Below are 109,475 nucleotides of genomic sequence, written 5' to 3' on the forward strand. Positions count from 1 at the left end.
GGACGCCTCGAAGTTCTGCGCGATGGCGAAGCTGCTCGTGACCGACAACGCCTTCGAGGTCGCCAACCAGTGCCTGCAGCTTCACGGCGGCTACGGCTATCTCGCCGATTACGGCATCGAGAAGATCGTCCGCGATCTCCGCGTGCACCAGATCCTCGAGGGCACGAACGAGATCATGCGGCTGATCACCGCCCGCGCGCTTCTCGCGGAACGCGGCTGATGACCGAGATCCGGATCGGCAAGGAGGGCCGCGCCGGGCGGATCACGCTCGACCGGCCGAAGGCGCTCAATGCGCTGACCTACGGGATGTGCCTCGAGATCGACGCCGCACTGAAAGCGTGGGCCGGCGATCCGGACGTGGCGCTGGTGCTGATCGACGCGGAGGGCGAGCGCGCCTTCTGCGCCGGCGGCGACATCGCCGAGATGTACGCGACCGGCACCCGCGGCGACTGGTCCTACGGCCGCAAGTTCTGGTCCGACGAATACCGCATGAACGCGCGGATCGACGCATTCGCGAAACCGGTGGTGAGCTTCCTGCAGGGTTTCACGATGGGCGGCGGCGTCGGCGTCGGCTGCCACGGCAGCCACCGGATCGTCGGCGAGACGAGTCAGATCGCGATGCCAGAATGCGGGATCGGGCTGGTGCCCGATGTCGGCGGCTCCTACCTTTTGGCGCAGGCGCCGGGGCGCCTCGGCGAGTATCTCGGCACGACTGGCGCCCGGATGGGCCCGGCGGACGCGATCCTCGCCGGTTTCGCCGACCGCTTTGTGCCCGAAGCCGACTGGCCCGCGCTCAAGGCCGAGTTGATCGAGAGCGGCGCTGCGGGCCGGATCGACGCGCGAACCTCAACGCCGCCGGCGGGACGGTTCGCCGCGCTGCAAGCCGAGATCGACGCGCTCTTCGCGGGCGAGACGGCGGGCGACATCGCCCGCGCGCTGAAGGCCGCCGAAGGCGAGGTCGCAACCGAGGCGCGCAAGGCCTTTAGCCGCGCCGCGCCGCTGTCGGTCGCCTGCACGGTCGAGATCCTGCATCGCCTCCGCGCAGCGCCCTCGATGCGCGCCGCGCTGGAACTGGAATATCGCTTCACCTACCGTTCGATGGAGCACGCGGATTTCCTTGAAGGCATCCGCGCGGCGATCATCGACAAGGACCGCAACCCGCGCTGGCGCCACGAGAGCACCGAAGCCGTGCCGCCGTCCGAGGTGGCGAAGATGCTGATGCCGCTCGGGGATGACGCCCTGACATTCGAGGAGGAACGGACATGAAGATCGGATTCATCGGGCTTGGCAACATGGGCGGGCCGATGGCAGCCAACCTGGTCAAGGCGGGGCATGACGTCACCGGCTTCGACGTGGCCGGCGTGACGGTCGAGGGCGCGCGCGCGGCGGGCACGGCGGCCGAGGCCGCCGCGGGTGCCGACGTCGTCATCACCATGCTGCCGAACGGCGCGATCCTGCGCGCGGTCGCGACCGAGGTGATCCCGGCGATGAAGAAGGGCGCCGTCTTCTGCGACTGCTCGACCGTCGACGTCGCGAGCGCCCGCGCGGTCGCTGCCGATGCCGAGAAGGCAGGACTTCTCGCTGTCGACGCGCCGGTCTCGGGCGGGGTCACGGGGGCGGCCGCGGGCACGCTGACCTTCATGGCCGGCGGCTCCGAAGCGGCCTTCGCAGTCGTGCAGCCGCTCTTCGACATCATGGGCCAGAAGGCGGTGCATTGCGGTGCCTCTGGCGCCGGTCAGGCGGCGAAGATCTGCAACAACATGATCCTCGGCGTCACCATGATCGCCACCTGCGAGGCCTTTGCGCTGGCCGACAAGCTCGGCCTCGACCGGCAGAAGATGTTCGACGTGGTCTCCACCTCCTCGGGTTACAGCTGGACGATGAACGCCTATTGCCCGGCGCCGGGCGTCGGGCCGAAATCGCCCGCCGACAATGCCTACAAGCCCGGCTTCGCGGCCGAGCTGATGCTGAAGGACCTGCGCCTCAGCCAGCAGGCCGCCGAGGCTGCCGATGCCGACACGCCGATGGGCGAGCTGGCCGCGCGGCTCTACGAGACCTTCGTGGAAAGCGAGGACGGCAAGGGCATGGATTTCTCGGCGATGCTGCCGCGGTTCGAAAAACGCCATCGCGGCTGATTTCCGCCGATGCTACAGAGCGGGGGAACACTTCGCCCGCGCCAGCGATTAGGTTTCACTGGCCAAGGAGATACCGCATGACCCGCAGAACCGTCCGACTCGTCCTTTCCGCGCTCGCGCTCGCCGCGCTGAGCGCGGCCCCCGTCCATGCCGGCGGCAAGAACTGCCCGCCGGGGCTCGCCAAGAAGGCCGTGCCGTGCGTGCCGCCCGGGCAAGCGAAGAAGGGCGTGCGCTACCCCGATCGCGGCGACTATGTGACCCACTACCACTATCACCGGATCCGCTACCCGGATCGCTACGAGCTGCCGCCGCTCCGGCCCGGCGAACGGTATTACATCGTCGACAACCGCATCTACCGCGTGGACGAGGCGACATACGAGATCCTCGACTTCATCCGCGCGACCTCGGCGCTGCTCGACTGACGATGCCTCCCCGTCCCCCGAGCGAGCCGGCTCGGCCATGACCGTCTGGACCTCGGAGGCAACGGGGCTGGGCGCGCTGGACGCCGCCGCGTGCCGCCAGATCGAGACGCTTGTTCCGGTCGAACTTGCGCGCGGCACGCCGGTCTTCCATCCGGGCGACACGGTGAAGGGCTTCGTCGTCGTGCTCAAGGGCCGGATCGAGGTGTTCCTAACCGGCCCCTCGGGGCGCGACATCCTGCTCTACGCCGTCGAGCCCGGCGGCTCCTGCGTGCAGACGACGCTCGGCCTTCTCGGCGGCGACGATTACTCGGGCGAGGCCGTCGCCGCGGCCGACTGTCGGCTGGTCCTGATCCCGCGCGGCCTGTTTCTGACCCTGATGGACAGCTCCGCCACCTTCCGCGCCTATGTCTTCTCGGCCTTTGCCGCGCGGATGCAGGGCATGATGCATGTCCTCGAACGTGTCGCCTTCCAGCGCGTCGAAAGCCGGCTCGCCCAGGCGCTGCTCGACCGCGCCACGGACGGCGTGGTCCATGCGACCCATCAGGAACTCGCCACCGCCATCGGATCGGCCCGCGAGGTCGTCTCGCGGCGCCTCGACGCGCTCCAGCGGTCGGGCTGGGTCGCGACCGAACGCGGCGCCGTGCGCCTCACGGATGCCCCCGCCCTGCGGCGCCTCGCCGCAGCGGCGGAGTAGCGTGACGAGGTCACAGACCCGCCGTGCCGCCCCTGTCATCCTGCCCCCCGTAACGGCCGGGCACCCGCCCGGCACGGGAAACAGGAGACTGACCATGTTCAAGACCAATGTCGGCGGCGCGGACCGCGTGATCCGCATCCTTCTCGGGATCGTCCTTCTGGGGGCGTTCTTCGCGATGCCCGATCTCGGCTACCGCTGGGCCCTCGCCCTCGTCGGCGCGATCGCACTTCTCACCGGCGCCCTTTCGACCTGCCCGCTCTACACGCTGCTCGGCCTCTCGACCTGCCCGATGAAGAAGAGCTGATCAGCCGTCCCACTTCACCCGCATCCGGCGCGAGAACTCCGTGCCGTCCGCGAGTGCCGGGCCGAGCCGGCCGAGCGAGGCGCGTGCCGCGACCTCCTCGGCCGTGAGGTCGGGACGCAGTACCCCGATGTCGCGCAGATAACCCGGCAACCGCCCCGACAGTATGACGCGGGGATCGAACACCACGCGGTCGGAAAGCTGGGCCGCAAGATGGTAGGGAACCGTCGTGCAATTGCTCGTCAGCGTGTTGTACCAGCGCGGCGCCCGGTCGAGATCGTTGCCAAGCTCAAGGAAGGACAGGAACAGCCGCTCGCGCTGTCCGGCCTCCATCGTGATCGGATAGAGCGAGACCTGCTCGCCCCGCAGGTCGGTACGCAGCCGCACGATGTCCCGCTCGTCGGCCGCGATCAGCACCAGTTCGAACTTTCGGAAGAACCCGCCGAGGGAGGAGAACTCCTCGTCCCGCTCCTTGCGGATCTCGCTCGAAAAGACGACATGCTGGCCGTCGTCGAAGCCGAAGCTCACCAGCGTATGCGCGATGTCGGGGCTGTCCCAGACCGACAGGATGATGTCGACCGAGGTGATGGCGCCCGGATCCACGACCCGCCTCTCCCAGCGTTCGTCCGCCTCGGTCTCCGACGTCCAGCCGAAGTTCCGCACGTTGTTAAGCGTGACTTTGTCCGGCCCGATCTCGGCGGTGACGCCGTGGGCGACCTCGGGCTTCCAGTCGCGGTCGGCGCGCGGCACGAGCGTGCTCCACCAGAGGCCAGCCCCCACAAGAACCAGCCCCATCGCGATCCAGACCCGCCGCCAGTGGCGGCGCCAGAGAAGCACGAGGAGCCCTAGCAGAAGCGCCACGATCACCGCGAAGAAGACCTGCCACCACGGAGCGCCAAGCTGGAAATATCCCAGGAGCGCGGTCCAGCCGATGAGGCCGGCCGCCAGGACGACCTGAAGCGCGCGGCCCGCGATAACGGCGATCGGTACGATCATGCGACCCCTTCCCTCTGCGTCCGGGCCATTCCTGCGCAAAATCCACCTGCCTGCAAGACGCATCCTCCCTTTCGCGACGTCCGGGCTCCGATACAGGCGGGGTCCATGCTACGATGGCGCATTGTTGAAAGTGATTCCCGGAGGTTCCCTATGCGGAGATCCGTTCATTTCCTGACCCTCGCCGCCCTCACATCGATCGCGTCCACGGGCGCCGCCGCGGCGCAGACCTGTCTCAGCCAGACGGCCTCGGCGAAGTGCCTCGTCATCCCCGCCGAGCAGCGCTCGCAGCCGGAATACGCCGTCGGGGACGCGTTCCCGATCTACAATTACAGCATGCTGCTCGACATAGACCGCTACGGCCTGCCGCCCGTGGACGGGGCCTGGCGCTACTACAAGGCGGACTACGTCGTCTACCGCGTCGACGCGAACGACCACCAGGTGCTGGAGGTCATCCACAACTTCCGCCGGCGCTGATCGCTATTCGGCAGCGACCCGGCGCGGCTTCAGCATCGGCGCGAGGTAGCGGCCGGTATGGCTGCGCTCTTCGGCCGCCACTTCCTCGGGCGTGCCCGAGGCCACGATCCGCCCGCCGCCATCGCCGCCCTCGGGGCCGATATCGATGATCCAGTCGGCGGTCTTGATCACGTCGAGATTGTGCTCGATCACGACCACCGTGTTGCCCTGCTCCACGAGCTCGTGCAGCACTTCGAGAAGCTTCCGCACATCCTCGAAATGCAGCCCCGTTGTCGGCTCGTCGAGGATGTAAAGCGTGCGGCCCGTCGAGCGTTTCGACAGCTCTTTCGACAGTTTCACCCGCTGCGCCTCGCCGCCCGACAAGGTCGTCGCCTGCTGGCCGACCTTGATGTAGCCGAGGCCGACCTTGACCAGCGCATCCATCTTCTCGCGGATCGCCGGCACCGCCTGGAAGAAGCTCTGGGCATCCTCCACCGTCATCTCAAGAACGTCGGCGATACTCTTGCCCTTGAAGAGAATTTCCAGCGTCTCGCGGTTGTAGCGATGGCCCTTGCAGGTCTCGCAGGTGACATAGACGTCGGGCAGGAAGTGCATCTCGATCTTGATCACGCCGTCGCCCTGGCAGGCCTCGCAGCGCCCGCCCTTGACGTTAAAAGAGAACCGCCCCGGCGCATAGCCGCGCGCCTTCGCTTCCGGCAGCCCCGCGAACCAGTCGCGGATCGGCGTGAAGGCCCCGGTATAGGTCGCGGGGTTCGAGCGCGGCGTGCGCCCGATCGGGCGCTGGTCGATGTCGATCACCTTGTCGAGATGCTCGAAACCCTTGATCGTCTCGCAGGGCGCGGGCGTCTCGCGCGCGCCGTTGAGCCTGAGCGCGGCATTCTTGTAGAGGGTCTCCACCGTCAGCGTCGACTTGCCGCCACCGGAAACGCCGGTGACGCAGACGAACTTGCCCAGAGGAAACTCGGCCGTCATCTCCTTGAGATTGTTGCCGGTCGCCTTGACCACGGTCAGCTTCTTGCCGTTGCCCTCGCGACGATGCTTCGGCACCGCGATCTCGCGGTTCCCGGACAGGTACTGCCCGGTCAGCGAGGCCGGATCGGCCGCGATCTCCTCCGGCGTGCCTCGCGCCACGACCTGGCCGCCGTGGACCCCGGCACCGGGGCCGATGTCGAAGACATAATCGGCCTCGCGGATCGCCTCCTCGTCATGCTCGACGACAAGGACCGTGTTGCCCTGATCGCGCAGGTTCTTCAGCGTCCCGATCAGCCGGTCGTTGTCGCGCTGATGGAGCCCGATCGACGGCTCGTCGAGAACATAAAGAACGCCCGTCAGGCCCGAGCCGATCTGGGAGGCCAGCCGGATCCGCTGGCTTTCCCCGCCCGAAAGGGTCCCGGCATTGCGCGAAAGCGTCAGGTATTCGAGCCCGACATTGTTCAGGAATCCAAGGCGCTCACGGATCTCCTTAAGGATCAGCTTTGCGATCTCGTTCCTCTGCTTGGTCAGTTTCGCGGGCACCGTGTCGATCCATGCATAGGCCTCCTTGATCGACATCTGCACCACTTCGCCCACATGCAGGCCGGCGATCTTCACCGCCAGCGCCTCGGGTCTGAGGCGGTGGCCGCCACAGGCACCGCAGGGGCGGTTGTTCTGGTATCGTTCAAATTCCTCCCGGACCCAGGCGCTGTCGGTCTCGCGGTAGCGGCGCTCCATGTTGGGGATCACGCCCTCGAAGGTGCGGCTGACCTCGTAGACACGGCCGCCCTCGTCGAAGCGGAACTTGATCTCCTCGTCGCCCGAGCCGCGGAGAAAGAGGCTCTGCACCTTCTCGGGCAGGTCCTTCCAAGGCTTGCGCGCATCGAAGCCGAAATGCTTGGCAAGCGAGTCGATGGTCTGGATGAAATAGGGCGACTTGCCCTTGTTCCAGGGCGCAAGCGCGCCGTCCTTGAGCTTTAGCGTCACGTCCGGAACGACAAGCCGTTCGTCGAAAAAGAGCTCCACCCCGAGCCCGTCGCAGGACGGACAGGCACCGAAGGGCGCGTTGAACGAGAAGAGCCGCGGCTCGATCTCGGGGATGGTGAAGCCGGAGACCGGGCAGGCGAAGTTCTCGGAGAAGGTGATGCGCTCAGGTTCGCCCTCCGCCGGCGCGGTCTCGAGGATCGCGATGCCGGAGGCGAGGTTCAGCGCGGTGCGGAAACTGTCGGCGAGCCGGGTCTCCAGCCCCTCGCGCACCACGATGCGGTCGACCACGACGTCGATGTCGTGGCGATATTTCTTGTCGAGCGTCGGCGGCTCCTCCAGCTCGTAGAACTGGCCGTCGACCTTCACCCGCTGGAAACCCTGCTTGCGAAGCTCCAGGAACTCCTTCTTGTATTCGCCCTTCCGGTCGCGGACGATCGGCGCCATCAGGTAGCCGCGCGTCCCCTCGCCCATCGCCATCACCGCGTCGACCATGTCCTGCACCTGCTGCGCCTCGATCGGCTTGCCGGTGGCGGGGCTGTAGGGCGTGCCGACCCGCGCGAAGAGAAGACGCAGGTAGTCGTAGATCTCGGTCACCGTTCCGACAGTCGAGCGCGGGTTCTTCGAGGTCGTCTTCTGCTCGATGGAGATCGCCGGGCTGAGGCCTGAGATGTGATCGACGTCGGGCTTGCCCATCATGTCGAGGAATTGGCGGGCATAGGCCGAGAGGCTCTCGACATAGCGCCGCTGGCCCTCGGCATAGATCGTGTCGAAGGCCAGCGAGGACTTGCCCGAGCCCGACAGCCCGGTGATCACCGTCAACTGGTCGCGCGGAATATCCACGTCGATGGACTTCAGATTGTGCTCGCGCGCGCCGCGCACCTCGATGAATTTCTGCTCGGCCATGCTGCCCCCGGGGATCAGGCGTTAACAAATAGTGCATGTCGCGCGAGTCTCCAACCGGAAAGTGAGAACATAACAAGAACTGCGCCATTGCATGCTGACAGTATGGCTCAGGCGGAGTGCACGAAATGCGGCCACACCACATCAAATTCATCTTTTTGAATTTATTTTCCACCCGAGTCTTGATATGGAGGACCGACACGCCAGATCAGACGGCGAGATCACCTCAGCGAAAGGCCCCGCAATGCTGTCCTTCCTCCGCTCCCTCGCCTCCGGCGCGCCCGGTCTTTCGCCGAAGGACGCCGTCGCCCGCGCCGCGGCGGGAGAGCTGACCGTGATCGACGTGCGCGAGGGTGCCGAGATCGCCGCTTCCGGAAAGGCGGCCGGTGCGCTTCACGTCCCGCTCGCGGTCCTGCGCATGAAATGCGATCCGTCGAGCCCCGAATGCCTGGCGGAACTTTCCTGCGAGCGTCCCGTGGCGCTCTACTGCGCCTCCGGCGCCCGCAGCCAGATGGCGGCGCAGATGCTCGCGCAGCTCGGCTACCGCGAGGTCTACAACCTTGGCGGCTTCGGTGACTGGCGCGCCGCGGGCGGCGCGGTCACCCGCTGAACCGTCACCCGCTCGGCGGTTCGCCGCCGCTGCGGATCGCCCGGCTGGCAATGCCCAGGGTTCCACGCCCCAGGGCCCGCTGCGCACGGTTGATCCCGGCGAGCGGCGAGTCGAGCGGGGAAATCCGCTCGGTCTCGACGATGATCGTCGTGCCGGACCAGACGGAGGGCGATCCCGGCAGGAACACCGTCGCATGATCGCCCTCACGCTCCACCTCGTAGGCCAGCTGACAATGATCATCGAACCGCACCAGAACGGCGCGCAGCAGCCCTTCGCGCTCCTCTGACTCCGCGAGACCGCTGACCTTGGCCTTGACCGCGACATAGCCCGGAATCGTGTCGGTGAGGATCGCATCCACCGCCGAAACGCGCGCCTTCACGATGCGATGGCGCACCGCAAGCCCGGACAGGAAGCAGAAGCCAAGGATCAGGACCGACGCCGCCGCGCTCACCAGGACCGGCCTCGCGGCGTGGGCTTCGGGCAATGCCGCTTCGATCGGCCCAGCCACCTTGAGGGCGACGAGCCATGCCTTTTCGAACACGATCACCAGGAAGCCAATCGGCACGAGGGCCAGAATCCCGCCGACGATCGTCGTCTTGATCATGGTCTCCCCCAGTCCCGGGCACCGACCGCCCGTTCCGCTCTGGCCCTGACAGCAGGGCCGACCGCCGGCGGGTCACATGCGCGACCCCGCCGGCCGTCGCACGCCGTCAGATATGCAGCGCCCGTCCGTAGGCGTCGAGCACCGCCTCGTGCATCATCTCCGAAAGCGTCGGATGCGGGAACACCGTCTCCATCAACTCGCCTTCGGTCGTCTCGAGCGTGCGGCCGACGACGTAGCCCTGAATCAGCTCGGTCACTTCCGCGCCGATCATGTGGGCACCGAGAAGCTCGCCGGTCTTGGCGTCGAAGACGGTCTTGACCAGACCCTCCGCCTCGCCGAGCGCGATCGCCTTGCCGTTGCCGATGAAGGGGAAGCGGCCGACCTTGACCTCGTAACCGGCCTCCTTGGCCTTGGCTTCGGTGAGCCCGACGCTGGCGACCTGCGGATGGCAGTAGGTGCAGCCGGCGATGGTGTTCGGCTTGATCGGATGGGCCTTCTTGCCGGCGATCAGCTCGGCGACCATGACGCCTTCATGGCTGGCCTTGTGGGCGAGCCAGGGCGCGCCGGCGATGTCGCCGATCGCGTAAAGCCCCTCGACCCCGGTGCGGCAGTATTCATCCGTCACGACATGGGTGCGGTCGATCTTCACGCCGAGGCCTTCCAGCCCGAGGTTCTCGACGTTGCCGACGATGCCGACCGCCGAGATGACCGTGTCGAACTCCATCGTCTCGGTCTTGCCGCCGGCCTCGATATGCGCGGTCACCTTGCCCTTGGCGCGGTCGAGCTTCTTGACCGTGGATTTCTCCATGATCTTCATGCCCTGCTTGGTGAAGGACTTCTTGGCGAAGGCCGAGATCTCGGCATCCTCGACCGGCAGCACGCGGTCGAGCACCTCGACCACCGTCGTGTCGGCGCCGAGCGTGTTGAAGAACGACGCGAATTCGATCCCGATCGCGCCCGAGCCGATCACCAGCAGCTTCTTCGGCATCCGCTTCGGCATCAGCGCGTGCTTGTAGGTCCAGACCAGATCGCCATCGGCCTCAAGCCCCGGAAGCTCGCGCGCCCGCGCGCCGGTGGCGACCACGATCGCCTTGGACGCCAGTTCCTCGGTCCCCTTGTCGGTCTTGACCGACACGGTGCCCGTCTTCGGCAGCGTCGCCTCGCCCATGAAGACGGTGATCTTGTTCTTCTTCATCAGGTGGCCGATGCCGCCCGAAAGCTGCTTGGCCACGCCACGCGAGCGTTGCACGACGGCGTCGAGGTCATAGCCGATCCCGTCGGCCTTGAGCCCGAACTCCTTGGCGCGGTGCATCAGGTGAAAGACCTCGGCCGAACGCAAGAGCGCCTTCGTCGGGATGCAGCCCCAGTTGAGACAGATGCCGCCCAGATGCTCGCGCTCCACGATCGCGACGTTGAGCCCGAGCTGGGCACCCCGGATCGCGGCGACATAGCCGCCCGGACCCGCACCGATCACGATCATGTCGAAAGTCTTCGCAGCCATGTCCTACCTCCCTCGGAAAAAGTAGTTTGCCATTAAACTATTTTTTGATTCCGCGCAATGCGCCAGCGGCAGTGACGCCATGCGCCGGGCGCATGGCTTCGCTCAGGCACCGGCGAGCTCGTTCAGGATCGCGCGGTAGCCGCCGTTTTCAAGGAATTCCACCTCTTCGGCGGTGCTCTGCCGACCGAGCGCGGCGTTGCGGTACGGGAAGCGGCCGAAGCGGCGGATGATCTCTCGATGAGTTCTGCCATGCAGCAGAAACTCGTCCCGCGTCTTGTCCAGCCTGCTTTCGAACAGGGCGATGCACCAGTCCTGGTCGGCCAAGTCCTCGGAATGCTCGAACGGCATGTAGAAGAAGACCCGCTCGGGCTCCGGGATTTTCAGGTCGAACCCGCGATCGATGGCGGCGGCGGCGGCGGTGCGGGCCCGCGCGTCGGTCGCGAACGCCTCCGGCCTGCCCCGGAACATGTTGCGCGGAAACTGGTCGGTCAGGATCAGATAGGCCAGCGTGCCGCGCGGTCCGTTGCACCAGAATTCGCGCTGCCCGGCATTGGCCGCCTGCCACTCGGCGCCGAACCGCTTCCGTATCTCCTCGTCGACGTCATCTATGGCTTCGTACCAGCCGTCGACGCCGACCTCGTGCAGCCAGAACTCGACGACGGCTTCAGGTTCCGACATTCCCGTGCCCCCCCGCTTTTTTATGCTCCGGGCTTCAGATTTGCAGGATGTCGGCGGAAAAGCCAGTGCGATGATGGTCAGTCGACCGCGCCGCGGCCCGTCGGAACCTCCTCCGTCGCCTCTGCCCCGGCCGCTCCCGCGGTCGCGTCCTGGGCTTCGGCCTGGACCTCGATCGCGGCCTCGACCGCGACGAGTCCGGCCGTCGGCGCGAGCGGCATGAAGGCGCCGGGATGGTCGGTCGGCGGCGCCGGGCGCCGACTCATCCGCCAGGCGGCATAGAGCGCCATCATCGCGAAGAGCACCGCGATGAAGAGGAAGAAGCCCGCAGGGCCGATCTCGGCCATGATCCAGCCGGTGAGGATCGGACCGCCGATCGCGCCGACGCCGTTGATGAAGATCAACCCCGCCGAGGCGGCGGCCATGTCGGAGCCTTCGAGGAAGTCGTTGGTATAGGCGACGAGCAGAGAATAGAGCGGGTTCGACACCCCGCCCATCAGCGCGCCGACGGCGACCAGCATGACGAAGCTCGGCTCCATGACGACCGGCACGACGGTCGACCCCGCGCCAAGTACCGACAGCGCGAGCACCAGCTTGCGCCGGTCCATCCGGTCCGAGAGCCAGCCGATCGGGTATTGCAGCACCAGACCGCCGACATAGATCGAGGCGACGAAGATCGACAGGTCGCGCACCGACAGCCCCACCGCCGAGCCCCAGACCGAGGCCATGCCGAACTGCGCCGAGAAGATGCCGCCGAGAAGGAAGATGCCGACACAGCCGAGGGGCGAGATCTGGTAGAGGCGGATGAAGCTCAGCGGCTTCGTGAGCTCGAAGGCCGGCGCCTGGCTCGCGGTGAGCAGGATCGGCGTGAAGGCAATCGAGACCAGCACCGAGGGGATCACGAACAGCAGGTAGCCCGACGGATCGCCGACGTTTAGCAGACCCTGCGCCGAGATGATGCCGAGCATCTGCATGATCATGTACATCGACAGCGCCTGGCCCCGGGTCTCGTTCGTGGAGGCGTTGTTGAGCCAGCTCTCCGCGGTGATGTAGACGCCCGAGAACGAGAACCCGATCACCACCCGCATCAGCGACCAGGCCATCCAGTCGGGTGCCGCCGCATAGGCCACCAGAACCGCCGAGATCATCGATCCCAGGGCGGCGAAGACCCGCACATGGCCGACGCGCCGGATCATGTTCGGCGTCATCTGAGAGCCGAACAGGAAGCCGAGGAAATAGGCCGACATGACGAAGGACATCTGCGTCGTCGAGAAGCCCTCGATCGCGCCGCGGATGCCGAGAAGCGTGCCCTGCACGCCGTTGCCGATCATCAGCAGCATCATGCCCAGAAGCAGGGCCCAGGAGTTGCGAAGTACGGTCAGCATCGGAATGTCTTTCGGATCAAGAGGCAGGAAGTGTGCAGGATCGGCGCGGGCTTTCAGGCCCTGTCGCGACCGGGCGTGACTGGATTGCGCCGTTCGGGCAGGAGAAGCGAGGCATCGCCATAGGAGAAGAACCGGTAGCCTGCCGCGACCGCGTGGTCATAGACGCGGCGCATCCGCTCCACGCCCATCAACGCCGAGACCAACATCAGGAGCGTCGATTTCGGCAGGTGGAAGTTGGTCATCAGCCCGTCGGTCACGCGGAACGCATAGCCGGGATAGATGAAGATGTCGGTCGGCCCGCGCCAGGGACGGACCTGGCCATCGGTGCCGGCCGCGCTCTCGATCAGCCGGAGCGCGGTGGTGCCGACCGGGATCACCCGGCCGCCGGCGGCGCGGGTCGCGTTGATCTCGTCCGCCGCCTCGTCGGTCACCTCGCCCCATTCGGCATGCATCTTGTGGGTGGAGACATCCTCGACCTTCACCGGCAGGAAGGTGCCGGCGCCGACATGGAGCGTGACATGGGTGAAGCTGACGCCCTTCGCGGCGAGGCGCGCGAGCAGCTCGTCGTCGAAATGCAAGGATGCCGTCGGCGCCGCGACCGCGCCCGCGCGGCGGGCAAAGACGGTCTGGTAGTCCTGCCGGTCCTGGTCGTCGGGCGACCGCATCGCCGCGATATAGGGCGGCAGCGGCATGTCGCCAGCCTCGGCAAGCGCCGCGTCGAACTCTTCGTCCGACAGGTTGAAGTCAAGCTCCGCCTGCCCCTCGGCGATCCGCGTCACCGCGGCCGACAGCCGGTCCGAAAAGCGGATCTTCTCGCCCTCCTTGAGCTTTCTCAAGGGCTTGACAAGCGTGGCCCAGGTCCCGTCGGGGCGCGGCTCCAGAAGCGTCACCTCGATCCGTGCGACCGCCTCGCCCTGCCCGGTCGTCCGCACCCGCGTTCCGGCGAGCCGCGCCGGCAGTACCTTGGTGTCGTTCAGAACCAGCCGGTCGCCGGGGCCGAGCAGATCGACAAGGTCGCCGACATGGAGGTCCCGAATCTCGCCGCCCTCGACGAGGCAGAGCCGCGCCGCCGAACGCGGCCGCACCGGCCGGGTGGCGATCAGCGTGTCAGGCAGTTCGAAGTCGAAATCGGAGAGTTTCATGGGCTGGGTTTCGGCGGGCTGGAGCGGAAGATCTCGCGGAACATGCCGGGAGTGAGGATCGAGAGCGGGTTGACACTGACGCGGGGCGCATCCGCGTTGCCCGCAAGGCGGTAGTTGAAACCGAAGAGCCCCTCGCCCTGGCGCGAGAAGATCTGGCCGATCCCGTTGAGCATATAGATCGGCGAGACGGTGCCCTGCAAGTCCATGCGCTTGGCCGCCGTCTCGTAGCGGCCCGAGGCCGAGATGCCGAGCGAGGGACCGGTGGCGGCACCGCTGCGGATGTCGACCGCGTCGGGCGTCAGGTGGAACTCGCCCGCGACGTTGGAAAAGAGAATGCCGGGGCCGGAGAGCTGGGTGAGCAGCCCTACGACGGAAACTGCGTCGAGAAGTGCCGCAAGAACCGGCGCATCGACGACGCGGATATTGGCGATCCGCACGGCGCCGTCATAGGCACCCGACGTGCCGACCGGCCGCAGGCTGAGGTCGAGCCGTCCGCCCACCGCGCGGGTGAAGATCCCCGCGGCGCGCAGCGTCGTGCCGGCGTCGTTGCTCTGGATCCGGAAACCGCTCCGGGCGCCGGACGGCTCGGCCGTTCCCGAGATCAGCGCCTCGCCGTTGACCCGCCCGATGAAGTCGCCCGCCAGCCCCGCCTCGGTCGTGAAGTTGCCACGGAAATCGGTCACGGCGATGCCGTCCGATATCTGCAGCCGGTCGAGCGCCACAGAGAGCGGCGCGCCGCTCTGGCCGCGGTCCGCGCTGCCGAATCGTGCCTTGCGCATGTCGAGCCGGCCGGACTGGACGACGATACCCACCGGCGCGCCGCGGCCCCGGCCGCGCAGTTCGAGGCGGCCGTCGAACCAGTCGTCGAGCCGCGCCGTTCCGAGGCGCACCGCGTCAAGCCCGCCATCCGGTTTCAGCGCGATGTTTCCGGCGACCGACAGCCCCGCTGCCTCGACCTCCATCCGGTCGACCTCCACCGGCTTGCCGAGCCGGCCGCGCAGCATCAGCCGGCCGCTGCGCTCGGCGGCCTTGCTCCAGCCGATCGCGGGAATCCCGAGTGTGAGGCCCGCGAGGTCCGAAACGAATTCGAACGCCGGCGGCTTGCCGCGTTCGAGGTCGATCGACATCTGCCCGATGCCGGTGCCGCGCACCGATCCCGGCGGCAGCGCGATCGCGAATGCGTCGAGCGCGCGGGGCGACAGCTCGACCGTGCCCTCGACCCGGCTCTTGCCGCGATGCTCGGGCCCGAAATCCTGCCTCCAGGTCATTTCCACCGGCACGCCCGAGAACGTGGCCGGGCCGGAAATCGCCATCCCCTCTCGAGAGGCCGTGAGATCAAGCGTGCCGGCCATCAGCACCCGCCCCGGCGCGAGCCGGTCGGAGCGCACGTTGGAAAGCTTGCCCGTAACCTTGTAATCGACGTCCTTGGGCTTGATCTTGCGCATCAGGACGAGGTCGAGAATGGTCTCGATCCGGGCTCGCCCCTCGGCCAGATCGACCGGCCGGCCGGCCTTGGTCAGGAACTGAAAGGGCGGCCGGTCCAGAAGCGACAACGCCGCGGTGATCGTGCTTTCGGTCTTCAGCGTGATCCGCGACGGTGCGGGCTTGATCCTGAGATCGGGGATCTCCATCACCGAACCCGCGACATCAATATCGCCTCCCGCCGGCGCCACGACGTGGCCGCGATCGACGACGAGCGTGTATCTGTAGTCGGTGATCGACGCATGGCCCGCGCCGTTCCGGATCGGCGGCAGGGTCTTGAGAATCCGCACCTCGGTATCGCTGTATTCCCATCCGAGCGCAAAATGCGGGTCTTCACCGGGCCGCAGGCGGAAAGCCGATTTCACGTTCGACAGCACGCTGGTCGCGACGTTCTCCTTGAGCCAGGCGCGGGTCTTGGGCACCGCCGCGACCGGCCAGAGCGCCATCAGCCGCTTGCTCTCGATCTCGTTCACAGCGACATCGACACCGACCGCCCAGCCCTCGGGCTCGGCAGCGGCCCGGCCTCGGGCGCTGATCCGACCGCCCTCGTCCACCAGCACGAGCTGGCCGAGATCGAAGGTGAACGGGTCGAGGCGGAGCCGGAAATCCATCGCGCCTTGCGAGATCGTGACCGGATCGTCAAAGACGCCCTCGGGATCGGCCTTGAGCTCGCTGATCGCGACCTGTCCGATCAATGTCTGCGGCAGCCCGGCCTCCAGGTCCTTGAGCCAGGCCTTGACGGACGCGCGGACCCGCAGGGCAGGTCCGTCGACCTCGAGGTCGGTAAAGGTCAGTGCCGCGCGTTCGGGATCGTAGGCCATGTCGAGCCGGACCCGGTCGAAGCGGACCGGCTTGGTGTCGGCGGTGGGCCTGAGCGCCCCGGCGCCGATCTCCAGCGTCGACGTGAGCAGGCCGACCCTGCCTTCGGCATCGACCTCGGAGCGGATCGCGCCCGAGATCGGCGCGTCGAGCGCACCGAGCCAGGCCAGCGCCGGCGATTGCGCGGCGAGGTCGCGCGCCGAGACATCGGTGATCTCGGCGGTAAGGTTGGCCGCGGGCGAGTGCTTGTCGGATGTGAAGCCGAGCTTGGCCAGCGCCGGCGGACCGCTGCCCTCGGCCAGCGCGATCGACAGATCGATCGCTATCCGCTTGGCATCCTGCTCGAAGGCGAGAAAACCATCGCTCGCGCGCCAGACCCGGCCGACCCGAAGATCCTCGAACTCGACCTCCATCCCGTCGACCGTGACCGTCTCGATATCCTTCAGGACCGGTAACGAAAAAAGCTGGTCGATCCCGTCGAGCAGCGCCTCCGGCTTTAGCGCCGCGCCTCCGGCGGCCGCCCCGGCGCCGACATCGACGTCGAGGCTGCCATCCACGAGCCGGCGCAAGGCGATCCGGGTGCCACCGAGTTCAAGCGCGCGCGGCTCGATCCGCCCGCTCAGCATCGGCTTTGCCCAGAGCGTCGTCGTCACTTCCGGCAGAACCGCGATCCGGTCTCCGCGCGGCGAGAAAAGTTCGACACCGCCGAGCCGCACATGCGGCGTGAAGTCCTCGTCGACCAGAAGGTCGACATCGAGGATCCGGGCCGAGACCCGGCCCGCCAGGACCCGGTTCGCCCGCGCCTCGATCCGCTCGACCGCCCAGGCTGGCGCCGGGACGACCCGCCCCGTCAGCGCAAGCACCGCGACCGACAGGAGCACCGCCACCAGGGCGAGGCTGAGAATCAGCCATGCGCCCAGGCGGCGGCGCCTCGGCGTCTTGACGGTGGTGCCCACGCTGTTGCCCTGCTCGTCCATCCTGCCGCCGTTTCCCGGTGCCCGCCCGATCGGGCGGCCCGCTTCCGGGGCTCCCTTTATCTTTCACGAAAGCGAAGTAAAACAGAAGCCCGAACGTACCGGCAAAGGATAGCACGCCCATGCTCGCGCCCTCAGACCAGGCCCCGGATTTCACCCTGCCCCGCACCGGCGGCGGCACGGTCACACTTTCGGGCATCGCGCCGAGAAAGACCGTGCTCTACTTCTACCCCAAGGACGACACTCCGGGCTGCACGACCGAGGCGCTCGATTTCACCCGCCTAGCCGACGAGTTCGATGCCGCCGGTGCGGTCGTCATCGGCATATCCAAGGACAGCGTGAAGAAGCACGAAAGGTTCTGCGCCAAGCACGGGCTCGGCGTGATCCTCGCCTCGGACGAGGCGGGCGACACCTGCGAAAGCTACGGCGTCTGGGTCGAGAAGGCGATGTACGGCCGCAAGTACATGGGGATCGAGCGCGCGACGTTTCTCATCGACGGGACCGGACGCATTGCCCGGATCTGGCGCAAGGTGAAGGTCGACGGCCACGCGGCCGAGGTTCTCGACGCGGCGCGCGCGCTGTGACGCTAGCGCTGGCCGAGATGGCGGTGGAGGTGCTGACCACCGCGGACGGGCGCGCCAAGACCGCGCTCTCGCACGCCCATGCCGCGCGCTGGCGCGAGGCCCGCGCGGCCGGCAGCCCGCTCGCCGTGGGCCGGGCCGAACCGCCGATGCGCCCGGCGCGGCCCGACAAGCCTGAGCTCCTGCCGCCGCGCGAGGTGCCGCGCCGCCGCACCGGAACCGCACAGGGCCGGATCGCGCTCCTGCACGCGCTGGCGCATATCGAACTCAACGCCGTGGACCTGCACTGGGACATCATCGCCCGCTTTACGCATGTGCCTATGCCGATTGGCTTTTACGACGACTGGGTGAAGTCTGCCGACGAGGAGTCCAAGCATTTCAACCTCCTCTGCGACTGCCTCGAAAGCTGGGGCAGTCACTACGGCGCGCTTCCCGCCCATGCCTTCATGTGGCGCGCGGCGGAAGACACGGCGGAGGACCTTCTGGGCCGGCTCGCGGTGGTGCCGATGGTCCTTGAGGCGCGCGGGCTCGACGTGACGCCGGGCATGATCGAGATCTTCGGGCGCGCGGGCGAGACTGCCGCGACCGAGGCCCTGCGCGTGATCTATGCCGAGGAGGTCGGCCATGTCGCCTATGGCGTGAAATGGTTCAACTGGCTCTGTGGCCGCGACGGGCTCGATCCCAAGGAGGTCTTCCACGGCCTCGTGCGCAGGTACTTCCACGGCGCGCTGAAGCCGCCCTTCAACGAGGAAAAGCGGGCCGAGGCGGGACTGCCGCCCGACTTCTACTGGCCGCTCGCCGATGAGGTCAAAGACGCGCCGGGCACCGCCGGATTTCGCTGATATCGCGCGGCGATATCGGCGATTTCTTGCCGATTCCGGCGGGTTCCGGCCGATGCCCGCCCGCACAGGGCCAAAGAAGTTGCGGCACGGCTACCCGATTGGTAAGGCCCTGCCCAAGCGCCATTAGGGGATGGGGCACGCTCTCTGGATGAGCCAATCAACGGGGACAGGATTGCCAGCACGTCTACTCGGCCGCATGCACGCGGCAATTGAACGCCGCCTGCCGGAACAGCGCCTGTTCCTGCGTTCCGATACCGAAACCCGCTTCATTCGCCTGAAACCGGTCACCCAGGCGGTGGCTCTGTCCGGCATGGCGCTGATTCTCGCCTGGTCGATCGTCGCGACCGCCGTCCTCTTGATGGATTCGATCGGTTCGGGCAGCGCCCGCGAACAGTCGCGCCGCGAGCAGGCCAACTACGAGACCCGGCTCGACGCGCTCTCGACCGAACGCGACAAGCGCGCCGAGGAAGCCGCCGCCGCGCAGGAGCGTTTCGCGGTGGCCCTTGGCCAGGTTTCCGCGATGCAGTCCGCCCTTCTCGCCTCCGAGGAGCGCCGCAAGGAGCTTGAAACCGGCATCGGCGTGATCCAGGCCACGCTGCGCCGCACCATGACCGAGCGTGACGCGGCGCGCGGCAAGATCACGGAACTGGCCGCGGCCGCTTCGGAAGGCCCTGCCCTCGCGCCCGCCGGTGGCCTGCGCGGCGAGGACGTGACCGAGACGCTCGATTTCGTCACCGCCGCTCTCGACCGCACCGCGACCGAGCGCGACGAGATGGCCCAGAAAGCCCTCGACGCGAAGGACGAGGCCGACGAGATCGCCTTCGAGCTGAAACTGCTCGAGCAGCGCAACAACGAGATCTTCGCCCAGCTTGAAGAGGCGGTGACCGTCTCGATGGAGCCGCTGGACAAGATGTTCTCCTCTGCCGGGCTCGATCCGGAGGAGCTGATCGAAAAGGTCCGTCGCGGCTATTCCGGCCTCGGCGGTCCGCTCGGGCCGCTCGCCCCGGCGGCGATACCGGGCGGCGACGCCGATGCCGCGCGTGCGGCAAAGATCCTCGAAGGGCTCGACCGGATGAACCTCTACCGGATCGCGGTGGAAAAGGCGCCTTTCGCGACGCCGCTCAAGACCTCCTATCGCTACACATCGGGCTTTGGCCGCCGCTGGGGGCGGATGCACGAGGGCACCGATCTCGCAGGCGCGCACGGCTCGCCGATCCTCGCCACCGCCGACGGCACCGTGATCCATGCCGGCTGGGAATCCGGCTACGGCAACCTCGTCAAGATCCGCCACGAATTCGGTATCGAAACCCGCTACGGCCATATGTCGAAAGTCCGCGTGAACGTGGGGCAAAAGGTCTCGCGCGGGGACAGGATCGGTGATATGGGGAATACCGGCCGCTCAACCGGGACGCATCTGCACTATGAAGTGCGCGTGAACGGGAAGGCGATCAATCCGATGACGTATATCAAGGCAGCAAACAATGTTTTCTAAAAGCAGGATCAACGAGCCCGGACCGAAAGCGGGCACCGAGACCGAACAGCCCAAGGCCCCCGAGCCCGCAGCGACCAAGCCTGCCTTCGACTATTCGGCGAGCACGCCCAAGGCGAAGCCGCCGGCATCGGTCCTGTCCTCGGACCTCACGATCACCGGCAACATCAAGACCACCGGCGACATCCAGGTCGAAGGCGTGGTCGATGGCGACATCCGTGCCCATCTCCTGACCGTCGGCGAAAGCGCCACGATCAAGGGCGAGATCGTCGCCGACGACATCGTGGTGAACGGTCGCGTGATCGGCCGGGTTCGCGGGCTGAAGGTGCGGCTCACCTCCACCGCACGGGTCGAGGGCGACATCATCCACAAGACGATCGCGATCGAGTCGGGCGCTCATTTCGAAGGCTCGGTCCAGCGCCAGGAAGACCCGCTCGCCCAGGGTTCGTCGAAGCCCGCAGCGCCGAAGCCGGCACCCGCCACGGCGAACTGACGCGGCCGATCGGCTGGTTCCACGAGGGCATCCCAGCGGGATGCCCTTTTCGTTTGCGTCTCAGCGCACCGCCATCAGGCGCCGGTACATGTGCCAGGTCGCGTGACCGAGCACCGGCAGGACGATGAACAATCCCAGGAACAGCGGCAGCATCCCGACGAAAACCAGCGCCGCGATCACGCATCCCCAGATCGCCATGACCGGCGCATTGGCCATCACCGCCTTCGCCGAATGCACCATCGCCGTGACAAAGTCGATCTCCTTCTCCAGAAGCAGCGGCAAACCCGCTGCGGTGATCGCGAAGAGTACCGAAGCGAAGGCCGCGCCAATCGCGCCGCCGATCAGGAGCATCACCGGACCGTTGCCCTCGAGGAACAGGCTCATGGGATCGAGCCCGGAGGTGAACGCCCTGAGCCCCATGAAGAGCGCGAAAAGCGCATGCGCCACGAAGACCCAAAAGAGGAAGATCACGATGATCACTGCCGCCATCGCCGGGATCTGGCGGTCCTTCTGGGCGAAGACCACGCCGAGCACCTCGCCCCAGGCAAGCGGCTCACCCGCTTCGATCCGGCGGCTCACCTCGTAAAGTCCGACCGCCGCGAAGGGCGCGAGGAGCGGGAAGCCGACGGCGACCGGCGCCAGCCACCACTGCTGCCCCGCGAGAGCGTAGACGTAGTAGAGCAGGAGCCCGCCTGCGACATAGACCGCGCTGAAGAACAACCCGAAATGCGGCGCACGCAGGAAATCCTTGAGCCCGAGCCTGAGAACCGCGCCGATATCCGACCGTTCGACCCGCCGAATCTCCGGCAGAGGATCTGGTCCGCGTTCCACCTGTTCCATGTCTCCGCCTCCTCTCTCTCGCCCTGAGAGAAAGGCTAGGCCACCCGGCCAGAGTCTGGCAAGTGTTTGATGCCGGGGCTTAATCCTCGGCGCGGGCCTCGGCGCGGCTCTTGCCCGCGACATCCATGGCCAGCGTCGCCGCCATGAAGGCGTCGAGATCGCCGTCGAGCACCCCTTGCGTGTCCGAGGTCTCGTGCCCGGTGCGCAGGTCCTTCACCATCTGGTAGGGCTGCAGCACGTAAGAACGGATCTGGTTGCCCCAGCCCGCGCTGCCCTTGGCCTCGTGCGCGGCGTTGATGTCGGCGTTGCGCTTGTCGAGCTCCATCTGGTAGAGCCGCGACTTCAGCGCCTTCATCGCGATGTCGCGGTTCTGGTGCTGCGACTTCTCCGACGAGGTCACGACGATCCCGGTCGGCAGGTGGGTGATCCGCACCGCCGAGTCGGTGGTGTTGACGTGCTGGCCGCCCGCGCCCGAGGAGCGGTAGGTGTCGATGCGGATGTCGTTCGGGGCCACCTCGATCTCGATATTGTCGTCGACGACGGGGTAGACCCAGACGCTCGCGAAGGAGGTTTCACGCGTGCCCTTGCCAAAGGGCGAGATCCGCACGAGCCGATGAACGCCGCTTTCCGATTTCAGCCAGCCGTAGGCGTTCGGCCCGGAGATCTTGTAGGCGCACGACTTGGTCCCGGCCTCGGCGCCCGGTTCCTCGGACTGCAGCTCGACGGTGTAGCCGCGCTTCTCGGCCCAGCGGACATACATCCGCTGCAGCATCTGCGCCCAGTCACAGGCCTCGGTGCCGCCGGCGCCGGCGTTGATCTCGAGGAAGGTGTCGTTGCCGTCCGCCTCGCCGTCGAGAAGCGCCTCGAGTTCCTTCGCCGCCGCGACCTCCTTCAGCGCCTTCAGGGACGCCTCGGCCTCGGCGACGATGTCCTTGTCGCCCTCCATCTCGCCAAGCTCAATCAGTTCGACATTGTCGTTGAGCTCGCGCTCGATCCGGCGATAGGTCTCGACCGCGTCCATCAGCATCTGCCGCTCGCGCATGAGCTTCTGCGCCCGCGCCGGATCCGACCACAGGTCGCCGTCCTCGATCATCGCGTTGAATTCCTCGAGCCGGTGCGGCGCCGTCTCCCAGTCCATCCGCTGGCCGAGGAGCTTCAGCGACTTTCCGATCGCCACGACAATGTTTTCCATCTCGGCGCGCATGGCCGTCGTCCTTCCGTTCGTTCGTCCGGCGTGATAGCCGAGCCGCCCGCCCCCGGCAAGGGCGGCCATCCCCTTCATCTTGCCTCAAGCCTCCTCGGGGGCGTCCATTGGTGCGCCATTGGTTCGAGCCCAATGGACGACGGGGGCAGACAGCCCCCGTTACATCCGCCGCAGATCAGTAAAGCCCGCCCGAACTCAGGGTGCCGAAATCGGCCTTCTTCGGGATCACCTTCTTCTTCCCGGTCGAGGTGGTGACCGTGGTGCCGCCCTCGTCCCCGCCAACTTCGCCATAGGCATAGAGCGGCAGATTCTGGCCCATCGCGAAACCGCCGTCGACCATCGCGCCGAGACCGAAGATCGGGATCGCGCCGTCGCGGAAGAACTCGGCCTGCGCGAAGTCGCCGCCGACGCCATCCGGCAGCCGCTCGCCGGTGAAGCGGTTGATGTTGATGAAATGCCCGCCCGGCGGAACCTTGAACTCCGTACCGCCGTATTTCTTCACCGCCTCTTCCATGAAGGCGTTGAAGACCGGCACGCAGAGCGTACCGCCATAGGCACCCTGGCCGAGCGTGCGCGGCTGGTCATAGCCCATGTAGCAACCCGCGACGATGTTCGACGTGAAGCCGATGAACCAGACATCCTTGGCGTCGTTCGTGGTGCCGGTCTTGCCGCCGACCGGCACCGGCAAATGCACCCCCGAGCCCGATCCGCGCTGCACGACGCCCTGCAGCATCGAGGTGAGCTGGTAGGCGGTCACCGCGTCCATCACCCGCTCGCGGTTTGACACGATCCGCGGCGCGGCGCCGGGATCGAGACTCGCGAGCCGGCAATCGTCGCACTGGCGCTGGTCGTGGCGGTAGATCGTGCGGCCCCAGCGGTCCTGCACCCGGTCGACCAGCGTCGGCTCGACCCGCTCGCCGCCATTGGCGAACATCGCGTAGGCCGCAACCATCTTGAACAGCGTCGTCTCCTGCGAGCCGAGCGCGTTGGCGAGATAGGGAGAGAGCCGGTCATAGACGCCGAACCGCTCGGCATAGCCCGCGACCGTGTCCATGCCGACCTCCTGGGCGATCCGGACGGTCATCAGGTTCCGCGACTGCTCGATCCCGGTCCGCATCGGGGTCGGGCCGTAATACTTGTTCGAGGCGTTCTTCGGCCGCCAGAGCCCCTGCGGCGTGTTCACTTCGATCGGCGCGTCGACCACGATCGTCGCGGGCGAGAAGCCCGAATCCAGTGCCGCGGCATAGACGAAGGGCTTGAACGCCGACCCCGGTTGGCGCTGCGCCTGGGTCGCGCGGTTGAAGACCGAGGACTGGTAGGAGAACCCGCCCTGCATCGCGAGCACGCGGCCGGTATTGACGTCCATCGCCATGAAGCCGCCCTGCACTTGCGGCACCTGGCGCAGCGACCAGCGCTGGAACGAGCCGTCGTCCTTTGCGAGGGCCGCGACCAGCACCACGTCGCCCTTCGAGACGAGATCGCCCGCGACCTTCGCCTTGGGCCCGAGTCGGCCGTCGGCCTGGCGCTTCTTCGCCCAGGTCACGTCCTCGGCGGGAATCCAGTGGCCGTCCTCGTCGTCCGAGACCCCCTCGATGCCGATCCGCGCGGCGCTTTCGCCGACCTCGAGCACCACCGCCGGCAGCCAGCCCTCCACGTCGCGCGGCACGTCGACCGCCGCCAGCGCGGCGCGCCAGGCCGCTTCGCTCTCCAGCTCCTCCGGCTTGAGCACCTTGCGGGTGCCGCGCCAGATCCCCTGCCGCCGGTCGAAGCTTTCGAGCGCCTCCTGCAGCGCGACCGCCGCCTGACCCTGCATCTCGGGATCGACGGTGGCACGGATGGTCAGGCCGCCGCCGAAGAACTCCGCCTCACCGAAACTCTTGGAGAGCTGGCGGCGGATCTCGTCGGTGAAGTAGTCGCGCGGCGGCAAACTACCTTTGAACGACGGATAGTCTCCATTTAACACTGTCTTGAGGGGCGCGGCCTGTGCTTCTTTGAGCTGCTCTTGGTCAATGTAACCATTCTGATACATCTCCCGGAGAACGTAGTTGCGGCGGCTAACAGCCGCGTCCATGTCTCGAACGGGGTGTAGTCCTCTGCCTGGCGATTTCGGAAGGGCAGCCAAATAGGCCGCTTCTTCGGGTGTGAGTTGAGACAGCGTCTTATTGTAGTAGGTTTGCGCAGCTGCTGCGACGCCGAAACTCCTCTGACCGAGGTCGATCTCGTTGAGGTAGAGTTCAAGAATCTTGTCCTTGGACAGAGAATCCACGAGCCGTGTCGCCAAGATCACTTCTTTGATTTTTCGCTCGGCTTTGCGTTCGCCCCCAAGAAAGAAGTTTTTTGCGACCTGCTGTGGAATTGTTGACGCGCCACGCAGGGTTTCACCTCGCGTGCGAATGAAGTCCCACAATGCACTCGCCATGCCGCGCGCGTCGAACCCCTGATGCGTGTAGAAATTCTTGTCCTCGGCCGAGATGAAGGCCTCTTTGACGATATCCGGGATTTCCTCGACCGGCGCGAAGATCCGCCGCTCGGTGGCGAACTCGTCCATCAGCCGTCCCTCGCCGGAATAGATCCGGCTGATGGTTTTCGGCGTGTATTGCACGAGGTATTCGTGATCCGGCAGGTCGCGGCTGTACATCCAGAACACCGCCCCCACCGACAAGGCGGCAAATACCGCCCCGGTGACGAGCCAGCTGAAGAAGCCGCCGAAGAATGACAGGATGAACCGGATCAAAGGGAACCCCATTTCTGAACGGGCCGTCTATACAGCGCCAGCGCCGGACGGTCAAAACAACTTCCACCCCGCCCCCGTTCCCGGCGGCCCCTTGCCGCAAGGTCAGCGCCGGATAAGCCGCGCCTCCGCGGCATCGGCGACGGCCCAGTCGTTGAGCGCCGCCAGAATCGCCTCCTGCATCGCCGCACGCCAGACCGGATCGGCAAGCCGCCTGCGGTCACCCTCGGAGGACAGGAAACCGAGTTCCAGAAGCACCGACGGAATGTCGGCCGATTTCAGCACCGAGAACTCCGCCTCCTGGATCGGGTGGCGGTGCATCCTGCCGCCGGTGGCGCTGATCGACGCGGCCAGTTCGCGCGCCAGGCGCTCGGCGCGCGGTCGGGTCTCGGCGCGCGCCATGTCCATCATCACCGAGGCCACGAGGTCGTCCTGTCCGCTCAAGTCAACTCCGGCAAGGAGGTCCGCCCGGTCATGGCGTTCGGCGAGCTTCGCCGAAGCCGCGTCGCTCGCCTCCTCGGCCAGCAGGTAAACCGTGGCGCCGGTCGCCTCTCCCTCGGCCAGCGCGTCGGCATGGAGCGACAGGAACACGTCGGCCGAGGCCGCGCGCGCCGCGCTGATCCGCGCTTCCAGCGGAACGAAGTCATCGGCCTCGCGGGTCAGGACCACGGTCATCCCTTCATGGCGCAGCCGCTCGGCCAGTTCCTGCGCGAACGACAGCGTCACATCGGCTTCGTGGATCTTGCCCACCTCGGCTCCGGGATCGATGCCGCCGTGACCGGGGTCGAGCACCACGATCAACGGCGCCTCGCCGGTCTGGCGCCGCTTCGGCGCGCCCTGGGGTGCGGGCTTCGGATCCGCCCAGCGCGCGCCCTCGGGCACGCCGCCTGCCGTCAGCACGGCGAAATCCGCCGCCGGCACCGGTTCCAGCCGCACCCGGATCGCCGCGCTGCGGTCGCCCGCGATCCGTTCCTCGGCGCTGGCGATCCTGTAGGGGCCGTCAAGCTCGGCCACGAGCCGCGACCAGCCCGCGCGGATCGGTCCCCAGCCAAGCTCCGTCACCCGCGCGGCGCTGTCGAGTTCCGCGGGCCGCGCCGCCGCGAAATCGACCTCGGCGAAATCGAGCACCAGCCGCGGCGGTTCGGCGAGGAGGAAGGCCCGGTAAGGCACCGGCTCGCTGATCGCGAGATCGAGCGCCACGCCTGCGCCCTCGTCGGCCACGCGCGACGCGGCGGGGTCGAGCTTTGCCGGCGACGCAGGCTCCTCGGCCTGCGCCGCGAACGCCGCGACGGCACAAAGCGCCCCGGCGAGCGCCGCCCGGACCCCATGGTCGACCATCAGGCCCGGTCCCTGCACCGCGTCGCCATGAAGGCCTGCAGCCGCGCCAGCCCCTCGCGGATATCGGCGGTCGAGCGCGCGTAGGAGAAGCGCAGTGTCCGCGCCCCGCGTGCCGGGTCGAAGTCGAGCCCCGGCGTCACCGCGACGCCGGCCTCCCGCAGGATCTCGGCGGCGAAGCCGAGGCTGTCGTCGGTCAGGTCGGTGACATCGGCATAGATGTAGAACGCCCCGTCCGGCGGTGCGATCTTCGTGAACCCGGCCTTCGGCAGCCCTTCCAGCATCAGCCGCCGGTTCTCGGCATAGACCGCGCGGTTGGCCTCCAGTTCCGGCTCGCAGTCGAGCGCGGCAAGGGCGGCGACCTGGCTCGCATGGGGCGGGCAGATGAACATGTTCTGGGCCAGCCGCTCCACGGTGCGGACATGGTCGGGCGGCACGACCATCCAGCCGATCCGCCAGCCGGTCATCGAGAAATACTTGGAAAAGGAGTTGATCACATAGACGTCGTCCGAGATCTCCAGCGCCGATACGGCGCGCCCCTCGTAGTGGAGCCCGTGATAGATCTCGTCCGAGACGAAGGCGACGCCCTTCGCATGGGCGGCCTCGATGAGTTTGGCGAGCCCGGCGCGGTCGAGCATCGTTCCCGAGGGATTGGCCGGCGAGGCGACGATCAGCCCCTTGATGTCGTCGGGGATATCCTCGGCGCGCGGCTGGTAGCGATCCTCGGGCCGGGTCTCGAGATCGACGGGCTTCAGGCTCAGCGCCTTGAGGATCTGCCGGTAGGAGGGATAGCCGGGCGCGCCGAGCGCCACCCTCTCGCCCGCGTCGAAGAGCGCGGTGAAGGCGAGGAGGAACGCGGCCGAGGAGCCCGCCGTCACCACGACGCGGGCGGGATCGAGCTCGACCCCGTACCAGCGCCTGTAGAGCCGCGCGATGCCCTCGCGCAGCGCCGGAAGGCCGAGCGCCACGGTGTAGCCGAGCGCGTCGCGCTCCATCGCGGCGGCGAGCGCGGCGCGGGCACCCTCCGGCGCAGGGGTCGAGGGCTGGCCCACCTCCATGTGGATGACATGGCGGCCCGCCGCCTCTGCGGCGCGTGCGGCCTCCATCACGTCCATCACAATGAAGGGATCGACCACGGCACGGCTTGATAAGCGCATCTGCCCCTCTCTATCTTGGCCCCGAACCGGGTCCGTTCATTCCAGCCCCGGCGCGCGGCGTCAATGCCCCAAGGGGCCGGGGTTGCGTCCGGGGCCGGAAAGGGCGAGACCAGAGACGCGACCGGGCGCGGCGGAACCGCGCCCACATTGAGGAATCGTGCATGAAACTCGCCCCGCTGGTGCTCGCCGCCACTCTCGCCACCCCCGCCGCCGCCTTCGACGTCTCGTCGATGAGCGATGCCGAACGTGAGGCGTTCCGCGCCGAGGTCCGATCCTACCTTCTCGAACACCCCGAGGTTCTCTCCGAGGCGATCGACGTCCTGCAGTCGCGCCAGGCGGAAGCCGCCGCGAGCCAGGATCTCGCGCTCGTCAAGGCCAACGAGAGTGATCTCTTCGCCGACGGCCATTCCTTTGTCGGCGGCAACCCCGAAGGCAGCCTGACCGTCGTCGAGTTCATCGACTACCGCTGCGGCTACTGCCGCAAGGCCCACGCCGAGGTGGCAGAGCTGATCTCCTCGGACGGCGACATCCGCTACATCGTCAAGGAATTCCCGATCCTCGGCGAACAGTCGATGATCGCCTCGCGTTTCGCCATCGCCGCGCTCCAGACGCATGGCGAGGAGGTCTACCAGAAGATCAACGCGGGCTTCTACGAGAGCTTCCGGGGTGACGTGACCGAGGCGACGCTGGAATCCTTCGCCGACGAGCTTGGCTTCGACCCGGCCCCGGTTCTCGAGCGAATGAACGCGCCGGAGGTGACCAAGGTGATCGAGGAGAACCACCTCCTCGCCCAGCGCATGCAGATCTCGGGCACGCCCACCTTCGTCATGGGCGGCCAGATGCTGCGCGGCTACGCGCCGCTCGCGACCATGCAGGCGATCGTCGCCGAGGAACGCGGCTGAAGGCTCAGTCGCAGGCTCAGACCCCTTCCGCCAGAGCCGGAACGGACCGGCGCGGCAGCAGCGCCAGCACGGCGAGCGAGGCGCCGCTCGCGAGGACGAAGAGCGCGGGCAGCGGCACCCAGCCGATCATCAGCCCCACGAGCATCGGCCCGACGAACTGCCCGGCCGACAGCAGGAGGAAGGTGAGCCCGAAGCCGACCGCCGGCGCTTCGGCCGAGAGGTCGAGGCTCCACATCCCGAGCGTCGCGGCCATGAACACGAAGAAGCCGCCGAAGACGAGTCCCGAGCCGAGAACCGCCACCGGCCCCTGCCCGGCCGCCAGCATGAGCGTCGCCACCGCGATCCCCGCCTGGAAGACGGCAAGCGACCGGATCGGGCCGATGCGGCCGACGATCCGGCCAGCGAAGGCGCCGGCGAAGCCCGCGAGGCCGACGAGGCTCCAGAATACCTGACCGAAGGTCGCCGGATCGAGCCGGTGGCCGGCAAGCACGATGGTGGTCCGGCCCGCCGTTACCAGATCGACCGAGAAGGCCCAGTAGATCGAGGTGGCGATGCCGATCAGGAAGGCGACGGCAAAGAGCCGCCCGCGCCCTCCCGAGGTCATCCAGCGCCAGTCCAGCTGGCCGAATCCAACGGCATTGCGCGCCGCGACCGGCGGCAGGATCGCCACGCACCAGAGCGTGGAAAGAAGCCCGAAGCCCGCGAAGATCGCCCAGGCCATGCGCCAGTTCTCGCCCAGCAGGATCGCCACCGGCCCGCTCAGCATCACGCCGAGGCTCGTGCCGGAATTGATGACCGCGTAGATCCCCTTCCGGCGCGGCGCCGTTACGAGCGTGACGATGATCTCTGAAAACGGTGTATAGGCGAGGCCGGGGCTCACGCCCGCGACGGTCACGCCGAGGATCAGCATCCAGGGCGCCGTGGCACCGGCGATGAGCGCCATGCCGAGCGCCGCAGCGAGCCCGCCAAGCAGGACCGAGAGGCGCGGCCCGACGCGGGTGGAAAGGTAGATGCCCGCCAGCGTGATCAGGAAATAGCTCGCATAGGAGGCCGCCGCCGTCAGTGCGAGCAGGCGGTCGGAGAGATCGAAGACCTCGCGGAACACCGGCAGGAACAGCCCGTAGGCATAGCGCGCGAGCCCGTAGCTCGTGGCCACAATGCAGACCCCCGGCGCGACGAGGCGGTAGTCGAGGAGCTTCACGCGGGCATCTGCGCCGCAGGCGCTTGAATTTCCGTGCATTCTCGAAATCTCGACTCTGAAGACCGGAACGGTCCGGCGAGCGCGATCATTGGCGCGGGCGGGCGCGAATCCTTTACCATTCGCGCCCTCCGCCGGCCGGATCGCGACTTCCGCCGCCGCCCCGCAACTGACACAGATCATGGCGTCCGGTGCGGGTGGCTGGTCCAAGGGGAATGCAGCTGCGACAGGATCCCGCCATGACCGCCCCCCTCGACGGCATCACCGTCCTCGACCTGACCCATGTTCTCGCCGGCCCCTTCGCCACGGCGACGCTCGGCGATCTCGGCGCCCATGTGATCAAGGTCGAACGGCCCGGCACCGGCGACGACACCCGCGCCTTTCCGCCGTTCAAGGGCGAGGAAAGCGCCTATTTCGCCGGGCTCAACCACGGCAAGCTCTCTATCGCGCTCGACCTCAAGGCCGGGGCCGACCGGGCGATCTTCGAGCGTCTCCTCGCCCGCGCCGACGTGATCCTGGAAAACTACCGCCCCGGCACGATGGAAAAGCTCGGCTATGGCTGGGACACGCTGTCGGCGCGTTTCCCGCGGTTGATCTACGGCGCGGTGTCGGGTTTCGGCCATACCGGGCCGGAGGCCGGAAAACCCGCGTATGACATGGTGGTGCAAGCACGCGGCGGGGTGATGTCGATCACCGGCGAGGAAGGCGGGCCGCCGGTGCGCGTCGGCGCATCGATCGGCGATATCGTCGCGGGGATGTACCTGGTGCAGGGGGTGCTTGCCGCGCTGCTGCGCCGCGACCGCGACGGACGGGGTGCCAAGGTCGACATCTCGATGCTCGACGCCCAGCTCGCGATCATGGAGCACGCGGTCGCGATCACCTCCGTCTCGGGTAATCCACCCGGCCCGACCGGCGCGCGGCACCCGACGATCACGCCGTTCTCCACCTACCGCGCCGCCGACGGCTTCTTCGTCATCGCTGCTGGTAACGACGCGCTCTTCACCAAGCTCTGCGCCGCCCTCGGGCTCGACGACCTGCCCGCCGATCCGCGCTTCGCGAGCAACGCGGCCCGCTGCGAGAACGTGCATCTCCTCAAGCGCCTGATCGAGGCGGTGACGCTCGACCGCCCCCGCGCCCACTGGATCGCGGCGCTGGAGGCGGCGGGCGTGCCGACCGGCCAGGTCCAGAACATGGCCGAGGTGCTCACCGATCCGCAGCTTCTCGCCCGTCACATGGTGACCGAGGTTCCGGCCCGCCCCGGCGGTGCCGCCTTCACCGCCGCCGGCAACCCGATCAAGATGACCGGACTCGCCGATCCTGCTCCGCGCGGGCCGGCCCCGACGCTGGACGGTGACCGGGCGGCGGTTCTGGACTGGCTCGACAGGGACTGAGACCGAGGCCGCCGCTCGCTCGGGCGGCCGCGCGTCACTTCATCATCGCCACGTCGGCATCGGTGGTGAAGATCATGTCCTCGCCGCCCGCGCCCATGTGGCAGGCGATGCAGCCGGCATCCGCGCCCTTGCCGACGAGCCCGGCCAACTGCATCCCCGCAGGGTTCTTGTCGAGCGAACCATCGGGCAGGTACTTGACCCAGAACCAGTTTCCGGTCTCGTCGTCATAGCCCTCGGCGCGCTGGAACATCACTGTGACGGCGCCGAGATGACCGGACGGATCGCCGAGCACCTCGTCGACGCTCACGCCTGCGGGGCCGTAGTTGCGCTTGACGATCAGCCTGCCGTCGTGGCCATCGACCGTCGCGCGGGTGTAGAAGGTCTCGAGCATCATGCCGTGGGGATCGGTGCCCTCATAGGGGAAGGCCATGATCGCGTTGTCGCCGACAAGCCGCTCGGCCACCATCACGTCCCAGAGAAGCGCCGCGTAGGCCGCATCCTCCTCGCTGCCGAAGGGGGCGTCCTGCGCCGCTGCGCCGGTCGCCGCGAAGGCCGCTGCCGCGGCGGTCGTGATAATGTGTCTCATGCTTCCCTCCCAGGTCCGGTTTCGCGTTCCCCAAGAGTAGCCGAGACCCTTTTCACGGCGGTTCAAGCCGCGGTGACCCATCGGCACGATCGCGTGACCGGCCACGGCCTCGTGAGCGATCGTGCATCGACAGGGGCGTGTTGCAGGCGGAGAATGCCCGCGGAGGTCGAACCGATGCACCTCGCCCTTGCGCTGCTCTTCGCACTCATTGTCCCCGCCGGTCCGGTAAGCGCAGATATCTGCGTCACCAATGCCGACCGGACCCGGCTGCTCTTCGTCGCCGAGACCGACGGCGGGATCCGTGTGATCGCCTGGCTCGACCCCGGCGGGCGGCTCTGCGCGGAGGGTGCCGGGTCAGGCCGCGTCAGCGTCTATGAGACCGAGGACAGCCTCGAAGGCTGCACCCGGCTCGTGCCGCCCGACGGCGCGGACGTGCTATTGCGCTACACCGCCTTCGACCGCTGCCTCTGGCAATCCCATCTCGACTGACCGGTCCTCCGTGCGGCAGAACCGCCAATTCTGACGGAGTTGAGCCGCCATCTGACGCGGACAGGCCTTGCCTTGGCGTCGCTCTGGCCTAGAAAGGCAATGCGCCAGGACATCCGGAGAAAGCCATGACCGACGATCCCCTCGTGATCTTCACGCCCTCGGGCAAACGCGGGCGGTTCGCGCCCGGCACGCCCGTCCTGACGGCCGCGCGACAGCTCGGCGTCGACCTCGACTCGGTCTGCGGCGGGCGCGGCATCTGCTCGAAATGCCAGATCACGCCGGGCTATGGCGAATTCCCCAAGCACGGCGTCACCGTGAGCGAGGGCGCGCTGTCGGAATGGAACGAGGTCGAGGCCCGCTACGACCGTATCCGCGGGCTGAAGGAAGGCCGGCGGCTCGGCTGCCAGGCCAAGGTCTGCGGCGACGTCGTGATCGACGTGCCGCCGGAAAGCCAGGTCCACCGCCAGGTGATCCGCAAGTCGGCGACCGTGCGGGACATCACGATGGATCCGGCGACCCATGCCTATTACGTCGAGGTCGTCGAGCCCGACATGCACGAACCCTCGGGCGACTTCCAGCGGCTCTGCGACGCGCTGCGCGACCAGTGGCAGATCGAGGGGCTCGAGGCCGATGCGAGCCTTCTCGGCAAGCTGCAGCCGGTGCTGAGGAAGGGCGAGTGGAAGGTCACGGTGGCGATCCACCGCGACCACCGCAACAAGCCGCGCGTCATCGACATCTGGCCGGGCTTCTGGGAGGGCCGGCTCTACGGCCTCGCGATCGACCTCGGGTCGACCACCATCGCCGCTCATCTGTGCGACCTCCGCAACGGCAACGTGCTGGCGTCCTCGGGCCTCATGAACCCGCAGATCCGCTTCGGCGAGGACCTTATGAGCCGGGTGAGCTACGCGATGATGAATCCGGGCGGCGACCGGGAGATGACCAATGCCGTCCGCACCGCGATCAACGGGCTTGCCCAGGCGATCGCCACCGAGGCGCATGTCGATCCGGGCCAGATCGTCGAGACGGTTTTCGTCTGCAACCCGGTGATGCACCACCTGTTGCTCGGCATCGACCCGGTGGAGCTCGGCCAGGCGCCCTTCGCGCTCGCGACCTCCGAGAGCCTGTCGCTCGCTGCCCGCGATCTCGACCTCACCGCCATCCACCGCAATGCGCGGGTCTATGTGCTGCCCTGCATCGCCGGCCATGTCGGCGCCGACTGCGCCGCCGTGGCGCTCTCGGAAGAACCGAACAAATCCGAGGACATGGTGCTGATCGTCGACGTCGGCACCAATGCCGAGATCCTTCTCGGTAACAAGGACCGCGTCCTCGCCTGTTCCTCCCCCACCGGCCCCGCCTTCGAGGGCGCGCAGATCAGCGCGGGCCAGCGCGCCGCGCCCGGCGCCATCGAGCGGGTCGAGATCGACCCCGCGACCAAGGAGCCGCGCTTCCGCGTCATCGGCTGCGACCTCTGGTCTACCGACGAGGGCTTTGCCGAGGCGACCGCCCAGACCGGCATCACCGGCATCTGCGGCTCGGGCATCATTGAGGTCGTGGCCGAGATGCGGATGGCGGGCATCCTCGACGCCGGCGGCCTGATCGGCTCGGCCGAGCAGGTCGGCACCGCGCGTTGCGTCGCGACCGGGCGGACCAACGCCTATGTGCTCCACGACGGCACCGCCGCGGGCGGGCCGCTGATCACGGTCACGCAGGGCGATATCCGCGCGATCCAGCTCGCCAAGTCGGCGCTCTATGCGGGCGCGCGGCTCCTCATGGACGAGCTGAACATCGACAATGTCGATCGGGTCGTGCTCGCCGGTGCGTTCGGCGCCCATATCTCGCCGAAACATGCTATGGTTCTTGGCATGATACCCGATTGCCCGCTCGACAAGGTGACCTCCGCCGGCAACGCCGCCGGCACCGGCGCGCGCATCGCGCTGAGCAACATCGCCTCGCGCGCCGCGATCGAGGAGGAAGTCGGTCGCATCTACAAGGTCGAGACGGCGATCGAGCCGCGCTTCCAGGAGCATTTCGTGGCCGCCAACGCGATTCCGCACGCGACCGCGCCGTTCCCGGAACTGGCGGCGATCATGACCCTGCCGGATGTCAGCTTCAACACCGCGGGCTCGGGCGCCGAAGGCGGCCGACGCCGCCGGAAAGGATGACGGCAGACCCGATCGCCGAACTGCTCGCGGGCGTCGCCCGCGCCGACCGCGAGTGCTTTCGCAGGCTTTACTCCGAGACCGGAGGCAAACTCTTCGGGGTTTGCCTCCGTATCCTTGGTAACCGGAGCGAGGCCGAGGACGCACTCAAGGAAGTGTTCGCGCGGGCCTGGCAGGACGCCCGCCGTTTCGATGCGTCGAAGGGCGACGGCATGGTCTGGCTCGTCGCGATAGCCCGCGACCATGCCATCGACCGGCTCCGCGCCCGTCCGGCGCGGGCCACCGACGGCGCTGCGCCGCCGGACCGTGCCGAAGTCCTGCCCGATTCCGAAGCGCCGGCCGCAAAGGGCGCGGCGCGGCGCCTCGCCGATTGTCTCGAACTGATCGACCCGGCCCGCTCCGCCGCCCTGCGCAGCGCCTATCTCAGCGGGTTGAGCACCGAAGCCCTCGCGCACCACCATGACGTGCCCCTCGACACGATGCGGTCCTGGCTCCGCCAGGGGCTGGCGAAACTGAAGGAGTGCATGGAGGCATGAACGAACCCGCCAGCGACATGCCCGAACGCGAGGCGCTTGCAGCCGAATATGTCCTCGGCACGCTCGCCCTGCCCGAACGGCTCGCGGCGGAGGCGCTGGTCGACAGCGATACGAACTTCGCCCGGCTGGTCGATGAATGGCGGGACCGGCTCTCCCCGCTCAACGCCGGATACGCGCCGGTAACGCCGCCTCCCGGCCTTCTCGAGGCGGTCGAGAAGCGGCTCTTTCCGGAGCCCGAGGCGCCGCATCGACGCCCGTGGCTCTGGGGCGTTCTCGCCGCGGCCGCGCTTGCCGCGCTCGCCCTCGTCACGGTTCTGCCAACAGCCCGGCCGCCAGCCGCGATCGTGGTGACTTTGACCGGCGAGAACCAGCCGCTCGTCATCGACGCCCGCTTCGACCCGGAGGCGGGCGAACTGACGATCACCCGCAGCGCTGGCCCGGCCGCTGCGCCCGGCCAGGACCACGAACTCTGGCTCATCCCCGAGGGCGAAGCGCCGATCTCGATCGGCCTCGTTCGCGAGGGCGACCTGACGATCCCGATCGCGACCCTGCCCGCCGGCACCACGCTCGCCGTCACGCTCGAAGCCGAGGGCGGCGCGCCGACAGGCGCCGCGACCGGCACGCCCCTCGTCTCTGCCCTGATCGGCGGGAGTTGAACGGCGGTCGGTCACCGTCGCGAAGACGCACGGGCGAGGGATCGGTCAAGCGCCCCAGGCCTTCAGCACCTCTTCCGGGTCGAGCGGCCGCACCTGCGACCCCTCGGCGATCCGCCCCGGCGTGCGGCCGAGCCGCGGCGCCGGCGCGGGCTGGGTCACACCCTCGTGGCACACATAGGTGCCTCGCGCGGCGTTGTGGGGATGGCCCGGCGCCTCGGCGAGCGTGAGGACCGGCGCGAGACAAGCATCCGATCCTTCCATGCGCGCCGCCCATTCGTCGCGGCTTTTCCCGGCAATCCGGGCGGCAATGATCGCGCGCAGTTCCGGCCAGCGCGACCGGTCCCCCTGCGCCGGCAGATCGGCAAGGTCGAGCCCGAGGTGCTCCACGAGTTCGGCCCAGAATTTCGGCTCGATCGCGCCCACCGCGACGAAGCCACCACAGCTGCATTGGTAGACCCGGTAGAACGGCGCCGCTCCGTCGAGCACGTTGGCCTCGCGCGCGGCCTGCCACTGCCCGCCCGACGCCATCCCCTGTATCATCGACATCAGATGCGCGGTGCCGTCGCTGATCGCGGCATCCACGACCTGCCCCTTCCCGCTCCGGGCCGCTTCCAGGAAGGCGCAGACCATGCCGAAGGCGAGATACATGCCCCCGCCGCCGAAATCGCCCAGGAGATTCAAGGGCGGCACCGGCCGCTCGGCCGGCCCGATCGCGTGAAGTGCCCCCGACAGGGCGATGTAATTGATATCGTGGCCGGCGGCCTCGGCAAGCGGCCCCGCCTGCCCCCAGCCGGTCATGCGCCCGTAAACCAGCCGCGGATTGTCAGCGAAGTCATCGGGTCCGAGCCCCAACCGCTCCATCACGCCGGGTCGCAGCCCTTCGATCAGCCCGTCGGCCCGCCTGATGAGCCGCCGCGCCGTGTCGCGCCCCTCGACCGACTTCAGATCGAGCGTCACGAAGCCCCGGCCGCGGTTGAGGATGTCGTAGTCGAGCCCAAGGAGCGACCGGTTCCCCGGCCGCTCGATCCGCACCACCTCGGCCCCCATGTCCGCCAGCAGCAGCGCCGCGAAGGGCGTGGGCCCGAGCCCGGCAATCTCGACGATCCTGAGCCCGTCGAGCGGCCCGGTCATGCCGAGGCCTTCTCTTCGAGCATCAGCCACTCCTCCTCGGCGGCGGCAAGCGAGGCCTGACGCTCGGCCAGCCCCTCGGATGCGCGGCGGAACTTGTCCGGATGCTGGGAGAAGAGATTGGGATCGGAGAGGAAGTCGGAGAGCTTGCCGATCTCGGCTTCAAGCTTTTCGATGATACCGGGCAGCGCGTCGAGCCGGTGCTTCTCGGTGAAGGTCAGCCCCGGCGCGGTCCTTTTTGCCTTCGGCTCCGGCATGGCCGCGGGCTTCGACGCCGGCCTCACAGCCTTGGCGGGTTCATCCGACCCGCGCTGCGCCTGATAATCGGTCCAGCCGCCGGCATAGGTCACGGCACGCCCGTCACCCTCCATCGCGATTGTCGTCGTTGCCACCCGGTCGATGAAATCGCGGTCGTGGCTGACCAGCAGCACGGTGCCGTCGTAGTCGCCGAGAAGATCCTGCAGAAGGTCCAGGGTCTCGACGTCGAGGTCGTTCGTCGGCTCGTCGAGGATCAGGAGGTTCGACGACTTCGCCATGATCCGCGCCAAGAGAAGCCGCGCCCGCTCCCCGCCCGAGAGCGATCCGATCGGTGCCCGCGCCTGCGCCTCGTCGAAGAGGAAGTCCTTGAGATAGGCCACGACATGCTTCGGCGTGCCGCGCACCATGACCTGGTCCGAGCGCCCCGAAACCGCCATGTCGGGATCGTTCACGAGCCCGTCCCAGAGAGTCACCGAGAAATCGAGCGCAGCCCGCGCCTGGTCGAAGACCGCGATCTCGAGATTGGTGCCGAGCCGCACGGCCCCTTCATCGGGTGCGACCTCGCTCGTCAGCATCTTGAGAAGCGTGGTCTTGCCGACCCCGTTCGGTCCGACAAAAGCCACCCGGTCGCCGCGCAGCACCTTCAGGTCGAAGGGCCTGAGGATCCGCTTATCCCCGAACGCCTTGGCGATCCCCTTGGCCTCGATCACCAGCTTGCCAGAGACCTGCCCGGACTCGAGCGCCATGTCCGCCGTTCCCTGGCGCCGGATCATCGCCGCGCGTTCGGCGCGCATCGCCTGCAAGGCGCGGAGCCGGCCCTGGTTGCGCTTGCGCCGAGCCGAAATCCCCTCGACCGCCCATCGCCCTTCGGACTTGATTCTGCGTTCGAGCTTGTGGCGGGCAAGATCCTCCTCGGCCCAGACCGTCTCGCGCCAGTCCTCGAAGGCCTCGAAGCCGCGCTCGTTGCGCCGGACCCTGCCGCGGTCGATCCAGAGCGTCGCCCGCGTCAGCGCCCGCAGGAACGCCCGATCGTGGCTGATGAGGACGAAGGCCGCGCGGGTCTCCTTCAGCTCCGCCTCGAGCCAACGGATCGCCTCGATGTCGAGATGGTTCGTCGGCTCGTCGAGCAGCATCAGCTCCGGCGCCTCGGCCAGAAGTTTCGCGAGCGCCGCGCGCCGCCGCTCGCCGCCGGAGGCTGCCGCGACCGGCGTCGCGGGGTCGAACTTCAGCCCCTCGGCCACGACCGCGACGCGGTAGGCTTCGCCCTCGGGCAGGCCCGAGGCGGCGAAATCGCCGAGCGTGGCAAAGGCCGACAGGTCCGGCTCCTGCTCCATGTAGCCCACGGTCACGCCGGGCGGCACGACCCGGGTCCCGGCATCGGCCTCGACGAGCCCCGCCATGACCTTCATCAGCGTCGACTTGCCCGATCCGTTGCGGCCCACAAGAGCCACCCGGTCGCCCGGCTGGACGACGAGATCGAGCCCGTCGAAAACGGGATTGCCGCCGAAGGTCAGCGTGATGGAGGAAAGCTGGAGAAGCGGTGCGCGTGCCATGGACGCTGAGCTACCCGGCCTGAGGAGTGCCGTCAACGGCCTCACTTTCTGTCCGAAAATACTCCGGGGGAGTCGCCGTGTCCCGCGGCGACGGGGGCAGCGCCCCCTACTCCGCCGCCGCCTTCGCCGCCTCGATCTCGGCCGCGCGGGCTTCCACGAGGTCGACGATATGATCGATCATCTTGTCGTTCGACAGCTTGTGGTCCTGTTTGCCCGCCAGATAGATCATGCCCGATCCCGCCCCGCCGCCGGTGAAGCCGATATCGGTCATCAGCGCCTCGCCCGGCCCGTTCACCACGCAGCCGATGATCGAGAGCGACATCGGCGTCTTGATGTGCTCGAGCCGTTTCTCCAGCGCCTCGACGGTCTTGATCACGTCGAAGCCCTGCCGCGCGCAGGACGGGCAGGAGATGATCTGCACCCCGCGCGTCCTGAGACCGAGGGATTTCAGGATCTCGTAGCCGACCTTCACCTCCTCGACCGGATCGGCCGAAAGGCTGACGCGGATCGTGTCGCCGATCCCGGCCCAGAGGAGATTGCCGAGCCCGACCGCCGACTTGACCGTGCCGGAAACGAGGCCGCCCGCCTCGGTGATGCCGAGGTGGATCGGCGCATCCGTCGCCTCGGCCAGTTGCTGGTAGGCGGCGGCGGCGAGAAAGACGTCGGAGGCCTTGCAGGAGATCTTGAACTCGTGAAAGTCGTTGTCCTGCAAGAGCTTGATATGATCGAGCCCGCTTTCCACCATCGCGTCCGGGCAGGGCTCGCCATACTTGTCGAGAAGGTGCTTTTCGAGGCTGCCGGCGTTCACCCCGATGCGGATCGAGCAGCCGTGGTCCTTGGCCGCCTTCACCACCTCGCGCACCCGCTCGGCCGAACCGATATTGCCGGGATTGATCCTGAGGCAGGCGGCGCCCGCTTCGGCCGCCTCGATGGCACGGCGATAATGGAAATGGATGTCGGCCACGATCGGCACCGGGCTTTCGCGGACGATCTCGCGCAGCGCGCGGGTGGAGGCTTCGTCCGGCGTCGAGACGCGGACGATGTCGGCCCCGGCCGCGGCGGAACGCAGCACCTGGTCAACCGTCGCCCTCACGTCGGAGGTGATCGTGTTGGTCATGGTCTGGACCGTGATCGGCGCGTCACCGCCCACCGGGACGTCGCCGACCATGATCCGGCGCGACTTGCGCCGGGCGATGTCGCGCCAGGGTCGGATCGGATTGTGGGACATGTCAGCCTCGGCTCTGACTCGCGGGGATCGCGCTCTAGATAGACCGCCCGGCGCCACTCGGCAATGACAGCGTCACTCAGTGGCGGGTTCGGCGGCGACCGCCGCACCGGCATCGGCGACGGCGACGAACTGCGCGAGATCGGCGTCCTGCGAGAGATCGGCCACCGCGAACTTCGCCGTGAGAGCTTCCGGCGAGAGCTCGACGTTTTTGGTGACGACGCCCTGGCGACCGGCGGGGCCATAGGTCTGGCCATTGACCGCGAAATAAAGCGCCCCGGACTCGCCGACGCGAAGGATCGGGGCCTCTTCGAGCTTCGGCAGCGCGAACCGCTCGCCGGAATCGAGGATCTTCTCGAAGATCACGCTGCCATCGGCAGCCTGGACCCGTACCCAGGCCGGGCGGACCGCCAGCAGTTCGACCGCCGGCGCATCGGCCGCGACGACCTGAACAGGCGTTTCGCCGAGCGCAGCCGTCACCGCGCCGTCGATTGCGGAGGCGGTCGATGCGACAGGAGCCCAGGCGTTCGCAGGCGTGGCAGCCGCAACAGCCATCTCGGGCGCAGGCGCCATGTCCGCAAGCGCGCCCACGGTGCGCGGATCAATCGAGGCGATCGGCCCATCGCGCGCCACGAGCACAGGCACATCGAGCGCCTCGGGCCGGTAGAGCCGGTCGAAAGCCTCTGGCGCCGGCGGAAGCGCCTCCTGCCCCGGAAGTGCTGCAAGCGCCAGTTCGCCATCCTCGGCCTGATCGGCTGCGTGGCCGCCGACTCCCGCCAGCGGATCAAGCTCGGCCGTCACGCCAGGCGCCTGGTCGACCGGCGAAAGCTGCACCTTCTGCACTTCCTGCAGAACCGTCCAGCCGCCATAGCCGATGCCGCCGATCAGCATAAGAAGCACCATGATCGAGCCGATCGCGCGGGGCTCCACCCCGGACAGGGCGGGTCCGCCGCGCGGCACGAAGAGCGCGTTGGGGTTGGCGAGCGGCTCGCTGTATTCGATCTTCTTGCGCGTGGGCTTCGGCCCCGAGGCCGCGAGCGACATGCCGTGGGCGACGGTGAAATTCGCCTCCTGGCAGAACCGCTTGAACGCCCATTCGGGATCCATGCCGAGATAGCGCGCATAGGAACGCACATAGCCCGCGACGAAACCGGGCGTCTCGAAGGCCGAGACATCGGCGTTCTCGATCGCGGCGATGTAGCTCGCCTTGATTTTCAGCTCGCGCTGTACGTCGAGAAGAGACTTCGCGAGCGTCGCGCGCTCGCCGCGCATCACGTCGCCGAGCCGCAGTTCGAAATCGTCAAACCCCTTGGGTTTGTCCAAGTCCTGCGTGGAAGGAGGTGTCCTCCGCCCGATCATGCCTGCTGCCCCGTCTCTTGTATCCGCGCGACTGCCGATTCGTCGGCTCGTGCGCCGTCCTATTGAAGATTCCATAGCACAGGGCAAGGTAGATTGCGACTGTGGATGCCCTCAGGCCGTCAGTTCGGCGCGATTCAAGGCGCAGTGTGACCACAGTTTATCCATCGCGCGGACCAGCCGGTCGATGTCGTCCATCGAATGCACCGGCGAGGGCGTGAAGCGCAGCCGCTCGGTGCCGCGCGGCACCGTGGGGAAGTTGATCGGCTGGACATAGATACCGTAGTCCTGCAGCAGCATGTCCGAGATCTTCTTGCAGTGCACCGGATGGCCGACATGGACCGGCACGATATGGGTGCCGTGGTCGATGATCGGCAGGCCCAGCGCCTTCAGCCGGGTCTTCAGCACCCGCGCGTGTTCCTGCTGCTTGTCGCGCAGCGACTGGTCGGTCTTGAGGTGCCGCACGCTTGCCGCCGCCCCCGCCGCCACCGCCGGCGGGATCGAGGTCGTGAAGATGAAGCCCGGCGCATAGGAGCGGATCGCGTCGACCATCTTCGCGGTCGCGGCGATATAACCGCCCATCACGCCATAGGCCTTGGCGAGCGTCGCATTGATGATATCGATCCGGCCCATCAGTCCGAGCTTCTCGGCCACACCGCCGCCGCGCGGGCCGTACATGCCGACTGCATGGACCTCGTCGAGATAGGTCAGCGCGCCGAATTCCCGGGCGAGGTCGCAGATCGCCTCCATCGGGCAAATGTCGCCATCCATCGAATAGACCGATTCGAAGGCGATGAGCTTCGGCGCGGCCGGGTCATCGGCCTCGAGCAGTTCGCGCAGATGCGCCAGGTCGTTGTGGCGGAACACACGCTTGGCGCCGCCGTTGCGGCGGATGCCCTCGATCATCGAGGCGTGGTTCAGCTCGTCGGAATAGGTGATCAGGCCCGGAAAGAGCTTCGGCAGCGTCGAAAGCGTCGCATCGTTGGCGATGTAAGCCGAGGTGAAGACGAGCGCCGCTTCCTTGCGGTGCAGGTCCGCAAGCTCGGCCTCGAGCGCCTTGTGATAGATCGTGGTGCCGGAGATGTTGCGCGTCCCGCCCGAGCCGGCGCCGGTCGATTCGAGCGCCTCGTGCATCGCGCCAAGCACCGCCGGATGCTGGCCCATGCCGAGGTAGTCGTTGCCGCACCAGACGGTGATGTCCTTTTCCGTCCCGTCGGGACGGCGCCACACGGCTTTGGGATACTGGCCTTTCTGCCGCTCGATATCGATGAAGGTCCGGTAGCGGCCTTCCTCATGCAGCCGCGAAAGGGCTGCGTCGAGTTGAGCTTCGTAGTCCATATCCATCTCCCGGCTCTTCATCGGTCATACAGAAGACCTAAGCCCCCTGTCCGCGCCGGTCCTTGATAAAGGTCAATACCAGCGATGGCGAGGGTACAATTTGCCGCCCCCCGCCCTCTCTTACGCCATTTGCGACCACCGACGCCGAACTGGACAGGCGGCGTATCGCTGATACGCTTTTTATCGAACCAGAGAGGAGATCCCGCGATGAGCCTTGAGGCTGTTCTGGACAAGATCGACGCCAACCTGCCCGAAGCGACAGAGCGACTGTTCGATCTCTTGCGCATCAAGTCGATCTCGACCGATCCGGCCTACGCCGCCGATTGCGCGAAGGCCGCGGATTGGCTCGCGGCAGAACTGAGCGCGCTTGGCTTCGACGCCGCTGCGCGCGCCACGCCCGGACATCCGATGGTCGTCGGTCACGCGGGCGGTAGCGGCCGGCACCTTCTCTTTTATGGCCATTACGACGTGCAGCCGGTCGATCCCCTCGACCTCTGGCACCGCGACCCGTTTGATCCGGCGATCGAGGACACGCCCAAAGGCAAGGTGATCCGCGGCCGCGGAGCGTCGGACGACAAGGGTCAATTGATGACCTTCATCGAGGCCTGCCGGGCCTGGAAGGCGGTGCACGGCACCCTGCCCGGTCGCCTCACGGTCCTTCTTGAGGGAGAAGAGGAATCCGGTTCGCCGTCGCTGGCCCCTTTCCTGAAAGACCATGCCGACGAGTTGGCCGCAGACCTCGTTCTTGTCTGCGATACCGGCCTTTTTGACGACCGCTCCCCGGCAATCGAGATGATGCTGCGCGGCATCCTGGCGCTGGAAATCGTGATCCGGGGCGCCGACCGGGATCTGCATTCGGGGCTTTACGGCGGCCCGGCGATCAATCCGATCCGGGTCCTGACGCGGATACTCAGCGACCTGCATGACGACGACGGCCGGATCACGCTGCCCGGCTTCTACGACGATGTCGATGAATTGCCCGACGACGTCCGCGCGCAGTGGCAGCGGCTGAACTTCAACCATGAACGGTTCCTCGAAGCGGTCGGTCTTTCGGTTCCCGCCGGCGAACAGGATCGCACGCCGCTGGAGATGGTCTGGTCGCGCCCGACGCTTGACGTGAACGGCATCGCGGGCGGTTATGCCGGCGCCGGCTTCAAGACGGTGCTGCCGGCGGAGGCCCGCGCGAAGCTGTCGTTCCGCCTGGTCTCGCGCCAGGATTCGAGGAAGATCGAGGAGGCTTTCCGCGCCTATGTCGCCTCGCAACTGCCAGCCGACTGCACCGCCGAAATCACGACCGCCGTCGCCGCCCCGGCCGCAGTCAACGACCTTTCCGATCCCGCCTTCGAACTGGCACGGGCAGCGCTGGCCGAGGAGTGGCAGCTTCCCGCGAGCTATACCGGCAGCGGCGGCTCGATCCCGGTGGTGAGCCTGTTCAAGTCGATACTTGGCCTCGATTCTCTGATGGTCGGCTTCGGTCGGAACAGCGACCAGATTCACAGTCCCAATGAGAAGTACGACGTGGAGAGCTTCCACAAGGGAATGCGAAGCTGGGCCCGCATCCTCCACGCGCTGCACGCATAGCGGCGCCAAGGCGTCTGGACAGCGTCCTTCGCCCTGATACGTTCGTGGCGATTTGAAACAGGAGCCGTCATGTCCCTTGAAGCCGTCCTCGCCCGGATCGACCAGACCCTGCCCGACGCACTGGATCGCCTGTTCGACCTCTTGCGCATCAAGTCGATATCCACCGACCCCGCGTTCAAGGGGGATTGCGCCAAGGCGGCCGAATGGCTCGCCGCCGAGCTGGCCGCGCTTGGCTTCGACGCGGCCGCCCGCGCCACGCCCGGCCATCCGATGGTCGTCGGCCATGCCGGCGACAGCGGCCGGCACCTCCTCTTTTACGGTCACTACGACGTGCAGCCGGTCGATCCCCTGAACCTCTGGCACCGCGATCCGTTCGACCCGGCGATCGAGGACACGCCAAACGGCCGCGTGATCCGCGGTCGCGGATCGTCGGACGACAAGGGTCAGCTCATGACCTTCATCGAGGCCTGCCGCGCCTGGAAGGCGGTCCACGGCACCCTGCCCGGCCGGCTCACGATCTTCCTCGAAGGCGAGGAGGAATCGGGCTCGCCCTCGCTCATCCCCTTCATGCAGGCGAACGCGGCCGAGCTGACGGCCGATCTCGCGCTGATCTGCGACACCTCGATGGTCTCGCCCGGTATCCCCTCGATCGCCTCGCAGCTGCGCGGCATGCTCAAGGACGAGTTCACGATCCACGGGCCGCGCATCGACCTGCATTCGGGCCACTACGGGGGGCCCGGTCTCAACCCCCTGCGCGAGATGGCGCGCATCGTCGCCTCGTTCCACGACCATGAGACCGGGCGTGTCGCGGTCGAGGGCTTCTACGAGGGCGTCCAGGAAGTGCCGGCGGAACTCCTGACGCAGTGGGAGAACTGCGGCTTCGACGAGAAGGAATACCTGGGCTCGGTCGGCTACACCGTGCCGCATGGCGAGAAGGGCTATTCCACGCTGGTCCAGCAATGGGCGCGCCCGACGCTCGAGATCAACGGCATGTGGGGCGGCTACCAGGGCGCGGGCTCGAAGACCGTGATCCCGGCCGAGGCGCATTGCAAGCTCACTTGCCGGCTCGTCGGCGACATGGACCCCGACAAGCTGCGCGAGCGTGTCCGCGCCCATGTCGCGGCGCGGCTCTCGCCGGATGCGCGCGTGACCTGGTACAACGACCTCGAGGGCTCCCCGGCCGCGGTGATGAACACCGCCCGGCCGGAATTCGAGGCCGCGCGCAGGGCGCTCTCGGACGAATGGAACCGCGAGGCGGTCTTCGTCGGCATGGGCGGCTCGATCCCGATCGCGGGCTTCTTCAAGGAGGTGCTCGGCATGGATGCGATGCTCGTGGGCTTCGCCAATGACGACGACGCCATCCACTCGCCGAACGAGAAATATGACGTGAAAAGCTTCCACAAGGGCATCCGCTCCTGGGCAAGGATCCTCGCGGCGCTGGACTGACGGAAGGCTTCGCTTGCGCGCCACCGAGGCGGACAGCAGCGAGACCGGCCGATGCCGGGCCTCGGCTTGGCCCGGGTCAGCCGGCGAAGCCCCTGCGCGCCAGCTTGGCGATCAGAATCGCCCAAGGGGCGGCGTGTAGCACGAGATCGAAGATATCGATCGGCCGGACGAGCGTTCCGGCCGCCAACATCTTCAACTTCTCCCAAAGATGCGGCTCGGGAACGAACGGCGCGAGCCCGAGCGTCAAGGCGGCCAGCACGGCGACCGACATCGGGATGCGATCAAGGAGTTCCACGTTGGCCCCGGCGTGAAGTGTTGAATTGACCTGGCAATGGCCCGCAGGGGGCGAAATGGCGCGGTTGACGGGGCTCGAACCCGCGACCCCCGGCGTGACAGGCCGGTACTCTAACCGACTGAGCTACAACCGCGCATTGGGGCGCTCTCGGGCGATCCGGGTGGTGGCGCGGTTGACGGGGCTCGAACCCGCGACCCCCGGCGTGACAGGCCGGTACTCTAACCGACTGAGCTACAACCGCGTGTCCACCCGCCCGGATCGCCGCCCGAGCGTGGGATGCGTAATAGGCATCTCCCGCTCCCCCGTCAAGCAGCGCCGTAGCGATTTCGGACACGAATTTTCAACCGGGGTCGAATGCGCGATAGAAGCGGGGATCGTAAGGCGCGAGAGGCTCGAACGCCCGACATCTTCGGTGCGAGCGAAGGCTTCCGATGCCAGTCGACAAGGAAGAAGGCAACGGAACCCTGCACACGTCGGGGATGTTTACGGATGACCCGAACAATCCCCGTGCCCACAGGGATGATAAGCTTGGGAACACGTCGCAAGTCGGCTGCAGGCGTGGTGCCGCAGAGGTGTCCTTCGCCCCTCCCCCATCGTTCCCGCCGGTTCGCGATGCTTTCGGCGGTACGCCGAAGCCGCGCTGATATGGCGGATTCGCATCGTGCCCGGAACGCACCAAGCCGGTCGAAGCCGTGACGAGTCCAAGGCGAGGCACGCGCACCGGTGGAAGCGATGCCCCGCTCCCGAGGCCGCGAGTCGACTTTTTCGCCGATTTGTGAGAGCGTTAGGAAGTGGCTCCAGAAATGGAGAGTGGGGCAATGGTGAGATTGACGCGTACATGCGGCTGCATCGCCCTCCTTGTCGTATTGTGTGTTGCGCCAGCAGGCTGGGCACAGGACGCGCCGACGGGCGGCACCGACGAAACGCCGGCATCCTTGCGCAAGGTGCTTGCGCTCCTTGAGGATGAGATCGCGCGCGCGCGCGACGAACGCGATGGGCTGGTCACCGAGATCGCCGGCGCGAAATCCACGCTTGACGATCTCACGGCGCGGATCGCCGTGCTTGAGGAGAACCGGAAGGGTTTCGAAACCGAGATACACGGCGTCGAGGCGCAGCTGACCGAGCGCCAGGCGGAGTTGCAAAGGGTCGAGGAGCAGCTGCGCGACTCCGGCGCCCGCATCACCGAGTTGCAGAACGAGTCGGCGGGTTCCGTGACGGAGCAAACCGCCAAGATCGAGGCGATGCGGGAAGAGGCCGCGGGCATCGCGGCCGAGATCGAGGCGCAGCGTGCACGCGGCTCGGAGTTGGACGTCGAGATCGGCGCGCTGGCACAGCGTCGGGGCGCGGCGGCGGCCGAGGTCGAGGCGCTGCGCAATCAGGCCGAGACGGCGAGATCGACGATGTCACGGATTACCGCAGAGATGGCGACGAAGGCTGCCGAGCTTGGCGCGCTGGCCGACGAGGTGGCGGCAGCGCGCGCGGAACGCGATGCCGCGTCCCAGGACGCGGCGCGGATCCGCGAGGATCTTGCCGCCATCACCGAAGAACTCGTGGCGGCCCGGACCGCGCTTGACGAGTCGCGCGGGGAAAAGGACGCGGTTGAGGCGGCGGCCAGCGCCGCCGTGGAGGAGGAACGCAAGCTCGTGTCCGCCCTGAAATTGATGGGCGAGGAGAAGGAGTTGCGCGAGGCCGAGATCGCCGATCTGGCGGCGCGCAAGGACGGCGTCGCGGGGGAACTGGCCGAGCTCGAGGCGCTTGTCGCGGCGGCGGAGGCCACACTGCAGTTGACGCGCAACGCGCAGGCCGCCACCGAGGCCGCGCTGTCGGCAGCGTCTCCGGCACTTGCGCCGGGAACGACGAACGCCGCCCCGGAAGCGGGCGGCGCAGCGGTGCCGGCGCCGCCGTCACCTGCCGACGTGCGCGCGGTGCTGATCGCGGCGCCGGGTATCGATGAGGTGACGCCGGAGGCGTTCGAGCGGCTGGTGAGCGAGCTTTCATCCGGCACCTGCCCGACCGACGCCCTGAAGTCCGCGACCGGCAGGATCAATCGGCAGACACTTGTGTATTTGATCAGGTCCATGGGCGCGTGTTGAGCTGCCGGCGCCCGGTTTCGAAGGGAGGACACGGTGACCAGACTCCACGGATTATTGATTCAAGCCATTGCTATCCTCGCGCTTGCCGCGGGGTTCGCATCGCCCGCAACGGCCCAGAGCGTCGAGAGGAATATCCTCACCGGAGGACCGACCGGAACCTACATCCAGTTCGGAAACGACATGAGCCGGATGGCGGCAAAATGCGGCATTACCCTCAATGTTCGCGAGAGCGCGGGCTCGCTGGAGAATTTCCTCGGCGTCCGCAACCGTCCGCAGACCCAGTTCGGTATCGTCCAGAGCGACGTGCTGGAATACATGCGCACCTTCGCCAGTAGCGATCCGGCAATCGCGCGGGCGATATTCGGCGTACGGATCGCCTTCCCACTCTACAACGAAGAGGTGCACATCCTCGCCAGGCGTGAGATCGGGTCGCTCGAGGATCTGACCGGCAAGCGAGTCGCGGTCGGCGTCGAGGACAGCGGCACGTTCCTGACTGCCTCGCTCGTGCTCGACCTCGCCGGAGTCCGGCCGGCCGAACGGGTGACGATCGACGCCGACACCTCACTCGCGCGCCTGATCGAGGGCAGCATCGACGCCTTCTTCTATGTCGCGGGTGCGCCGACGAAGATTTTCCAGTCGCCCGAGATCGATGGCGCGGCGCTGCACCTCCTGCCGATCACCAACCCGACGCTCGCCGCTGTCTATGTGCCGTCGCGGATCGAGGCTGGCACCTATGCGTTCCAGACCGAAGGGATCGACGTCGTCGCGGTGAAGGCGGTGTTGATGACCTATGAGTACGAGCCGGGCCGCAACGCCTATCACCGCGAAAGCTGCCGCTCGGTGTCGGACCTCTCGAGTATCGTGCTTACGAATTTCAAGGAGTTGCAGGCTTCGGGCCATCCGAAATGGAAGCAAGTCGATCTCAACGATATCCCGCCGGGTTGGGAGATCGGCAATTGCGTGAACGAGGGGTTGAGCGAAACCTACCAGTTGCAATGCGCCGCACCGGTGCCCGCAGCAGCACCGGAACCCGAGTCGATCGAGAGCCAGGCGAACCAGGCCTACCGCGCGAGAATCTGCGCTGCGGTCGGTTGCTGACGAGCCGGAGTCACCCGCCGTCGATCGGCAACCATGGAGAGGCGACTTCGTCCGAGCCGGGACCACCTGCGGCGACGACCCGCCAGGCGCGGGCGGCGCCCGGCGCACTGACCCGGATTGCCGAGATGACGAGTGGACCCGCGGTCAGCGAGACCGAGCCCGGTTCGGTGCCGAGTTCAACACGGTAGTGCGACGGTGCGGCGCCATCGCCGCCTGTCCAGACCAGTTCCACGGACCCGTCTGGCATCCTCCCTGCATAGAGCGGCACCGGCGGGCCCGGCGTGCTCTCGGGCTCGCTCGGGGCGAGTTCGGCGAGGCCGCGGACGGCTCCCGCGATCGCCGTCCCGGCTTCGCCGTACCAGCCCCGAGCAAGGCCGCGGTTCGTCGCGACCCCCTCGCCGGTCTCATAGATCTGGCCGAGGTAATAGGCGGCGCGGTCATGACCGTGCAGCGCCGCAAGGGCGAAGTGGACCACCGCGAGTTCCGGGTCGTCGCCGCCAATCTCGATCGCCGCTCGGAACCGGTCTGCAGCGGTCGCGGGGATGGCCGCGACGGCGGTGCGGATCCGCCCGACTCGGGTCAGAAGCTCCAGATCGGGCGTCGGTGCGGCCGCGGCCGGCCGGTTTGGCGCGGTCGGCGGCACACCGGCGACAATGCGGCTCAGCGTGTCCTGGAGAAAAGCATCCGTTTCCGCCTTCAGGACGGCGATGCGCGCCGCGAGCGGCGTGCCGGGATCAGCGAGGTAGAAGGCGCCACCGGCCATCGCGGTGAGCGCCGTGACCGCCAGCACGAGGCGCCGGGCCGCCGGGCGTCGGCGCGGCGTCGGCGCGGGAGCGGCCGTGGGCGGTGGATCCGCGACCCTCTGCGCATCGGAGAGGACGATCGGCGGAGCGGGTTCAGGTTGCGCGGCGCCGGTGTGCGGTCGGCGCGATGCGGGCACCGCTGCGGCGGCCCTGGGGGCAACCCGGCCCTGGACGCCGCCTGGCCGTATCAGTAGGGGTTCGGTCCGCGAGGCACTGTCCAGGGCGGCGGCGAGCATAGTGGCCGGAGGCGGCGGCGGCGCGGATGCGCCGGCGGACCTTACGCTCCGGGGCATGGGCCGGGACTCGGCTTCCCCGATCCCGCTTCCGGTCTGCGACTCGGCGAGGGCGCGCCTCATCACGATGCTGATCAGACCATCGAGCCCAAAGGCGGCAATTGCGGCTCGGACGGTGTGCCGATCGATCCGGCTGACTCCCTTATGGGTCGCCTGGCTGAGGCAGCCCTCGCAAACCGCATTTATCTTCAGCGGCACGCCGCCGGTGCGCGTGAACACCTCCTCGAGCGCCCCGGCATCGAAAAGGTCTCCGCGTGCGCCGGCGGCGGTGACGGCGTGGCGGACGTAGGCGGCAGTGTCCTTGGCGGACATGGGTTCGAGTTCGAAGCTCGGTCCGACGATGTCGGGCGCACCGCGATAGGCACGCTCGAAGAGGTCGGGCAGGCCGGCCAACACAAGTTTGAGCAAGGCGCCGTCACCCTGCTCGCCGACGGAAAAATAGTAAAGAGTTGAGAGCGTTTCGTCTGACAGTCGGTCTGCGTCATCGACGATGAGAAGGGGTGCCGGCCCCTTCGAGGCGGCGGAGGTCAGGTAATCGGCGAGCGCGGCGCAGTTCCGGTCACGGGTGTCGCCCGCTTCCCCGGCATCAAGCGCGGTCAGCACTGCGGCGCAGGGATCCTTGGAAAGGGCTGCGGGGTCCGCGACGAGCCCGATGGCCCGTTCGGCCCGTTCACGCCGCACGAGTTCACGGATCAGGGTCGAGCGGCCGGTGCCCGGCTCGCCGACGAAGATCGTAAGAGGTGCGCGGCTGCGGGCCGCGAAGCCGAGCCGGTCGAACGCGAGGGCATGGGACTTGCTCCAGTAGACCGAAGACCCGCCTTCCGGTGTGGAGAACGGGCTGTGCCGCAGGCCCAGCGCTGCTTCGTACATAGGCAACCGTATCCCCCCGAAACTCTTAGGGGCGGAATCGTCCCTTGGCGGCAGGTCGGAGCGAGCTTCTCGCTACGCGGTCGCCGGGTATTGAAGGGCCGCTGCTCACTGCGGCCGCCGCTATACGCGTGCCGCCGCGCCGGGCGATCGAACCCGGGCTCTGCCCCCCAAGTGCCCGCGGATGCCGTCCGGTTCCAGTCTGCCCCAAACGGTCCCGAAAATCCAGCCGATCGCCACCGCCCCGGTGTCCGAGTTCCCCCTCGACACCCGGTAGAAGGCGGCCGCTGGCAAGACCGCGGAGCCGTTGCCAGCGCAAAACCAGGCTCGACGACGCTCGCATTCATGCTTTACGCCACACTATCGCCGTTACGACACTCGGCGCGCGCGTGCCCATCTGGGATGACCGATCAGATCCTCGGGCACCGCAATCCGGTCACGACCTGTTGGTTATGGAGGCGATTCCCGCCCGATCTCATGCAGGGCGCGATCAACGTCTCGATCTTCTCTACGGTGCGCGATTCCAACGGTCAGGCTCACCAACCTCAGGTCGCTTCGCAATCTTAACCTGACTTGCTGGTTCTTTGGTGGGTCGTGAGAGGCTCGAACTCCCGACATCTTCGGTGTAAACGAAGCGCTCTACCAACTGAGCTAACGACCCGCAGCGCTGGATGTAGCGCCTGAGGCAGCGCGGGGCAAGCCCTCCGTCGGGCAAGCGCGGGCCGAAACCGTCTTCATGTTCGAGTCCATGCCCTGTCGTCGTGCTGAAGCTGTATCGGCGCCGGATCGAGGGCACCTCGCCCGGATCCCGGCGCGGCGCTCCGGCATCCGGAAGCGCCGCCAATACCGCGCGGTTCAGGCCCGCATCGCCCCCCTGAGACCAATGCCGACGAGGCCGGCATTGATCAGAAGATAGGGAGAGGCGCTGCCGAAGGTCAGACTCACGGCCTTGGCCCAGTCGGCGAGGTGGTGGACCGGCTCGAAGGCGATGAAGAGCCCGGCCAGGAGCGGCAGCGCCGAGGCGAGCCAGGTCAGGGATGTCGGCTTAACGTATTTGCGCAAGGGTTCCACTGGCAGACCTCCGAAGGCAGCTGAATGCCCGCGGGATCACACCACGGCGCGGTTCAGACCCCGTTAAGGGGCCGCGCGCCGTAGGGTTACACGGGTTGGATGGTGGGTGATGAGGGATTTGAACCCCCGACATCTTCGATGTGAACGAAGCGCTCTACCACTGAGCTAATCACCCGTCCGGCCGGGTTCCTAACCGCATTCTCGGGTTACCGCAAGAGGTCTTTCGACCGCGGCGGTCCACAGAAAACATCGGGGCCCGCCGCGGCAAACGCGGCGGGCCCCGTCAATCCTGATACCGGCCGCGGGGTCAGTGCGCCGTGGCGCCCGAACCCTCGCCCTTGTCGGAGAGCGCGGCCTTGGCGGCGGCCTCCTCGGCCTCCTCGTCCCAGACGATCGGCTCCGGTTTCCGCGCCAGCGCATGGCGCAGCACCTCGCGGACGTGGGAAACCGGGATGATCTCCAGCCCGGCCTTCACGTTGTCGGGGATCTCCGGCAGGTCCTTGGCGTTCTCCTCGGGAATCAGCACCGTCTTGACCCCGCCGCGGAGCGCGGCCAGGAGCTTCTCCTTCAGCCCGCCGATTGCCAGCACATGGCCGCGGAGCGTCACCTCGCCGGTCATCGCGATGTCCTTGCGGACCGGGATCTGGGTCAGTACCGAGACGATCGAAGTCACCATCGCGACGCCGGCCGACGGCCCGTCCTTCGGCGTCGCGCCTTCGGGAACGTGGACGTGGATGTCGATCTTCTCGAAGACCGGCGGCTTGACGCCGATTTCGGGGCTGATGGCGCGCACGAAGGACGACGCCGCGTCGATCGATTCCTTCATCACCTCGCCGAGCTTGCCCGTCGTCTTCATCCGCCCCTTGCCGGGCAGCTTCAGCGCCTCGATCGACAGGAGATCTCCGCCGACGGAGGTCCAGGCGAGACCCGTCACCACACCGATCTGGTCCTCCTTCTCGGCAAGTCCGTAGCGGAACCGCTTGACCCCGAGGAAGTCCTCGAGATTCTCCGGCGTCACCTCGACCTTCTGGGTGTCCTTCTTGACGATCTTGGTCAGCGCCTTGCGGGTCAGCTTGGCGATCTCGCGTTCGAGGTTCCGCACCCCCGCCTCGCGGGTGTAGGTGCGAATCATCTCCTGCAGCGCATCGTCCGTCAGCTTGAACTCGGTCTTCTTCAGCCCGTGGTTCTTCACCTGCTTCGGGATCAGGTGCTGCTTGGCGATCTCGCGCTTCTCGTCCTCGGTGTAGCCGGCGAGCGGGATGATCTCCATCCGGTCCAGAAGCGGCGACGGCATGTTGTAGCTGTTCGCCGTGGTCAGGAACATCACGTTCGAGAGGTCGTACTCGACCTCGAGGTAGTGGTCCATGAACGTGTTGTTCTGCTCCGGATCGAGAACTTCGAGCATTGCCGAGGCCGGATCGCCGCGGAAGTCCTGGCCCATCTTGTCGATCTCGTCCAAGAGGATCAGCGGGTTCGTGGTCTTGGCCTTCTTCAGCGACTGGATGATCTTGCCCGGCATCGAGCCGATATAGGTCCGGCGGTGGCCGCGGATCTCGCTCTCGTCGCGCACGCCGCCGAGCGAGATGCGGATGAACTCGCGCCCCGTCGCCTTCGCGACCGACTTGCCAAGCGAGGTCTTGCCGACGCCCGGAGGCCCGACGAGGCAGAGGATCGGTCCTTTCATCTTCTGGCTGCGCTGTTGCACGGCCAGATACTCGACGATCCGCTCCTTGACCTTTTCGAGACCATAGTGATCGTTATCAAGGACTTCCTGAGCTTTCCTCAGGTCCTTCTTGACGCGGGACTTCACCCCCCAGGGCAGGCTGAGGAGCCAGTCGAGGTAGTTCCGGACCACGGTCGCCTCGGCCGACATCGGCGACATCGACTTCAGCTTCTTCAGCTCGGCCTCCGCCTTGTCGCGGGCTTCCTTCGAAAACTTGGTATTCGCGATCTTCTCGGCCAGTTCGTTGATCTCGTTCTGGCCGTCCTCGCCGTCGCCGAGTTCCTTCTGAATGGCCTTCATCTGCTCGTTCAGATAGTACTCGCGCTGGGTGCGCTCCATCTGGCTCTTGACGCGGGACTTGATCTTCTTCTCGACCTGCAGGACCGACATCTCGCCCTGCATCAGCCCGTAGACCTTCTCCAGCCGCTCGGCCACGTCGAGCGTCTCCAGAAGCTCCTGCTTCTGGTTCACCTCGATGCCGAGATGGCCCGAGACGAGGTCGGCGAGCCGCGCCGGCTCGCGTGCCTCGGCCACGGCCGAGAGCGCCTCTTCCGGCACGTTCTTCTTGATCTTGGCGTAGCGCTCGAACTCCGCCGCGACCGAGCGCAACAGCGCCTCGACCGAGGCCGAGTCGCCCGGCAGTTCCGTCAGAGCCTCGGCGCTGGCCTCGAAGTAGGAGGGGTTCTCGATGAATTCGACGATCCGAACGCGGCTCTTGCCCTCGACGAGCACCTTCACCGTTCCATCCGGCAGCTTGAGAAGCTGCAGCACGTTGGCGAGCACGCCGGCGCGGTAGATCCCGTCCGTGGTCGGATCGTCGATCGTCGGGTCGATCTGCGAAGACAGCAGGATCTGCTTGTCCTCGCGCATCACCTCTTCCAGCGCCCGCACCGACTTCTCGCGCCCGACGAAGAGAGGCACGATCATGTGCGGAAACACCACGATGTCGCGCAGCGGCAGCACCGGGTAGCTGGAGGCAAGAATATCTGTCATGCGCTTTCCTTATTCATGGCAGGAACGCTCCGGCCCCGGTCTTCGGCGGCCACCGGCATTCCCCGTTCAGCGCCTTATCTAAGTAGGCACACGAAGAGCTTCAACCGGACGCTGGCCCGGCATCGCCGCACAATGCCCCGCCCGTCCGGCAAGGGCAAGAACGCAAGAGTGCTAATCCGCGGACTGCTGCCGGGTCGCGCCTGCCTGTCGCGCCCGGCAACCCGATCCGGTGTCGAAACCTAGTGCGGCATCGGCGCACGCGCCGAGCGTTCCGCCGGCATGCTCAGGACCGCGTATCTGCGCCCGTCTCCGGGGTTGCAGTAGGGCTCGCCGATCCGGTCCGCCTGCCAGCCGAGCTGCCGCAGTGCCCGCATCAGCGACACGGGCGAAAGCGACATCAGCTCATGTGCCCCGTGGCGCCGCGCCACCTCCGCCAGCCCCTCGACGATCAGCGACAGGCACCGGGAGCGGTCGGCCTGCGACCGGACCTCGTCCGACATTACCAGCCGCGTGCATTCCCAGACATGGGGCGTGTCGATCTCGCGGCCAAGCACCTGGCTCGGAATGTCGGCGAGCTTGCCGGCTACCGCGTCGCGCAGCATGTAGGTGTGGTCACCCCAATGCGAGGTCGTGGGCATCGTCCGGGCACCGCCGACGACCTCCCCGTCGCGCAGCACCAGCGAGTAATGCGCAAGTGGGTTGTCATACTGGTCCATCTCTACAAGGTCGTTGTGCGGAATGTCCCAGCCGAGCGTGTCCACGAAGAACTGCTTGCGCAGCTTCAGGTAGTCGTAGAACGCCGTGCCGTGGCGATGCAGTTCCGACATGTCAAAGGTGATGTTGTGCATGTTTTGCATGGTTTTGCCCCTCCTAATGGCGGGGAAATTAGGCACCACGAAACATGGTTTATGAAACGTTATCGGAGAGTTGACAGGAGATTTTCCCCCATAGGGAGAGTGAGCCAGTTACATGGGCTTTTGGAGAGCCCGCTCAAGCGGACATGAGACGGTCCTGTGGCGTCAGATCAGCCCGTAAGCCACCGCCACGGAGACCGCCTGGCTCGAGGTCTTGGCGTCCAGTTTCAACTTTGCGCTCTTCAGGCGCTGCTTGATCGCGCCCTCGCTCACGCCGAGGCGATTGGCGATCTCCTTCAGCAAGAGGCCGTCCCGCACCATCGACAGGGCTTCGAGTTCGGCCCGCGTGAGATTGGTCGGCGGCGCGGTCGCCTCGTGAAGGCGCAAGAGCTTGGACTGCAGGATCTCGATTTCCTCGTCCTCGTATTCGCGGTCGCTGCGCGCAAAGGAGCCGAAGCTGCGCTGCCCCTCCCGTCCCGACGGCGCGCAGGCGATCGCAACGCCGTAGCCCAACCCGTACTGGGCCGCCATGGCCAGCACATTGCGGGGATCGGGCAGCGGAATCTCGCTCCATCTGATCGCGCCGGAATTCTCGTAGGACCAACGCACCACCGGGTCGTAGAGCATGTAGCCCCGCTGGGTATAGAGCTCGACCCAGGCATCGGGCAGCGCATTGTGCTCGGCCACAGGAAACGCGAAACCGACGCGCAGCGCGATGTAATACCCGGCTGGCGCCAGAAGGGAAAACTCGCGTCCTTCCCTCGGGCCTGACATCGTAGCAACTTCCTGTCTCGCGCGGGGATTTGCCTTCTGCAAGGCTCCCCAGAGTTGTACCATCAATTGCGGTATGACATGGAACGTGTGAGGATGAAAGTCGTGCGTGCGAGGGCTCCGATGGCTAGGCAGGAAAAGATCAGCGCGATTCTGACCCGCCTCCATCAGGCAAGCCCGGCGGGCTTCGCGATCGCCCTTCACGTCAAGTACACCGCACCGCGTTATCTTTTTCAGTCCTACGAGAGGGACTGGCTCGACACCTATTCGCGCAAGGGCCTAGTGCTGCACGACCCAACTGTTCGGTGGGGGTTCGAACATACAGGCGCCATCCGCTGGAGCGAACTGGCCGGTGACGACGAACAGGGCGTCCTGGAACAGGCGGACGCGCACGGGCTGCGATTCGGGGTCTGCATCGCCGTCGTGGCGGAAGGTTCCCGCAGCATGGCGAGCTTCGCCCGCTCCGACCGGGAGCCGACCGACGTGGAGATCACCGGTTTCGAAGCCGACCTGGCAGAACTTCACGGCCTCACCGCGACCGCCGAAAAGCTCTCGCCCTCGGTCCACGAGACACTGAAGCAGCTCTCGATCTACCTGACCCACGGCTGAGACGCGGGATCAGATGGGCTCGATATCGCCCTCGGCCCGCAGCGCATGGAAGTCACGCACGAACTCGGCGAGCCGTCCGGCTGCGATCGCCTCCCTCAGCCCCTGCATCAGCTCCTGGAAGTAATGCAGGTTGTGCCAGGTCAGGAGCATGCCGGAGATCATCTCCCCGGCTCGGAAGACATGGTGCAGATAGGCGCGCGAGTAAGAGCGGCAGGCCGGGCAGCTGCAGTGCTCGTCCAGGGGGCGCGGGTCGTCCATGTGGCGGGCGTTCTTGATGTTGACCTGGCCGCGCCGCGTCCAGGCCTGCCCGGTGCGTCCCGATCGCGAGGGCAGCACGCAGTCCATCATGTCTATGCCGCGCTCGACCGCGCCGACGATGTCGTCGGGCTTGCCCACGCCCATCAGATAGCGGGGCCTGTCCTCCGGCAGGAAGCCCGGCGCGTAGTCGAGAACGCCGAACATCGCCTCCTGCCCCTCGCCCACGGCAAGGCCGCCGACCGCGTAGCCGTCAAACCCGATCGCATTCAGCGCCTCGGCGCTCTCGGCGCGCAAGTCCTTCGTCACCCCGCCCTGCATGATGCCGAATAGCGCATGGCCCGGCCGGTCGCCGAAGGCGTCGCGCGACCTCTGCGCCCAGCGCATCGAGAGCCGCATGCTCGCGGCCACCTCGGCCTCGGTCGCGGGCAGCGCCGGGCATTCATCGAAGGCCATCACGATGTCGGAGCCGAGCAGCCGCTGGATCTCCATCGAGCGCTCGGGCGTGAGCTTGTGCTTCGATCCGTCGATATGGGAGGAAAAGGTCACCCCCTCCTCGCTCATCTTGCGCAAGGAGGCGAGGCTCATCACCTGGAAGCCGCCGGAATCGGTGAGGATCGGCCGCTCCCAGTTCATGAAGCGATGGAGCCCGCCAAGCCGCGCGATGCGCTCGGCGGTGGGCCGCAGCATCAAGTGATAGGTGTTGCCCAGAAGGATGTCGGCGCCGGTGGCGCGCACGCTCTCGGGCAGCATCGCCTTGACCGTGCCGGCGGTGCCGACCGGCATGAAGGCCGGCGTGCGGATCTCGCCCCGCGGGGTGGAGATCGTGCCGGTCCGGGCACGGCCATCGGTGGCCGCAAGCGTGAATGTGATGCGCTGGCTCATGGAGCGCGCTGATACAGAAGCGGCGCGGCCTTGGCCAGAGCGTCGCGGGCGGCGACCCGGATGGTCGCCGCCGCCACGGGTCACGGCTGGAGGTCTTCCGGCGCCGTGTCGACGATCTCCGACCATCTGGCGTCGGCCTGCTGGATATAGGTCGCCGGATCGCTCGACCATTTCTCGGCGACCGGCGGCGCAACGTTGAGGTAGAGCTTGTCGCCGACGATCTTCCAAAGATCGGGATCGCCGTCGAGCTTGATCCCCATCGCCGCGCCCATCGCGCAGTAGCCGCCATACTGCGGCGCGAATTTCGCGGGCTCGGCGTCGAACATGGCCTTGTTGTCCTCGCTCGCGAAGCGGTAGACGGCACCTCCGTACTCCGAGGTGATCTGGAAATCGCCCTTCGCCGGCGCGCCTGCGGTGAAATAGCTCACCGGGTCGTAGCCGCGCAGCGCGAGCCCCGTCGTGGTCGCGTTCACCGACACGTCCGCCGCCATCGCCGAGGCGGCAAGCGTCACCGCCAGCGCCGAACCCATCGCCAGTTTGCGGAAAATCGAGGTCATCCGTGTTCTCCCTTGTCTGACCGGCCCCGATGCGGGCCCCGGGTAACGGGGTAGACCAATGCGCCCCCCACGCAAAAACACCCCTGCGCGACGGGACGTGAACCGGCGTGACCTCGGTGCGCGGCTCCGCATAGGCTGTGCGGTGGTGCGCAGGTCTGCGGCAGAGGGGCGCGGGCAGGTCGGGGCACTGGACCTCGCCGGGCCCATTCCTTATATAATCCCTCAACAACTCAGCGAGACGCCCATGACCGCCGAAGCCACGAACCCGATCGAGGGCGCCCCCCTGATCAAGCCCTCGACCACCGACCACCCGCTCTACGAGGCCGTCGTCGAGGCCTGCCGGAGCGTCTACGACCCCGAAATCCCGGTTAATATCTATGACCTTGGCCTGATCTACACGATCGACATCTCGCCCGAGAACGAGGTCGGCATCGTCATGACCCTGACCGCGCCAGGCTGCCCCGTGGCCGGGGAGATGCCGGGCTGGGTCGCCGACGCGGTGGAGCCCTTGGACGGGGTCAAGCAGGTCGACGTGCAGATGACCTTTGAGCCGCAATGGGGCATGGACATGATGTCCGACGAGGCACGGCTCGAACTCGGCTTCATGTGATCAAGCCAAAAGGCTTGCTTTAAAACAAGAAAGCCATATGATTTGCTTTATGGAAAGCATGTCAGAAAGCTTTACAGAACACGCACCGGTCGTCGCGGTCCTGACCGGCGATCTGGTCGCATCCCGCAGACACGACAGGTCGCAAGTCGACGCCGCCATGACGCGGATCGCCAAGACCGCAGCCGGGCTCGGCCAGATGGCAGGCGCGGATGCAAGGTTCACCCGCTTTCGCGGCGACGGCTGGCAGATCGTCCTCGGGCGCGCGGGTTGCGCCTTGCGCGCCGCTCTCATCATCATCGCCGACCTGAAGACCAGCGGATGCGGGATCGAGACCCGAATCTCGGCAGGCGTCGGTCCTTGGGAGAGCCTCGGAACCGCCAACCTCTCCGACGCGTCCGGCCCGGCGTTCTCCGTCTCGGGCGACCTTCTCGAAACGATGCCGCGGCACCGACGGCTCGCCATCGCCGGCGGGCGCGATACGGCCGTGCACGGAACGGCCGACCGCGACTGGCAGGCGGCGATCTTCGACATGGCGGAATGGATTTCCTCGCGGTGGTCGCAGCCACAGGCCGAGGCCATGTCGATGGCGCTCGGCGATGGCTGGAAAACCCAGGACGAGCTGGCCCGGCGTCTTGGCATCACGCGGCAAGCCATGCATTCGCGGCTCTCGGGTGCGGGATACCAGGCCATGGAGAACGCCCTCGCCGCGATCGAGCATTACGAATGGTAGCACAGGCATGATCGAGACCTTCACCGCCCTCCTCCTCGCCCATGTGCTCGCGGATTTCGTGCTTCAGACCCGGCACATCGCAGAGACCAAACGCCGGCCGGCCACACTGCTCTTTCACGGCGCCATCGTCCTTGCCACCGCGCAGGCCGCGACCGGACGCATCGACGCGCCGGAACTTCTGGCACTCGCGGTGCTCCACGTTGCCATCGACTGGACCAAAGCAAAGCTCGGCGCCTCCGGCCTCGGCTTCTTTCTCGCCGATCAGGCGGCGCATCTGGTGACTCTTGCCGCCCTCACCGCCTTTCGCCCCGACCTCTGGGCGGGCGGGACCTGGAGCGGCCTTGCCTGGCTTCCCGGCCTGATGGCGCTCGGGGCCGGATTCATCCTTGCGACCCGCGCCGGCGGCTTCGCGGTCGGCCTCCTGATGCGGCCCTGGGCCGATGTCGAGCTGCCGACCGGCCTAACGGACGGCGGCAAGCTCATCGGGCTTTTGGAACGCGGGCTGATCTTCCTTCTGGTGATCGTCGGCGAGCCCGCCGGCATCGGCTTTCTCATCGCAGCGAAATCGGTGCTCAGGTTCGAGACGACCTCGAAGGACCAGCGCGCCGGGGAGTACGTGATCATCGGCACCCTCGCCTCCTTCGGCTGGGCGCTGGTCTTCGCCTACGCGACGCTCTGGCTGATGGGCCACCTGCCCCCGCTTGAGATCGCCCGCTCCGCGCCTTAAATTGGGAGCACAGGATACGGAGACGAAACATGTTCGGCATTCCCGGCAAGGCCCCGGTGACACTCACGCCGCGCGCTGTGGCGCAGATCACCCGGCTGATGGCCAAGGGCGACGCCTACGGGCTCAAGCTCGGCGTCAAGAAGGGCGGCTGCGCGGGCATGGAATACACGATGGAGATCGCCGCCGAGGCCGGCCCGATGGACGAGGTCATCGAACAGGATGGCGCGCGGGTGATGATCGCGCCGATGGCGCAGATGTTCCTCTTCGGCACCGAGATCGACTACGAGACCTCGCTTCTCGAATCCGGCTTCAAGTTCAACAACCCCAATGTCTCCGAGGCCTGCGGCTGCGGGGAATCGATCAAGTTCAAGGACATGCCGGCCGACGGCACGTCCCGCGCATGAGCGTTTCCGACGCCGACATCGCCTTCGCGCTCGAACTCTTCGAGGGCCTCGGGCCGCTGACCACGCGAAAGATGATGGGCGGGCTCTGCCTCTATCGGGACGGCACGATCTTCGCGATCCTGCACGGCGACGGCTCGATCTGGCTGAAGGGCGCGGGCGGCTTTGCCGAGAAAATCACGGCCGAGGGCTGGGAGCACTGGACCTACCAGCGCGACGGCGGCAAGGTCACGGCAATGCCTTACTGGCGGCTTCCCGACGCGGCGCTTGACGATCCCGCGCTCGCCTGCAATCTCGCAAGGGAAGCGATTTCACACTTGGACTAGGGAGCGGCGGATGCGGCGGAAACTTGCGGCGGGCAACTGGAAGATGAACGGCACCGCGGCGAGCCTTGCCGAGATCCGCGCGCTGGCCGAGGCCCGCTCCGCGCCCGCCTGCGACATCCTGATCTGTCCGCCCGCCACCCTTCTCGCCCGCATGGCCGAAGCGCTGGGCGAAGCACCGATCGCGCTCGGCGGCCAGGATTGCCACGCCGCCACCTCGGGCGCCCATACCGGCGACATCTCGGCGGGGATGCTGAGGGACGCCGGCGCCTCCCACGTCATCCTCGGCCATTCCGAGCGCCGCGCCGACCACGACGAGACCGACGCCGCGGTCCGCGCCAAGGCGGAAGCCGCGCGCGCCACCGGCCTCGTCGCGGTGATCTGCGTCGGCGAGACCGAGGCCGAGCGCGACGCGGGCCGCACCCTCGACGTGATCGGCACCCAGCTTCAGGGCTCAGTCCCCGACGGCGCGACGGCGGCCGATACGGTGATCGCCTACGAGCCGGTCTGGGCCATCGGCACCGGCCGGACGCCGACGCTCGGGCAGATCGCCGAGGTCCATGACTTCCTCCGCGCCCGCCTCGCCGACCGCTTCGGGGCCGAGGCCGACGGCATGCGGCTTCTCTACGGCGGCTCGGTCAAGCCCGGAAACGCCGCCGAGATCTTCGCCGTCTCCAACGTCGACGGCGCGCTCGTCGGCGGCGCGAGCCTCAAGGCCGCCGATTTCGGCCCGATCATCTCGGCGCTCGAAGCCGCCCGGTGACTTGACCGGCAAAGCCGGTACTATGCCCGAAGGCGGGGCTACCGACGGAGTGTGAACGGATGACCGAAGCTCGTCCCGACGCCACCGCGCCATCGTCAAGTCTGGCCGGGATCGGCATCGTGCTCCTGTCGGCGCTCCTGATCGCGCTCGCACCCAACGCCGCCAAGATCGCCTATCGGGAAGGCGCTGACCTGACCGCCGTTATCACCTTCCGCACGTTGATCGGGGCGGCCGGGCTGGCGCTCTATCTCGCCGCGCGGCGGCACTGGCCGCCGGGCGGACGGGACGCGTTTCGCCGCAGCGCTTTCTCGGGCCTCGCGCAGGTCTTCACTGCGCTCGGCTTCATCGGCGCGGTCGCCTTCATCGACGTCAGCCTCGCCGCGCTGATCTTCTATTCGCATCCCTTCCTCGTCGCGCTCATCAGCCACCTGCGCGGCGAGGCACGGATGAGCGCGAACCGGTTCGTCTGGATCGCCTCGGCCATCGCCGGGCTCGCGCTGGTCTTCGGCCTGAAGCTGGCATCACTTGCCCCCCTCGGCATCGCGCTCAGCCTCGGCGGGATGGTCGCCGTCACCGTTCTCATCTTCACCGTCGCCGGCCTTTCGGCGGAGGTCGGGCCGATTCCGGCCAATCTCTTCATGACGACATGGTCGTGCCTCTACCTGCTCGCCTTCGCCCTCGCCGCGCCCCTGACAGGGCTCGCGGCACCGATGACCTTGCCGGGTTCCGTCACGGGCTGGATCGCGATCCTCGGCGCCGGCGTCACGACGACGACAGGCTACGTCCTCTTCTTCGTCGGCGCGCGGATAGTCGGCACTGCGCGGGCGGCGGTCTGGACGGTGACCGAACCGCTCTTCGCCATCATCTTCGCGGTCCTCCTGATCGGCGAGACGCTTTCGGCCTCGCAGTGGCTTGGCGTGGCGATCGTGATCGGCAGCCTTATCCGCTTCGAAACCACGGTCGCCCCCGCGCCCCGCGACTGAGTACGCCGCATGATTAGCGCCATTCGCGACCTCGATGTCGCGCCCGAACGCGCGATCCGCCTCGCTTGGTGAGACTTTGCGCCGCAGAAACCCGTATCGCGGAGCCCCCGAACGTGACGACTGCCGCCTTCGTTCCTTCGCCCCGCAACGACCGGGTGAGCGCCAACCTCGCCTGCATCGTCTCGATGCTGGTCTGGGCGGCGGGTTTCCCGATTGCCGACGAGCTCCTGAAGACCCTTCCGGCGCTGACGGTCACGCTTCTGCGCATGTCGCTTGCCGCCCTGTTCCTTCTGCCCGTCTGGATCGTTGTCGACGGTCCCAGCCGGGTCCGCGGCGCGGCCTGGGGCCGCGGGCTCTGGGTCGGCGCGGTCGGGTTCGGGCTCGGCTCGTTCCTCCTGATCTTCGCCCAGAGCCGCACCGACGGCGTCACCGTCGCTGTCATCTGCGCAGCGATGCCCGTCGCGGGCATCGCGCTCGAATGCCTGTTCGACCGGCGCCGCCTGACCTGGCGCATCGTCGCCGGGTTGATCCTCAGCGTCATGGGCGGAATGGCGGTCTATGCCGCCCGGATGGGCCACATCGACTTCGGACTCGGGGCACTCGCCGCGCTTGTCTCGATCTTCGTCTACTGCTGGGGCTCGCGCGCTTCGGTCACCGCGCTTCCCGGCCATTCGGCGATGGCGCGCACGGCGCTCACGATCATCGGCGCGGCGCTCGGCATCGTCGCAGCCCAGCTCGCTTGGCAGGCGCTCGGCGGCGAACCGGTCGCCTGGGCGCGGATCGGGATGCGCGAGTGGAACCTCTTCGCAATCTACGCCATCGGCTCGCTGGCGCTCTCGCAGCTTCTCTTCCTGATCGGGGTCGCCGGGCTCGGCATCGGCATCGCCTCGATGCATATGAACATCGCGCCCTTCTACGTCATGCTCTTCGCGCTCGCGCTCGGCGGCGGCTGGAGCTGGGGCCAGGGTGTCGGCGCCGCGATCGTCGCCGCGGGCGTGATCATATCCCAGGGTCGGAACGGCAGGCGCACGGCTTGAAACCCGGGCGGGGCTGGGCTTAGCTCGCCCCAGTCACGCCCCGGGGAGAGCCGATGCTTCACCTCAGCCAAACGCCGACCGAACCCGCCTTCGTCCAGGACCCCTACCCGTTCTACGAACGCGCGCGGGCGGGTGGACCGCTGTTCTTCTGGGAGGATTACGGCCTCGTCTGCGCCACCTCCGCCACGGCGGTCGGCGCGAGCCTCAAGGCCGCCGATTTCGGCCCGATCATCTCGGCGCTCGAGGCCGCCTGACCGTTTCCGACAGAAAGGTCGCTGCCGGGCGCGCGACGCCGGGCACATACGTCCATCATCCCGCGGGTGTATTCAGCGCGGAGCTCGACCGGCTTGCCGACAGCGTCGATCGTTCCCTCGCCGGGCCAGTCTCCACTGGCTGCAAACATGGCCTGCGTCGCCTCGATGCTGGTCTGGGCAGTCGGCTTTCCGGTCGCGGATGAACTGCTGAAGGTCCTGCCGCCGATCGCGATCGCGACCCTTCGCTTGTCGATGGCCGCCCTGGCCCTGCTCCCCTTCTGGTATCTGTCGGACGCCGGGCGCGAATGGCGGTCAGCCGCTTGGGCACGCGCGCTCGTCATTGGCGCCACAGGTTCCGGTGTCAGTGCTCTCCTGCTCATCTACGCTCAGGGACGGACAGACGGCATCACTATCGCGGTCATCTTTGCGGCCATGCCGATCGCCGGCATCGCGCTCGAATGCCTCTTCGACGGTCGGCGCCTGACATGGCGCCTGATCGCGGGGATCATCCTCTCCACGATCGGCGGCGTCGCTGTTTACGGAGCGCGCATGGGCCATCTAAACATGGGCCTCGGGGCGCTATCCGCACTGGTATCGGTTGTGATCTTCGCCTGGGGCGCGCGAGCCTCGGTCAAGGCGCTGCCAGACCTGTCTGCGCTTGGTCGCACGACCATAACGCTGACCGGCGGCGCCATAGTGGCCGTGGTGGTGCAGGCGTTCCTTGATCTCACCGGAAGCGCGGCCGTTCCCTGGCACCTTATCGGTGCGCGTGAATGGCTCTATCTGGCGATCTATAGCGTCGGCAGCCTCGCCATCGCACAGCTTCTGTTCCTGAAAGGTGTCGCAACCCTCGGCGTCGCCGTCGCCACGATGCACCACAACGTTGCCCCGTTCTACGTCATGGTCTTCTCGCTCGCTTTCGGTGCAGGCTGGAACTGGGGACAGGTCGCAGCCGCCGCACTCGTCGTCTTCGGAGTGATAGTGGCGCAGGGCCGGGAGCGCAGACGCACGGCTTGAAACCCGAACGGGGCTGGGCTTAGCTCGCCCCGACCACGCCCCCGGGAGAGCCGATGCTTCACCTCAGCCAATCGCCGACCGATCCGGCCTTCGTCCAGGACCCCTACCCGTTCTACGAACGCGCACGGGCGGGTGGACCGCTGTTCTTCTGGGAGGATTACGGCCTCGTCTGCGCCACCTCCGCCACGGCGGTCGGCGCGATCCTGCGCGACCGGCGCTTCGGCCGCGAAGTGCCCCCCGAAATCCGTAAGCCCGTCCCAGACCACCTCGCAGCCTTCTATTCGGTCGAAGCCCATTCGATGCTGGAACTTGAACCGCCCCGCCACACCCGGCTGCGGTCGCTGGTGCTGCGCGCCTTCACCTCGCGCCGGATCGCTGCCCTTGCGCCGGAGATCGCGGCCCTCAGCCACGCTCTCATCGACGCCTTCCCGGCGGGCGAGGTCGACCTTCTCGACGCCTTCGCGCGCAAGCTGCCGGTGATCATCATCGCCCGCCTCCTCGGCGTGCCGGAGGAGCGTGCGGACGACCTCCTTGCCTGGTCGAACGCGATGGTCACGATGTACCAGGCCCGCCGCAGCCGCGCGACCGAGGATGCCGCCGTCGCCGCGACCGAGGCCTTCTCGGCCTTCCTGCGGTCCCATGTCGAGGAGCGGCGCACCAAGCCGGCCGACGACCTCATCACCCATCTCATCGCCGCCGAGATGGAGGGCGAGACGCTCTCTACCGACGAGTTGATCGCGACCTGCATCCTGCTCCTGAACGCCGGCCACGAGGCAACCGTCCACACGCTCGGCAACGGCATCAAGGCGCTCCTGGAAAACGGCCTCGGCGCCGGGGTTCTCGGCCCCGACCGGATCGAGGGCACGGTCGAGGAGATCCTGCGGTACGACCCGCCGTTGCATCTCTTCACCCGCCACGCCTACGAGGATATCGAGATTGCCGGCTACACCTTCCGCCGCGGCGACGAGGTCGGCTGCCTCCTGGCCGCCGCCAACCGCGACCCGAGGGCCTGGGACGCGCCCGAACGGTTCGACCCGGACCGCCCGGTCAAGCCGCACCTAACCTTCGGCGCGGGCCTGCATTTCTGCGTCGGCGCGCCGCTCGCCCGGCTCGAGCTGCAGACCGCGCTGCCGATCCTGTTCGACCGCCTGCCCGGACTCGCCATCGCCGCGCCGCCACGCTACGCCGACCTCTACCACTTTCGCGGCCTGGAGCGGCTCGGTGTTGAGCCGCGCCGCGTCGCCCAGCGCCCCTGAGACCGGCGTCGCCGGCCTCAGGGCTGAAGCGGCATGGAGGTGGTCGACTTGATCTCCTCCATGCTCAGAAGGGCCGTCACGTTGTAGATCTTCACCTCGGAAATCAGCGCCTGGTAGAAGGTGTCGTAGGCGCGGGCGTTCTTCACCCGGACCTTGAGGATGTAGTCGATATCGCCTGCGAGCCGGTGCGCCTCCATCACCTCGGGCCGCGCGCGCAGCGTGGCGAGGAACTTCTTCTGCCATTCGGCCTCGTGCTCGCTGGTGCGGATCAGCACGAAGAAGCAGGCCTCGAGCCCGAGCGCCTCGGGATCGAGCAGGACCGTCTGCCGGCCGATCACGCCGGCCTCCTTCATCTTGCGGATTCGGTTCCAGACCGGGGTCTTCGACGACCCCACCTTGCCCGCGATCTCGTCGAGCGACTGGCTGGCGTCCTCCTGCAGTTCGCCAAGGATTTTCCGATCCATCTCATCCAGACGGACTGACATTCGCTTTTTCCTCCGATTCCGAAACGCGAGTTTTGCTCACCGCCAGATACAGAACATACGTCCTTATTAGCAAGGGCATATGGCGCATATGGGGGAAAATTTCCTATATAGAGGGAGAAATTCAGCGTCGCGAACACCGCCTACCCAAGAGGACATTCCATGAGCCGCGCCTTTACGCCGAAAGTCGTCACCGCGAATGCGCTGATCGAAGGCGATGTCGTCTACCTGACCTCCGACGACCGCTGGACGCGCGAGCATGGCGAGGCTGAGCTGATCCGGGACGAGGCCCATGCCCAGCTCCGGCTGCTGCAGGCCGAAAAGCAGCGCAGCGTCATCGTCGGCGCCTACCTCGCCGACGCGAAACCGGGCCCCAATGGTCCCGAACCGATCCATTTCCGCGAAGCCTTCCGCACCCGCGGCCCTTCGAACTACGCCCACGGCAAGCAGGAGACCTCGAATGTATAAGTACAACGACTTCGACGAGGCCTTCATCCGTAGCCGCAACAAGCAGTTCCGCGCCCAGGTCGAGCGCCGCATCGACGGCTCGCTCACCGAGGACGAGTTCCGTCCGCTGCGGCTGATGAACGGGCTCTACCTCCAGCTTCACGCCTACATGCTGCGCGTGGCCATTCCCTATGGCACGTTGCGCTCCGACCAGATGCGCCAGCTCGCCTATATCGCCGAGCGCTGGGACAAGGGCTACGGCCACTTCACCACGCGCCAGAACATCCAGTACAACTGGCCGAAGCTGACCGACGTGCCCGACATGCTCGACGCGCTCGGCGACGTGCAGATGCACGCGATCCAGACCTCCGGCAACACGATCCGCAACGTCACCGCCGACCATTTCGCCGGCGCCGCGGCCGACGAGATCGAGGATCCGCGCCCGACGGCGGAGCTTGTCCGCCAGTGGTCGACCGACCACCCCGAATTCCAGGCCCTGCCGCGCAAGTTCAAGATCGGCGTCACCGGTTCCCCGAACGACCGCGCCGTCACGAAGTCGCACGACATCGGCCTTCGGATCGTGCGCGGCGGCTCCGGCCAGACCGGTTACGAGGTGCTCGTCGGTGGCGGCCTCGGCCGCACGCCGATGGTCGCCCAGGTGATCCGGCCCTTCCTGAAGAAGGCCGACCTGCTCCCCTATCTCGAGGCGATCGTCTCGACCTACAACCTCTGGGGGCGCCGCGACAACAAGTACAAGGCGCGGATCAAGATCACCGTCTTCGAGAACGGCATGGAGAAGTTCCGCGACGCGGTCGAAGAACGCTTCAAGGTTACGCGCCAGGAGTTCTCCGGCGCCGATCAGGACGTCCTGCGCGAGATCGAGGCGCATTTCGCCGCGCCGGCCTTCCGCAACGCGCCGGAAGACGCCTTCCACGCCGCCCGCGACGCCGATCCGGTGTTCCGCTCCTGGACCGACACCAACCTGACCGCGCACCGCGCGCCGGGCTATGTGATCGTGACCGTCTCGCTGAAGGCGCATGGCGAGACGCCGGGCGACGCCTCGGCCGACCAGATGCGGCTTCTCGCCGATCTCGCCGACAAGTACGGCCACGGCGAGCTGCGCATCAGCCACGAGCAGAACGTGATCCTGCCGCATGTCCACAAGTCGGACCTGCCCGCGCTTCATGCTGCGCTCAAGACCGAGCGCCTCGCCACTGCGAACATCGGCCTTGTCTCCGACATCATCGCTTGCCCCGGCATGGATTACTGCGCGCTGGCCACCGCCCGCTCGATCCCGGTCGCGCAGGAAATCTCCTCGCATTTCAAGGCGATCGGCCTTGAAGAGGCAATCGGCCAGCTCAAGATCAAGATCTCGGGCTGCATCAATGCCTGCGGCCATCACCATGTCGGCCATATCGGCATCCTCGGCCTCGACCGGGCGGGCGTGGAGAACTACCAGATCACGCTCGGCGGCGACCACACCGAGAACATGGTGATCGGCGAGCGTGCCGGGCCGGGCTTTGCCTATGACGAGATCGTCCCGGCGATCGAGCGGATCCTGCGCGCCTATCTCGAGGTCCGCGAGGACGCGTCCGAGACTTTCCTCGACGCCTATCGCCGCCTTGGGCCCGCGCCCTTCAAGGCCGCGCTCTATCCGGCCGAGGCCGAACGCGATGCCGCTTGAGGCACCGCTTCCCTCCCTCGATGCGCGCGTGGCCGCGCTCAACGACCGCTATCGCCACCATTCGGCGACGGCGGTCCTAGAGCGCGCGCTCTACGACCCCGAAGTGGGCAACGTGGCGCTGGTTTCCTCCTTCGGGGCGGAATCGGTGGTGCTTCTGCACCTCGTCTCGGTGATCGCGCCCGGCACGCCGGTGATCTTCATCGACACCCAGATGCTGTTCCCCGAGACGCTGGAATACCAGCGCGAACTGGCCGAAAAACTGAACCTGACGGACATCCGCACGATCCGCGCCGACCGGCGCGACACCGAGTTCGAGGATCCGGACGGGACGCTGCACCAGTTCAGCACCGATGCCTGCTGCGCGCTGCGCAAGGTCGTGCCCTTGGAACGCGCGCTGCAGGGCTTCGACGGCTGGATCACCGGCCGCAAGCGGTTCCAGGCCGGCACCCGCGCCGCGCTGGAGTTCTTCGAGAACGAGGAGAACAAGCGCCTCAAGGTCAATCCGCTCGCCCATTGGGGCCGCGAGGATCTCGAGGACTACATGGTCAACAACCGCCTGCCGCGCCATCCTCTGGTCGCGAAGGGCTATCCTTCGATCGGCTGCGCGCCCTGCACAAGCCCGGTCAAGGAAGGTGAAGATCCCCGCGCAGGACGTTGGCGCGGAACGCAGAAACAGGAATGCGGCATTCACTTCGTCAACGGGAAGGCCGTGCGCGGCCCCGTGCCGCAGGACGACGACACGAAGGAGACGGCAGCATGAGCGTGATCGTGCGCGACGACGGCTTTCACGCCGAGGACTACACCGGCGAGGCCGTGCTCGACATCGCCCAGGACACCAGGCCCGACGCGCTGCCGGAAAGCTTCGACGGTGTCGACCTGGTCCGCGTGGCCTTCCCCGCCGCCTCCGACGGGCGCGGCTTCAGCCTCGCCCGCCAGCTCCGTGCGAGGGGCTATGCTGGGCGGCTGCGCGCCAAGGGTCATGTCATCGCCGACCAGTACGCGATGGCGCGGCGCTGCGGCTTCGATGAAGTGGAAATTTCCGACGACCTGGCTGCGCGCCAGCCGGCCGAGCAGTGGATCTTCCGCGCCGACTGGCAGGAGCACGATTACCGGGCGCGGCTGAAAGCCTGATCACAGGGGTTTTCCCCACACCGAAACGTCAATAGAAGGAGGGGTGCGAACGCGCGCCCCTGTAACAGATGAACGACGCCAGTACCGTGAACGAAGTCCAGGCCACCCCTGTCCGCATGCTGCCGGACGCTCAGGAAGTCACCTCGGTCCAGCACTGGACCGACCGGCTCTTTTCCTTCCGCGTGACGCGGCCGCAGAGCTTGCGGTTCCGCTCGGGCGAGTTCGTGATGATCGGGCTTCTCGGCGACAACGGCAAGCCGCTCCTGCGCGCCTATTCCATTGCCTCGCCGTCGTGGGACGAGGAGCTGGAATTCTACTCGATCAAGGTGCCGGACGGGCCGCTGACCTCGAAGCTCCAGCACATCCAGCCGGGCGACCAGATCATCCTGCGCCCGAAGCCGGTGGGCACGCTGGTGCTTGACGCGCTCCTGCCCGGCAAGAGGCTCTGGTTCCTCGCCACCGGCACCGGGATCGCGCCCTTCGCCTCGCTCATGCGCGACCCGGAGACCTACGAGAAATACGACCAGGTCATCATGATGCATACCTGCCGCGAGAAGGCCGAGCTCGAATACGGCCGCCAGCTCGTGGAGAGCCTGAAGGACGACCCGCTGATCGGCGAGATGGTCGGCGACAAGCTCAAGTACTACCCGACCACGACGCGGGAAGAGAGCGAGCGCATGGGCCGGATCACCGACAACCTCGCCTCGGGCAAGGTCTTCGAGGATCTTGGCATCCCGTCGATGTCGGCCGAGAACGACCGGGCGATGGTCTGCGGCTCGATGGCCTTCAACATCGATGTGAAGGCGGTTCTCGAGAGCTTCGGCCTGCGCGAGGGTGCGAATTCGGACCCGCTCGAATACGTGGTCGAGAAGGCCTTCGTCGGCGACGGTATCTGACTTGACGACCACCCCGGCGCATGGCGGAATCCCGCCATGCGCGCTCTGTCCCTGACCGAAGACCATGTCGCCCGCGCCACGCGCACGGTGCCCGAGTCCCTGTCCTCGACAGCCTTCACGCGCTGCAATGAGGACGACTTTGCGGTGCGGAGCCGGCGCATCCTCGAAAGCCGGCCCGACGGGCCGCTTCTCGTCTTCGCCTATGGCTCGCTGATCTGGAACCCGACCTTCGCGGCGAGGGCGCGGCATCATGCCGTGGCGCGCGGCTGGCACCGGCAGTTCTGCATCGAAATTCGCGGTTTTCGCGGCACGCCAGACGCGCCTGGCCTGATGATGGCGCTGATGGCCGGCGGCCGGTGCTCAGGCGTCGCGCTCGAAGTTCCGGAGACGGACGTCGAGGCGGTGGTCGACGGCCTCGTGCGCCGGGAAACACCTTTTGTCGAGAACGACCCGGACTGGCGATGGATCACCGTCGACACCGAGACGGGAAGGGCCCGGTCGCTGGTGTTCTGGGCCGGACCGAACGGGCCGTCGATCCGCCGGAGCCTGCCGCTCGACCAGGTGGCGCGGCAACTGGCCCGCGCCTGTGGCTATCGGGGATCCTCGGCGGAATACCTGCGCAATACGGTGCTGTCGCTCGAGGAGCACGGGATCCGCGACCGGAACCTCTGGACGCTGCAGGCGCTCGTCGCGGCCGAGATAGACCGGACCTACCCCGCCGCGTCCGGATGACCGGACCGACGCGCGGCGGTCGCGGGGAAGGATGTCCGGGCCGCGCGGTGACGCGCGGCCCGGCTCATGTTTGAACCGGCGTCAGAGCCCGAGCGCGGACTTGACCTCGGCAAGCGCGGCGCCGAGCAGTTCGGGGCTGTCCTTGGCGGTTTCCACCGCGGCCTTCAGCGTCATCTTCGTGGCGTCGTCGAGCGTCGAGCCGTCGATCGCGGCATTGACCGCCTCGGCGTCGTAGGTCGCGGGGTCGAAGATGTCGGCGGCCATGTCGGCCGCGGCTTCGCCGGCGGCCCCCGCTGCCTCGGTCGCACTGTCCACAGCCTCGGCCGCGCTGTCCACAGCCTCGGTGGCGGCTTCGGTCGCCGCGTCCACGGCTTCTTCGGCGGCTGCGGCAGCTTCCGCGGCGGCCGCTTCAGCGGCAGCGGCCTCGGCTGCGGCGGCCGCTTCGGCGGCAGCGGCTTCCTCGGCGGCCTTGGCGGCAGCTTCCTCGGCCGCCTTCGCCGCGGCTTCCTCGGCGGCCTTGGCCTCTTCCACGGCCTTCATCGCTGCGGCCTCCTCGGCGGCCTTCTGGGCCGCAGAGTAGTACCAGTAGCCGCCACCGGCCAGGGCGGCAACGATCACAGCGATGATGAGATTCCTGTTCATGGCATGATCCTTCGCAATGCGGAACAACGATATGTACCGGACCGCTATGACAGAATCCCGTCGATCAGGGAAGCATCACCGTAGCCGGGCGCGGAATCCTGCTTGAATCAGACCGTCCGCACGACTAGTTTGCCGCCCACCCGAAATGGCAACGACAGAAGGAGTGCCACCATAGCCCGCAGACCGCATAACGCCCCGCCGCAACGCGACACGGGACCCCGCGTCAACGACCGCATCCGCGCCCCGGAGATCCGCCTGATCGGCGCCGACGGCGAGAATGTCGGGGTCGTTACCCCGGCCCGCGCCATGGCCCTCGCCGAAGAAGCCGGGCTCGATCTCGTCGAGATCTCGCCGAATGCGGTGCCGCCAGTCTGCAAGATCATGGACTTCGGCAAGTTCAAGTACGAACAGCAGAAGAAAGAGGCCGAGGCGCGCAAGAAGCAGAAGATCATCGAGATCAAGGAGATCAAGTTCCGCCCCGGCACCGACACGCATGACTACGAGGTCAAGATGCGCTCGGTCGTCAAGTTCCTCGAGGGCGGCGACAAGGTGAAGGTCACGCTGCGCTTCCGCGGCCGCGAGATGGCGCACCAGGAACTCGGTCTCGATCTCCTCAAGCGGGTTGCGGCCGATGTCGAGGAAATCGGCAAGATCGAGAACATGCCGAAGCTCGAGGGCCGGCAGATGGTGATGATGATCGGCCCGAAATAGGCCGCCATCGCCCGATCACGATGGGCCCTCCCCGACGGGAGGGCTTTTTCTTTTCCGGGGGCGCGATGCTTTCCTACCAGCACATCTATCACGCCGGGAACCTTGCCGACGTCCACAAGCACGCGCTCCTGGCGGTGATGCTCGACTACCTGACGCGCAAGGACAAGCCGCTCAGCTACCTCGAGACCCATGCCGGCCGCGGCCTTTACGCGCTCGACGCGGCCGAGGCGGTGAAGACCGGCGAGGCGGCGGCCGGGATCGGCCGCGCCGAGGCGCTGTTTCCGGCCGACCATCCCTATCGCCGCGCGCTCGACCAGATCCGCGCGGACCACGGCGCGACCGCCTATCCCGGCTCGCCGCTCGTCGCCGCGCTCTCGCTCCGGCCCGGCGACCGGATCCAGCTCGCTGAACTCCATCCCCGCGAATTCGCGGCGCTGGAGGCGACGATGACGCCCTACGGCGCCATCTGCCGCCAAGAGGACGGCCTCGGCTTCGCGCTGGCCCGCACCCCGCCCGAGCCGCGGCGGGGCCTGATGCTGATCGACCCGAGCTACGAGGTGAAGGCCGACTACGCCGCGCTGCCGCCGCTCATCGCGAAGCTCCACGCGAAATGGAATGTCGGCGTCCTGGCACTCTGGTACCCGATCCTGAAGAGCGGCACCCATGCCCCGATGCTCGCCGCGCTGGAGGCGGCGGACCTGCCGAAGGCGCTGCGCCACGAGATCAGCTTCCCGCCCGCGCGCGAGGGGCACGGCATGGTCGGCTCGGGCATGTTCGTCGTCAACGCCCCCTTCGGCACCGAAGAGGCGGCGCGCGACATCGCCACACGGCTCGCCCGTCTCAGCTGACGCCACCCCGCCGCAGCACCTCGGTGATCTCGGCCATGATCGAGACCGCGATCTCGGCGGGAGAGCGCGCACCGATATCGGCACCGACCGGGGCATGGATCCGCGCGATCGCCGCCTCGGCGACACCCGTGGCCCTAAGACGCTCCACCCGCTTCGCATGGGTCCGGGTCGAGCCGAGGCAACCAAGGTAGAATACCTCCGCCCCGAGCGCCGAAAGGATCGCCGGATCGTCGATCTTAGCGTCATGGGTCAGCGTCACCACGGCGGTCCGCGCATCAAGCCCGAGCGCCGCCATCGCCTCGTCCGGCCAGTCATGCGAGATCGCCTCGCCGGGGAACCGCGCTGAGGAGCCGAACGCCTCGCGCGGGTCGATCAGGACGGGATCATAGCCACAGGCCCGCGCCATCGGCAGCAGCGCCTGGGCGATGTGGACCGCCCCCACGACGACGAGCCTGAGCGGCGGATTGTGGATCGCGACGAACCGCCCCTCCTCGACCCCCGACCTGTCGGCCCGGAACCGCTCGGCCAGCTCCGCATCGGGTGCCACGAGCCGCCTTGCCCAGGTCTCGAGATCGACGACATAGGCCACTGGCCGCCGTTCCGCGCGCGCCGCCGCCAGATCGGCCAGAAGCGCCTCGGGCATCGCCGACCCGACGGGCTCCACCAGCACCCGGATCGTGCCGCCACAGGCGAGGCCCACCGCGAAGGCGTCCTCGTCGCTGACCCCGAAGGTCAGCATCCGCGGGCGTCCGTCTCCGAGCGCTGCGCAGGCCTCCTCGGTGACCGCCCCCTCGACGCAGCCCCCGGAAACCGAGCCCATCATCTCGCCCGTCCCGGACACGACGAGCTGGCTGCCCACCGGCCGCGGCGCCGAGCCCCAGGTCTCGATTACTGTCGCAAGCGCGGCGCCTCGGCCGGCGCGATGCCAGCCGAGCGCAATCTCCGGAACCCGTTCGTGCTCGCCGCTGCCCATGCCTCACCTCCCGCGCCACTATGCGCGGCGGGCAACGCCCCCACCAGTGGCAAAGCCGCTCCCCGCCCCTTCATCTTGCCGAAAGTATCCGCGCCGAAGGCGCCTGAGCGCCCCTTTCGCCAGAAAGGGGCGCGAGGCAAGGACAATGGCCCCGGAACGGGGCCGCGACCGGATCGCGCCAGACCGCACTCGCGTGCGGCCCCGGCGCCTTGGCACGCGTCAGTTCGAGGCCTGACGCAAGAGGTCGGTGATCCGCCGCACGCTCGCCCGGCGATTGGCGCGCTCGGCCTCCTGCGTGTCGATCTTCAGGAACTCCTCGCCATAGCCCTGCACCACCATGTTCTCCGGCGGCACAGCGAAATACTCGGTCAGCGCCAGCGCCACCGATTCCGCCCGCCGGTCCGACAGCGCGAGGTTGTAGGCGGCCGAGCCCACCGCGTCGGTATGGCCCTCGATCAGGAACAGTTCGCGCGGATTGTCGGCGACATAGCTCTGGATCAGCCGCCCGAGGCGCGACAGCGCCTTGGCCTGGTCGGGCCGGATCGCCGCGGAACCGGTCTCGAAGGTGATCGCGTCGAGGTCGATCACCGGCACCAGCGCCCGTACCTCGGCGATGTCGCGCACCTGGGCGAGCGAGAAGCGGCGGTCGAGCGCGGATTCGCGGGCGAGCGCCGCGCGCAGGTCCGCCTCGTCGGCATCGGCCGAGATCACTCGCTGCGAGGCCGGCGGCGGCAGCAGGCTGACATCGACCGGCTCGTAGGCGGCGGTATCGTCGATCAGAAGCGTCTCGTAGCCGTCCGGCGCGACATGCGAGCGGCGCAGCACCCGGTACTCGGCGTCGCGGATCGTGACGATGCTCGATCCGTCGGGACGCGTCACCGTTGTCCGGGTCGAGCCGTCGGCGAAGGTCTCGGTGCGCACCGTCGACCCCGGCTGGCGCAGAAGCGCGTTGTCGTCCTTGATGATCTGGTAGCTGCCGTCATCGCGCGTCACGACGACGCGGTCGCCCGAGTTCAGTTCGACCTTGCGGTTGTTCGACAGCATCGCGCCGACCGCGACCGCACCGAGGCCGAGCAGGATCGCCTTCTCGGTCTTCGAGAGCCCGTCCTTCTTCTGCGCGGTCGCCGGAGCCGGCGCCGCGGCGGCGGCCGTCTCGTTGACCTTGTTGGCGAAATCCTCGTCCGAGGACCGCGCCGTCGCCTCGGTCACGACCTCCTCGCTGACTTCGGCGGTGGCTTCGGCCGCTGCAGGGGCGGAGGCCGCAGCCGCAACTGGCGCCTCGCCGGAGGCCGCATCGGGCTGAACCGGCAGTTCCGGAACCGGCGCCGCTTCAGCGGCAGCCGCCGCAGCCTCGGCTTCGAGCGCCTTCGCCAGATCGTCATCGCTGATTGTGGCGCCGGCGTCGGTCCCTGCTTCCCCGGAGGCGGCTTCGGCGGCAGGCTCCTCAGCCACGGGCTCCTCGACGACGACCTCGGCAGCGGGTTCCTCAGCCACGGGCTCCTCGACCACGACCTCGGCAGCGGGTTCCTCAGCCACGGGCTCCTCGACCACGACCTCGGCGGCAGGTTCCTCAGCCACGGGCTCCTCGACCACGACCTCGGCGGCAGGCTCTTCAGCCACGGGCTCCTCGACCACGACCTCGGCGGCAGGTTCTTCGGCCACGGGCTCCTCGACCACGACCTCGGCGGCAGGTTCTTCAGCCACGGGCTCCTCGACCACGACCTCGGCGGCAGGCTCTTCAGCCGCGGGCTCAGCGGCGGGGGCCGGGATCGGTTCGACGCCCTCCGGGCAGGGCAGCGCCGAGCCGTCGGGGCAGATCATCGCGGTCTCGGCACCGGTGTCCTGCGACATCGCGGGCGCCGGTGCAATCAGCGAGAGGCTCGCGATCAAGGCGGTGGTGGTGTTCAGTCTGCTTCGCATGGGTACCTCGAATCTGCAGCGTTCTGGCCGCTGTCGCCACTCTATTAAACGAATCTCGGCCGCTCAGGTTTCCCCTCGGCATCACGCTTGCGTCATCGTGCGGCGCTCCGCCGATCCGGCGGTGTCAGGCTCCTGTCAGGCTCCGGAGTGCAAGCCGGACGGCGGGATAGAGGGGTCACATGATGCCGGTCCGCGGCGCCAGACTGCGAACGCTCGCAGCCGCCCTGCTCGGGGCGGGCGGGTTCCTGCTGGCGGGCTGGCCGCTGCCGCTTCTCCTCGGCCCGATGCTCGGTTGCCTCGCTGCGGCACTCGCCCGCGTCCCTCTCGCCGGAATGGGCGCAACCGGGACCTTCATGCGCAGCTATCTCGGCGTGGCGATCGGATCCACCGTCACGCCCGGACTGATCGCCGCCCTTCCGGCGCAGGGCCTCTCGCTCGCGCTCGTTCCGCTCTACGTCATCACCATCGGCGCTCTTGGCTATCCATACTTCCGCCGCGTCGCGGGGTTCGACCGGCCAACCGCCTTTTACGCGGCAATGCCGGGCGGACTGCAGGACATGCTCGTCTTCGGCGAGGAGGCGGGCGGAGACGTCCGCACCATGAGCCTTGTCCATGCCACCCGCGTCCTTGTCATCGTCACCGTCGCGCCGTTCCTCCTGATGGCGGCGTGGGGTTTGGACCTCAGCCGCCCTCCGGGGCTTCACCTTGGCGATATCCCGGCGACCGAAATGCTCCTGATGCTGATCGCCGGCCCGGCCGGCTGGAAGCTCGCCGAACGCGCCCGCCTCTTCGGTGCCTCGATCCTCGGGCCGCTGATCCTCACCGCGGGCCTCAGCCTTGCGGGCTTCATCGAGCACCGCCCGCCCGCCGAGATGATCTGGGCGGCGCAGTTCTTCATCGGCATTTCGGTCGGGGCGAAATACACCGGCATCACGGCGCGCGAGCTGCGCGTTACGGTCGGGGCCGGAATCGGCTTCGCGGTGCTGCTCGCGCTGGTCTCCACGGGCTTCGTCGCCATCGCCGCCAGCGTCTCGACGGCGCCGCTTCCCGATATCCTCCTGTCGTTCCTGCCCGGCGGCCAGGCCGAGATGGCGGTGATCGCGATCGTCGCCGGGGCCGATGTCGGCTTCGTCGTCGCCCATCACCTGACCCGGATCTTCTTCGTCATCCTCGTGGCGCCGCTCGTCGGGCGCTGCGGGCCGACGCGCCGCCCCGATTGACGGCGGCGCGCCCGCGTGACGTTCTTGCCCCGCCCCAGAGGAGTGGCGCCGTTGTCCGTCGATCCCCGGCCCGACTCCGCAGGAACCACGCAGCCGCCGCGATCGGCCTGACAACCTGACGATCGCGCTGGCGCTTCAAGCCTTCGACCGCGCCGTTGCCGAAGGCGAACTCGGCCTCGGCTTCGCGCTTGTCCTCAAGATGGTGGCCTATGTCACGCCCGCCCCGGTGGCCAATGTGCTTCTCGGCGGATTGCCCCGGCGCGGGCTTCTAAGAACGCACGACCTGGTCCACGCCCTGGTCTTCGTGCTGCAACCGGCCTCGGTCGCCTTCACACCGACCTTCCACGCGACAATCCCCGACATCCTTCCCGACGAGCGTCGGTATGCCCACGCGCTGAAGCTGTCGCGGCTCACGATGAATCTCGAGAACATCGCGAGCCCGGCGCTCGCCGACCTGGAGCCGCCTCGTCTCCTCTACCGAACGCCCGAACGGAAGGTGATGCTCACCAGCGGCTCGGCGCTCGGGCTTGCATTGCCGGTCGGCACGGCGATCCTCGCGCTCACGCCCGGATCCGAGGCGGAGTTCTGGCCGATCTGTTTGGGATGGATGACCACGACCGGCTTAGCCAGTTCGACGATCCTGACGCCCACAGGACGGCTGTTGCGCCGCTCGGCCGGAGCCTCGAAACGTCCCGCCCTGTTCGCCGCGCAGTTCGCGCTCTAGCATGGAAGCTGGCTTGTCACCTACCCCCTTTCGGGTTGGCTCGGCGCCCGCTTGGGCATGGCGACAGCGGCTGTGCTGCTCGGTCTGCTCGCGGCCCTCTTGGTCGCGGCCACCGCCTGGCTCTGACCACGGTGGCGGACCGATCCGGCGTCCGGAGACGCCTGAGGCCTTTACTCGGACGCCTGCCGCGGCTGCGCCCGACAGCGTGCGCGGCACGGTTCTCATGAGCGCAACTCACCCAGGCAGCCCGCGCCGATCGGAAACAGATCGTCCACGAACAGCCCTTAACGAATTCGGACGAAACAGATTGGCCGGGAAAAGCCAACAAAAACAGCTTACCCTTTCTGATATCTTGCACAACGGACCCTTCCGGGCGCAAACTGTGAGCGGGACGAGTATGGATGTAATGTGAATGCAGGACATCGGCGCAGGCCCATCGGACTTGCGATCCCTGTCCGATGTGGAATGGTTTGCCGGGATCAGCGATTTGGGCAAGGCGGAGGGAGAGTGTCACCGTCTGGGCCATTCGCACGCTGCCCTGTTCCTCGACCGCGGCCCGACCCTGATCGTCACCTTCGAGTCATCCGACGAAATCGCGAACCGCCATCCCGATAGCCTGCCGGTAGGCTTCGATCTGGCGAAGGAACGCAAATGGTCGCATCTGTGCCTTCTCGCCCGCAGCGACACCTGGTTCCGCGACAAGACCGTCTACGCGTATTTCGACCAGCTCGTTGACGCGGCTTTCTTCGAAGAATTCGACCAGGTCGTATTCTACGGCGCCGGCATGGCAGGCTATGCGGCGGCGGCCTATTCCGCCACCGCGCCGGGCGCGACCGTGATCCTCGCCGCGCCGCAGGCGACGCTCGACCCGCGCATCACCGGCTGGGATCCGCGCTTCACCGAGTTCCGGCGCCTGTGCTTCACCGACCGGTATGGCTACGCGCCCGAAATGACCGAAGGCGCCGGCGACGTCTATGTGATCTTCGACCCCGAACAGAACCTCGACGCGATGCACGCGGCGCTGTTCGCACGCGCCCATGTCACCCTGCTGCCGTGCCGCAATCTCGGCCGCGACATCGGTCGCGCACTCGAGGAGATGCGGATCATCCGCGCCATCTTGTCCGCGATCGGAGCCGGAGAGTTCGACGCGACGCGGTTCCGGACCATCTATCGCGCGCGCCGCAACTACATTCCCTATTTGCAGAACCTTCTCGCCCGGCTCGACAGGGATGGGCGTCCCTACCTTGCCGCTCTCCTGTGCCGCTCGGTTGCCGAGCGTCTCAATGTTCCGGCTTTCGCCATGCGCCTCGCCCGGCTCCGCCAGGATCTCGAAGCTCAGGGCCGGAAGCTACCGAGTCGCCGACGCTGAGCAGCTTCAGCGTGGCAGCCGTATCAGCCTGGCGAGCGCCCGCCCCGAAGGCCGCTCCGCACCCGCGACACGGCGCGCGGTCGGCACGGCGATCCCGATATCTGTGAAGTAGATGAAGTCCTGCGCCACCCAGTCGACGGGGCCGATGAAGCTCGCCTTGACCGCAAGCGTGGCATAGCGGCATCCGCCGATCTCGCGGTCGCTGGCCGAGCCGAAGACATAGACTGCGGTGTCGGTATCGATGGCGCCGCCGGGAAAGACGGTGTCAACCGTGCCGAGCCACGCCCCGCCGGGTTCCGGGTTCGGCAGGTCCTCCTCCGGCTCGGAATAGACAAGCGTGAGGCTGCGCTCGGGGTCGTTCACGCCGTTCTGCCGACGCGCGACCACCAGATCGTAAAGCCCCGCCCGGCTGAGGAAGACGAGGCCGCTCGAAGACCCATCCGAGTCCGGCTCGAAGATCGCGATGCGGCCCTCCCCGGCGTCGCGATACTCGACGCGGCCGCCATCGGCGTACTCGGCGGCTATGCCGGTCGACAGGTCGGCCGCAACCGGGCAGTCCGCCGCCAGGGCACCCCCCGCGGCGAGCGTCACGGCGGCGAGCGCCGCGCCGGACACGCGTCGCGCCTGCTCCATGCCGGACATGTTGCTGCCGCTCATCATGGGAGGAGGGCATCGCAGGAAATGCTGTCAGCGACAAGCTCGGCCGCCCGCGGATCGTTCAGCACCGATAGGCGGCGGCGTTGAGCTCGTAGACATCCGCTCCCGGTGTTACCGGATCGAACACGATCGCGTTCGCGCCGGCGTCGCGGGCATCGGCCATCATGCGGTTGCGCGCGTATTTCACGCCCTGCCCCGCCAGCGGCCCGTAGGCGGCCGGCGCCATCCGGATATTGGTGACGTAGGCGCATTGCGCGACCTCCGCCGCAGACGCGTCACGTACGCCCGCCACCCCGAAAAAGCCGGGATCCTGCGCGCAACCGGCAAGAAGCACCGCGGTCGCCGCGGCGACAAGAAAGTATTTCATCAGACTGCTCGATCTCTCATGGGCGCATTGATGCGCTCTCGCGGCGGAGTCTGCGCGTTTGCGAAAGCCGACGCAAGCGCCGCCGCCTGCCGACAATCAGGATCGGCGGGTTTCTTCGCATGCCCCTCCGGCCGCTCGCCCGTTCAGACCGGGGTCACCGCGCGGCGGTAGAGATGCCAGGTCGCGTGGCCGAGGATCGGCATCGCCACCGCGAGCCCGAGCAGCAGCGGCAAGGATCCGAGCACCAGCGCCCCCGCCACGATCAGCCCCCAGAGCGCCATCGTCGCGGGATTGGTCCTTGCCACCCGGACCGAGGTCACGACGGCGACGGGCAGGCCGACATTGCGGTCGATCAGCAGCGGAAACGACACCGCGCTCGTGGCGAGCACGAAGACCGCGAACAGGAAACCCGCCGGAATGCCGAGCAGGATCATCGCCCAGCCCGCGCCGGTGGACATCACGTCCCGGAAGAAGACCGTCGCCGAGGCCGGGATCTCCGGTCCCATCGTGACCAGGAAGATGCCATAGGCGACGAGGATCCACAGGAAGAAGACGAAGAAATGCGCGGCGGCAAGCACAAGGATCGCGCCGAACCGCGGCGAGGCGAGGACCGAGAAGCCGGTCGACCAACCTGCGGGCTTGCCCTGTTCGCGGCGCCGGCTCATCTCGTACAGCCCCACGGCCGCCGCGGGCCCGAGCAGCGCGAAGCCCGAGACCAGCGGAAACACCAGCGGCAGGAGGTTGCGATTGAAGGCGACCCACACCAGGCAGACGCCGATGATCGGATAGAGCAGGCACGCCATGATGACGTCGGACCTGAGCGCCATGAAGTCGGCCGCACCGAGCCTCAGCGCCGCGCGAAGGTCGCTCACGCCAATCCTTCTCACCGTCGGCGGCGCCGCGGCCGCCCCCCCGAGTTCGCGGGTAACCTCGCCCACATCGTGGCCCGCCTCGCCCAGAATGTGTGCACCCCAGGACAGCGGATTGCCGATCGTCTTGACCATGGATTCCACTCCGCTCTGCCAAACTGGCGGCGCGGCCGGCATTGGGCCCGGCGCAATCGTCGCCCGCCGGGCAAACCTGGCAGCGCCGATCCAACATTCTACCACGATATCCGCTCGCACCCATTCGCAAATGCGTGACGCACCGCGCGCTCCCCCGGACCGCCGCAGGAAAATCGCGCGCGGCACCTGCGGACAGTGGAAACCCGCTCCCGGAGGGTGTAGGGCAGAGCCATGACCGACACGCTCTCGCTCCGCCGCCCCGACGACATGCATCTGCACCTGCGCGACGGCGCGATGCTGGAGGCCGTCCTGCCCGAAACCGCGCGCCACTTCGCCCGCGCGATTATCATGCCGAACCTCGTGCCGCCGGTCGTGACCGCGCGCGACGCGGCGGCCTACCGCGACCGCATCATGGCGGCCCTTCCCGATGGCATGACGTTCGAGCCGCTGATGACGCTCTACCTGACCGAGGCGACCGACCCCGGGGACGTCGCCGCCGCCCATGCTTCGGGGCTCATAAAGGCGGTGAAGCTCTACCCGGCCGGCGCCACCACGAATTCGCAGTCGGGCGTGCGGGACTTCGACAAGGTCCGCGGCGTGCTCGAGACGATGGCCGAGATCGGCCTGCCGCTCTGCGTCCACGGCGAGGTCACGGCTTCCGAGGTCGACATCTTCGACCGCGAGGCGGTGTTCATCGAGCGCGTTCTCGACCCGGTCCGCCGCGGAACGCCGGGCCTGCGTGTGGTGATGGAACACATCACCACCGAGGAAGGCGTCGCCTACGCCCGTGCCGGCGGCGACGACCTCGGCGCGACGATCACCACTCACCACCTCGTGATCAACCGCAATCACATCCTCGCGGGCGGGATCAAGCCGCACTACTACTGCCTGCCGGTCGCCAAGCGCGAAAAACACCGGCTGGCGCTCCGCGAGGCCGCGACGAGCGGAGAGCCGCGCTTCTTCCTCGGCACTGACAGCGCCCCCCATGCCGATCACCTCAAGGAACATGCCTGCGGCTGCGCCGGCTGCTTCACCGCGACCAACACGCTCTCGATCCTCGCCCATGTCTTCGAGGAAGAAAACGCGCTGGACCGGCTCGAGGCCTTCACGTCGCTGAACGGCGCCGCCTTCTACCGGCTCGCGCCGAACGACGCGCGGATCCGTCTCACCAAGGGGCCGGCGATCGACTACCCGGCCAAGATCGAGACCGGCGCGGGCCCCGTCACGGTGTTCGACCCGGGCTTTCCGCTGAACTGGAAAGTCGAGGATTGACCATTCATCTTGCCCCAAATATCCCCACCGGAGGCTCCCGGCCCCGCCACCTGATGCCTCCGGCGGGGATATTTGGGGCAAGACGAAGCTGAAGAGGTAAGCCCATGATCCCCACGTCCTTCCCCCCGAAAGAAGAGATCGCGCGCCTTACCGCGCGGATGCTTCTGGAGATCAAGGCGGTGCATTTCAACGCGGTCGAGCCTTTCACGCTCGCCTCGGGACTGCCCTCTCCCACCTATATCGACTGCCGCAAGCTCATCTCCTATCCCCGCATCCGCGCGACGCTGATGGATTTCCTCGCCGTCACGGTGATGCGCGAGGCGGGCTTCGAGGCCTTCGACAACATCGCCGGCGGCGAGACCGCGGGCATCCCCTTCGCCGCGATGGTCGCCGAGCGCCTTGCGCTGCCGATGACCTATGTCCGCAAGAAGCCGAAGGGCTACGGCCGGAACGCGCGGATCGAGGGCGCGATGGCGGAAGGCGAGCGTGTACTTCTCGTCGAGGATCTGACGACCGATGGCGGCTCGAAGCTCTCCTTCGTCGACGCGATCCGCGAAACGGGCGCCACCTGCGCCCACACCGCGGTGATTTTCTATTACGGAATCTTCCCCGAGACGATCGAGACCCTCGGCCGGCACGGCGTCAGCCTCCATCACCTCTGCACCTGGTGGGACGTCCTCGCCGAGGCGCGCGAATCGGGCGCCTTCGATTCCGCGACACTGTCGGAAGTCGAGGCCTTCCTTACCCAGCCACGGGCCTGGCAAGACGCCCGCGCCAAAATCTGACGCTACGTCAAGTATCGCCGAAAGTCGCAATCGCCGGTTGAGGCGATCAAGATATTGACAGCGAGCGCCGCCATCTCACATCATATGCGCGGCGGCGCTTTTCCACAATTCATCCACAGCGATATACAATTTGCACCGCCCCGCGGCGGTGGCGCATATCCCGTCGCCAGCAATGAGGGACAAAGATGAACGACCTGGCGACCATTCGGGCGATCAAGGATGTGCCCGAGACGGATACGCTTCCGCACAATATCGAGGCCGAGCAGCAGCTCCTCGGCGCGATCCTGACCAACAACGACATATACGACAGGATCGCGGCGCTCGTGAAAGCCGAGCACTTCTTCGAGCCCGTCCACCAGCGCATCTTCGAGATCGCCGTCGCGCGCATCCAGAAGAACGCGCTCGCCTCGCCGGTGACGCTGAAGGGCTATCTCGAGGAAGACGAGGGGCTGAAGGCGCTCGGCGGGCCCGCCTATCTGGCGCGGCTCGCCGGCGCCGCCATTTCCGCCTTCGCGGCGCGCGACTATGCGCAGATGATCTACGAACTCGCGGTCCGGCGCGAACTGATCCGGCTCGGCCAGGACATCTCGACCCGCGCCAAGACGATCGAGGTCGACAACGACCCCAAGGACCAGATCACCGAAGCCGAACAGCGGCTTTACACGCTCGCAGAGCAGGGCACGGCCGAGAAGGGCTTCGTCTCGTTCCTCAAGGCCACGACCGAGGCGGTGCAGTCGGCCCTCGCCGCCTACCAGCGGGACGGCGGGCTTTCCGGCGTCTCGACCGGGCTTGTCGATCTCGACAAGAAGCTCGGGGGGCTGCATCCCTCCGACCTCCTGATCCTCGCCGGCCGCCCCTCGATGGGCAAGACCTCGCTCGCCACCAACATCGCCTTCAACATCGCCAAGGCCTACAAGCGCGGCCGCCGGCACGACGGGACGGAAGGCGCCGTCGAAGGCGGCGTGGTGGGCTTCTTCTCGCTCGAAATGTCGGCCGAGCAGCTTGCCGCGCGGATCCTCTCGGAAGCCTCCGAGGTTCCCTCCGAGCAGATCCGCCGCGGCGACATGTCCGAGCAGGAATTCCGCCGCTTCGTCGAGGCCGCAAAGGCACTGGAGACCTGCCCGCTCTATATCGACGACACCCCCGCCCTGCCGATCAGCCAGGTTACGGCCCGCTGCCGGCGCCTCAAGCGCACGCACGGGCTCGACGTCGTTTTCGTCGACTACCTCCAGCTTCTGCGCGGCACCGGCAAGGGCGACAACCGCGTGCTGGAAATCGGCGAGATCTCAATGGGTCTGAAAGCGCTTGCGAAGGAATTGAGCATTCCCGTCGTTGCGCTCTCGCAGCTCTCGCGCCAGGTCGAGAGCCGCGAGGACAAGCGGCCGCAGCTTTCGGACTTGCGGGAATCGGGCTCGATCGAACAGGACGCCGACGTCGTGATGTTCGTCTACCGGGACGAATACTACAAGGAACGGGAGAAGCCGGCCGACCACGAGCTCGAGAAGATGGCCGCCTGGCAGGAGATCATGGAGCAGGTCCACGGCAAGGCCGAGGTGATCATCGGCAAGCAGCGCCACGGGCCGATCGGCACGGTCGAACTCTCGTTCGAAGGTCGCTTCACCCGCTTCGGCAACCTCGTGAAGGCCTGGCAGCAGGGTGGCGACGGGTTCTGACGACGTTTGCGCTTGACCTTGCAGTGCAAGCTGGCAAAACCCGGCGCATGGCACAGGCAATTCTCTCCATCGACCTCGACGCAATCGCCGCGAACTGGCGGGCACTCGCTTCCCTCTCGGCATCCTCGGTCGAAACCGCCGCAGTGGTGAAGGCCGATGCCTACGGGCTCGGCGCGGCACGGGTCGGACGGGCGCTCGCCGCGGCCGGAATGCGCCGCTTCTTCGTCGCCGAATGCAGCGAGGGCGTTGCCCTGCGCGCGGCCGTCGGCCCTGCACCCGAAATCTTCGTCTTTTCCGGCCACATGGCGGGGGACGCAGAGGCCATTTCCGGCACCGACCTGATCCCGCTCCTGAACTCGACCGAACAGGTTGCCCGCCAGCGCAGCGTGCTACCCGGCCGCGCCTTCGGCATCCAGCTTGACAGCGGCATGAACCGGCTCGGGCTCGAAGAGGCCGACTGGCGCACGCTCGCGCCCTCGGTGCTGGCCGAGGGTCCTGTACTTCTCATGTCGCACCTCGCCTGCGCCGACGAGCCGGAGCACGCGATGAACGCGGCCCAGCTCGCCACCTTCCGCCGCATGACCGACGGCACCGGTGTAAAGCGCTCGCTGGCCGCGACCGGCGGCATTCTCCTCGGCCCCGACTATCACTTCGACCTCACCCGCCCCGGCGTCGGCCTCTATGGCGGCCTGCCCTTCGCGAAAGCCCGGCCGGTGGTGCGGCTCTCGCTGCCGGTGATCCAGATCCGCGACATCGCCGCGGGCGAGACGGTGGGTTATGGCGACGGCTGGGCGGCGAAGCGGCCGAGCCGCATCGCCACCCTCGGCGCGGGCTATGCCGATGGCCTCATCCGCGCGATGACCGGCCGCGCCACGCTCTATGCCGGAACCACGCCCTGCCCGCTCGCCGGCCGCGTGTCGATGGACATGATCGGCGTCGATGTCACCGACCTCGACCACGCGCCCGAGACGCTGGACATTCTCTGCACGGAACAGGGTGTCGACGCGCTCGCCGCCGCCGCCGGCACGATCGGTTACGAGATCCTGACCTCTCTCGGCCATCGCTATGCGCGAGCCTACGAGGGCGGCGCGGGATGATCCTCCTGGCTCCGCTCGGCGCGCTCGGTCGTCTGGTCCTTACCGGGCTCGCGACACTCGGCCGGATGGCGATCTTCGGGGCCGAGACGTTGAGCCACCTCTTCCGCCCGCCCTTCTACCCGAAGGAATTCCTCGCGGCGCTGATGCAGATCGGCTGGTTCAGCCTGCCCGTCGTGGGCATGACCGCGCTTTTCACCGGCGGCGCGCTGGCTCTACAGATCTATGCCGGCGGCGCCCGGTTCTCGGCCGAGGCGGTGGTGCCCTCGATCGTCGCCATCGGCATGGTGCGCGAACTTGGCCCGGTCCTTGGCGGGCTCATGGTCGCGGCCCGCGTCGCCTCGTCGATCGCGGCCGAGATCGGCACGATGAAGGTGACCGAGCAGATCGACGCGCTGACGACGCTGTCCACCCATCCGATGAAATACCTCACCGTGCCGCGGGTCCTCGCCGCGACGCTCGCGGTGCCGGTCCTCGTCGCGGTCGGCGACAGCATCGGCATCTTCGGCGGCTACCTCGTCGGCGTGAACCGGCTCGGCTTCAACCCCGCGACCTATCTCAAGAACACCCGCGAATTCCTTGAACTCTGGGACATCGTCTCGGGCCTCTGGAAGGGCGCGGCCTTCGGCTTCATCGTGGCGCTGATGGGCTGCTATTTTGGCATGAACTCGGCGCGCGGCGCCCAAGGCGTCGGACGCGCGACGAAATCGGCGGTGGTCGCCGCCTCGGTACTGATCCTCGCCACGAACTACCTGATGACGGAGCTCTTCTTCTCGGCATGATCACGCTGTCGCAAGTTCACAAGGCGTTCGGCAAGAACCGCGTCCTCAGGGGCGTGGACCTGACCGTGCCGACCGGCGAGAGCATGGTGATCATCGGCGGGTCCGGCACCGGAAAATCGGTTCTTCTCAAATGCATCCTCGGGCTTGTCCAACCCGACAGCGGTACGATCGCGCTCGATGGCGAGGATGTTGGCACCGCCGCGCGCGACGCCTTCCTCGCGCGCTTCGGGATGCTCTTCCAGGGCGGCGCTCTCTTCGACTCGCTGCCGGTCTGGCAGAACGTCGCCTTCCGGCTCCTCCGCGGCTCGCTGAAGCGCCCGAAGGGTGAGGCGCGCGAGATCGCCATCGAAAAGCTCCGCCGCGTCGGGCTGAAACCGGAGGTGGCCGACCTCTTCCCCGCCGAACTGTCGGGCGGCATGCAGAAGCGCGTCGGTCTCGCCCGCGCCATCGCGGCGGAGCCCGAGATCATCTTCTTCGACGAACCCACGACCGGGCTCGACCCGATCATGGCCGGCGTTATCAACGAACTGATCCGCGAGATCGTGACCGAGATGGGCGCAACCGCAATGGCGATCACCCATGACATGAGCTCGGTCCGCGCCATCGCCGACCGGGTGGCGATGCTCCATGACGGGGTCATCCAGTGGACCGGTCCGATCGCGGAAATGGACGAAACATCAGACCCTTACGTCCAGCAATTCATCCACGGCCGCGCCGAGGGTCCGATCGCGGCCGTCCGCTGAGCCAGCGCGTACAAGCGCGGTGGACACGCCCCCTTGGTGCCACCCGCGCGATCCTGTATCACGAGCGTCATGCTGCGTGTCGCGAACATTTCGCTCCTGATCCTGTTTCCGGTCTCCTGGTTCGCGCCGCTCCTGCGCGCGGGTCTTCTTCCCTTCTTCGATCTCGACGCGATCTCGGTGGTGACCGGCCTCCAGGCGCTTTGGGAAAAGGACGCGGTCCTCGCGCTCCTCGTCACCTTCCTCGCGATCTTCGCGCCCTATCTCAAGACGATCGGCCTCGCGCTGGTGCAGTTCCGCCTCGCCTCGCCGCGCATCCTCGCCGGCCTTCACCTGCTCGGCCGCCTCGCAATGGCCGACATCTTCCTCATCGCGCTCTACATCGTCATCGCCAAGGGCGTCGGCGTCGGCCGGATCGAGACCGCTTGGGGCCTCTACCTCTTCACCGGCTGCATTCTCGCGAGCCTCGCGATCTCGCATCTGACAGAGCGCGCGCGCGCCCCGTCGAAGGGTCGCTGACTCGGCCAGCCATCGGCGGGGATGCTTGCGGCAGGATGAACTGGAAGGAAGCCGTTGAGGTGTTCCCGCGGGATGCGCCCGTCGGTGCCGGGGCGTCGTCGATGACCGTCATGGTCGTCGTGCCCTTTCGCGATCGGATTACGGACTCGGCGCAGGCTCGGAATGAGTGGTCATGCGTACATGACGGTCTCCAAAAGGCGGCCTAGGGCCGGCGCCCCCCCTGTTATTCCGTGAAGACCTGATCGACTTCGGCTTCTTGACTTGCGAGTTCCGCCACCGGGGGTGGGAGAGTGATTTCGGACGCAAGCCCGATCTTGGGGTTCTGATTCCGGGAGAGGACGGCGGCAGCCCCGACCGTGTCGATTGACGGGTCGGACCGGCCCGTTATGAACTGGGCAAGTCGCGGCAAAGTTGAGGGTTCCTGGAGCTCGGTCAGCTCAACCCGGAAAACCTCGCAGCCCTGGCTCAGAAGCCAGTGTTCGTAGGCAGTTTGACGCCGTTCAATTTCCTTGGCGTACCAATAGCAGAGTTGATAATCGCTCCGGTGTTGCCAATCGCCTGCAGTCTGAACATTCGAATCCGTTGGGCCAAGAAGTACCAGACGCCCGATGCCAGTGCGCTCCGGCACGCAGCCAATCGAGAACAGGCTGGACGCCACCTCGCGGGCGGGGCGCGTCAGGATCACGAAACTCGGCCGAAGGCCTAGATCCAGGGTCGGTTCGATAAAGCCCTTGCAGAAGAGGTGAGAGGTCTCGAAGAAAGCCGTGCCTTCAAGGTGGCTTGCAATCGCCGGAAACATCTCGCTTTCCAGCCACCACCGAGCCGCCGGCGGATGGTCGCAGATTCCGCGCAGGACATAGTTCATCCTCGGTGGGCCTTCATGTACGGCCTGAACACCAGAGATGCATTGACCAAGCGCGGTGAGAAGCTTGCTGCCACTGCGGCCGGGGGTAATCGTGAAGATGAGACGGTGGGCGCGCAGCTTCTCAAATGCGTCCATCATCCGCAGTCCCAACCTCATGTTGCAAATTCGTCCGCCCGCGCTCATTCGTGGGTCTAATGCATGGCAAGACCCATTGCTAGGCCCGGCGGCGGCGCCCCCCCTTGCCGCTACGCGCGGCATCGGGCAGGAAGGGCGCATGGCGAAAACGGGCCCGTCCTACACATGCTCGGAATGCGGCGCGGTCCACAAGAAATGGACCGGGCGTTGCGACTCCTGTGGCTCCTGGAACTCGATCGTCGAGGAGGCCCCGCTCTCGGCTGGTCCGGCGGCGAAGACGCTCGGCGCCGCGAAGGGCCGCCAGATCGAACTCACCACGCTCGCCACGACGGAAGTCCCGCCGCCGCGGGCCGCCTCCGGCATGGGCGAGCTCGATCGCGTTCTTGGCGGCGGGCTGGTGCCGGCTTCGGCGATCCTCGTCGGCGGCGATCCCGGCATCGGCAAGTCGACCCTGCTTCTGCAAGCCGCGGCGAGTTTCGCGCGCACCGGTCTTTCCTGCCTCTATCTCTCCGGCGAGGAGGCCTCTGCCCAGGTCAGGATGCGCGCCCAGCGGCTCGGCCTTGCCGATGCGCCGGTGCGGCTCGGCGCCGAGACCAACCTGCGCGACATCCTGACCACGCTCGACGGTGCCCGCCCCGATCTCGTGATCATCGACTCGATCCAGACCATGTGGGCCGACCATGTCGAGGCCGCACCGGGCTCGGTCTCCCAGGTCCGCGCCGCCGCGCACGAGCTGGTGAGCTTTGCCAAGAAGCGCGGCACCTCGGTAATTCTCGTCGGGCATGTCACCAAGGAGGGCCAGATCGCCGGCCCCCGCGTCGTCGAGCACATGGTCGACACCGTTCTCTATTTCGAGGGCGAGCGCGGCCACCAGTTCCGCATCCTGCGCGCGGTCAAGAACCGTTTCGGCCCGGCCGACGAGATCGGCGTCTTCGAGATGACCGGCGCCGGCCTTGCCGAGGTCGCCAATCCCTCGGCGCTCTTTCTCTCCGAGCGCGGCCAGGCCCACCCGGGCTCGGCGGTATTCGCCGGGATAGAGGGCACGCGGCCGGTGCTGACCGAGATCCAGGCGCTTGTCGCGCCCTCGCCGCTTGGCACTCCGCGCCGCACCGTGGTCGGGCTCGACAGCGGCCGGCTCTCCACAATCCTCGCGGTACTCGAATCCCGCTGCGGCATCCCCTTCGCCGGGCTCGACGTCTTCCTCAACGTCGCGGGCGGGATGCGCGTCGCCGAACCCGCCGCCGATCTCGCGGTCGCGGCGGCGCTCCTTTCGGCGCGCGAGGATGTTGCTCTGCCGCCCGACATGGTGATTTTCGGCGAAATTTCACTCTCCGGCGCGCTCCGCCCTGTGGGTCAGACCGAAAACAGGTTGAAAGAAGCGCGAAAACTTGGTTTCTCACAAGCAGTCGCCCCGGAACGCAGCAAGACGGAGGGCGAAGACGGGATCAGGGTGCGAAAGATGCCCGATCTGACGACGTTCGTCGGCGAGATGTTCGCCGCGGGCTGAGAGCGAGGAGCAGGAACATGGAAGGTTTCACAATCGTCGACGCCGTCGTTGCCGTGGTCATTCTGGTCTCGGCGGTACTGGCCTACAGCCGCGGATTCGTCCGCGAGTCGCTGGCGATCCTCGGCTGGGTCGCCGCTGCGGTGCTCGCCTTCATCTTCGCGCCGCAGGCCGAGCCGCTGGTCAAGCAGATCCCGGTCCTTGACACCTATCTCGGCGAAAGCTGCGAACTGTCGATCATCGCCTCCTTCGCCGCGGTCTTCGCGCTGGCACTGATCGTGATGTCGGTCTTCACGCCGCTCTTTGCCTCCGCGGTCCAGCGCTCGGCGCTCGGCGGCGTCGATCAGGGGCTCGGCTTCCTCTTCGGCGTCCTGCGCGGCATCCTCCTCGTCGCGGTGGCCTTCGTGGTCTACAACCGCGTGCTCGTGGCCGCGACGGTTCCGGTCGTCGACCAGTCCCGCTCGGCGGTCGTGTTCGCCTCGATCGAGGACAAGCTCAACAAGGAGATGCCGCAGGACGCGCCGGCCTGGGTGATGGCGCGGTACGAGGAGCTTGTCGGCGGTTGCGTCGCCGCCGCCCCCGCCGAGCCGGCCCCGACCGAGGAAGCGAACGGGACCGGTGCGAAGACCCTGACCGCGCCTTCGACCGCCAACTGAACCTCGCATCCGGACGATTGTGATCGCTCGCGCCGTCACATGGGCGTGACATGTGGCCGGCTTGGCTCTAAATGGGGGGCAAATCCCGGAATCGGAGCCAGGCCCCCATGCGTCCCTTCCTCGCCCACCCCTTCGATGATGACAAGTTGAAGGAGGAATGCGGCGTCTTCGGCGTGATCGGCGTTCCCGATGCGGCAAACTTCGTCGCCCTCGGACTGCACGCTCTCCAGCATCGCGGCCAGGAGGCGGGCGGCATCGTCGCCTACGACCCGAAGGACGGCTTCAACAACGTCCGCCGCTTCGGCTACATCCGCGACAACTTCACCAAGCCCGACGTGATGCAGATGCTGCCCGGCCCGCTCGCCATCGGTCATGTGCGCTACTCCACCGCCGGCTCCAAGGGCAACACCGCGATCCGTGACGTCCAGCCCTTCTTCGGCGAGTTTGCGATGGGCGGCGCGGCGATCGCCCACAACGGCAACCTCACCAATGCCGCGCAGCTCCGCCGCGACCTGATCGAGCGTGGCGCGATCTTCCAGTCCTCCTCGGACTCGGAATGCATCATCCATCTCATGGCCCGCTCGATCCAGAAGTCGATCCCCGAGCGGATGAAGGACGCGCTTCGCGCCGTCGAGGGCGCCTTCTCGGTCATCGCCATGACCCGCACCAAGCTCATCGGCGTGCGCGATCCCCTGGGCGTGCGCCCGCTCGTCCTCGGCAAGGTCGGCGATGAAGGCTATGCGCTCTCGTCGGAGACCTGCGGGCTCGACATCATCGGCGCGGAGTTCCTGCGCGAGGTCGAGCCGGGCGAGATGGTGGTGATCTCCAAGGGCAAGGTCGAAAGCTCGCGGCCCTTCGGCCCAGCGAAATCGCGCTTCTGCATCTTCGAGCAGGTCTATTTCTCGCGACCCGACTCGATCCTCGGCGGCCGCTCGGTCTACGAGACGCGGCGCCAGATCGGCGTGGAGCTTGCCCGCGAGGCGCCGGTCGAGGCCGACCTCGTCTGCCCGGTGCCGGATTCGGGTACACCGGCGGCGATCGGCTTTGCCGCCGAAAGCGGCATCCCCTTCGGGATGGGCATCATCCGCAACCAGTATATGGGGCGTACCTTCATCGAGCCGACCGAGCAGATCCGCAACATGGGGGTGCGGCTCAAGCTCAACGTCAACCGGGCGCTGATTAAGGGCAAGCGGGTGATCCTCGTCGACGACTCGGTCGTGCGCGGCACGACGAGCCGCAAGATCAAGGACATGATCCTCGACGCGGGCGCCGCCGAGGTGCATTTCCGCATCGCCTCGCCCCCGACCGCCTGGCCGTGCTTCTACGGCGTCGACACGCCCGACCGCGAGAAACTCCTCGCCGCGACGATGACCGAGGAAGAGATGCGCGCCTGGATCGGCATCGACAGCCTCAAGTTCATCTCGCTCGACGGGCTCTACCGTGCGGCGGGAGAGGCCGGGGGCCGCGACACCAAATGCCCGCAATTCTGCGACGCCTGCTTCTCGGGCGACTATCCGGTTGCACCCTCGGACCAGATCGCCAAGGGCTTCGCGATGAAGGCGGCCGAATAGGGTGTCGGGCTGGCGCGACCGGCTGTTCGGCATAGGGAGCGGCACGACCGAGCCACCCGGCGCCGAACGGCAATCGCTCCAAGCCGATGCGCGCTGGCGCCGGCTCCATGACAGGAACTGGACCTGCCCGGCTTGCGATCAGGTCCACAACGGCGTCTTCGACCTCGCCTATGCCCGCCCCGATCCTTACCAGGGGCCGGAAGATTACGAGCCGAACGGCGCGGTCCCCGACGCCCTCGCCGCCGGGCGGGATATCCTGACCGAGGACTTCTGCCTTCTCGGCCCCCACCGCATCCTGCGCTGCGTACTGCCGATTCCCATCATCGGCAGCGATACGCAGTTCGCCTTCGGTGTCTGGGGCACGATCAAGCCGGACCACTTCGACGAGGTCCTGGAGCATTTCGACAGCGGGACGGCGGCAGACACCGGGCCTTACTTCAGCTGGCTCATGAACCAGTTGCCCGGCGCTTCCCGCGATCCCGCGCGCTGCACGATGACGATGCAGAATGGCCGCCAGCGCCCGATGCTGGCGATCGACGACGAAAGCCACCCCTTCCACGCCGCCCAGCGGGACGGCATCACCTTCGACGCGCTGCTTGACCTCTATGCCCGATATGGCCACGACATCCGGCCCTACCTGACCGATGCCTGATCCGATCCGCTATCGCCCGCACCATTTCCTCTGCTCGCTCGGTTTCGAGGGCAAGGGCTACTCACCCGACTTCACCGCCAACATGACGGCGATCGTCATGGGCCGGCTTCGGGCCGAGAATGGCGACGCGACCGAGATCGAGGTCACGGGCGCCACCGACGATATCTGCGGCGCCTGCCCCAAGCGGCGTGGCCGGGCCTGTACCAACGAGCCGAAGATCAAGGTCCTCGACCGCGCCCATGCCGGCGCTCTGAAGCTTGAGCCGCGCGAGCGGCTGACCTGGGGCGAGGCCAAGGCACGGATCCTGGAGAACGTGCCGCCCGGCAGTCTCAGGACGCTGTGCCAGGGCTGCGAATGGGAACCCTACGGCATGTGCGAGGCCGCCCTGACACGGCTTCACCTGGCGACCCGATAAGCGGCCCCGAGGGGACCTGATGCCGCGGCCGATGCCAGCGCGTCACCCGCCGCAAGAGGCGTCGTTCGCGTCGGCGCAACCCGATGCGACGCGAGTCGATCACCCTGCCAGCGAAACCAGCAGGTCGGCCAGTTCCCGCGGCTTAAACGTGAAAGCCGCGTGGACGGACGCGATCTCGACGGGACGGACACCCAACCTGGCCGCGAAGGCCCGCTGCATGTCCGGGGGAATGATCTGATCCTCGGTGCACAGGATGTAGTTGCGCGGGACAGCCGGGATCGCTCCACCGGGCCAGGGCTGGTTGATCGCCAGCCAGCCCTGGCGCCGCTGCGTGTTGGACAGGAATTCCAGATACGCGGCCCGCTCCTCCGGCGGCACCAGAGAGGCGAGCAGGTCCAAGTTGAACGACCGGGTTCCGTCGCCGTTGTCGATGGTGACCGCAAGGATCGTTGCCGCGACGTCCGGCCCCAGGGCCTCGGAAATCGACTGCCCCGGTTCCGGCACGATGGCCGCGACGAAGATCAGCTGGTCGACCGGCAGCAGGGACGCGGCAAGGGGGGTGGTCGCACCGCCCGCGGAATGGGCGACAAGGACACGAGGAAGGCCAGTTCCCTCCATCGCGCGCGCGACCGTGGCGGCATAATCCTCCAGCGTCGCTTCGGCGCGTTCGCACGGCAGATCGACGTTGACCACCCGGTGCCCGCGGGCCTCGAGATAGGGCACGACCGGAGCCAGTTCCGCTGGAGATCCAAAGCCACCATGAACAAGCACGAACGACGTTGGCATGATCGCAACTCCAGGGGTGGATGCCGTCTTCGGCCGAATGAAAGCGCGCTTCGAACCGGCGCGAAGCCTCGGCGAAACGGGAACGCCCCGACTGGCTGAAAGGTAGCAAGGCTGCGGATTCCCCAATAGAGAAAACGCCGCCCGGCCACCGAACAAGGCCGGAACGTCAGGCCTTGCGGTTCTTCACCGCGGCCCAGCCGCCAGAGACGACGAGCGCCGCGATCACCGCCTTGACCGCGTCGCCGATCAGGAAGGGCGCCACGAAGCCCGCCCAGATCTTGTCAGCCGGCAGGCCGACCCAGCCGGCCTCGATCCCCAAGGTGCCGGCAAGACCCATCGGCCAGGCCACGCCCGGCAGGTAGAGGAGCGCCGAGGCGGCGATGCCCGCGAGCGACAGGCCGAAGATGCCCCGCACGCCCCGGTCGGCGGCGAAGCCCGCGAGCCAGGCGAGCCCGACGAAGCCCACGAGGAACCCCGCCGTGGGCCCGGCGAAGGCCACGAAGTTGAGGCCGTTCGCGAAGACCGGCAGCCCCGTCGCACCCTCGGCAAGATAGGTCAGCAGTGTCAGCGCGCCCATCCGCGCGCCATAGGTGAAGCCAACGATCAGGATCGCCAGCGTCTGCAACGTCATCGGCGTCGGCACCATCGGCACCGAGACCTGCGCCGCCAGCGCGATGAAGAGCGAACCTCCGAGCACCATGAGCGAGCGAGAGAGCCATGAGCGGGTCGGGAAGACAGCGTCTGAAAGTGTCATGATCGGACCTTTCCCCGGTTCTGTTCGCCCGGAATCTCGACCCTACCCGGCCATGAGTCAACAATATCCGTTGCAAGCCCCCGCGCGGGGTGCGAAACGGGCGCCATGACCGTAGCCTCCGATCCCACCACCAAACCGCTCGCCCTCGTCACTGGCGCCTCGCGCGGGCTCGGCTTCGCGCTTGCCGCCGCGCTGGCGGAAGCCGGCTGGCATGTCCTCGCCGTCGCCCGCACCTCGGGCGGGCTCGAAGAACTCGACGACCGTATCCAGACGGCCGGCGGCAGCGCCACGCTCGCGCCGATGGATGTGACCGACGACAAGGCGATGGCGCATCTCGCCGCCTCGATCGCGCATCGCTGGGGCAAGCTCGGCCTCTGGGTCCATGCCGCGATCCATGCCGCGCCGCTGAGCCCGGCCGGCCATATCGCCGCCAAGGACATGGACAAGTCAATCGCCTGCAATCTACGCGCCACCGCGACGCTGACCCCGCTCCTCGAACCACTGCTTCGCGCCGCCGAGGGCACCGCGCTCTTCCTCGATGATCCGCGCGGCGGCGAGAAGTTTTTCGGCGCCTACGGCGCCACCAAGGCGGCGCAGATCGCGCTCGCCCGAAGCTGGCAGGCCGAGACCGCCAAGATCGGCCCGCGCGTCGTGATCGAGACACCGCGCCCGATGGCCACCGCGACCCGCGCCCGCTTCTTCCCGGGCGAGGACCGCGCGAGCCTCGCCGATATCCACGAGGAAGCCGCGCGGCTGCTCGCCGCCCTCTGAGCGGCTATCATCTTGCCCCAAGTATTCCCGCGCCGATCGACTCGGGCCTGCCCGGGCGCGCGGCCATCGCCGCTTTACGCCCCGCCGCCGGTCGTCTAATCAGGGGCAAAGCAGCACGGGGCGGGCATGCGCATCCTCATCACCAATGACGACGGCATCAACGCGCCGGGGCTCGATATCCTGACCGCGATTGCCGAGGAGATCGCCGGGCCGGACGGAGAGGTCTGGACCGTCGCCCCCGCCTTCGAGCAGTCAGGCGTCGGCCACTGCATCTCCTACACCCATCCGATGATGATCCTGAAGCTTGGTCCCCGCCGCTACGCGGCCGAGGGCAGCCCGGCCGACTGCGTACTCGCCGGGCTCTACGATGTCCTTCAGGGCGGTCGGCCCGACCTCGTCCTCTCCGGCGTCAACCGCGGCAATAACGCGGCCGAGAACGTGCTCTATTCCGGCACGGTCGGCGGCGCGATGGAGGCCGCGCTCCAGGGCCTTCCGGCGATCGCGCTCTCGCAGTTCATGGGGCCGAGGACCGAAGATCTCGAAACCCCGTTCGAAGCCGCCCGCGACCATGGCATCAGGGTGGTGCGCGCGCTTCTCGACAAGGGGATCTGGGACAAGGGCGACTACCGGCTCTTCTACAACGTCAACTTCCCGCCCGTGGCCGGCAGGGACGTGAAGGGCATCAAGGTCACCGCCCAGGGCTACCGCACCGACACCTTCTTCGGGGTCGAGCCGCATGTCTCGCCCTCCGGGCGCAAGTTCCTCTGGATCACCGGCGGGCCGCAGCACCTGCCGACCGCGCCCGGCACCGATGTCGCGGCCAATCTCGACGGCTGGATCTCGGTCACGCCGATGCGCGCTGACCTCACGGCGCATGACACGCTCGCCGAGCTCGAGGCGCGGCTCGCATGACGGAACCGGCCGAGCGGAAGATGCGCTTTCTCTACGGGCTCCGCTCGAAGGGCGTGACGGACGCGCGCGTGCTGACCGCGATGGAGCGGATCGACCGCGGCGCTTTCGTCCGCGGCATCTTTGCCGAGCGCGCCTATGAGGACATGCCGCTGCCCATCGCCTGCGGCCAGACCATCAGCCAGCCCTCGGTTGTCGGGCTGATGACCCAGGCGCTGGCCGTGAGCCCGCGCGACAAGGTGCTCGAGGTCGGCACCGGCTCGGGCTACCAGGCCGCGATCCTCAGCCAGCTCGCGCGGCGGGTCTACACCGTCGACCGCCACCGCCGCCTCGTGCGCGAGGCCGAGGCGGTGTTCCAGAGCCTCGGCCTCACCAACATCACCGCGATCGCCGCCGACGGCAGCCACGGCCTGCCGGACCAGGCGCCGTTCGACCGGATTCTGGTCACGGCCGCCCCCGAGGATCCCCCCGGGCCGCTCTTGGCTCAGCTCAGGATCGGCGGTATCATGGTGGTGCCGGTGGGGCAGTCGGATACGGTGCAGAGCCTGATCAAGGTGACGCGGCAGCCTCACGGATACGATTACGATGAACTTCGCCCGGTGCGCTTCGTGCCGCTGGTCGAGGGGCTGGCGCAGGATTGAGGCGCCGCCCGAACCCACCGAGGCCCGGCCAACAGGGCCAGCGAACTGAGGATGCGAGCATGACCACCTCCCGCCCGATCTCGATGATCCGCGTGGCCCTTCTGGGAACCAGCCTCGTCGCGCTGGCCGCCTGCGAGCCGGGCGGCGGCTTCGATCCGGATCTGCGAAACTACAGCCAGATCGGCCTCGACACCTCCGCCGCCGCGATGCAGGCGAGCGCGGCGCGACCGACCCCGGACGCGCGCGGCATAATCTCTTACCCGAACTACCAGGTCGCAGTGGCGCGCCGCGGCGACACCGTCGACAGCGTCGCCGCCCGCGTCGGCCTGCCCGCGGCCGAGCTCGCGAGCTACAACGCGCTCCAGCCCGGCATGCCGCTCCGCGAAGGTGAGATCGTCGCGCTGCCGCGCCGGGTCGCGGGCGCGGCGCCCGCGGTCGCCGCGCCGGTGTATGGCGCACCGGCAACCGGTGCTCCGGCGACCGCCTCCGGCGGCCGCATCGACGTGACCACGATTGCCTCCGGCGCGCTCGACCGCGCGTCGGCCACATCGGCGCCCCAGCCCGCCGCTGCCGCTCCGGCACCGGCGGCAGCCCCTGTGACTGCCACCGAACCGGTTCGCCACCGTGTCCAGCGTGGTGAGACCGCCTATTCCGTGGCCCGGCTTTACAACGTCGACGTCAAGGCGCTTGCCGACTGGAACGGGCTCGGTCCCGATCTCGGTCTCCGCGAGGGCCAGACCCTGCTGATCCCGGTCGCGAACGCCACCCGCCCCGCGCCGGTCGCGGTGACCGCGCCCGGACAGGGCTCGCCGACGCCGACGCCTCCGTCGGCCGCCAAGCCGCTGCCGGCGGAGAAGACCACGCCGACCGCCGCGCCGGTCAAGACCCCGCCCCCGGCGGATCTCGGGGCAGAGAAGACCGCGGCCTCCTCGGGCTCGAAGCTGGCCATGCCGGTCCAGGGAAAGATCATCCGCGGCTACCAGAAGAAGAAGAACGAAGGCATCGACATTTCGGCGAGCGCCGGCTCCTCGGTCACCGCCGCGGGCGATGGCACCGTCGCCGCGATCACCAAGGACACCGAGCAGGTGCCGATCCTGGTGATCCGCCACGAGGGCAACCTGCTCACCGTCTACGCCAATATTGACGGGATCGCGGTCGCCAAGGGCGCCAAGGTCTCGCGCGGCCAGACGATCGCAAAGGTCCGCTCCTCCGACCCGGCCTTCCTGCATTTCGAGGTACGCCAAGGCTTCGACAGCGTCGATCCGATGCCCTACCTGCAGTAACGGACTTGGCGGCCGGACCGGAACCCCGGAGCCCGGCCCGCCATTATCGCCAGGTCCCGCGCCAACCTCGTCTGGAGAACGGATGCCGAAGTTTTTTGCATCTCTGCTGGTTGCGGCAGCGGTCCTGCTGATCGGCGGCTGCGCGGCAAAACCAACCGTGACCCAAGGCGATATCGACGCTCTTACGCGCGAGATAAAAAGGCTTGGACCTGACGTCGCGCCCGAGGAAGCCGAACGCGCCGCCAGCATCGCCTACCTTTACTCGCTGCAACTCGCGCGAGAGTACGAGATCACGGATCCACCAATCATTCACAATGACAAGGTCCTCCACGGCCTTCGCGAGCGCGGGCTCTGCAATGACTGGACTGAGGATCTTCTCAAGCGCCTGAACCAGGAGAACTTCCGCACCCTGTCGCTGCACTGGGCCACCTCGCCCCCGGCCACGTTCCGGATCATCCACCACACGGCCGTCATCAGCCGGCGGGGGGATACCTTGTACGACGGGATCATCCTCGACCCCTGGCGCTACGGCGGCACACTCTACTGGTCACGCCCGCAGGCTGACAGGCGCTACGACTGGCGGCCGCGGCTGGAGGTCCGAGAAAACCAGATCAGGATACAGGAGGCTGAGGCTGCCGCGGCGGTGGGCTGATATCAGCACCGGGTCCGAAATTCCTGCGGGGGCAAGGGCTTGTCAGAGCGTAACGCCCCGCCGCCCGGCAAGATCGGTGAAGTACTGCCAGGCCACGCGGCCCGAGCGCGCCCCCCGCGTCGCCTGCCATTCGATGGCCTCGGCGCGCAAGCTGGCATCGTCGATCGCCACGCCGTAAGCGTCGCAATAGCCGCGGATCATCGCCAGGTATTCGTCCTGATTGCAGGGATGGAAGCCGAGCCAGAGCCCGAACCGGTCGGAGAGCGAAACCTTTTCTTCCACCGCCTCCGAAGGATTGATCGCGCTCGACCGCTCGTTCTCGATCATGTCGCGCGGCATCAGGTGGCGGCGGTTCGAGGTGGCGTAGAACACCACGTTCGCGGGCCGCCCCTCGATCCCGCCATCGAGCACCGCCTTGAGGCTCTTGTAGTGCTGGTCGTCATGGCTGAACGACAGGTCGTCGCAGAAAAGCACGAAACGATGGCCGCTCGCGGCGCGCAGATGGGTCAGGAGACGGCCGACCGTGGGCAGGTCCTCGCGGCTCAGCTCGACGATCTTGAGCGGCAGACCCTGACGCAGTACCTCGGCGTGGACCGCCTTCACGAGCGAGGACTTCCCCATCCCGCGCGCGCCCCAGAGCAGCGCGTTGTTCGCGGGCAGGCCGCGCGCGAACTGGAGCGTATTGGCCAGAAGCGTGTCGCGCGACCGGTCGATGCCGACGAGTAGCGGCAGGTCGACGCGGTTCACCTCCGCCACCGGCTCCATCCGGTCGGGGTTCACATGCCAGGCGAAAGCGTCCGCAGCGGCGAAGTCCGGTGCCTGAAGCGGTGCCGGAGCGATCCGCTCCAGCGCCTCGGCGATCCGGGCCAGCAGCGCCGCGCTCATTGCTTGGCCGCGCCTTCGCCCGGCGCCTCCTCCGCGTCCTCTTCCTCGTCGTCAAACCAGAGGCCCTCGGCCCTGAGCTGCGCCTCGCGCTTCTTCTCGACCCGCGCGACGAGGAAGATTGACACCTCGTAGAGCCCGTAGACCACAACGAAGAGGATCACCTGGCTCACGACGTCGGGCGGCGTTGCGATCGCGGCGAGGCAGAGGATGCCGACGACGGCATATTTCCGCACCGCACCCAGCCCCGCGCTCGACACCAGCCCCGCCTTTCCCATCAGCGTCAGGAGCACCGGGAGCTGGAAGCAGAGCCCGAAGGCGAGAATGAACTTGATGGTGAGCGCGAGATATTCCTCGATCGAGCCGAAGAAGGCGATACCCGCGGCCGTGCTCGCCGCCGGATCGAGCGCGCCTTCAGCCGGGACCGGGCCGGATTTCTGGAAGCCGAGGAAGAACGAGAAGGCCAAGGGCAGGATCGCATAGTAGGCGAAGGCCGCGCCGGCAAGGAACATACCCGGCGAGGCGACGAGGAACGGCAGGAACGCGTTCTTCTCCGACTTGTAGAGACCGGGCGCGACGAAGCGCCAAAGCTGGTAGCCAATGAACGGGAACGAGAGCGCGAAGCCTCCCAGGAACGAGATCCGGATCGCGACAAAGAAGCCCTCCTGCAGCTTGATCATCGCTAGCGAGCAGTCCTGCCCGCGGTCGGCGAGTGCCGCACAGATCGGCTTGGTCAGGAAGGTGAAGATCGGGTCGGCCACCGAGAAACAGGCGACCATCGCCACGATGAAGGCCAGCACCGACCAGATCAGGCGCGACCGGAGCTCCGTCAGATGTTCGATCAGCGGCGCCGTCGAGTCGTCGATCTCGTCCTTCATCATGCCTCGCCCTTCTTGGTTGCGGGCTTGGCCTTGGCCGCCGCCGTCTTCGGCTTCGGCTTGGCGGCCGGTTTCGCCTCCGTCTTGGGCTTCGGCTTTGCCGGAACCTTCGTCGCGGTCGTGGCCGCCGGCTTCGGCGCGGCCGGCTTGGTCTCGGCGAGCTTCGTTTCGGCGGGCTTCTCCGCGGCCGGCTGCGAGGCGGACTTGGCCTCGGTGCGTACCGCGGCATCCGCCGCCTTCTTGTCGGCCAGAGCCTGCGTCGCCGGTCCCTTCGACGCCGCCGGTTTGGTCGGCTGCCACTTCTCGAACTTCGAGGCCGCCTGTTCGAGCGCGTCGAGTCCGAGGCTCTTCTTCGTCGTCATCGCCTTCAGCTCGTCGGCGGTTTCCTTGACGCCGGTCTCGCGCGCCGCGTCGTCCATTGCGCGTTGGAACTCGCGTCCCATTGCTCGCGCCTTCGCGGTGAAGCGCCCGAGCGTGCGGAACATCGCGGGCAGGTCTTTCGGACCCACCACGATCAGCGCCACGATGCCGATGAGCAGAAGCTCACTCCAGCCGATATCCAACATGTCCGCGCCGCCCCTTCAGGCGAAGGCCAAGGCTCAGGCCTTGTCCTTCTTCGGTTTCGGCGTCACGTCACGGGCCGCCTCGGCGGTGTCGTTCTCGATCTCCTCGGTGCCGTCCTTCACGCCCTTCTTGAAGGCGGTGATGCCCTTGCCGACCTCGCCCATGAGCGAGGAGACCTTGCCGCGACCGAAAAGCACCAGAACCACGACGGCGATCAGAAGAAGGCCAGGAATGCCGATGTTGTTGAGCATGTTCGTCTCCCTCGGGCACCTCCGCAGCGCCCGTTCTGCTACCCGTCCGATGTAGTCCGTCCGGGGTCCCAGTCAAAGCCCCTTCCGCACGCCGGACGGCCGGTTCAGGCCTTGAACCTGCGGTGCAACTGACAGTATTTTGTCAGTTGCACCCCCTCGATCCGGGACCTGATGCGCCGCAACGACCGCCTGTTCCAGCTTCTGCGCATCCTGCGCGACGGCAAGCTCCACCGTGCCGCCGACCTCGCCTCGGCGCTCGGGGTCTCGCCCCGCACGATCTGGCGCGATATGGCGGTCTTGATGGAACGCGGCCTGCCGGTCAGTGGCGAGCGTGGCATCGGCTATCTCCTGCGCGACCCGGTCACCCTGCCCCCGATGGCGATCACCAAGGACGAGTTCGAGGTGCTGCGGCTCGGCATCACGCTGGTCGCCGGTGCAGCCGACCCGGTGCTGGCGCGTGCGGCCGAGAGCCTGCGCGCCAAGATCGCCGCGGTCTCGCTCGCCGATGCCGGCGACACCGGCTCCGACACCTTCGTCTTCTCGAGCGCCGAGGCGGCGCGCGCCGCGCCGCATCTCGGCCTGATCCGGCGCGCGGTGCGCGAGCACCTGACACTCGCGCTGTCCTATCGCGGCGCGCCGGCGACGCGTGTCCGCCCCCTGCATCTCGATTACTGGGGTAAGCTCTGGACGCTGACGTCGTGGTGCGAAAACGCGCATGGATTCAAGGTGTTCCGCGTCGATCTTGTGACGTCTCTCAAGCATGACGGCGGCGCCTTCCTGCCCGAGCCGGGCAAGACGGTAGAGGACTACCTCGCCCGGATCGCGCCGGCCTGAGCCTCAGCCCCGACGCGGGAAGACGAAACAGCGGTCGCGGCGGATCATCAGCCACATCACCGTACCGGGCTTGGGCAGGAACACCGCCGGCACCGTCGCCTTGAGGATGTCGCCGCCATAGTCGAGGCGGAACTCGACGAGGCTCTCGCGGCCGAGGAACCGCGCCCGCACCACCTCGGCCCGCGCCGCGGTGCCGTCGCTCGGCGTCGGATTCGGGCCGCGCCCGGCCCGGTCGAAGTCGATCTTGAGATGCTGCGGCCGGATCACGATCTCGACCTCGGTGCCGTCGGGCACGCCGGGGGCGAGGAACTCGCCGAAGGCGGTCTCGGTCAGGGCGCCCTGAACTTCGCCGCGCAGGATGTTGATATCAGAGAAGAAAGCTGCCGCCTCGCGGTCGACCGGCGCATTGTAGATATTGTAGGGCGCGCCGCGCTGGACAACCCTGCCCCGGCGCATCAGCGCGATCTCGTCGGCCATGCGCATCGCCTCGTGCGGCTCGTGCGTGACGAGGAGGACCGCCGTACCCTCCTCCTTCAGGAGCGCCAGCGTGTCGTCGCGGATGCCGTCGCGGAGCCGCTCGTCGAGGCCCGAGAACGGCTCGTCCATGAGAAGGATGCGCGGATTGGGTGCGAGAGCGCGGGCAAGCGCCACCCGTTGCTGCTCGCCGCCCGAAAGCTCGTGGGGATATTTCGGCCCGAAGCCCGAGAGCGAAACCCGTTCCAGCAGCGCGTCGACCCGCCGCGCCTGGGCGGCATCGCCACGGGTAAGTCCGAAGGCGATGTTCTCGGCGACGCTGAGATGGGGAAACAGCGCGAAATCCTGGAACATCAGCCCGATCGAGCGCCGCTCGGGCGGGATCCGGAACACGGTGTCGCAGATCAGCCGCCCGTCGACGAGGATGCGGCCCCGGTCCTGCATGTCGACCCCGGCGATCATCCGCAGCGTCGTCGACTTGCCGCAACCCGAGGGACCGAGGAGGCAGGTCACCTGCCCGGCCGGAATCGTCAGCGAGACGTCGTCGACCACGGTCTGGCCGTCAAATCGGCGGACGAGGTTCTGGACCTCAAGTCGCGGCGGTGTCTCTGTCAGGTCGCGCATGCCCGTGCCCGAGAAAATTGGTCAGGTTTTGGACCGGATAGCAGCCCCGCCGGCTGGCCGCAAGCATCGCAGGTTTCGGCCCCGGCTGCGCCTAGGCCGACCCGCCGGGGGTTTCACCCCCGAACCCCCAGGATACTTTCGGCAAGATGATGGCGAACCGCGTTACAGGGTCGCGTTCATCGCGCCGCCGTCGAGCAGGAGATTCTGGCCGACGATGAAGCCGGCGTGAACCGAGCACAGGAAGGCGCAGGTGGCGCCGAACTCCTCCGCCGTGCCGTAGCGCCGCACCGGGATCGTGGCGGCGCGGCGGGCGCGCGCCTCCTCGAGGGGGATTCCGTCGCTCGTGGCAACGCCGGAATCGAGCGAGGTCGCTCGGTCGGTGTCGTGGATGCCGGGCAGGAGGTTGTTGATCGTGACACCGTCCGGCGCAACCTGCCGGGCGGTACCGGCGACGAAGCCGGTGAGGCCGGTCCGCGCGGCGTTCGAGAGGCCGAGAGTGGCGATCGGCGCCTTCACCGATTGCGAGGTGATGTTGACGATCCGTCCCCAGCGCCGTGCGATCATTCCCGGCAGAACCGCCTGCATCAGCGCGATCGGGGTCAGCATGTTGGCGTCGAGCGCGCGGATGAAGTCATCGCGACCCCAGTCGCTCCAATGCCCCGGCGGCGGTCCGCCGGCATTGGTGACGAGGATGTCGACGGCGCCAGCCGCGGCGAGCACCGCGGCGCGGCCGGCCTCACTGGTGATATCGGCGGCGACCTCGGTGACGTTGACGCCATGCGCGGCGCGAATCTCCGCCGCGGTTCTCGCGAGGGCCTCGGCGCCGCGGGCATTGATCACGAGGTCGACCCCGGCCGCGGCCAACGCCTCGGCGCAGCCCCGTCCGAGGCCTTTCGATGCCGCCGCGACCAGCGCCCGGCGTCCGCGAATTCCCAGGTCCATCCTGTTTTCCTCCCGTTGCGGGGCGAGCATAGGGATTTTGCTGACGCTGGCCAGTGGCGGCGCTCAGGCTGCCGCCGAGGAGAAGCGGTAGGCCACGCCGGAGAAGGCCGCCTCGGCGAAACCATAGGCGAAGCGCAGGCCCGTCGGTCCGGCGATCACGCCGTGCTCGGCATTGCCGGGAATATAGACGGCCACGCCGGGCACCAGCGCATGGGCGATGCCGTCGATCGTGACCGTGCCGCCGCCCTCGATGCAGAGATAGAACTCGGCCGGCGCGTGCCGATGCGGGTGCAGGGTGCCCGCGGGCCCGAATTCGGCGATCCCGAGCACGAATTCCTGCGTCTGGGTGCGGTCGGCGCAGATCAGCGTCCGCCAGGTGACACTGCCGAAGACCGGATCGGTGCCGCCCTCGAGTGCGACCTCGGCCGCGTCGACCGAGAAGCCCTGGGGCGCGGGCGGCGCCGGTGAATTCACCGGTTCCGGCAGGTCGGTCGCGCCGATCATCAGCGCTTCGGCCGCATCGGGGATCATCATCGGTTCAGTCATTGCGGGGCTCCTCCTCTTTCCGGCCGCATCTAACCGGCTTCACCAGCCCGCCTCAATGCGCTAAAGCTGATCTACATTATACGCTGGGGTTATGATTCAATTGCGCCTTCCGAGCTTCTCCGGCCTCACCGCCTTCTATGCCGCCGTCCGCCACGGTACGCTGACCGGGGCGGCGCGCGAGCTCAACGTCTCGCAGCCGGCGATTAGCCGCCGCATCGCGGCGCTCGAGGCGGATCTCGGCTGCCCGCTCTTCGACCGGACGCACAAGCCGGTGCGCCTGACCAAGCAGGGCCGCGAACTTTCGGTCGCGCTGCGCGGCGGCTTCGACATGATCGAGACCGCGACCGACCGCATCCGCCGTGCTGCGAGCGGCTGGACGGTGTCCGTCTCGGCGCCATCGGGCTTTGTCGCCTACTGGCTGATCCCGCGGCTCGGCGACCTGCAGTCTGCGTTCCCTGAAACGACGATCCGAATCATAAGCCTGGAACATGACGAACCCGGCCGGCGCGGCGACATCGCGATCCGTTTCGGCGCGCCGGACGCGGCGCAACCCGACGAGGCCAAGATCCTCGGCGAGGACGTGTTCCCGGCCGCGAGCCCGCTTTACCTGAGCCGCGTTCGCCAGCCCGGAACTGTGCACGACCTTGGCGGCCACACGCTCCTGACGACCGCGTCGGGCCGGCGCCACTGGTACGACTGGGACAGCTGGTTCGACGCCGTCGGGGTGCCGCGCCCGGCCGGCACGCGCACCCTCGATTTCAGTGCCTATGCGATGCTGGTCAGCGCCGCGCTCGCCGGCCAGGGGGTCTGCCTGTGCTGGTCGGGCCTGCTCGACAGCTTCCTCGACACCGGCGCGCTGATCCGGCTGACCGAGGTCTCGGCCGGTTCCGGGCGGGGTTATTTCCTCGACCTGCGCGAGGGCAGGGCCGCGCCGCGCATGGTGCAGGCAGTTGCGGACTGGATCCGCGACCGCGCGACAACCCCGGAGCCGGGACGCGCGTTGACGCGGACGACCGCGATTTGATAGGCCTGTGCGGCCCGCCCCCGGGACGTCATGCGAGGTCAGACGATGAGCGACGGCGCGCAGCCCTTTCCGGCCCATACGGTGCATGTTTACGAGGCGTCGGCGCTGCGCGTGAGGCGCGGAGTCAATCTGCGCGACGCCATTGCGGAAGCGGCGGCCTGCGAGCCCGGCGACGTTTACCGGCTCGACCCCGCGGCGCGGGCGTGGCGGATGCTGCTGCGTCCGGCCGCCGACCGGCAACCGCATGCTGCGATCGCGGAGGGCTCCGAGATCGGCGCGCCGGGCGAGCGGGTCGATCTCGTGTCCTTGTTCACGCTGATGACCGAGGACGGCGAGCGGCTGGAACTTCTTTTCGCGCGACACGCGGCCTCGGGCGCGGGCATCGCGCTGCCGCTGTCGCCGATCACACCCGGCGCCGATTACACGCTTCTGGCCGCGACCGAAGACTTCGGCGACATGAGGATCGCTGACGTGGTGTGCGTCTCCTTCGGCGCAGGCACGATGGTCACGCTTCCCGGCGGCTCGCAGCGCCCGATCGAATCCCTCGCACCCGGCGACCAGGTGCTGACCCGGGACCACGGGCCGCAGCCGGTCCGCTGGATCGGCAGATCGACGATGCGCGCGAACGGCGCCTTCGCGCCGGTGGTGATCACCGCCGGTACTCTCGGGAATGCGGGCGATCTCGTGGTCAGCCCGCACCACCGGGTCTTTCTCTACCAGCGCGGCGTCCACCGGGTCGGCGGCGTGGCCGAGATCCTCGTTCAGGCCAAGCATCTCGTCGACGGCGAGGCGGTGGTGCGCCGCGAAGGCGGCTTCGTCGACTATTACAGCCTCGTCTTCGACCGGCACGAGATCATCTATGCCGAGGGGATCCCGGCGGAAAGCCTCATGGTCAACGAGGCCACGACTGGCCATCTGCCGCCCGATCTCGCCGAGGAGATCCGCGCCCGCTTCCCCGGCCTGAACCAGCACCAGCATTTCGGCACCGAGGCCGGGCGCGAGCTTCTCGACGAGGCGGCTCGGGCCGCGCTTCTCGCCCGCTACCGTCAGGGGTAAGCCGCGCTTGGTCTGGTCAGAAAATGGTGCCGGTTGTAGGATTGAACAGGGTTACACGAACCGAGCCCAGTGACCCGAAGAAGAGGAGACCGCATGACCCGCCCCGCTCCCGTTGTCACCCCTCTGCCGATGGAGGAACTGCGCCAAGCACTGCCGCAGATCCTCGCCGCCCCGAAGGACGAGGGTGAGGTCAAGGCGATCGTCATTCGCCCAGCTCCGGGCGAACGGCGGATGGTTGATCAGGCTGAGCTGAGCCTCGCCGGCGGGGTCCACGGCGACCACTGGGCGAAGGGATGCTGGATGTCGACCGAGGACGGCC

111 protein-coding genes and 4 tRNA genes (2 of these 115 only partly in view) are annotated in these 109,475 nt (G+C 67.5%); 66 read left to right on the top strand and 49 right to left on the bottom strand.

Going from position 1 to position 109,475, the window contains the following annotated elements:
* From OM960_RS04265 to OM960_RS04290, 6 genes are all read left to right on the top strand, one after another.
* Window positions 1–220, top strand: the 3' portion of a protein-coding gene (locus tag OM960_RS04265) for an acyl-CoA dehydrogenase family protein (protein ID WP_264771156.1). Its footprint begins 926 nt before the window's first position; the window shows 220 of its 1,146 coding nt (coding positions 927–1,146); the start codon falls outside the window, past its left edge; its stop codon occupies window positions 218–220.
* A complete protein-coding gene (locus OM960_RS04270; protein WP_264771157.1) occupies window positions 220–1,266 on the top strand; it encodes an enoyl-CoA hydratase/isomerase family protein in 1,047 nt (348 codons plus the stop codon). The genes OM960_RS04265 and OM960_RS04270 overlap by 1 nt, the downstream gene beginning before the upstream one ends.
* Window positions 1,263–2,135, top strand: a complete 873-nt coding sequence (gene mmsB / locus OM960_RS04275; protein ID WP_263338795.1) for a 3-hydroxyisobutyrate dehydrogenase — start codon at window positions 1,263–1,265, stop codon at window positions 2,133–2,135. The genes OM960_RS04270 and mmsB overlap by 4 nt, the downstream gene beginning before the upstream one ends.
* A 77-nt stretch (window positions 2,136–2,212) precedes the next feature.
* A complete protein-coding gene (locus OM960_RS04280; protein ID WP_263338797.1) occupies window positions 2,213–2,557 on the top strand; it encodes an excinuclease ABC subunit A in 345 nt (114 codons plus the stop codon).
* 37 nt (window positions 2,558–2,594) lie between these two features.
* On the top strand, window positions 2,595–3,251 hold the full coding sequence (locus OM960_RS04285; RefSeq protein ID WP_264771158.1) for a Crp/Fnr family transcriptional regulator: 657 nt from the start codon (window positions 2,595–2,597) through the stop codon (window positions 3,249–3,251).
* Window positions 3,252–3,345: 94 nt separating this feature from the next.
* Entirely contained in the window at window positions 3,346–3,555 is a 210-nt protein-coding gene (locus OM960_RS04290) for a YgaP family membrane protein (RefSeq protein ID WP_263338801.1), read from the top strand.
* On the opposite strand, the gene OM960_RS04295 is transcribed toward OM960_RS04290, so the two are convergent.
* Complete coding sequence (locus tag OM960_RS04295) at window positions 3,556–4,548, bottom strand: Lnb N-terminal periplasmic domain-containing protein (protein WP_264771159.1); 993 nt, start codon at window positions 4,546–4,548, stop codon at window positions 3,556–3,558. It abuts the gene before it with no gap.
* A gap of 150 nt (window positions 4,549–4,698) precedes the next feature.
* Here OM960_RS04295 and OM960_RS04300 point away from each other — a divergent pair, with 150 nt between their 5' ends.
* The gene (locus tag OM960_RS04300) at window positions 4,699–5,022 is read left to right on the top strand and encodes a hypothetical protein (protein WP_263338805.1); all 324 of its coding nucleotides are present in this window, start codon (window positions 4,699–4,701) and stop codon (window positions 5,020–5,022) included.
* Between the two features lie 3 nt (window positions 5,023–5,025).
* Here the strand turns inward: OM960_RS04300 and uvrA are convergent, their stop codons facing one another.
* Window positions 5,026–7,884 carry an excinuclease ABC subunit UvrA gene (gene uvrA / locus OM960_RS04305; RefSeq protein ID WP_264771160.1) on the bottom strand — a complete coding sequence of 953 codons (2,859 nt, stop codon included), beginning with the start codon at window positions 7,882–7,884 and terminating at the stop codon, window positions 5,026–5,028.
* Between the two features lie 241 nt (window positions 7,885–8,125).
* Between uvrA and OM960_RS04310 the strand changes: the two genes are divergently transcribed.
* Window positions 8,126–8,491: a rhodanese-like domain-containing protein gene (locus OM960_RS04310; RefSeq protein WP_264771161.1), complete on the top strand. Its 366-nt coding sequence runs from the start codon at window positions 8,126–8,128 to the stop codon at window positions 8,489–8,491.
* A gap of 4 nt (window positions 8,492–8,495) precedes the next feature.
* On the opposite strand, the gene OM960_RS04315 is transcribed toward OM960_RS04310, so the two are convergent.
* The 6 genes from OM960_RS04315 to OM960_RS04340 all read right to left on the bottom strand — a co-directional run bounded on the left by OM960_RS04315 (window position 8,496) and on the right by OM960_RS04340 (window position 17,076).
* Window positions 8,496–9,095 carry a DUF502 domain-containing protein gene (locus OM960_RS04315; protein ID WP_264771162.1) on the bottom strand — a complete coding sequence of 200 codons (600 nt, stop codon included), beginning with the start codon at window positions 9,093–9,095 and terminating at the stop codon, window positions 8,496–8,498.
* A 106-nt stretch (window positions 9,096–9,201) separates the two neighbouring features.
* Entirely contained in the window at window positions 9,202–10,596 is a 1,395-nt protein-coding gene (gene lpdA, locus OM960_RS04320) for a dihydrolipoyl dehydrogenase (RefSeq protein WP_264771163.1), read from the bottom strand.
* A gap of 102 nt (window positions 10,597–10,698) precedes the next feature.
* Window positions 10,699–11,274, bottom strand: coding sequence for a DUF924 family protein (locus OM960_RS04325; RefSeq protein WP_264771164.1), 576 nt, complete (start codon window positions 11,272–11,274; stop codon window positions 10,699–10,701).
* Between the two features lie 77 nt (window positions 11,275–11,351).
* Window positions 11,352–12,656, bottom strand: coding sequence for an MFS transporter (locus tag OM960_RS04330; RefSeq protein WP_263338819.1), 1,305 nt, complete (start codon window positions 12,654–12,656; stop codon window positions 11,352–11,354).
* Between the two features lie 53 nt (window positions 12,657–12,709).
* Window positions 12,710–13,798, bottom strand: coding sequence for a tRNA preQ1(34) S-adenosylmethionine ribosyltransferase-isomerase QueA (gene queA / locus OM960_RS04335; RefSeq protein ID WP_264771165.1), 1,089 nt, complete (start codon window positions 13,796–13,798; stop codon window positions 12,710–12,712).
* Window positions 13,795–17,076 (bottom strand): AsmA-like C-terminal region-containing protein, encoded by a 3,282-nt coding sequence (locus OM960_RS04340; RefSeq protein ID WP_264771166.1) that lies wholly within the window; start codon window positions 17,074–17,076, stop codon window positions 13,795–13,797. Before OM960_RS04340 ends, queA begins: the two co-directional genes overlap by 4 nt.
* Window positions 17,077–17,195: 119 nt before the next feature.
* On the opposite strand from OM960_RS04340, the gene OM960_RS04345 reads away from it, so the two are divergent.
* From OM960_RS04345 to OM960_RS04360, 4 genes are all read left to right on the top strand, one after another.
* A complete protein-coding gene (locus tag OM960_RS04345; RefSeq protein WP_263338828.1) occupies window positions 17,196–17,657 on the top strand; it encodes a peroxiredoxin in 462 nt (153 codons plus the stop codon).
* 17 nt (window positions 17,658–17,674) lie between these two features.
* Window positions 17,675–18,496 carry a ferritin-like domain-containing protein gene (locus OM960_RS04350; RefSeq protein ID WP_264771315.1) on the top strand — a complete coding sequence of 274 codons (822 nt, stop codon included), beginning with the start codon at window positions 17,675–17,677 and terminating at the stop codon, window positions 18,494–18,496.
* A 172-nt stretch (window positions 18,497–18,668) separates the two neighbouring features.
* The gene (locus OM960_RS04355) at window positions 18,669–19,988 is read left to right on the top strand and encodes a M23 family metallopeptidase (RefSeq protein ID WP_264771167.1); all 1,320 of its coding nucleotides are present in this window, start codon (window positions 18,669–18,671) and stop codon (window positions 19,986–19,988) included.
* Window positions 19,978–20,478: a bactofilin family protein gene (locus OM960_RS04360; RefSeq protein WP_264771168.1), complete on the top strand. Its 501-nt coding sequence runs from the start codon at window positions 19,978–19,980 to the stop codon at window positions 20,476–20,478. Before OM960_RS04355 ends, OM960_RS04360 begins: the two co-directional genes overlap by 11 nt.
* A 60-nt stretch (window positions 20,479–20,538) precedes the next feature.
* Here OM960_RS04360 and OM960_RS04365 read toward each other — a convergent pair whose 3' ends face one another.
* The 5 genes from OM960_RS04365 to OM960_RS04385 form a co-directional block, all read right to left on the bottom strand.
* Entirely contained in the window at window positions 20,539–21,318 is a 780-nt protein-coding gene (locus tag OM960_RS04365) for a DUF2189 domain-containing protein (protein ID WP_264771169.1), read from the bottom strand.
* A 79-nt stretch (window positions 21,319–21,397) separates the two neighbouring features.
* On the bottom strand, window positions 21,398–22,522 hold the full coding sequence (prfB, locus tag OM960_RS04370; protein WP_264771316.1) for a peptide chain release factor 2: 1,125 nt from the start codon (window positions 22,520–22,522) through the stop codon (window positions 21,398–21,400).
* Window positions 22,523–22,697: 175 nt separating this feature from the next.
* Window positions 22,698–25,256, bottom strand: a complete 2,559-nt coding sequence (locus OM960_RS04375) for a penicillin-binding protein 1A (protein WP_264771170.1) — start codon at window positions 25,254–25,256, stop codon at window positions 22,698–22,700.
* 102 nt (window positions 25,257–25,358) lie between these two features.
* On the bottom strand, window positions 25,359–26,591 hold the full coding sequence (locus tag OM960_RS04380) for an N-acetylmuramoyl-L-alanine amidase (protein ID WP_264771171.1): 1,233 nt from the start codon (window positions 26,589–26,591) through the stop codon (window positions 25,359–25,361).
* Complete coding sequence (locus tag OM960_RS04385) at window positions 26,591–27,745, bottom strand: pyridoxal phosphate-dependent aminotransferase (RefSeq protein ID WP_264771172.1); 1,155 nt, start codon at window positions 27,743–27,745, stop codon at window positions 26,591–26,593. Before OM960_RS04385 ends, OM960_RS04380 begins: the two co-directional genes overlap by 1 nt.
* Window positions 27,746–27,906: 161 nt before the next feature.
* Here OM960_RS04385 and OM960_RS04390 point away from each other — a divergent pair, with 161 nt between their 5' ends.
* A complete protein-coding gene (locus OM960_RS04390) occupies window positions 27,907–28,647 on the top strand; it encodes a DsbA family protein (RefSeq protein WP_264771173.1) in 741 nt (246 codons plus the stop codon).
* A 16-nt stretch (window positions 28,648–28,663) separates the two neighbouring features.
* Here the strand turns inward: OM960_RS04390 and OM960_RS04395 are convergent, their stop codons facing one another.
* Window positions 28,664–29,848, bottom strand: coding sequence for an MFS transporter (locus OM960_RS04395; RefSeq protein WP_264771174.1), 1,185 nt, complete (start codon window positions 29,846–29,848; stop codon window positions 28,664–28,666).
* A gap of 236 nt (window positions 29,849–30,084) precedes the next feature.
* Here OM960_RS04395 and OM960_RS04400 point away from each other — a divergent pair, with 236 nt between their 5' ends.
* Window positions 30,085–31,236 carry a CaiB/BaiF CoA transferase family protein gene (locus tag OM960_RS04400; protein ID WP_264771175.1) on the top strand — a complete coding sequence of 384 codons (1,152 nt, stop codon included), beginning with the start codon at window positions 30,085–30,087 and terminating at the stop codon, window positions 31,234–31,236.
* 34 nt (window positions 31,237–31,270) lie between these two features.
* Here OM960_RS04400 and OM960_RS04405 read toward each other — a convergent pair whose 3' ends face one another.
* Window positions 31,271–31,822, bottom strand: coding sequence for a cytochrome P460 family protein (locus OM960_RS04405; RefSeq protein WP_263338851.1), 552 nt, complete (start codon window positions 31,820–31,822; stop codon window positions 31,271–31,273).
* A gap of 174 nt (window positions 31,823–31,996) precedes the next feature.
* Here OM960_RS04405 and OM960_RS04410 point away from each other — a divergent pair, with 174 nt between their 5' ends.
* The 4 genes from OM960_RS04410 (at window position 31,997) to OM960_RS04425 (ending at window position 35,662) form a co-directional block, all read left to right on the top strand.
* On the top strand, window positions 31,997–32,311 hold the full coding sequence (locus OM960_RS04410; protein WP_263338854.1) for a hypothetical protein: 315 nt from the start codon (window positions 31,997–31,999) through the stop codon (window positions 32,309–32,311).
* 125 nt (window positions 32,312–32,436) lie between these two features.
* Window positions 32,437–34,473 carry an ASKHA domain-containing protein gene (locus OM960_RS04415; protein ID WP_264771176.1) on the top strand — a complete coding sequence of 679 codons (2,037 nt, stop codon included), beginning with the start codon at window positions 32,437–32,439 and terminating at the stop codon, window positions 34,471–34,473.
* A complete protein-coding gene (locus OM960_RS04420; RefSeq protein WP_264771177.1) occupies window positions 34,470–35,006 on the top strand; it encodes a sigma-70 family RNA polymerase sigma factor in 537 nt (178 codons plus the stop codon). Before OM960_RS04415 ends, OM960_RS04420 begins: the two co-directional genes overlap by 4 nt.
* On the top strand, window positions 35,003–35,662 hold the full coding sequence (locus OM960_RS04425) for an anti-sigma factor (RefSeq protein WP_264771178.1): 660 nt from the start codon (window positions 35,003–35,005) through the stop codon (window positions 35,660–35,662). The genes OM960_RS04420 and OM960_RS04425 overlap by 4 nt, the downstream gene beginning before the upstream one ends.
* A 45-nt stretch (window positions 35,663–35,707) precedes the next feature.
* On the opposite strand, the gene OM960_RS04430 is transcribed toward OM960_RS04425, so the two are convergent.
* From OM960_RS04430 to hemA, 5 genes are all read right to left on the bottom strand, one after another.
* A complete protein-coding gene (locus tag OM960_RS04430) occupies window positions 35,708–36,793 on the bottom strand; it encodes a CaiB/BaiF CoA transferase family protein (protein ID WP_264771179.1) in 1,086 nt (361 codons plus the stop codon).
* Window positions 36,790–38,601 carry an ABC-F family ATP-binding cassette domain-containing protein gene (locus OM960_RS04435; protein WP_263338868.1) on the bottom strand — a complete coding sequence of 604 codons (1,812 nt, stop codon included), beginning with the start codon at window positions 38,599–38,601 and terminating at the stop codon, window positions 36,790–36,792. Before OM960_RS04435 ends, OM960_RS04430 begins: the two co-directional genes overlap by 4 nt.
* A 106-nt stretch (window positions 38,602–38,707) precedes the next feature.
* Complete coding sequence (gene ispG, locus OM960_RS04440) at window positions 38,708–39,829, bottom strand: flavodoxin-dependent (E)-4-hydroxy-3-methylbut-2-enyl-diphosphate synthase (protein WP_263338870.1); 1,122 nt, start codon at window positions 39,827–39,829, stop codon at window positions 38,708–38,710.
* 72 nt (window positions 39,830–39,901) lie between these two features.
* A complete protein-coding gene (locus tag OM960_RS04445) occupies window positions 39,902–41,185 on the bottom strand; it encodes a helix-turn-helix domain-containing protein (RefSeq protein WP_264771180.1) in 1,284 nt (427 codons plus the stop codon).
* A gap of 111 nt (window positions 41,186–41,296) precedes the next feature.
* A complete protein-coding gene (hemA, locus tag OM960_RS04450) occupies window positions 41,297–42,520 on the bottom strand; it encodes a 5-aminolevulinate synthase (protein ID WP_264771181.1) in 1,224 nt (407 codons plus the stop codon).
* A 207-nt stretch (window positions 42,521–42,727) separates the two neighbouring features.
* On the opposite strand from hemA, the gene OM960_RS04455 reads away from it, so the two are divergent.
* Both OM960_RS04455 and OM960_RS04460 read left to right on the top strand, forming a co-directional pair.
* The gene (locus tag OM960_RS04455) at window positions 42,728–44,101 is read left to right on the top strand and encodes a M20/M25/M40 family metallo-hydrolase (protein ID WP_264771182.1); all 1,374 of its coding nucleotides are present in this window, start codon (window positions 42,728–42,730) and stop codon (window positions 44,099–44,101) included.
* A gap of 69 nt (window positions 44,102–44,170) precedes the next feature.
* Complete coding sequence (locus tag OM960_RS04460) at window positions 44,171–45,547, top strand: M20/M25/M40 family metallo-hydrolase (RefSeq protein WP_264771183.1); 1,377 nt, start codon at window positions 44,171–44,173, stop codon at window positions 45,545–45,547.
* A gap of 76 nt (window positions 45,548–45,623) precedes the next feature.
* Here OM960_RS04460 and OM960_RS04465 read toward each other — a convergent pair whose 3' ends face one another.
* From OM960_RS04465 to OM960_RS04475, 3 genes are all read right to left on the bottom strand, one after another.
* Window positions 45,624–45,818, bottom strand: coding sequence for an RND transporter (locus OM960_RS04465; protein ID WP_263338880.1), 195 nt, complete (start codon window positions 45,816–45,818; stop codon window positions 45,624–45,626).
* Window positions 45,819–45,898: 80 nt separating this feature from the next.
* Window positions 45,899–45,975: transfer RNA gene (locus OM960_RS04470), tRNA-Asp, on the bottom strand.
* A gap of 31 nt (window positions 45,976–46,006) precedes the next feature.
* A tRNA-Asp gene (locus OM960_RS04475) sits at window positions 46,007–46,083 on the bottom strand.
* A 694-nt stretch (window positions 46,084–46,777) separates the two neighbouring features.
* On the opposite strand from OM960_RS04475, the gene OM960_RS04480 reads away from it, so the two are divergent.
* A complete protein-coding gene (locus OM960_RS04480; RefSeq protein ID WP_264771184.1) occupies window positions 46,778–47,935 on the top strand; it encodes a coiled-coil domain-containing protein in 1,158 nt (385 codons plus the stop codon).
* Window positions 47,936–47,968: 33 nt separating this feature from the next.
* Entirely contained in the window at window positions 47,969–49,033 is a 1,065-nt protein-coding gene (locus tag OM960_RS04485) for a TAXI family TRAP transporter solute-binding subunit (protein WP_263338886.1), read from the top strand.
* Between the two features lie 10 nt (window positions 49,034–49,043).
* Here the strand turns inward: OM960_RS04485 and OM960_RS04490 are convergent, their stop codons facing one another.
* The 7 genes from OM960_RS04490 to OM960_RS04520 all read right to left on the bottom strand — a co-directional run bounded on the left by OM960_RS04490 (window position 49,044) and on the right by OM960_RS04520 (window position 56,411).
* Window positions 49,044–50,999 (bottom strand): AAA family ATPase, encoded by a 1,956-nt coding sequence (locus OM960_RS04490; protein WP_264771185.1) that lies wholly within the window; start codon window positions 50,997–50,999, stop codon window positions 49,044–49,046.
* A 582-nt stretch (window positions 51,000–51,581) separates the two neighbouring features.
* Window positions 51,582–51,657 (bottom strand) — tRNA-Val (locus OM960_RS04495).
* 194 nt (window positions 51,658–51,851) lie between these two features.
* The gene (locus OM960_RS04500; RefSeq protein ID WP_263338893.1) at window positions 51,852–52,067 is read right to left on the bottom strand and encodes a hypothetical protein; all 216 of its coding nucleotides are present in this window, start codon (window positions 52,065–52,067) and stop codon (window positions 51,852–51,854) included.
* A gap of 100 nt (window positions 52,068–52,167) precedes the next feature.
* Window positions 52,168–52,242: transfer RNA gene (locus tag OM960_RS04505), tRNA-Val, on the bottom strand.
* A gap of 132 nt (window positions 52,243–52,374) precedes the next feature.
* Window positions 52,375–54,783 (bottom strand): endopeptidase La, encoded by a 2,409-nt coding sequence (lon, locus tag OM960_RS04510; RefSeq protein ID WP_264771186.1) that lies wholly within the window; start codon window positions 54,781–54,783, stop codon window positions 52,375–52,377.
* Window positions 54,784–55,022: 239 nt separating this feature from the next.
* Window positions 55,023–55,640 carry an acyl-homoserine-lactone synthase gene (locus OM960_RS04515; RefSeq protein WP_264771187.1) on the bottom strand — a complete coding sequence of 206 codons (618 nt, stop codon included), beginning with the start codon at window positions 55,638–55,640 and terminating at the stop codon, window positions 55,023–55,025.
* Between the two features lie 162 nt (window positions 55,641–55,802).
* On the bottom strand, window positions 55,803–56,411 hold the full coding sequence (locus OM960_RS04520; RefSeq protein ID WP_264771188.1) for a helix-turn-helix transcriptional regulator: 609 nt from the start codon (window positions 56,409–56,411) through the stop codon (window positions 55,803–55,805).
* Window positions 56,412–56,531: 120 nt separating this feature from the next.
* Here OM960_RS04520 and OM960_RS04525 point away from each other — a divergent pair, with 120 nt between their 5' ends.
* On the top strand, window positions 56,532–57,017 hold the full coding sequence (locus tag OM960_RS04525; RefSeq protein WP_263338904.1) for an autoinducer binding domain-containing protein: 486 nt from the start codon (window positions 56,532–56,534) through the stop codon (window positions 57,015–57,017).
* 9 nt (window positions 57,018–57,026) lie between these two features.
* On the opposite strand, the gene tgt is transcribed toward OM960_RS04525, so the two are convergent.
* Both tgt and OM960_RS04535 read right to left on the bottom strand, forming a co-directional pair.
* Window positions 57,027–58,157: a tRNA guanosine(34) transglycosylase Tgt gene (gene tgt, locus OM960_RS04530; RefSeq protein ID WP_264771189.1), complete on the bottom strand. Its 1,131-nt coding sequence runs from the start codon at window positions 58,155–58,157 to the stop codon at window positions 57,027–57,029.
* An 80-nt stretch (window positions 58,158–58,237) separates the two neighbouring features.
* Complete coding sequence (locus OM960_RS04535) at window positions 58,238–58,714, bottom strand: YHS domain-containing (seleno)protein (protein ID WP_263338909.1); 477 nt, start codon at window positions 58,712–58,714, stop codon at window positions 58,238–58,240.
* Between the two features lie 244 nt (window positions 58,715–58,958).
* Between OM960_RS04535 and OM960_RS04540 the strand changes: the two genes are divergently transcribed.
* From OM960_RS04540 to OM960_RS04590, 11 genes are all read left to right on the top strand, one after another.
* Window positions 58,959–59,324 carry an SUF system Fe-S cluster assembly protein gene (locus OM960_RS04540; RefSeq protein ID WP_263338911.1) on the top strand — a complete coding sequence of 122 codons (366 nt, stop codon included), beginning with the start codon at window positions 58,959–58,961 and terminating at the stop codon, window positions 59,322–59,324.
* 58 nt (window positions 59,325–59,382) lie between these two features.
* Window positions 59,383–60,054, top strand: a complete 672-nt coding sequence (locus OM960_RS04545) for a hypothetical protein (RefSeq protein WP_264771190.1) — start codon at window positions 59,383–59,385, stop codon at window positions 60,052–60,054.
* A gap of 7 nt (window positions 60,055–60,061) precedes the next feature.
* Entirely contained in the window at window positions 60,062–60,781 is a 720-nt protein-coding gene (locus OM960_RS04550) for a DUF3307 domain-containing protein (RefSeq protein ID WP_264771191.1), read from the top strand.
* A 29-nt stretch (window positions 60,782–60,810) separates the two neighbouring features.
* The gene (locus OM960_RS04555) at window positions 60,811–61,185 is read left to right on the top strand and encodes a HesB/IscA family protein (RefSeq protein WP_263338917.1); all 375 of its coding nucleotides are present in this window, start codon (window positions 60,811–60,813) and stop codon (window positions 61,183–61,185) included.
* Window positions 61,182–61,508: a TfoX/Sxy family protein gene (locus tag OM960_RS04560; RefSeq protein ID WP_263338918.1), complete on the top strand. Its 327-nt coding sequence runs from the start codon at window positions 61,182–61,184 to the stop codon at window positions 61,506–61,508. Before OM960_RS04555 ends, OM960_RS04560 begins: the two co-directional genes overlap by 4 nt.
* Before the next feature lie 10 nt (window positions 61,509–61,518).
* The gene (gene tpiA / locus OM960_RS04565; RefSeq protein WP_263338920.1) at window positions 61,519–62,268 is read left to right on the top strand and encodes a triose-phosphate isomerase; all 750 of its coding nucleotides are present in this window, start codon (window positions 61,519–61,521) and stop codon (window positions 62,266–62,268) included.
* A gap of 59 nt (window positions 62,269–62,327) precedes the next feature.
* Window positions 62,328–63,251 carry a DMT family transporter gene (locus OM960_RS04570; RefSeq protein ID WP_264771192.1) on the top strand — a complete coding sequence of 308 codons (924 nt, stop codon included), beginning with the start codon at window positions 62,328–62,330 and terminating at the stop codon, window positions 63,249–63,251.
* A gap of 113 nt (window positions 63,252–63,364) precedes the next feature.
* Window positions 63,365–64,288, top strand: a complete 924-nt coding sequence (locus OM960_RS04575; RefSeq protein ID WP_264771193.1) for a DMT family transporter — start codon at window positions 63,365–63,367, stop codon at window positions 64,286–64,288.
* A 53-nt stretch (window positions 64,289–64,341) separates the two neighbouring features.
* Window positions 64,342–64,542, top strand: coding sequence for a hypothetical protein (locus OM960_RS04580; protein WP_432759508.1), 201 nt, complete (start codon window positions 64,342–64,344; stop codon window positions 64,540–64,542).
* A gap of 147 nt (window positions 64,543–64,689) precedes the next feature.
* Window positions 64,690–65,559 carry a DMT family transporter gene (locus OM960_RS04585; RefSeq protein ID WP_264771194.1) on the top strand — a complete coding sequence of 290 codons (870 nt, stop codon included), beginning with the start codon at window positions 64,690–64,692 and terminating at the stop codon, window positions 65,557–65,559.
* 53 nt (window positions 65,560–65,612) lie between these two features.
* The gene (locus OM960_RS04590; RefSeq protein ID WP_264771195.1) at window positions 65,613–66,815 is read left to right on the top strand and encodes a cytochrome P450; all 1,203 of its coding nucleotides are present in this window, start codon (window positions 65,613–65,615) and stop codon (window positions 66,813–66,815) included.
* Between the two features lie 17 nt (window positions 66,816–66,832).
* Here OM960_RS04590 and OM960_RS04595 read toward each other — a convergent pair whose 3' ends face one another.
* Complete coding sequence (locus tag OM960_RS04595) at window positions 66,833–67,300, bottom strand: Lrp/AsnC family transcriptional regulator (RefSeq protein WP_263338929.1); 468 nt, start codon at window positions 67,298–67,300, stop codon at window positions 66,833–66,835.
* A gap of 159 nt (window positions 67,301–67,459) precedes the next feature.
* Here OM960_RS04595 and OM960_RS04600 point away from each other — a divergent pair, with 159 nt between their 5' ends.
* The 6 genes from OM960_RS04600 (at window position 67,460) to OM960_RS04625 (ending at window position 72,187) form a co-directional block, all read left to right on the top strand.
* Window positions 67,460–67,765, top strand: a complete 306-nt coding sequence (locus OM960_RS04600) for a DUF2849 domain-containing protein (protein WP_263338931.1) — start codon at window positions 67,460–67,462, stop codon at window positions 67,763–67,765.
* Window positions 67,758–69,428 (top strand): nitrite/sulfite reductase, encoded by a 1,671-nt coding sequence (locus OM960_RS04605; protein WP_264771196.1) that lies wholly within the window; start codon window positions 67,758–67,760, stop codon window positions 69,426–69,428. The genes OM960_RS04600 and OM960_RS04605 overlap by 8 nt, the downstream gene beginning before the upstream one ends.
* Window positions 69,418–70,188, top strand: coding sequence for a phosphoadenylyl-sulfate reductase (locus OM960_RS04610; protein ID WP_263338934.1), 771 nt, complete (start codon window positions 69,418–69,420; stop codon window positions 70,186–70,188). The genes OM960_RS04605 and OM960_RS04610 overlap by 11 nt, the downstream gene beginning before the upstream one ends.
* Window positions 70,185–70,559, top strand: a complete 375-nt coding sequence (locus tag OM960_RS04615) for a DUF934 domain-containing protein (RefSeq protein ID WP_263338935.1) — start codon at window positions 70,185–70,187, stop codon at window positions 70,557–70,559. The genes OM960_RS04610 and OM960_RS04615 overlap by 4 nt, the downstream gene beginning before the upstream one ends.
* Before the next feature lie 68 nt (window positions 70,560–70,627).
* Window positions 70,628–71,455, top strand: a complete 828-nt coding sequence (locus OM960_RS04620; protein WP_290428550.1) for a ferredoxin--NADP reductase — start codon at window positions 70,628–70,630, stop codon at window positions 71,453–71,455.
* Window positions 71,456–71,491: 36 nt separating this feature from the next.
* Window positions 71,492–72,187: a gamma-glutamylcyclotransferase gene (locus tag OM960_RS04625; protein ID WP_263338936.1), complete on the top strand. Its 696-nt coding sequence runs from the start codon at window positions 71,492–71,494 to the stop codon at window positions 72,185–72,187.
* A gap of 81 nt (window positions 72,188–72,268) precedes the next feature.
* On the opposite strand, the gene OM960_RS04630 is transcribed toward OM960_RS04625, so the two are convergent.
* Window positions 72,269–72,829 carry a hypothetical protein gene (locus OM960_RS04630; protein ID WP_263338937.1) on the bottom strand — a complete coding sequence of 187 codons (561 nt, stop codon included), beginning with the start codon at window positions 72,827–72,829 and terminating at the stop codon, window positions 72,269–72,271.
* A gap of 129 nt (window positions 72,830–72,958) precedes the next feature.
* Between OM960_RS04630 and infC the strand changes: the two genes are divergently transcribed.
* Both infC and OM960_RS04640 read left to right on the top strand, forming a co-directional pair.
* Entirely contained in the window at window positions 72,959–73,540 is a 582-nt protein-coding gene (gene infC / locus OM960_RS04635) for a translation initiation factor IF-3 (RefSeq protein ID WP_432759509.1), read from the top strand.
* Window positions 73,541–73,605: 65 nt separating this feature from the next.
* Window positions 73,606–74,388 (top strand): 23S rRNA (adenine(2030)-N(6))-methyltransferase RlmJ, encoded by a 783-nt coding sequence (locus OM960_RS04640; protein ID WP_264771197.1) that lies wholly within the window; start codon window positions 73,606–73,608, stop codon window positions 74,386–74,388.
* Here the strand turns inward: OM960_RS04640 and OM960_RS04645 are convergent.
* Entirely contained in the window at window positions 74,381–75,361 is a 981-nt protein-coding gene (locus OM960_RS04645; protein ID WP_264771198.1) for an XdhC family protein, read from the bottom strand. The two genes, OM960_RS04640 and OM960_RS04645, sit on opposite strands and share 8 nt — an antisense overlap.
* Before the next feature lie 219 nt (window positions 75,362–75,580).
* A complete protein-coding gene (locus tag OM960_RS04650; protein WP_264771199.1) occupies window positions 75,581–77,281 on the bottom strand; it encodes an OmpA family protein in 1,701 nt (566 codons plus the stop codon).
* 182 nt (window positions 77,282–77,463) lie between these two features.
* On the opposite strand from OM960_RS04650, the gene OM960_RS04655 reads away from it, so the two are divergent.
* The 3 genes from OM960_RS04655 to OM960_RS04665 all read left to right on the top strand — a co-directional run bounded on the left by OM960_RS04655 (window position 77,464) and on the right by OM960_RS04665 (window position 80,594).
* Window positions 77,464–78,501 carry an AbrB family transcriptional regulator gene (locus OM960_RS04655; RefSeq protein WP_263333278.1) on the top strand — a complete coding sequence of 346 codons (1,038 nt, stop codon included), beginning with the start codon at window positions 77,464–77,466 and terminating at the stop codon, window positions 78,499–78,501.
* A 199-nt stretch (window positions 78,502–78,700) separates the two neighbouring features.
* Window positions 78,701–79,225, top strand: coding sequence for a hypothetical protein (locus tag OM960_RS04660; RefSeq protein WP_264771200.1), 525 nt, complete (start codon window positions 78,701–78,703; stop codon window positions 79,223–79,225).
* 412 nt (window positions 79,226–79,637) lie between these two features.
* The gene (locus tag OM960_RS04665; protein WP_264771201.1) at window positions 79,638–80,594 is read left to right on the top strand and encodes a phosphoadenosine phosphosulfate reductase; all 957 of its coding nucleotides are present in this window, start codon (window positions 79,638–79,640) and stop codon (window positions 80,592–80,594) included.
* A gap of 6 nt (window positions 80,595–80,600) precedes the next feature.
* On the opposite strand, the gene OM960_RS04670 is transcribed toward OM960_RS04665, so the two are convergent.
* From OM960_RS04670 to OM960_RS04680, 3 genes are all read right to left on the bottom strand, one after another.
* Complete coding sequence (locus OM960_RS04670; RefSeq protein ID WP_264771202.1) at window positions 80,601–81,251, bottom strand: hypothetical protein; 651 nt, start codon at window positions 81,249–81,251, stop codon at window positions 80,601–80,603.
* Between the two features lie 61 nt (window positions 81,252–81,312).
* Window positions 81,313–81,618, bottom strand: coding sequence for a hypothetical protein (locus OM960_RS04675; protein WP_264771203.1), 306 nt, complete (start codon window positions 81,616–81,618; stop codon window positions 81,313–81,315).
* A 143-nt stretch (window positions 81,619–81,761) separates the two neighbouring features.
* On the bottom strand, window positions 81,762–82,622 hold the full coding sequence (locus OM960_RS04680; protein ID WP_264771204.1) for a DUF2189 domain-containing protein: 861 nt from the start codon (window positions 82,620–82,622) through the stop codon (window positions 81,762–81,764).
* 231 nt (window positions 82,623–82,853) lie between these two features.
* Between OM960_RS04680 and pyrC the strand changes: the two genes are divergently transcribed.
* From pyrC to OM960_RS04715, 7 genes are all read left to right on the top strand, one after another.
* Complete coding sequence (gene pyrC / locus OM960_RS04685) at window positions 82,854–83,894, top strand: dihydroorotase (protein WP_264771205.1); 1,041 nt, start codon at window positions 82,854–82,856, stop codon at window positions 83,892–83,894.
* Between the two features lie 104 nt (window positions 83,895–83,998).
* On the top strand, window positions 83,999–84,679 hold the full coding sequence (locus tag OM960_RS04690) for an orotate phosphoribosyltransferase (protein ID WP_263333293.1): 681 nt from the start codon (window positions 83,999–84,001) through the stop codon (window positions 84,677–84,679).
* A gap of 185 nt (window positions 84,680–84,864) precedes the next feature.
* Window positions 84,865–86,352, top strand: coding sequence for a replicative DNA helicase (locus OM960_RS04695; protein ID WP_264771206.1), 1,488 nt, complete (start codon window positions 84,865–84,867; stop codon window positions 86,350–86,352).
* 47 nt (window positions 86,353–86,399) lie between these two features.
* On the top strand, window positions 86,400–87,449 hold the full coding sequence (gene alr / locus OM960_RS04700; protein WP_264771207.1) for an alanine racemase: 1,050 nt from the start codon (window positions 86,400–86,402) through the stop codon (window positions 87,447–87,449).
* Window positions 87,446–88,228, top strand: coding sequence for an MlaE family ABC transporter permease (locus OM960_RS04705; RefSeq protein ID WP_264771208.1), 783 nt, complete (start codon window positions 87,446–87,448; stop codon window positions 88,226–88,228). The genes alr and OM960_RS04705 overlap by 4 nt, the downstream gene beginning before the upstream one ends.
* The gene (locus OM960_RS04710; RefSeq protein ID WP_263333301.1) at window positions 88,225–88,971 is read left to right on the top strand and encodes an ABC transporter ATP-binding protein; all 747 of its coding nucleotides are present in this window, start codon (window positions 88,225–88,227) and stop codon (window positions 88,969–88,971) included. The genes OM960_RS04705 and OM960_RS04710 overlap by 4 nt, the downstream gene beginning before the upstream one ends.
* A gap of 69 nt (window positions 88,972–89,040) precedes the next feature.
* Window positions 89,041–89,487 (top strand): paraquat-inducible protein A, encoded by a 447-nt coding sequence (locus OM960_RS04715; protein WP_264771209.1) that lies wholly within the window; start codon window positions 89,041–89,043, stop codon window positions 89,485–89,487.
* A 223-nt stretch (window positions 89,488–89,710) separates the two neighbouring features.
* On the opposite strand, the gene OM960_RS04720 is transcribed toward OM960_RS04715, so the two are convergent.
* Window positions 89,711–90,487, bottom strand: coding sequence for a hypothetical protein (locus tag OM960_RS04720; protein WP_264771210.1), 777 nt, complete (start codon window positions 90,485–90,487; stop codon window positions 89,711–89,713).
* 139 nt (window positions 90,488–90,626) lie between these two features.
* Between OM960_RS04720 and radA the strand changes: the two genes are divergently transcribed.
* From radA to OM960_RS04745, 5 genes are all read left to right on the top strand, one after another.
* A complete protein-coding gene (radA, locus tag OM960_RS04725; protein WP_263333308.1) occupies window positions 90,627–91,994 on the top strand; it encodes a DNA repair protein RadA in 1,368 nt (455 codons plus the stop codon).
* Window positions 91,995–92,011: 17 nt separating this feature from the next.
* Complete coding sequence (locus OM960_RS04730; RefSeq protein ID WP_264771211.1) at window positions 92,012–92,647, top strand: CvpA family protein; 636 nt, start codon at window positions 92,012–92,014, stop codon at window positions 92,645–92,647.
* A gap of 107 nt (window positions 92,648–92,754) precedes the next feature.
* Complete coding sequence (gene purF, locus OM960_RS04735) at window positions 92,755–94,218, top strand: amidophosphoribosyltransferase (protein WP_264771212.1); 1,464 nt, start codon at window positions 92,755–92,757, stop codon at window positions 94,216–94,218.
* A 1-nt stretch (window position 94,219) separates the two neighbouring features.
* Window positions 94,220–94,870 (top strand): DUF2199 domain-containing protein, encoded by a 651-nt coding sequence (locus OM960_RS04740; protein ID WP_263333312.1) that lies wholly within the window; start codon window positions 94,220–94,222, stop codon window positions 94,868–94,870.
* Entirely contained in the window at window positions 94,863–95,285 is a 423-nt protein-coding gene (locus tag OM960_RS04745; protein ID WP_264771213.1) for a DUF1284 domain-containing protein, read from the top strand. Before OM960_RS04740 ends, OM960_RS04745 begins: the two co-directional genes overlap by 8 nt.
* Window positions 95,286–95,384: 99 nt before the next feature.
* Here the strand turns inward: OM960_RS04745 and OM960_RS04750 are convergent, their stop codons facing one another.
* Together OM960_RS04750 and OM960_RS04755 are read right to left on the bottom strand one after the other, a co-directional pair.
* Window positions 95,385–96,071, bottom strand: coding sequence for an alpha/beta fold hydrolase (locus OM960_RS04750; RefSeq protein WP_264771214.1), 687 nt, complete (start codon window positions 96,069–96,071; stop codon window positions 95,385–95,387).
* A gap of 166 nt (window positions 96,072–96,237) precedes the next feature.
* A complete protein-coding gene (locus OM960_RS04755; protein WP_264771215.1) occupies window positions 96,238–96,825 on the bottom strand; it encodes a biotin transporter BioY in 588 nt (195 codons plus the stop codon).
* 105 nt (window positions 96,826–96,930) lie between these two features.
* Between OM960_RS04755 and OM960_RS04760 the strand changes: the two genes are divergently transcribed.
* From OM960_RS04760 to OM960_RS04780, 5 genes are all read left to right on the top strand, one after another.
* On the top strand, window positions 96,931–97,596 hold the full coding sequence (locus OM960_RS04760; RefSeq protein WP_264771216.1) for an SDR family oxidoreductase: 666 nt from the start codon (window positions 96,931–96,933) through the stop codon (window positions 97,594–97,596).
* Between the two features lie 126 nt (window positions 97,597–97,722).
* A complete protein-coding gene (gene surE, locus OM960_RS04765; RefSeq protein WP_263333317.1) occupies window positions 97,723–98,508 on the top strand; it encodes a 5'/3'-nucleotidase SurE in 786 nt (261 codons plus the stop codon).
* A complete protein-coding gene (locus tag OM960_RS04770) occupies window positions 98,505–99,146 on the top strand; it encodes a protein-L-isoaspartate(D-aspartate) O-methyltransferase (protein WP_263333318.1) in 642 nt (213 codons plus the stop codon). Before surE ends, OM960_RS04770 begins: the two co-directional genes overlap by 4 nt.
* 59 nt (window positions 99,147–99,205) lie before the next feature.
* Complete coding sequence (locus OM960_RS04775; RefSeq protein ID WP_264771217.1) at window positions 99,206–100,429, top strand: M23 family metallopeptidase; 1,224 nt, start codon at window positions 99,206–99,208, stop codon at window positions 100,427–100,429.
* An 82-nt stretch (window positions 100,430–100,511) separates the two neighbouring features.
* Window positions 100,512–101,081 (top strand): hypothetical protein, encoded by a 570-nt coding sequence (locus OM960_RS04780; protein WP_264771218.1) that lies wholly within the window; start codon window positions 100,512–100,514, stop codon window positions 101,079–101,081.
* A 42-nt stretch (window positions 101,082–101,123) separates the two neighbouring features.
* Here OM960_RS04780 and OM960_RS04785 read toward each other — a convergent pair whose 3' ends face one another.
* The 4 genes from OM960_RS04785 to OM960_RS04800 are packed head-to-tail and all read right to left on the bottom strand — an operon-like array spanning window position 101,124 to window position 103,656.
* Entirely contained in the window at window positions 101,124–101,966 is an 843-nt protein-coding gene (locus OM960_RS04785; protein ID WP_263333322.1) for an ATP-binding protein, read from the bottom strand.
* The gene (tatC, locus tag OM960_RS04790; RefSeq protein ID WP_263333324.1) at window positions 101,963–102,844 is read right to left on the bottom strand and encodes a twin-arginine translocase subunit TatC; all 882 of its coding nucleotides are present in this window, start codon (window positions 102,842–102,844) and stop codon (window positions 101,963–101,965) included. The genes OM960_RS04785 and tatC overlap by 4 nt, the downstream gene beginning before the upstream one ends.
* Window positions 102,841–103,407 (bottom strand): Sec-independent protein translocase protein TatB, encoded by a 567-nt coding sequence (gene tatB, locus OM960_RS04795; protein WP_264771219.1) that lies wholly within the window; start codon window positions 103,405–103,407, stop codon window positions 102,841–102,843. Before tatB ends, tatC begins: the two co-directional genes overlap by 4 nt.
* Window positions 103,408–103,440: 33 nt before the next feature.
* Window positions 103,441–103,656 carry a twin-arginine translocase TatA/TatE family subunit gene (locus OM960_RS04800; protein WP_263333328.1) on the bottom strand — a complete coding sequence of 72 codons (216 nt, stop codon included), beginning with the start codon at window positions 103,654–103,656 and terminating at the stop codon, window positions 103,441–103,443.
* 171 nt (window positions 103,657–103,827) lie between these two features.
* Between OM960_RS04800 and OM960_RS04805 the strand changes: the two genes are divergently transcribed.
* On the top strand, window positions 103,828–104,490 hold the full coding sequence (locus OM960_RS04805) for a helix-turn-helix transcriptional regulator (protein WP_263333330.1): 663 nt from the start codon (window positions 103,828–103,830) through the stop codon (window positions 104,488–104,490).
* A gap of 3 nt (window positions 104,491–104,493) precedes the next feature.
* On the opposite strand, the gene OM960_RS04810 is transcribed toward OM960_RS04805, so the two are convergent.
* The 3 genes from OM960_RS04810 to OM960_RS04820 form a co-directional block, all read right to left on the bottom strand.
* A complete protein-coding gene (locus tag OM960_RS04810; RefSeq protein WP_263333332.1) occupies window positions 104,494–105,588 on the bottom strand; it encodes an ABC transporter ATP-binding protein in 1,095 nt (364 codons plus the stop codon).
* A gap of 162 nt (window positions 105,589–105,750) precedes the next feature.
* On the bottom strand, window positions 105,751–106,530 hold the full coding sequence (locus OM960_RS04815) for an SDR family oxidoreductase (RefSeq protein WP_264771220.1): 780 nt from the start codon (window positions 106,528–106,530) through the stop codon (window positions 105,751–105,753).
* Window positions 106,531–106,593: 63 nt separating this feature from the next.
* The gene (locus tag OM960_RS04820; RefSeq protein WP_264771221.1) at window positions 106,594–107,076 is read right to left on the bottom strand and encodes a cupin domain-containing protein; all 483 of its coding nucleotides are present in this window, start codon (window positions 107,074–107,076) and stop codon (window positions 106,594–106,596) included.
* A gap of 91 nt (window positions 107,077–107,167) precedes the next feature.
* On the opposite strand from OM960_RS04820, the gene OM960_RS04825 reads away from it, so the two are divergent.
* From OM960_RS04825 to OM960_RS04835, 3 genes are all read left to right on the top strand, one after another.
* Window positions 107,168–108,100: a LysR substrate-binding domain-containing protein gene (locus tag OM960_RS04825; RefSeq protein ID WP_264771222.1), complete on the top strand. Its 933-nt coding sequence runs from the start codon at window positions 107,168–107,170 to the stop codon at window positions 108,098–108,100.
* Window positions 108,101–108,145: 45 nt separating this feature from the next.
* Complete coding sequence (locus OM960_RS04830) at window positions 108,146–109,156, top strand: Hint domain-containing protein (RefSeq protein ID WP_263333340.1); 1,011 nt, start codon at window positions 108,146–108,148, stop codon at window positions 109,154–109,156.
* A 93-nt stretch (window positions 109,157–109,249) separates the two neighbouring features.
* Window positions 109,250–109,475, top strand: the beginning of a protein-coding gene (locus OM960_RS04835) for an MOSC domain-containing protein (RefSeq protein ID WP_263333342.1). Its footprint extends 347 nt past the window's final position; 226 of the gene's 573 nt are visible here — the first part of the coding sequence; the start codon lies at window positions 109,250–109,252; the stop codon falls past the right edge of the window.

It is taken from the genome of Defluviimonas salinarum (genome assembly GCF_026013545.1).
Lineage (GTDB): Bacteria > Pseudomonadota > Alphaproteobacteria > Rhodobacterales > Rhodobacteraceae > Albidovulum > Albidovulum salinarum.

What these genes read in the sequence shown, in the direction of transcription:
- OM960_RS04270 (WP_264771157.1), top strand. Translation starts at nt 220, where the DNA reads ATGACCGAGATCCGGATCGGCAAGGAGGGCCGCGCCGGGCGGATCACG.
- mmsB (WP_263338795.1), top strand. Translation starts at nt 1,263, where the DNA reads ATGAAGATCGGATTCATCGGGCTTGGCAACATGGGCGGGCCGATGGCA.
- OM960_RS04280 (WP_263338797.1), top strand. Translation starts at nt 2,213, where the DNA reads ATGACCCGCAGAACCGTCCGACTCGTCCTTTCCGCGCTCGCGCTCGCC.
- OM960_RS04285 (WP_264771158.1), top strand. Translation starts at nt 2,595, where the DNA reads ATGACCGTCTGGACCTCGGAGGCAACGGGGCTGGGCGCGCTGGACGCC.
- OM960_RS04290 (WP_263338801.1), top strand. Translation starts at nt 3,346, where the DNA reads ATGTTCAAGACCAATGTCGGCGGCGCGGACCGCGTGATCCGCATCCTT.
- OM960_RS04295 (WP_264771159.1), bottom strand. Translation starts at nt 4,548, where the DNA reads ATGATCGTACCGATCGCCGTTATCGCGGGCCGCGCGCTTCAGGTCGTC.
- OM960_RS04300 (WP_263338805.1), top strand. Translation starts at nt 4,699, where the DNA reads ATGCGGAGATCCGTTCATTTCCTGACCCTCGCCGCCCTCACATCGATC.
- uvrA (WP_264771160.1), bottom strand. Translation starts at nt 7,884, where the DNA reads ATGGCCGAGCAGAAATTCATCGAGGTGCGCGGCGCGCGCGAGCACAAT.
- OM960_RS04310 (WP_264771161.1), top strand. Translation starts at nt 8,126, where the DNA reads ATGCTGTCCTTCCTCCGCTCCCTCGCCTCCGGCGCGCCCGGTCTTTCG.
- OM960_RS04315 (WP_264771162.1), bottom strand. Translation starts at nt 9,095, where the DNA reads ATGATCAAGACGACGATCGTCGGCGGGATTCTGGCCCTCGTGCCGATT.
- lpdA (WP_264771163.1), bottom strand. Translation starts at nt 10,596, where the DNA reads ATGGCTGCGAAGACTTTCGACATGATCGTGATCGGTGCGGGTCCGGGC.
- OM960_RS04325 (WP_264771164.1), bottom strand. Translation starts at nt 11,274, where the DNA reads ATGTCGGAACCTGAAGCCGTCGTCGAGTTCTGGCTGCACGAGGTCGGC.
- OM960_RS04330 (WP_263338819.1), bottom strand. Translation starts at nt 12,656, where the DNA reads ATGCTGACCGTACTTCGCAACTCCTGGGCCCTGCTTCTGGGCATGATG.
- queA (WP_264771165.1), bottom strand. Translation starts at nt 13,798, where the DNA reads ATGAAACTCTCCGATTTCGACTTCGAACTGCCTGACACGCTGATCGCC.
- OM960_RS04340 (WP_264771166.1), bottom strand. Translation starts at nt 17,076, where the DNA reads ATGGACGAGCAGGGCAACAGCGTGGGCACCACCGTCAAGACGCCGAGG.
- OM960_RS04345 (WP_263338828.1), top strand. Translation starts at nt 17,196, where the DNA reads ATGCTCGCGCCCTCAGACCAGGCCCCGGATTTCACCCTGCCCCGCACC.
- OM960_RS04350 (WP_264771315.1), top strand. Translation starts at nt 17,675, where the DNA reads ATGGCGGTGGAGGTGCTGACCACCGCGGACGGGCGCGCCAAGACCGCG.
- OM960_RS04360 (WP_264771168.1), top strand. Translation starts at nt 19,978, where the DNA reads ATGTTTTCTAAAAGCAGGATCAACGAGCCCGGACCGAAAGCGGGCACC.
- OM960_RS04365 (WP_264771169.1), bottom strand. Translation starts at nt 21,318, where the DNA reads ATGGAACAGGTGGAACGCGGACCAGATCCTCTGCCGGAGATTCGGCGG.
- prfB (WP_264771316.1), bottom strand. Translation starts at nt 22,522, where the DNA reads ATGCGCGCCGAGATGGAAAACATTGTCGTGGCGATCGGAAAGTCGCTG.
- OM960_RS04380 (WP_264771171.1), bottom strand. Translation starts at nt 26,591, where the DNA reads ATGGTCGACCATGGGGTCCGGGCGGCGCTCGCCGGGGCGCTTTGTGCC.
- OM960_RS04385 (WP_264771172.1), bottom strand. Translation starts at nt 27,745, where the DNA reads ATGCGCTTATCAAGCCGTGCCGTGGTCGATCCCTTCATTGTGATGGAC.
- OM960_RS04390 (WP_264771173.1), top strand. Translation starts at nt 27,907, where the DNA reads ATGAAACTCGCCCCGCTGGTGCTCGCCGCCACTCTCGCCACCCCCGCC.
- OM960_RS04400 (WP_264771175.1), top strand. Translation starts at nt 30,085, where the DNA reads ATGACCGCCCCCCTCGACGGCATCACCGTCCTCGACCTGACCCATGTT.
- OM960_RS04405 (WP_263338851.1), bottom strand. Translation starts at nt 31,822, where the DNA reads ATGAGACACATTATCACGACCGCCGCGGCAGCGGCCTTCGCGGCGACC.
- OM960_RS04410 (WP_263338854.1), top strand. Translation starts at nt 31,997, where the DNA reads ATGCACCTCGCCCTTGCGCTGCTCTTCGCACTCATTGTCCCCGCCGGT.
- OM960_RS04415 (WP_264771176.1), top strand. Translation starts at nt 32,437, where the DNA reads ATGACCGACGATCCCCTCGTGATCTTCACGCCCTCGGGCAAACGCGGG.
- OM960_RS04420 (WP_264771177.1), top strand. Translation starts at nt 34,470, where the DNA reads ATGACGGCAGACCCGATCGCCGAACTGCTCGCGGGCGTCGCCCGCGCC.
- OM960_RS04425 (WP_264771178.1), top strand. Translation starts at nt 35,003, where the DNA reads ATGAACGAACCCGCCAGCGACATGCCCGAACGCGAGGCGCTTGCAGCC.
- OM960_RS04430 (WP_264771179.1), bottom strand. Translation starts at nt 36,793, where the DNA reads ATGACCGGGCCGCTCGACGGGCTCAGGATCGTCGAGATTGCCGGGCTC.
- OM960_RS04435 (WP_263338868.1), bottom strand. Translation starts at nt 38,601, where the DNA reads ATGGCACGCGCACCGCTTCTCCAGCTTTCCTCCATCACGCTGACCTTC.
- ispG (WP_263338870.1), bottom strand. Translation starts at nt 39,829, where the DNA reads ATGTCCCACAATCCGATCCGACCCTGGCGCGACATCGCCCGGCGCAAG.
- OM960_RS04445 (WP_264771180.1), bottom strand. Translation starts at nt 41,185, where the DNA reads ATGATCGGGCGGAGGACACCTCCTTCCACGCAGGACTTGGACAAACCC.
- hemA (WP_264771181.1), bottom strand. Translation starts at nt 42,520, where the DNA reads ATGGACTACGAAGCTCAACTCGACGCAGCCCTTTCGCGGCTGCATGAG.
- OM960_RS04455 (WP_264771182.1), top strand. Translation starts at nt 42,728, where the DNA reads ATGAGCCTTGAGGCTGTTCTGGACAAGATCGACGCCAACCTGCCCGAA.
- OM960_RS04460 (WP_264771183.1), top strand. Translation starts at nt 44,171, where the DNA reads ATGTCCCTTGAAGCCGTCCTCGCCCGGATCGACCAGACCCTGCCCGAC.
- OM960_RS04465 (WP_263338880.1), bottom strand. Translation starts at nt 45,818, where the DNA reads ATGTCGGTCGCCGTGCTGGCCGCCTTGACGCTCGGGCTCGCGCCGTTC.
- OM960_RS04490 (WP_264771185.1), bottom strand. Translation starts at nt 50,999, where the DNA reads ATGTACGAAGCAGCGCTGGGCCTGCGGCACAGCCCGTTCTCCACACCG.
- lon (WP_264771186.1), bottom strand. Translation starts at nt 54,783, where the DNA reads ATGACAGATATTCTTGCCTCCAGCTACCCGGTGCTGCCGCTGCGCGAC.
- OM960_RS04515 (WP_264771187.1), bottom strand. Translation starts at nt 55,640, where the DNA reads ATGCAAAACATGCACAACATCACCTTTGACATGTCGGAACTGCATCGC.
- OM960_RS04520 (WP_264771188.1), bottom strand. Translation starts at nt 56,411, where the DNA reads ATGTCAGGCCCGAGGGAAGGACGCGAGTTTTCCCTTCTGGCGCCAGCC.
- OM960_RS04525 (WP_263338904.1), top strand. Translation starts at nt 56,532, where the DNA reads ATGGCTAGGCAGGAAAAGATCAGCGCGATTCTGACCCGCCTCCATCAG.
- tgt (WP_264771189.1), bottom strand. Translation starts at nt 58,157, where the DNA reads ATGAGCCAGCGCATCACATTCACGCTTGCGGCCACCGATGGCCGTGCC.
- OM960_RS04535 (WP_263338909.1), bottom strand. Translation starts at nt 58,714, where the DNA reads ATGACCTCGATTTTCCGCAAACTGGCGATGGGTTCGGCGCTGGCGGTG.
- OM960_RS04540 (WP_263338911.1), top strand. Translation starts at nt 58,959, where the DNA reads ATGACCGCCGAAGCCACGAACCCGATCGAGGGCGCCCCCCTGATCAAG.
- OM960_RS04545 (WP_264771190.1), top strand. Translation starts at nt 59,383, where the DNA reads ATGTCAGAAAGCTTTACAGAACACGCACCGGTCGTCGCGGTCCTGACC.
- OM960_RS04550 (WP_264771191.1), top strand. Translation starts at nt 60,062, where the DNA reads ATGATCGAGACCTTCACCGCCCTCCTCCTCGCCCATGTGCTCGCGGAT.
- OM960_RS04555 (WP_263338917.1), top strand. Translation starts at nt 60,811, where the DNA reads ATGTTCGGCATTCCCGGCAAGGCCCCGGTGACACTCACGCCGCGCGCT.
- OM960_RS04560 (WP_263338918.1), top strand. Translation starts at nt 61,182, where the DNA reads ATGAGCGTTTCCGACGCCGACATCGCCTTCGCGCTCGAACTCTTCGAG.
- tpiA (WP_263338920.1), top strand. Translation starts at nt 61,519, where the DNA reads ATGCGGCGGAAACTTGCGGCGGGCAACTGGAAGATGAACGGCACCGCG.
- OM960_RS04570 (WP_264771192.1), top strand. Translation starts at nt 62,328, where the DNA reads ATGACCGAAGCTCGTCCCGACGCCACCGCGCCATCGTCAAGTCTGGCC.
- OM960_RS04580 (WP_432759508.1), top strand. Translation starts at nt 64,342, where the DNA reads ATGCTTCACCTCAGCCAAACGCCGACCGAACCCGCCTTCGTCCAGGAC.
- OM960_RS04585 (WP_264771194.1), top strand. Translation starts at nt 64,690, where the DNA reads ATGGCCTGCGTCGCCTCGATGCTGGTCTGGGCAGTCGGCTTTCCGGTC.
- OM960_RS04590 (WP_264771195.1), top strand. Translation starts at nt 65,613, where the DNA reads ATGCTTCACCTCAGCCAATCGCCGACCGATCCGGCCTTCGTCCAGGAC.
- OM960_RS04595 (WP_263338929.1), bottom strand. Translation starts at nt 67,300, where the DNA reads ATGTCAGTCCGTCTGGATGAGATGGATCGGAAAATCCTTGGCGAACTG.
- OM960_RS04600 (WP_263338931.1), top strand. Translation starts at nt 67,460, where the DNA reads ATGAGCCGCGCCTTTACGCCGAAAGTCGTCACCGCGAATGCGCTGATC.
- OM960_RS04605 (WP_264771196.1), top strand. Translation starts at nt 67,758, where the DNA reads ATGTATAAGTACAACGACTTCGACGAGGCCTTCATCCGTAGCCGCAAC.
- OM960_RS04610 (WP_263338934.1), top strand. Translation starts at nt 69,418, where the DNA reads ATGCCGCTTGAGGCACCGCTTCCCTCCCTCGATGCGCGCGTGGCCGCG.
- OM960_RS04615 (WP_263338935.1), top strand. Translation starts at nt 70,185, where the DNA reads ATGAGCGTGATCGTGCGCGACGACGGCTTTCACGCCGAGGACTACACC.
- OM960_RS04620 (WP_290428550.1), top strand. Translation starts at nt 70,628, where the DNA reads ATGAACGACGCCAGTACCGTGAACGAAGTCCAGGCCACCCCTGTCCGC.
- OM960_RS04625 (WP_263338936.1), top strand. Translation starts at nt 71,492, where the DNA reads ATGCGCGCTCTGTCCCTGACCGAAGACCATGTCGCCCGCGCCACGCGC.
- OM960_RS04630 (WP_263338937.1), bottom strand. Translation starts at nt 72,829, where the DNA reads ATGAACAGGAATCTCATCATCGCTGTGATCGTTGCCGCCCTGGCCGGT.
- OM960_RS04640 (WP_264771197.1), top strand. Translation starts at nt 73,606, where the DNA reads ATGCTTTCCTACCAGCACATCTATCACGCCGGGAACCTTGCCGACGTC.
- OM960_RS04645 (WP_264771198.1), bottom strand. Translation starts at nt 75,361, where the DNA reads ATGGGCAGCGGCGAGCACGAACGGGTTCCGGAGATTGCGCTCGGCTGG.
- OM960_RS04650 (WP_264771199.1), bottom strand. Translation starts at nt 77,281, where the DNA reads ATGCGAAGCAGACTGAACACCACCACCGCCTTGATCGCGAGCCTCTCG.
- OM960_RS04655 (WP_263333278.1), top strand. Translation starts at nt 77,464, where the DNA reads ATGCCGGTCCGCGGCGCCAGACTGCGAACGCTCGCAGCCGCCCTGCTC.
- OM960_RS04660 (WP_264771200.1), top strand. Translation starts at nt 78,701, where the DNA reads ATGGTGGCCTATGTCACGCCCGCCCCGGTGGCCAATGTGCTTCTCGGC.
- OM960_RS04665 (WP_264771201.1), top strand. Translation starts at nt 79,638, where the DNA reads ATGCAGGACATCGGCGCAGGCCCATCGGACTTGCGATCCCTGTCCGAT.
- OM960_RS04670 (WP_264771202.1), bottom strand. Translation starts at nt 81,251, where the DNA reads ATGAGCGGCAGCAACATGTCCGGCATGGAGCAGGCGCGACGCGTGTCC.
- OM960_RS04675 (WP_264771203.1), bottom strand. Translation starts at nt 81,618, where the DNA reads ATGAAATACTTTCTTGTCGCCGCGGCGACCGCGGTGCTTCTTGCCGGT.
- OM960_RS04680 (WP_264771204.1), bottom strand. Translation starts at nt 82,622, where the DNA reads ATGGTCAAGACGATCGGCAATCCGCTGTCCTGGGGTGCACACATTCTG.
- pyrC (WP_264771205.1), top strand. Translation starts at nt 82,854, where the DNA reads ATGACCGACACGCTCTCGCTCCGCCGCCCCGACGACATGCATCTGCAC.
- OM960_RS04690 (WP_263333293.1), top strand. Translation starts at nt 83,999, where the DNA reads ATGATCCCCACGTCCTTCCCCCCGAAAGAAGAGATCGCGCGCCTTACC.
- OM960_RS04695 (WP_264771206.1), top strand. Translation starts at nt 84,865, where the DNA reads ATGAACGACCTGGCGACCATTCGGGCGATCAAGGATGTGCCCGAGACG.
- alr (WP_264771207.1), top strand. Translation starts at nt 86,400, where the DNA reads ATGGCACAGGCAATTCTCTCCATCGACCTCGACGCAATCGCCGCGAAC.
- OM960_RS04705 (WP_264771208.1), top strand. Translation starts at nt 87,446, where the DNA reads ATGATCCTCCTGGCTCCGCTCGGCGCGCTCGGTCGTCTGGTCCTTACC.
- OM960_RS04710 (WP_263333301.1), top strand. Translation starts at nt 88,225, where the DNA reads ATGATCACGCTGTCGCAAGTTCACAAGGCGTTCGGCAAGAACCGCGTC.
- OM960_RS04715 (WP_264771209.1), top strand. Translation starts at nt 89,041, where the DNA reads ATGCTGCGTGTCGCGAACATTTCGCTCCTGATCCTGTTTCCGGTCTCC.
- OM960_RS04720 (WP_264771210.1), bottom strand. Translation starts at nt 90,487, where the DNA reads ATGGACGCATTTGAGAAGCTGCGCGCCCACCGTCTCATCTTCACGATT.
- radA (WP_263333308.1), top strand. Translation starts at nt 90,627, where the DNA reads ATGGCGAAAACGGGCCCGTCCTACACATGCTCGGAATGCGGCGCGGTC.
- OM960_RS04730 (WP_264771211.1), top strand. Translation starts at nt 92,012, where the DNA reads ATGGAAGGTTTCACAATCGTCGACGCCGTCGTTGCCGTGGTCATTCTG.
- purF (WP_264771212.1), top strand. Translation starts at nt 92,755, where the DNA reads ATGCGTCCCTTCCTCGCCCACCCCTTCGATGATGACAAGTTGAAGGAG.
- OM960_RS04745 (WP_264771213.1), top strand. Translation starts at nt 94,863, where the DNA reads ATGCCTGATCCGATCCGCTATCGCCCGCACCATTTCCTCTGCTCGCTC.
- OM960_RS04750 (WP_264771214.1), bottom strand. Translation starts at nt 96,071, where the DNA reads ATGCCAACGTCGTTCGTGCTTGTTCATGGTGGCTTTGGATCTCCAGCG.
- OM960_RS04755 (WP_264771215.1), bottom strand. Translation starts at nt 96,825, where the DNA reads ATGACACTTTCAGACGCTGTCTTCCCGACCCGCTCATGGCTCTCTCGC.
- OM960_RS04760 (WP_264771216.1), top strand. Translation starts at nt 96,931, where the DNA reads ATGACCGTAGCCTCCGATCCCACCACCAAACCGCTCGCCCTCGTCACT.
- surE (WP_263333317.1), top strand. Translation starts at nt 97,723, where the DNA reads ATGCGCATCCTCATCACCAATGACGACGGCATCAACGCGCCGGGGCTC.
- OM960_RS04770 (WP_263333318.1), top strand. Translation starts at nt 98,505, where the DNA reads ATGACGGAACCGGCCGAGCGGAAGATGCGCTTTCTCTACGGGCTCCGC.
- OM960_RS04775 (WP_264771217.1), top strand. Translation starts at nt 99,206, where the DNA reads ATGACCACCTCCCGCCCGATCTCGATGATCCGCGTGGCCCTTCTGGGA.
- OM960_RS04780 (WP_264771218.1), top strand. Translation starts at nt 100,512, where the DNA reads ATGCCGAAGTTTTTTGCATCTCTGCTGGTTGCGGCAGCGGTCCTGCTG.
- OM960_RS04785 (WP_263333322.1), bottom strand. Translation starts at nt 101,966, where the DNA reads ATGAGCGCGGCGCTGCTGGCCCGGATCGCCGAGGCGCTGGAGCGGATC.
- tatC (WP_263333324.1), bottom strand. Translation starts at nt 102,844, where the DNA reads ATGATGAAGGACGAGATCGACGACTCGACGGCGCCGCTGATCGAACAT.
- tatB (WP_264771219.1), bottom strand. Translation starts at nt 103,407, where the DNA reads ATGTTGGATATCGGCTGGAGTGAGCTTCTGCTCATCGGCATCGTGGCG.
- OM960_RS04800 (WP_263333328.1), bottom strand. Translation starts at nt 103,656, where the DNA reads ATGCTCAACAACATCGGCATTCCTGGCCTTCTTCTGATCGCCGTCGTG.
- OM960_RS04805 (WP_263333330.1), top strand. Translation starts at nt 103,828, where the DNA reads ATGCGCCGCAACGACCGCCTGTTCCAGCTTCTGCGCATCCTGCGCGAC.
- OM960_RS04810 (WP_263333332.1), bottom strand. Translation starts at nt 105,588, where the DNA reads ATGCGCGACCTGACAGAGACACCGCCGCGACTTGAGGTCCAGAACCTC.
- OM960_RS04815 (WP_264771220.1), bottom strand. Translation starts at nt 106,530, where the DNA reads ATGGACCTGGGAATTCGCGGACGCCGGGCGCTGGTCGCGGCGGCATCG.
- OM960_RS04820 (WP_264771221.1), bottom strand. Translation starts at nt 107,076, where the DNA reads ATGACTGAACCGATGATGATCCCCGATGCGGCCGAAGCGCTGATGATC.
- OM960_RS04825 (WP_264771222.1), top strand. Translation starts at nt 107,168, where the DNA reads ATGATTCAATTGCGCCTTCCGAGCTTCTCCGGCCTCACCGCCTTCTAT.
- OM960_RS04830 (WP_263333340.1), top strand. Translation starts at nt 108,146, where the DNA reads ATGAGCGACGGCGCGCAGCCCTTTCCGGCCCATACGGTGCATGTTTAC.